This window comes from Geodermatophilus poikilotrophus (genome assembly GCF_900111455.1).
Lineage (GTDB): Bacteria > Actinomycetota > Actinomycetes > Mycobacteriales > Geodermatophilaceae > Geodermatophilus > Geodermatophilus poikilotrophus.
The window spans coordinates 171,250-284,820 of the sequence record NZ_FOIE01000003.1 but is presented as its reverse complement, the minus strand read 5'-3'; the positions used below and the strand labels follow the sequence as shown (position 1 = coordinate 284,820).

General features: G+C 74.0%; 106 protein-coding genes, 5 pseudogenes and 1 riboswitch (2 of these 112 cut by a window edge). Of the genes and pseudogenes, 59 read left to right on the top strand and 52 right to left on the bottom strand.

Translation table 11 applies throughout. The features are described from left to right. Together BMW27_RS08815 and BMW27_RS08810 are read right to left on the bottom strand one after the other, a co-directional pair. Nucleotides 1-115 carry the beginning of a YciI family protein gene (locus BMW27_RS08815; RefSeq protein ID WP_091442455.1) on the bottom strand. The gene continues 311 nt to the left of window position 1, outside the view, so the window shows 115 of its 426 coding nt (coding positions 1-115); the start codon lies at nt 113-115; the stop codon falls past the left edge of the window. Between the two features lie 127 nt (nt 116-242). Then, nucleotides 243-935 carry a maleylpyruvate isomerase family mycothiol-dependent enzyme gene (locus BMW27_RS08810; RefSeq protein WP_217638089.1) on the bottom strand — a complete coding sequence of 231 codons (693 nt, stop codon included), beginning with the start codon at nt 933-935 and terminating at the stop codon, nt 243-245. A 122-nt stretch (nt 936-1,057) separates the two neighbouring features. On the opposite strand from BMW27_RS08810, the gene BMW27_RS08805 reads away from it, so the two are divergent. From BMW27_RS08805 to BMW27_RS08795, 3 genes are all read left to right on the top strand, one after another. Then, nucleotides 1,058-1,441, top strand: coding sequence for a PaaI family thioesterase (locus BMW27_RS08805; protein WP_091442452.1), 384 nt, complete (start codon nt 1,058-1,060; stop codon nt 1,439-1,441). 198 nt (nt 1,442-1,639) lie between these two features. Continuing rightward, nucleotides 1,640-3,010, top strand: coding sequence for an FAD-binding oxidoreductase (locus tag BMW27_RS08800; protein ID WP_091442449.1), 1,371 nt, complete (start codon nt 1,640-1,642; stop codon nt 3,008-3,010). 17 nt (nt 3,011-3,027) lie between these two features. Continuing rightward, on the top strand, nt 3,028-3,384 hold the full coding sequence (locus tag BMW27_RS08795; RefSeq protein WP_091442445.1) for a cupin domain-containing protein: 357 nt from the start codon (nt 3,028-3,030) through the stop codon (nt 3,382-3,384). A gap of 90 nt (nt 3,385-3,474) precedes the next feature. On the opposite strand, the gene BMW27_RS08790 is transcribed toward BMW27_RS08795, so the two are convergent. From BMW27_RS08790 to BMW27_RS08770, 6 genes are all read right to left on the bottom strand, one after another. Further along, nucleotides 3,475-3,708, bottom strand: a complete 234-nt coding sequence (locus tag BMW27_RS08790; protein WP_012949668.1) for a hypothetical protein — start codon at nt 3,706-3,708, stop codon at nt 3,475-3,477. A gap of 192 nt (nt 3,709-3,900) precedes the next feature. Further along, on the bottom strand, nt 3,901-4,323 hold the full coding sequence (locus tag BMW27_RS08785; protein WP_091442442.1) for an SANT/Myb-like DNA-binding domain-containing protein: 423 nt from the start codon (nt 4,321-4,323) through the stop codon (nt 3,901-3,903). 172 nt (nt 4,324-4,495) lie between these two features. Continuing rightward, entirely contained in the window at nt 4,496-5,467 is a 972-nt protein-coding gene (locus BMW27_RS08780) for a hypothetical protein (protein ID WP_091442439.1), read from the bottom strand. Nucleotides 5,468-5,663: 196 nt separating this feature from the next. Next, a complete protein-coding gene (locus tag BMW27_RS23335; protein WP_175486437.1) occupies nt 5,664-5,840 on the bottom strand; it encodes a hypothetical protein in 177 nt (58 codons plus the stop codon). A gap of 124 nt (nt 5,841-5,964) precedes the next feature. Continuing rightward, nucleotides 5,965-6,429, bottom strand: a complete 465-nt coding sequence (locus BMW27_RS08775) for an NUDIX hydrolase (protein WP_091442436.1) — start codon at nt 6,427-6,429, stop codon at nt 5,965-5,967. A 194-nt stretch (nt 6,430-6,623) separates the two neighbouring features. Continuing rightward, on the bottom strand, nt 6,624-7,418 hold the full coding sequence (locus BMW27_RS08770) for an enoyl-CoA hydratase/isomerase family protein (protein ID WP_091442433.1): 795 nt from the start codon (nt 7,416-7,418) through the stop codon (nt 6,624-6,626). A 199-nt stretch (nt 7,419-7,617) separates the two neighbouring features. On the opposite strand from BMW27_RS08770, the gene BMW27_RS08765 reads away from it, so the two are divergent. Next, a complete protein-coding gene (locus tag BMW27_RS08765; RefSeq protein ID WP_091442430.1) occupies nt 7,618-13,644 on the top strand; it encodes a DUF4011 domain-containing protein in 6,027 nt (2,008 codons plus the stop codon). 241 nt (nt 13,645-13,885) lie between these two features. Here the strand turns inward: BMW27_RS08765 and BMW27_RS08760 are convergent, their stop codons facing one another. After that, nucleotides 13,886-14,116, bottom strand: a complete 231-nt coding sequence (locus BMW27_RS08760) for a FitA-like ribbon-helix-helix domain-containing protein (protein WP_245743400.1) — start codon at nt 14,114-14,116, stop codon at nt 13,886-13,888. A 220-nt stretch (nt 14,117-14,336) separates the two neighbouring features. Here BMW27_RS08760 and BMW27_RS08755 point away from each other — a divergent pair, with 220 nt between their 5' ends. The 5 genes from BMW27_RS08755 to BMW27_RS23325 all read left to right on the top strand — a co-directional run bounded on the left by BMW27_RS08755 (nt 14,337) and on the right by BMW27_RS23325 (nt 18,758). Then, nucleotides 14,337-15,440 (top strand): serine/threonine-protein kinase, encoded by a 1,104-nt coding sequence (locus BMW27_RS08755; RefSeq protein ID WP_175486436.1) that lies wholly within the window; start codon nt 14,337-14,339, stop codon nt 15,438-15,440. Between the two features lie 56 nt (nt 15,441-15,496). Continuing rightward, nucleotides 15,497-15,634 (top strand): hypothetical protein, encoded by a 138-nt coding sequence (locus BMW27_RS23330; RefSeq protein ID WP_012949678.1) that lies wholly within the window; start codon nt 15,497-15,499, stop codon nt 15,632-15,634. A gap of 2 nt (nt 15,635-15,636) precedes the next feature. Next, entirely contained in the window at nt 15,637-16,821 is a 1,185-nt protein-coding gene (locus tag BMW27_RS08750; RefSeq protein WP_091442418.1) for a TRAFAC clade GTPase domain-containing protein, read from the top strand. After that, nucleotides 16,818-18,476 carry a GAP1-N2 domain-containing protein gene (locus tag BMW27_RS08745; RefSeq protein ID WP_139206860.1) on the top strand — a complete coding sequence of 553 codons (1,659 nt, stop codon included), beginning with the start codon at nt 16,818-16,820 and terminating at the stop codon, nt 18,474-18,476. The genes BMW27_RS08750 and BMW27_RS08745 overlap by 4 nt, the downstream gene beginning before the upstream one ends. 111 nt (nt 18,477-18,587) lie before the next feature. Beyond that, nucleotides 18,588-18,758, top strand: coding sequence for a hypothetical protein (locus BMW27_RS23325; protein WP_175486435.1), 171 nt, complete (start codon nt 18,588-18,590; stop codon nt 18,756-18,758). A 79-nt stretch (nt 18,759-18,837) separates the two neighbouring features. On the opposite strand, the gene BMW27_RS08740 is transcribed toward BMW27_RS23325, so the two are convergent. After that, entirely contained in the window at nt 18,838-21,057 is a 2,220-nt protein-coding gene (locus BMW27_RS08740) for a SpoIIE family protein phosphatase (RefSeq protein ID WP_091442414.1), read from the bottom strand. 12 nt (nt 21,058-21,069) lie between these two features. Next, a complete protein-coding gene (locus BMW27_RS08735) occupies nt 21,070-21,420 on the bottom strand; it encodes an STAS domain-containing protein (RefSeq protein WP_091442411.1) in 351 nt (116 codons plus the stop codon). 73 nt (nt 21,421-21,493) lie between these two features. Here BMW27_RS08735 and BMW27_RS08730 point away from each other — a divergent pair, with 73 nt between their 5' ends. From BMW27_RS08730 to BMW27_RS08720, 3 genes are all read left to right on the top strand, one after another. Beyond that, the gene (locus tag BMW27_RS08730) at nt 21,494-21,925 is read left to right on the top strand and encodes an ATP-binding protein (RefSeq protein ID WP_091442409.1); all 432 of its coding nucleotides are present in this window, start codon (nt 21,494-21,496) and stop codon (nt 21,923-21,925) included. Between the two features lie 2 nt (nt 21,926-21,927). Then, nucleotides 21,928-23,439, top strand: coding sequence for a serine/threonine-protein kinase (locus BMW27_RS08725; protein ID WP_091442405.1), 1,512 nt, complete (start codon nt 21,928-21,930; stop codon nt 23,437-23,439). Nucleotides 23,440-23,532: 93 nt separating this feature from the next. Continuing rightward, nucleotides 23,533-24,705 (top strand): RtcB family protein, encoded by a 1,173-nt coding sequence (locus BMW27_RS08720; protein WP_091442403.1) that lies wholly within the window; start codon nt 23,533-23,535, stop codon nt 24,703-24,705. Between the two features lie 56 nt (nt 24,706-24,761). Here BMW27_RS08720 and BMW27_RS08715 read toward each other — a convergent pair whose 3' ends face one another. Then, on the bottom strand, nt 24,762-25,118 hold the full coding sequence (locus BMW27_RS08715; RefSeq protein WP_175486434.1) for a cupin domain-containing protein: 357 nt from the start codon (nt 25,116-25,118) through the stop codon (nt 24,762-24,764). A gap of 410 nt (nt 25,119-25,528) precedes the next feature. On the opposite strand from BMW27_RS08715, the gene BMW27_RS08710 reads away from it, so the two are divergent. Then, on the top strand, nt 25,529-25,918 hold the full coding sequence (locus tag BMW27_RS08710) for an STAS domain-containing protein (protein ID WP_139206859.1): 390 nt from the start codon (nt 25,529-25,531) through the stop codon (nt 25,916-25,918). Between the two features lie 113 nt (nt 25,919-26,031). Here the strand turns inward: BMW27_RS08710 and BMW27_RS08705 are convergent, their stop codons facing one another. Beyond that, a complete protein-coding gene (locus BMW27_RS08705) occupies nt 26,032-27,000 on the bottom strand; it encodes a TIGR03557 family F420-dependent LLM class oxidoreductase (RefSeq protein ID WP_091442400.1) in 969 nt (322 codons plus the stop codon). 168 nt (nt 27,001-27,168) lie between these two features. Here BMW27_RS08705 and BMW27_RS08700 point away from each other — a divergent pair, with 168 nt between their 5' ends. Continuing rightward, complete coding sequence (locus BMW27_RS08700; RefSeq protein WP_091442398.1) at nt 27,169-28,068, top strand: SMP-30/gluconolactonase/LRE family protein; 900 nt, start codon at nt 27,169-27,171, stop codon at nt 28,066-28,068. Nucleotides 28,069-28,119: 51 nt separating this feature from the next. On the opposite strand, the gene BMW27_RS08695 is transcribed toward BMW27_RS08700, so the two are convergent. Together BMW27_RS08695 and BMW27_RS23320 are read right to left on the bottom strand one after the other, a co-directional pair. Next, on the bottom strand, nt 28,120-29,076 hold the full coding sequence (locus BMW27_RS08695; RefSeq protein ID WP_217638088.1) for a D-2-hydroxyacid dehydrogenase family protein: 957 nt from the start codon (nt 29,074-29,076) through the stop codon (nt 28,120-28,122). A 69-nt stretch (nt 29,077-29,145) separates the two neighbouring features. Continuing rightward, nucleotides 29,146-29,307 carry a hypothetical protein gene (locus BMW27_RS23320; RefSeq protein WP_175486415.1) on the bottom strand — a complete coding sequence of 54 codons (162 nt, stop codon included), beginning with the start codon at nt 29,305-29,307 and terminating at the stop codon, nt 29,146-29,148. Between the two features lie 330 nt (nt 29,308-29,637). Then, nucleotides 29,638-29,790, top strand: a riboswitch (cyclic di-AMP (ydaO/yuaA leader). A 12-nt stretch (nt 29,791-29,802) separates the two neighbouring features. Here BMW27_RS23320 and BMW27_RS08690 point away from each other — a divergent pair. Continuing rightward, nucleotides 29,803-30,321, top strand: coding sequence for a C40 family peptidase (locus BMW27_RS08690; protein ID WP_091442395.1), 519 nt, complete (start codon nt 29,803-29,805; stop codon nt 30,319-30,321). A gap of 175 nt (nt 30,322-30,496) precedes the next feature. Here the strand turns inward: BMW27_RS08690 and BMW27_RS08685 are convergent, their stop codons facing one another. Beyond that, the gene (locus BMW27_RS08685; protein WP_091442393.1) at nt 30,497-31,147 is read right to left on the bottom strand and encodes a DUF4352 domain-containing protein; all 651 of its coding nucleotides are present in this window, start codon (nt 31,145-31,147) and stop codon (nt 30,497-30,499) included. Between the two features lie 1,119 nt (nt 31,148-32,266). Then, nucleotides 32,267-32,641: a hypothetical protein gene (locus tag BMW27_RS08680; RefSeq protein WP_091442390.1), complete on the bottom strand. Its 375-nt coding sequence runs from the start codon at nt 32,639-32,641 to the stop codon at nt 32,267-32,269. Between the two features lie 185 nt (nt 32,642-32,826). Here BMW27_RS08680 and BMW27_RS08675 point away from each other — a divergent pair, with 185 nt between their 5' ends. Then, nucleotides 32,827-33,462 carry a DUF2238 domain-containing protein gene (locus BMW27_RS08675; protein ID WP_091442387.1) on the top strand — a complete coding sequence of 212 codons (636 nt, stop codon included), beginning with the start codon at nt 32,827-32,829 and terminating at the stop codon, nt 33,460-33,462. Between the two features lie 42 nt (nt 33,463-33,504). Here the strand turns inward: BMW27_RS08675 and BMW27_RS08670 are convergent, their stop codons facing one another. After that, on the bottom strand, nt 33,505-34,170 hold the full coding sequence (locus BMW27_RS08670; protein ID WP_091442385.1) for an NUDIX hydrolase: 666 nt from the start codon (nt 34,168-34,170) through the stop codon (nt 33,505-33,507). Nucleotides 34,171-34,301: 131 nt separating this feature from the next. Between BMW27_RS08670 and BMW27_RS08665 the strand changes: the two genes are divergently transcribed. The 5 genes from BMW27_RS08665 to BMW27_RS08650 are packed head-to-tail and all read left to right on the top strand — an operon-like array spanning nt 34,302 to nt 38,100. Further along, a complete protein-coding gene (locus BMW27_RS08665; protein WP_217638087.1) occupies nt 34,302-35,702 on the top strand; it encodes an ADP-ribosylglycohydrolase family protein in 1,401 nt (466 codons plus the stop codon). 53 nt (nt 35,703-35,755) lie between these two features. After that, entirely contained in the window at nt 35,756-36,424 is a 669-nt protein-coding gene (locus BMW27_RS08660; protein WP_217638086.1) for an HD domain-containing protein, read from the top strand. 40 nt (nt 36,425-36,464) lie between these two features. Continuing rightward, nucleotides 36,465-37,373 (top strand): carbohydrate kinase family protein, encoded by a 909-nt coding sequence (locus BMW27_RS08655; RefSeq protein WP_175486433.1) that lies wholly within the window; start codon nt 36,465-36,467, stop codon nt 37,371-37,373. 5 nt (nt 37,374-37,378) lie between these two features. Further along, nucleotides 37,379-37,585, top strand: a complete 207-nt coding sequence (locus BMW27_RS23315; RefSeq protein ID WP_175486432.1) for a hypothetical protein — start codon at nt 37,379-37,381, stop codon at nt 37,583-37,585. Further along, entirely contained in the window at nt 37,582-38,100 is a 519-nt protein-coding gene (locus tag BMW27_RS08650) for an HAD domain-containing protein (RefSeq protein ID WP_091442383.1), read from the top strand. Before BMW27_RS23315 ends, BMW27_RS08650 begins: the two co-directional genes overlap by 4 nt. A 122-nt stretch (nt 38,101-38,222) precedes the next feature. Here the strand turns inward: BMW27_RS08650 and BMW27_RS08645 are convergent, their stop codons facing one another. Continuing rightward, on the bottom strand, nt 38,223-38,537 hold the full coding sequence (locus BMW27_RS08645) for a DUF3303 domain-containing protein (RefSeq protein WP_091442381.1): 315 nt from the start codon (nt 38,535-38,537) through the stop codon (nt 38,223-38,225). Between the two features lie 321 nt (nt 38,538-38,858). Here BMW27_RS08645 and BMW27_RS08640 point away from each other — a divergent pair, with 321 nt between their 5' ends. Together BMW27_RS08640 and BMW27_RS08635 are read left to right on the top strand one after the other, a co-directional pair. Beyond that, complete coding sequence (locus tag BMW27_RS08640) at nt 38,859-39,104, top strand: FitA-like ribbon-helix-helix domain-containing protein (RefSeq protein ID WP_091442378.1); 246 nt, start codon at nt 38,859-38,861, stop codon at nt 39,102-39,104. Continuing rightward, nucleotides 39,101-39,517, top strand: coding sequence for a type II toxin-antitoxin system VapC family toxin (locus BMW27_RS08635; protein ID WP_091442375.1), 417 nt, complete (start codon nt 39,101-39,103; stop codon nt 39,515-39,517). Before BMW27_RS08640 ends, BMW27_RS08635 begins: the two co-directional genes overlap by 4 nt. A 31-nt stretch (nt 39,518-39,548) precedes the next feature. On the opposite strand, the gene BMW27_RS08630 is transcribed toward BMW27_RS08635, so the two are convergent. Continuing rightward, complete coding sequence (locus tag BMW27_RS08630) at nt 39,549-42,797, bottom strand: TM0106 family RecB-like putative nuclease (RefSeq protein ID WP_091442373.1); 3,249 nt, start codon at nt 42,795-42,797, stop codon at nt 39,549-39,551. 310 nt (nt 42,798-43,107) lie between these two features. After that, a complete protein-coding gene (locus tag BMW27_RS08625) occupies nt 43,108-43,503 on the bottom strand; it encodes a VOC family protein (RefSeq protein ID WP_091442370.1) in 396 nt (131 codons plus the stop codon). Between the two features lie 410 nt (nt 43,504-43,913). Here BMW27_RS08625 and BMW27_RS24300 point away from each other — a divergent pair. The 3 genes and pseudogenes from BMW27_RS24300 to BMW27_RS08615 form a co-directional block, all read left to right on the top strand. Next, a pseudogene (locus BMW27_RS24300) lies at nt 43,914-44,069 on the top strand (winged helix-turn-helix domain-containing protein); the annotation flags it as partial. Beyond that, a complete protein-coding gene (locus tag BMW27_RS08620; RefSeq protein WP_217638085.1) occupies nt 44,052-47,000 on the top strand; it encodes an ATP-binding protein in 2,949 nt (982 codons plus the stop codon). The pseudogene BMW27_RS24300 and the gene BMW27_RS08620, both read left to right, overlap by 18 nt. A gap of 95 nt (nt 47,001-47,095) precedes the next feature. Next, nucleotides 47,096-47,701, top strand: coding sequence for a GrpB family protein (locus BMW27_RS08615; RefSeq protein WP_091442368.1), 606 nt, complete (start codon nt 47,096-47,098; stop codon nt 47,699-47,701). A 13-nt stretch (nt 47,702-47,714) separates the two neighbouring features. On the opposite strand, the gene BMW27_RS08610 is transcribed toward BMW27_RS08615, so the two are convergent. Continuing rightward, on the bottom strand, nt 47,715-48,407 hold the full coding sequence (locus tag BMW27_RS08610; RefSeq protein WP_175486431.1) for a hemerythrin domain-containing protein: 693 nt from the start codon (nt 48,405-48,407) through the stop codon (nt 47,715-47,717). A gap of 154 nt (nt 48,408-48,561) precedes the next feature. Here BMW27_RS08610 and BMW27_RS08605 point away from each other — a divergent pair, with 154 nt between their 5' ends. Beyond that, complete coding sequence (locus BMW27_RS08605; protein WP_175486430.1) at nt 48,562-49,182, top strand: hypothetical protein; 621 nt, start codon at nt 48,562-48,564, stop codon at nt 49,180-49,182. Nucleotides 49,183-49,275: 93 nt separating this feature from the next. On the opposite strand, the gene BMW27_RS08600 is transcribed toward BMW27_RS08605, so the two are convergent. Continuing rightward, entirely contained in the window at nt 49,276-49,890 is a 615-nt protein-coding gene (locus tag BMW27_RS08600; RefSeq protein WP_245743398.1) for a hypothetical protein, read from the bottom strand. Between the two features lie 104 nt (nt 49,891-49,994). Next, nucleotides 49,995-50,627 (bottom strand): TetR/AcrR family transcriptional regulator, encoded by a 633-nt coding sequence (locus BMW27_RS08595; protein WP_091442361.1) that lies wholly within the window; start codon nt 50,625-50,627, stop codon nt 49,995-49,997. Between the two features lie 39 nt (nt 50,628-50,666). Here BMW27_RS08595 and BMW27_RS08590 point away from each other — a divergent pair, with 39 nt between their 5' ends. Continuing rightward, nucleotides 50,667-51,008 carry a darcynin family protein gene (locus BMW27_RS08590; protein ID WP_175486429.1) on the top strand — a complete coding sequence of 114 codons (342 nt, stop codon included), beginning with the start codon at nt 50,667-50,669 and terminating at the stop codon, nt 51,006-51,008. A gap of 184 nt (nt 51,009-51,192) precedes the next feature. Here the strand turns inward: BMW27_RS08590 and BMW27_RS08585 are convergent, their stop codons facing one another. Then, on the bottom strand, nt 51,193-51,555 hold the full coding sequence (locus BMW27_RS08585) for a cupin domain-containing protein (RefSeq protein WP_091442356.1): 363 nt from the start codon (nt 51,553-51,555) through the stop codon (nt 51,193-51,195). Nucleotides 51,556-51,886: 331 nt separating this feature from the next. Further along, nucleotides 51,887-52,855: an endonuclease/exonuclease/phosphatase family protein gene (locus tag BMW27_RS08580; RefSeq protein ID WP_217638084.1), complete on the bottom strand. Its 969-nt coding sequence runs from the start codon at nt 52,853-52,855 to the stop codon at nt 51,887-51,889. Between the two features lie 246 nt (nt 52,856-53,101). Here BMW27_RS08580 and BMW27_RS08575 point away from each other — a divergent pair, with 246 nt between their 5' ends. The 3 genes from BMW27_RS08575 (at nt 53,102) to BMW27_RS08565 (ending at nt 55,848) form a co-directional block, all read left to right on the top strand. Beyond that, the gene (locus tag BMW27_RS08575; RefSeq protein WP_091442354.1) at nt 53,102-54,142 is read left to right on the top strand and encodes an NAD(P)-dependent alcohol dehydrogenase; all 1,041 of its coding nucleotides are present in this window, start codon (nt 53,102-53,104) and stop codon (nt 54,140-54,142) included. A gap of 201 nt (nt 54,143-54,343) precedes the next feature. Further along, the gene (locus BMW27_RS08570) at nt 54,344-54,943 is read left to right on the top strand and encodes a hypothetical protein (protein ID WP_091442350.1); all 600 of its coding nucleotides are present in this window, start codon (nt 54,344-54,346) and stop codon (nt 54,941-54,943) included. Nucleotides 54,944-55,158: 215 nt separating this feature from the next. Then, nucleotides 55,159-55,848 carry a DUF6308 family protein gene (locus BMW27_RS08565; RefSeq protein WP_175486428.1) on the top strand — a complete coding sequence of 230 codons (690 nt, stop codon included), beginning with the start codon at nt 55,159-55,161 and terminating at the stop codon, nt 55,846-55,848. A gap of 505 nt (nt 55,849-56,353) precedes the next feature. Here BMW27_RS08565 and BMW27_RS08560 read toward each other — a convergent pair. Continuing rightward, nucleotides 56,354-56,947 carry a helix-turn-helix domain-containing protein gene (locus BMW27_RS08560; RefSeq protein WP_091443075.1) on the bottom strand — a complete coding sequence of 198 codons (594 nt, stop codon included), beginning with the start codon at nt 56,945-56,947 and terminating at the stop codon, nt 56,354-56,356. Between the two features lie 51 nt (nt 56,948-56,998). Here BMW27_RS08560 and BMW27_RS24480 point away from each other — a divergent pair. Beyond that, nucleotides 56,999-57,215, top strand: a pseudogene (locus BMW27_RS24480) (phosphorothioated DNA-binding restriction endonuclease); the annotation flags it as partial. A 20-nt stretch (nt 57,216-57,235) separates the two neighbouring features. Here the strand turns inward: BMW27_RS24480 and BMW27_RS08550 are convergent. The 5 genes from BMW27_RS08550 to BMW27_RS24555 all read right to left on the bottom strand — a co-directional run bounded on the left by BMW27_RS08550 (nt 57,236) and on the right by BMW27_RS24555 (nt 59,294). Beyond that, nucleotides 57,236-57,628, bottom strand: coding sequence for a DUF5615 family PIN-like protein (locus BMW27_RS08550; RefSeq protein WP_281244747.1), 393 nt, complete (start codon nt 57,626-57,628; stop codon nt 57,236-57,238). Further along, complete coding sequence (locus BMW27_RS08545) at nt 57,586-58,020, bottom strand: ribbon-helix-helix protein, CopG family (RefSeq protein ID WP_091442345.1); 435 nt, start codon at nt 58,018-58,020, stop codon at nt 57,586-57,588. Before BMW27_RS08545 ends, BMW27_RS08550 begins: the two co-directional genes overlap by 43 nt. 140 nt (nt 58,021-58,160) lie before the next feature. After that, complete coding sequence (locus BMW27_RS08540) at nt 58,161-58,532, bottom strand: type II toxin-antitoxin system death-on-curing family toxin (RefSeq protein ID WP_091442342.1); 372 nt, start codon at nt 58,530-58,532, stop codon at nt 58,161-58,163. Continuing rightward, entirely contained in the window at nt 58,529-58,735 is a 207-nt protein-coding gene (locus tag BMW27_RS08535) for a ribbon-helix-helix protein, CopG family (RefSeq protein WP_091442339.1), read from the bottom strand. Before BMW27_RS08535 ends, BMW27_RS08540 begins: the two co-directional genes overlap by 4 nt. A gap of 37 nt (nt 58,736-58,772) precedes the next feature. After that, a complete protein-coding gene (locus BMW27_RS24555) occupies nt 58,773-59,294 on the bottom strand; it encodes an HNH endonuclease (protein WP_217638083.1) in 522 nt (173 codons plus the stop codon). On the opposite strand from BMW27_RS24555, the gene BMW27_RS23660 reads away from it, so the two are divergent. Further along, entirely contained in the window at nt 59,179-59,433 is a 255-nt protein-coding gene (locus BMW27_RS23660; protein WP_217638106.1) for a hypothetical protein, read from the top strand. The two genes, BMW27_RS24555 and BMW27_RS23660, sit on opposite strands and share 116 nt — an antisense overlap. A 44-nt stretch (nt 59,434-59,477) precedes the next feature. Here BMW27_RS23660 and BMW27_RS08525 read toward each other — a convergent pair whose 3' ends face one another. The 5 genes from BMW27_RS08525 to BMW27_RS23930 all read right to left on the bottom strand — a co-directional run bounded on the left by BMW27_RS08525 (nt 59,478) and on the right by BMW27_RS23930 (nt 63,461). Next, the gene (locus BMW27_RS08525) at nt 59,478-60,479 is read right to left on the bottom strand and encodes a DUF3048 domain-containing protein (RefSeq protein ID WP_245743396.1); all 1,002 of its coding nucleotides are present in this window, start codon (nt 60,477-60,479) and stop codon (nt 59,478-59,480) included. Between the two features lie 980 nt (nt 60,480-61,459). Then, nucleotides 61,460-61,840 carry an ATP-binding domain-containing protein gene (locus tag BMW27_RS23940; RefSeq protein ID WP_245743395.1) on the bottom strand — a complete coding sequence of 127 codons (381 nt, stop codon included), beginning with the start codon at nt 61,838-61,840 and terminating at the stop codon, nt 61,460-61,462. 1 nt (nt 61,841) lies between these two features. Next, nucleotides 61,842-62,627: a nuclease-related domain-containing protein gene (locus BMW27_RS08520; protein WP_245743393.1), complete on the bottom strand. Its 786-nt coding sequence runs from the start codon at nt 62,625-62,627 to the stop codon at nt 61,842-61,844. A gap of 285 nt (nt 62,628-62,912) precedes the next feature. After that, entirely contained in the window at nt 62,913-63,224 is a 312-nt protein-coding gene (locus tag BMW27_RS23935; RefSeq protein WP_245743391.1) for a hypothetical protein, read from the bottom strand. A 30-nt stretch (nt 63,225-63,254) separates the two neighbouring features. Continuing rightward, nucleotides 63,255-63,461: a hypothetical protein gene (locus tag BMW27_RS23930; protein WP_245743390.1), complete on the bottom strand. Its 207-nt coding sequence runs from the start codon at nt 63,459-63,461 to the stop codon at nt 63,255-63,257. 1,069 nt (nt 63,462-64,530) lie between these two features. Between BMW27_RS23930 and BMW27_RS23310 the strand changes: the two genes are divergently transcribed. Together BMW27_RS23310 and BMW27_RS08505 are read left to right on the top strand one after the other, a co-directional pair. Beyond that, nucleotides 64,531-64,683 (top strand): hypothetical protein, encoded by a 153-nt coding sequence (locus BMW27_RS23310; protein ID WP_175486427.1) that lies wholly within the window; start codon nt 64,531-64,533, stop codon nt 64,681-64,683. Between the two features lie 411 nt (nt 64,684-65,094). Next, nucleotides 65,095-66,198, top strand: coding sequence for a PDDEXK family nuclease (locus BMW27_RS08505; RefSeq protein ID WP_091442329.1), 1,104 nt, complete (start codon nt 65,095-65,097; stop codon nt 66,196-66,198). Nucleotides 66,199-66,208: 10 nt separating this feature from the next. Here BMW27_RS08505 and BMW27_RS08500 read toward each other — a convergent pair whose 3' ends face one another. After that, entirely contained in the window at nt 66,209-67,294 is a 1,086-nt protein-coding gene (locus tag BMW27_RS08500; RefSeq protein WP_091442326.1) for a DUF4268 domain-containing protein, read from the bottom strand. Nucleotides 67,295-68,010: 716 nt separating this feature from the next. On the opposite strand from BMW27_RS08500, the gene BMW27_RS08490 reads away from it, so the two are divergent. The 3 genes and pseudogenes from BMW27_RS08490 to BMW27_RS23925 all read left to right on the top strand — a co-directional run. After that, nucleotides 68,011-68,421 (top strand): very short patch repair endonuclease, encoded by a 411-nt coding sequence (locus tag BMW27_RS08490; RefSeq protein ID WP_091442319.1) that lies wholly within the window; start codon nt 68,011-68,013, stop codon nt 68,419-68,421. Between the two features lie 70 nt (nt 68,422-68,491). Beyond that, a complete protein-coding gene (locus BMW27_RS08485; RefSeq protein ID WP_091442316.1) occupies nt 68,492-69,799 on the top strand; it encodes an ATP-binding protein in 1,308 nt (435 codons plus the stop codon). A gap of 100 nt (nt 69,800-69,899) precedes the next feature. Then, a pseudogene (locus BMW27_RS23925) lies at nt 69,900-70,440 on the top strand (transposase); the annotation flags it as partial. Between the two features lie 144 nt (nt 70,441-70,584). Here BMW27_RS23925 and BMW27_RS08480 read toward each other — a convergent pair. Next, nucleotides 70,585-72,600: a DNA cytosine methyltransferase gene (locus BMW27_RS08480; RefSeq protein ID WP_091442312.1), complete on the bottom strand. Its 2,016-nt coding sequence runs from the start codon at nt 72,598-72,600 to the stop codon at nt 70,585-70,587. Between the two features lie 140 nt (nt 72,601-72,740). Between BMW27_RS08480 and BMW27_RS08475 the strand changes: the two genes are divergently transcribed. The 9 genes from BMW27_RS08475 (at nt 72,741) to BMW27_RS08435 (ending at nt 87,966) form a co-directional block, all read left to right on the top strand. Continuing rightward, complete coding sequence (locus BMW27_RS08475; protein ID WP_091442307.1) at nt 72,741-74,288, top strand: ATP-binding protein; 1,548 nt, start codon at nt 72,741-72,743, stop codon at nt 74,286-74,288. Further along, complete coding sequence (locus BMW27_RS08470) at nt 74,285-77,083, top strand: Z1 domain-containing protein (RefSeq protein ID WP_091442304.1); 2,799 nt, start codon at nt 74,285-74,287, stop codon at nt 77,081-77,083. Before BMW27_RS08475 ends, BMW27_RS08470 begins: the two co-directional genes overlap by 4 nt. Then, entirely contained in the window at nt 77,080-78,081 is a 1,002-nt protein-coding gene (locus BMW27_RS08465; protein WP_175486426.1) for a PD-(D/E)XK motif protein, read from the top strand. Before BMW27_RS08470 ends, BMW27_RS08465 begins: the two co-directional genes overlap by 4 nt. Next, entirely contained in the window at nt 78,078-80,132 is a 2,055-nt protein-coding gene (locus BMW27_RS08460) for an AIPR family protein (protein ID WP_091442298.1), read from the top strand. Before BMW27_RS08465 ends, BMW27_RS08460 begins: the two co-directional genes overlap by 4 nt. Further along, nucleotides 80,125-82,821 carry a sigma factor-like helix-turn-helix DNA-binding protein gene (locus BMW27_RS08455; RefSeq protein WP_091442296.1) on the top strand — a complete coding sequence of 899 codons (2,697 nt, stop codon included), beginning with the start codon at nt 80,125-80,127 and terminating at the stop codon, nt 82,819-82,821. Before BMW27_RS08460 ends, BMW27_RS08455 begins: the two co-directional genes overlap by 8 nt. Nucleotides 82,822-83,359: 538 nt before the next feature. Beyond that, nucleotides 83,360-84,085 (top strand): endonuclease/exonuclease/phosphatase family protein, encoded by a 726-nt coding sequence (locus BMW27_RS22865; protein WP_139206857.1) that lies wholly within the window; start codon nt 83,360-83,362, stop codon nt 84,083-84,085. Nucleotides 84,086-84,174: 89 nt separating this feature from the next. Next, nucleotides 84,175-84,798, top strand: coding sequence for a hypothetical protein (locus tag BMW27_RS08445; RefSeq protein ID WP_091442289.1), 624 nt, complete (start codon nt 84,175-84,177; stop codon nt 84,796-84,798). Between the two features lie 278 nt (nt 84,799-85,076). After that, the gene (locus tag BMW27_RS08440) at nt 85,077-86,321 is read left to right on the top strand and encodes a polyhydroxyalkanoate depolymerase (RefSeq protein WP_091442286.1); all 1,245 of its coding nucleotides are present in this window, start codon (nt 85,077-85,079) and stop codon (nt 86,319-86,321) included. Nucleotides 86,322-86,421: 100 nt separating this feature from the next. After that, nucleotides 86,422-87,966, top strand: coding sequence for a long-chain-fatty-acid--CoA ligase (locus BMW27_RS08435; protein ID WP_091442283.1), 1,545 nt, complete (start codon nt 86,422-86,424; stop codon nt 87,964-87,966). A gap of 6 nt (nt 87,967-87,972) precedes the next feature. Here BMW27_RS08435 and BMW27_RS08430 read toward each other — a convergent pair whose 3' ends face one another. Together BMW27_RS08430 and BMW27_RS08425 are read right to left on the bottom strand one after the other, a co-directional pair. After that, nucleotides 87,973-90,138: a putative bifunctional diguanylate cyclase/phosphodiesterase gene (locus BMW27_RS08430; protein WP_245743388.1), complete on the bottom strand. Its 2,166-nt coding sequence runs from the start codon at nt 90,136-90,138 to the stop codon at nt 87,973-87,975. Continuing rightward, complete coding sequence (locus BMW27_RS08425) at nt 90,135-90,941, bottom strand: SAM-dependent methyltransferase (protein ID WP_091442281.1); 807 nt, start codon at nt 90,939-90,941, stop codon at nt 90,135-90,137. Before BMW27_RS08425 ends, BMW27_RS08430 begins: the two co-directional genes overlap by 4 nt. 226 nt (nt 90,942-91,167) lie before the next feature. Between BMW27_RS08425 and BMW27_RS08420 the strand changes: the two genes are divergently transcribed. From BMW27_RS08420 to BMW27_RS08400, 5 genes are all read left to right on the top strand, one after another. Then, entirely contained in the window at nt 91,168-91,524 is a 357-nt protein-coding gene (locus BMW27_RS08420) for a type II toxin-antitoxin system Phd/YefM family antitoxin (protein WP_245743386.1), read from the top strand. Beyond that, the gene (locus BMW27_RS08415; RefSeq protein ID WP_091442275.1) at nt 91,521-91,946 is read left to right on the top strand and encodes a type II toxin-antitoxin system VapC family toxin; all 426 of its coding nucleotides are present in this window, start codon (nt 91,521-91,523) and stop codon (nt 91,944-91,946) included. The genes BMW27_RS08420 and BMW27_RS08415 overlap by 4 nt, the downstream gene beginning before the upstream one ends. 94 nt (nt 91,947-92,040) lie before the next feature. Then, complete coding sequence (locus BMW27_RS08410; protein WP_091442272.1) at nt 92,041-93,384, top strand: ABC1 kinase family protein; 1,344 nt, start codon at nt 92,041-92,043, stop codon at nt 93,382-93,384. An 87-nt stretch (nt 93,385-93,471) separates the two neighbouring features. Continuing rightward, nucleotides 93,472-94,305, top strand: coding sequence for an ATP-binding protein (locus BMW27_RS08405; RefSeq protein WP_091442269.1), 834 nt, complete (start codon nt 93,472-93,474; stop codon nt 94,303-94,305). An 8-nt stretch (nt 94,306-94,313) separates the two neighbouring features. Beyond that, a complete protein-coding gene (locus tag BMW27_RS08400) occupies nt 94,314-94,610 on the top strand; it encodes a Rossmann-fold NAD(P)-binding domain-containing protein (protein WP_091442265.1) in 297 nt (98 codons plus the stop codon). A gap of 6 nt (nt 94,611-94,616) precedes the next feature. Here BMW27_RS08400 and BMW27_RS23305 read toward each other — a convergent pair whose 3' ends face one another. Then, nucleotides 94,617-95,063, bottom strand: a complete 447-nt coding sequence (locus BMW27_RS23305) for a hypothetical protein (RefSeq protein ID WP_091442262.1) — start codon at nt 95,061-95,063, stop codon at nt 94,617-94,619. A gap of 186 nt (nt 95,064-95,249) precedes the next feature. Between BMW27_RS23305 and BMW27_RS23300 the strand changes: the two genes are divergently transcribed. Together BMW27_RS23300 and BMW27_RS08385 are read left to right on the top strand one after the other, a co-directional pair. Then, complete coding sequence (locus BMW27_RS23300) at nt 95,250-95,657, top strand: nitronate monooxygenase (protein ID WP_091442259.1); 408 nt, start codon at nt 95,250-95,252, stop codon at nt 95,655-95,657. A gap of 12 nt (nt 95,658-95,669) precedes the next feature. Next, nucleotides 95,670-96,230 (top strand): annotated as a pseudogene (locus BMW27_RS08385) (NAD(P)H-dependent flavin oxidoreductase); the annotation flags it as partial. Between the two features lie 278 nt (nt 96,231-96,508). Here the strand turns inward: BMW27_RS08385 and BMW27_RS08380 are convergent. Then, nucleotides 96,509-97,915: a DUF4407 domain-containing protein gene (locus BMW27_RS08380; RefSeq protein WP_091442253.1), complete on the bottom strand. Its 1,407-nt coding sequence runs from the start codon at nt 97,913-97,915 to the stop codon at nt 96,509-96,511. A 215-nt stretch (nt 97,916-98,130) separates the two neighbouring features. Between BMW27_RS08380 and BMW27_RS08375 the strand changes: the two genes are divergently transcribed. Beyond that, nucleotides 98,131-99,249 (top strand): TolB-like translocation protein, encoded by a 1,119-nt coding sequence (locus BMW27_RS08375; RefSeq protein WP_091442249.1) that lies wholly within the window; start codon nt 98,131-98,133, stop codon nt 99,247-99,249. 44 nt (nt 99,250-99,293) lie between these two features. Here the strand turns inward: BMW27_RS08375 and BMW27_RS08370 are convergent, their stop codons facing one another. Further along, complete coding sequence (locus BMW27_RS08370) at nt 99,294-99,674, bottom strand: hypothetical protein (protein ID WP_139206855.1); 381 nt, start codon at nt 99,672-99,674, stop codon at nt 99,294-99,296. 106 nt (nt 99,675-99,780) lie between these two features. On the opposite strand from BMW27_RS08370, the gene BMW27_RS08365 reads away from it, so the two are divergent. After that, entirely contained in the window at nt 99,781-100,563 is a 783-nt protein-coding gene (locus tag BMW27_RS08365) for an alpha/beta fold hydrolase (protein WP_091443067.1), read from the top strand. 119 nt (nt 100,564-100,682) lie between these two features. Here BMW27_RS08365 and BMW27_RS08360 read toward each other — a convergent pair whose 3' ends face one another. Continuing rightward, nucleotides 100,683-101,267, bottom strand: coding sequence for a TIGR03086 family metal-binding protein (locus tag BMW27_RS08360; protein ID WP_091442244.1), 585 nt, complete (start codon nt 101,265-101,267; stop codon nt 100,683-100,685). A gap of 72 nt (nt 101,268-101,339) precedes the next feature. On the opposite strand from BMW27_RS08360, the gene BMW27_RS08355 reads away from it, so the two are divergent. Together BMW27_RS08355 and BMW27_RS08350 are read left to right on the top strand one after the other, a co-directional pair. Beyond that, complete coding sequence (locus BMW27_RS08355; RefSeq protein WP_245743382.1) at nt 101,340-102,488, top strand: transglycosylase domain-containing protein; 1,149 nt, start codon at nt 101,340-101,342, stop codon at nt 102,486-102,488. 151 nt (nt 102,489-102,639) lie between these two features. Next, on the top strand, nt 102,640-104,541 hold the full coding sequence (locus tag BMW27_RS08350) for a primary-amine oxidase (RefSeq protein ID WP_091442238.1): 1,902 nt from the start codon (nt 102,640-102,642) through the stop codon (nt 104,539-104,541). Nucleotides 104,542-104,652: 111 nt separating this feature from the next. Here the strand turns inward: BMW27_RS08350 and BMW27_RS08345 are convergent, their stop codons facing one another. From BMW27_RS08345 to BMW27_RS08310, 7 genes and pseudogenes are all read right to left on the bottom strand, one after another. Next, nucleotides 104,653-105,687 carry a hypothetical protein gene (locus BMW27_RS08345; protein ID WP_091443065.1) on the bottom strand — a complete coding sequence of 345 codons (1,035 nt, stop codon included), beginning with the start codon at nt 105,685-105,687 and terminating at the stop codon, nt 104,653-104,655. Then, a complete protein-coding gene (locus tag BMW27_RS08340; protein WP_091442236.1) occupies nt 105,680-106,708 on the bottom strand; it encodes a hypothetical protein in 1,029 nt (342 codons plus the stop codon). Before BMW27_RS08340 ends, BMW27_RS08345 begins: the two co-directional genes overlap by 8 nt. Beyond that, nucleotides 106,705-108,090 (bottom strand): annotated as a pseudogene (locus tag BMW27_RS08330) (UGSC family (seleno)protein). Before BMW27_RS08330 ends, BMW27_RS08340 begins: the two are co-directional and overlap by 4 nt. Before the next feature lie 23 nt (nt 108,091-108,113). Further along, nucleotides 108,114-109,181, bottom strand: coding sequence for an acyl-CoA dehydrogenase family protein (locus tag BMW27_RS08325; protein ID WP_091442225.1), 1,068 nt, complete (start codon nt 109,179-109,181; stop codon nt 108,114-108,116). Beyond that, entirely contained in the window at nt 109,178-110,314 is a 1,137-nt protein-coding gene (locus BMW27_RS08320; protein WP_091442223.1) for an acyl-CoA dehydrogenase family protein, read from the bottom strand. The genes BMW27_RS08325 and BMW27_RS08320 overlap by 4 nt, the downstream gene beginning before the upstream one ends. Before the next feature lie 64 nt (nt 110,315-110,378). Next, entirely contained in the window at nt 110,379-111,116 is a 738-nt protein-coding gene (locus tag BMW27_RS08315; protein ID WP_091442220.1) for an enoyl-CoA hydratase/isomerase family protein, read from the bottom strand. 66 nt (nt 111,117-111,182) lie between these two features. Then, entirely contained in the window at nt 111,183-113,327 is a 2,145-nt protein-coding gene (locus tag BMW27_RS08310; RefSeq protein WP_091442217.1) for an acetate--CoA ligase family protein, read from the bottom strand. A 95-nt stretch (nt 113,328-113,422) separates the two neighbouring features. Between BMW27_RS08310 and BMW27_RS08305 the strand changes: the two genes are divergently transcribed. Then, nucleotides 113,423-113,571, top strand: the start of a protein-coding gene (locus BMW27_RS08305) for a TetR/AcrR family transcriptional regulator (protein WP_091443063.1). It continues 526 nt past the right edge of the window; only the first 149 of its 675 coding nucleotides appear in the window; its start codon is at nt 113,423-113,425; its stop codon lies beyond the right edge, outside the window.

Genomic DNA, 113,571 nt, shown 5'->3' with positions numbered 1-113,571 from the left:
CGCCGGCCCGGACCAGCTCCTCGTTGTAGGCGCCCATCTCGGCGAGCTCCTGCTCGGTCGGCATCGCGCCGTTCTCGGTGTCCTGGTCGGCCTTGACGATCACCATGAAACGCATCTCGGGTCCCTCCTCGGGTGGGGGCGGTCGCGGCCCGGTCGGCCGGCGGTCCACCGTCCCCCACCTCCACGTCGAACGGGCACGACCCGGATCGACACGGTCGGGGGATCTTCCGGGAAACGGCCCGTCAGAGCCAGCGCGGCAGCTCCGGCAGGTCGCCGTCCGCCGTCAGCTCCTCCCCCCGGCTGCGCCCGGTGAGCCAGCCGGTGACCGCCGGCAGCGGCCCGGAGACGGCCACCGCGCCGCTCCCCCACTCCCGGTCGCCGGCGAAGACGACGACGTCCGGTGTCTCGCCGCGCCGCGCCCACGCGCCGAGGACCTGCTCGCAGATCGCCGCCTGGACCTCCTCGGCGACGTCGGCGAAACCCACACCGGCGTCGAGGTCGACGGCGTGCACGACCACCTCGACGCAGCGCATCCACGGCACCTCCGAGGCGGGCACCTCCCGGCCCTGCATGGTGCGCACCGTCGCCGACCACGCCGCCCCGGGGAGCCCGCGCACGGCGTCGGCGAACCGGGCGGCCGCGGCGACGTGCTCGGTGCGCAACCGCGCCGCCTCCAGCGCGGCGGTCTCGGTGATGCCGGCCTCCCGGGCCTCCCGCGAGGGGTACATCGGCGTCTCCTCGCCGGTGCGCGCCCAGGTCAGCAGGTTGCCCAGCGCGTCGGCGTTGCGGACGACGTGGGCCACCACGTGCCGCCGGTCCCACCCCGGGCACAGCGAGGGCCGGTCGAACTCCTCGTCGGTGAGCCGGCCGAGCGCCGTGGCGAACAGCCGCTCGCCGTCGGCCCACCGGTCCAGCGTCTCCTGCGGTGCGGTCACGCCTGCTCCCTCCGGACGGCGCCGGCGCCGGCCGGCGGTGACGCCCCGACGCTAAGCGGCCGGAGCCTCCGGCACGACCCGGCCGGTGCGTCGGACGGCGTCCCCGCGGGTAGCGCCGCGACATGAGCGAGCAGACGGGCCCCGGGGGCTTCGCACAGCGGATCGGCGCCCAGGTGGAGGACGCCGACGACGGCGGCGCGCGGATCGCCTTCGAGGTGCGCGAGGAGCACCTGAACCCGGCGGGCACGCTGCACGGCGGCGTGCTCGCCACGCTGGTGGACACCGCCATGGGCCAGGCGGTGCGCACCACCACCGGGGAGGGCGAGGTGCCGGCCACCAGCCAGCTCACCGTGACCTACCTGCGCCCGGGCACCCCCGGACCGCTCGTCGTGACCGGCCGGGTCCGCACCCGCGGCAAGCACCTCACCGTCTGCGAGGCCGACGTCGAGCAGGACGGCGAGGCGGTGGCGCACGCCGTGGCGACCTTCGCGCTGCTGCACCGCTGATCCGCCCGGACCACGGTCGATGGTCCCTGTCGGCGCGGGTGCGGCCTCACTACGGTCGGCCCCGGCCGGCGACGACGGGGGCTGCGCCGGGCCCGCAGCGTCAGCCGCAGCCCCCCGGGCCGACGGCCGCCCGCTGCCGGCCGGACCCCGCGCCCCCGCCGGCGTCGTCCACCGTTCCGGACGACCGCTGGAGGGGCCATGACCACGCAGCTGCCAGGCACGCTCGCCGACCGCATCCGGGGCCAGGTCATCCGGCCCGGGGACCCGGACTACGAGGACGCGCGGCACGTCTACAACGCCATGATCGACGCCCGGCCGCACCTGATCATCCGGTGCGCGGGCACCGACGACGTGGTGGCCGCGGTCCGGTACGCGACGGAGACCGGCCGCGCGGTCGCCGTCCGTGGCGGCGGGCACTCCGTGCCGGGCTTCGGCACCGCGGACGACGCCGTCGTCGTGGACCTGTCGGCGATGCAGGCGGTGGACGTCGACCCGGCCGCCCGGACGGCGTCCGCGGGCGGCGGGACGACGTGGGGCCGGTTCAACGACGCGACCGCCGCCTCCGGGCTGGCCACGACCGGTGGGATCATCTCGACCACCGGCGTCGGCGGGCTGACCCTCGGTGGCGGCATCGGCTACCTGTCCCGCGGCGCGGGCCTGTCCTGCGACAACCTGGTCGCCGCCGAGGTGGTGACCGCCGACGGCCGGGTGGTGACCGCCGACGAGGACGAGAACGCGGACCTGTTCTGGGCGCTGCGCGGCGGCGGGGGCAACTTCGGCGTCGTCACCCGCTTCACCTACCGGCTGCAGCCGGTGGACCAGATCTACGGCGGGCCGGTGTTCTTCGAGCTGGCCGACGCACCCGCGGTGCTGACGTTCTTCCGCGAGTTCATCCGTGACGCGCCGCGCGAGTACGGCGGCTTCCCGGCGTTGCAGATCGCCCCGCCGCTGCCGTTCGTGCCGGAGGCCCGGGTCGGTGAGCCGTTCGTAGCGGTGGTCTCCTGCTACAACGGCCCCGCGGAGGAGGGCGAGCGGATCATCGCCGGTCTGCGCGAGGTGGCGGCGCCGGTGGCCGAGCACGTCGGGCCGATGCCCTACCCGGCGCTCAACAGCGCCTTCGACCCGCTGGTGCCACCGGGCCTGCAGCACTACTGGAAGGCCGCCTTCGTCACCGAACTCACCGACGAGGCGATCGCCGCGCACGTCGAGCACGGCGCCCGCCTACCGGTGGTCAACTCGACGGTGCACATCTACCCGATCAACGGGGCGGTGCACGACGTGGCGCCCGACGCGACCGCCTTCGGCCACCGGGATGCCGACTTCGCGACGGTGATCGCCGGGATGTGGCCCGACCCGGCCGACAACGAGGCGAACACCCGCTGGGTGCGGGACTACTACGCCGCGATCGCGCCGCACTCCCAGGCCGGGGGCTACACGAACTTCGCCTCGGCCGACGACGCGGCCAAGGTCGCCGAGAACTACGGCGCGAACTACGAGCGGCTGCGCGAGGTCAAGCGGGCCTGGGACCCGGGCAACCTGTTCCGTCTCAACCAGAACATCCGGCCGTGACGGCTGGAGGAGGAGTCGTGCAAACCATCGCGCGCACCGACCTACCCGTGGCGATCGAGGGCGACGGGGTCGAGTTCCGGACCGAGCGCGTCGGGGGCATGAGCGTCGCCTGGGTGCGCCTGCCCGCCGGGACCGACCTCCGGCCGGGCCTCGCCGGGCTCCCGGGCGACCTCTGCCCCTGCCCGCACTGGGGCTACATGATCAGCGGCCGCCTCGCGATGCACGGCAAGGACGGGGTCACCACCCACGAGGCGGGGCAGGCGTTCTACTGGGCGGCCGGCCACGCGCCGGAGGCGCTGACCGACTGCGAGTACGTCGACTTCTCCCCGTCCGAGGAGCTCGAGGCCGTCGTCCGGCACCTGCAGGGCGGCTGATCGGCGCCCTGGCCGGGCGTTCCGGTCACCGGCACGGACGAGAGGGGCCGGGGTCGGACGACGTCCGGCCCCGGCCCCCATCGCGGCAGCTCAGCCGCTCATGCGCGAGCGCAGCAGCGCCTTGCCCTGCTCGGCGCCCTTGCGGCTGTCGCTCTGCGCCTTGCGGAACAGGTCGGCGAGCTCGTTGTCACCGTCCCGTTCGGCGTCCTGGACGTAGGTCTCCAGCCGCAGCGCATTGCTCAGGCACTGCTCGGTGAACCAGATGAGGTTGTAGTCCTTGTCCTTGGTGCCGGTGACGTCGCCGGTCTCCGTGGCTGCGCTCATCGCGTTCCTCCTCGACGGTTGCTCGGGCACTCGCGCGCCGGCACCCCGTGGCGGCTGCCGCGGACGACGCCGGCAGGGCCAGTGCAGCGGATCGGCCGCCGCAGCGGAACCGGTGCGTGCGCGCCGAGTGCCTGCGAGGACGGCCCTCTCGCAAGGCCCCGCTCCGAGAGGCAGGGGGCAGCGGGTCCGCTGTCAGCTCGGGCGGGTGCCGGCGAGCTCGCGGGCGGCCGCGGCCGCGTCGCTGTCGAGCACGCGGGCGCGCTCGTGGCGCTCGATGAGCTGGTGGAAGCGCGTCCACGCCTCCTCGGGCGGGACGCCGAGCGCCTCGGCGATCTGCTGCCAGGAGGCACCGCCGCGCAGGGCGGCGCGGAACCCGGTCAGCTGGCTGTCCCGGGCCTTGCGCGCGACGACCTCACCGAGCGCGAGCAGTTCCAGCGACTCGGGGACGTCGAGCGACGTGGTGGCCGACCGGAACGAGGTCCAGTCGTCGGCGTCGACGTCCTCCGCGGTGTTCAGCGTGGTCTCCCCGCTGTCCCGCCGGGCCAGGAAGTCCAGGCGGGTGACGGCCGTCGTCAGGGAGAACTCCTGCTCGAGGGCGTCGGGCGTGATGCTCATGCGGCATCCCATCCCCGACGCGCTCCGCGGGTCAAACGCGGTGCGACCGAGATCTCCCCGATCCAGCGAGCCCCGACCGACCGCGCCCACCCGTGCACGTCGTGGGCTCACCCGGACAGCGCGAGGGCCCGCCCCCGGGTGGGAACGGGCCCTCGCGAGGGGGTGTGCGACGTCAGCTGTCGACGCCCACGGCCTCCTTGGCCAGCGCGGCCAGCTGGGTCTGGGTGGCGTTGACGACGCTCGTCCGGTTCTTGTGGGTCTCCTCGTAGCGGATGATCACCCGGACGTCGTGCGCGCTCTTGAGCTCCTTGACCGCCTTGATGGCGTCCTGGGTCGACAGCGAGTCGTAGCCCTTGATCGGCAGCTCGTCGGCGCTGACGTCGCCGAGCTCCTCACGGGCGGCCTTGGCGGCGTTGGCGGCGTCCTTGTTGCCCTCGCGACGGGCGATCCGCTCGGCCCGGCGCAGCGCGGCGCTGCGGCCGACCGTCAGCGTCTCGCGGACGGCGTCGGTGAAGGAGGAGGCCTTGTCGGTCGCCTCGTTCAGCCGCTCGCCGGCCTGCTCGCGGCGCTGGTGCACCGACTCGACGACCTCGTTGACCCGGTTGGCCCAGAAGCGGACCGGGGCGTTGGCGGCGCGGGCGGCGGTGCCGGCGACCCGCTGCAGCGCGGTGGCCTGCAGCGCGGCCGGGCCGCCCATGGCCTCCTCGGCGAGGACGACGGTCAGCCACTCGACGGTGGCCTTGTGCGCGGTGATCAGCCGCTCGGCGAGCTGGCGGACCTTCGGCAGCTCGGCCTGCTCGGCGAGCACCTTGAGGTAGGTGGCGCGGTCGAGCAGCTGGTGCTCCAGGTTGAGGTCCTGCAGCAGGGCCTCCTCGAGCGGCTCGGCCTGCTCGAAGCCGGCCTTGAGGACGGCGGAGAGGCGGCCCACGGCCGGGGTCACGACGTCCGGGACGCCACCGATGGCGCGCAGCTGGTCGGTGATGGCCTGGGTCCGCTCGGCGGCGTTGTCGGCGTTCTGGGTCAGCTCCCGGCGCACGGCCTCGGTGCGGGCCTGCGAGATGCGGGTGCGAGCGACCTGCTCCTCGGTCTGGGTCAGCAGCACGAGGGCGCGGAGCTGGTTGATGATCTTGGCGTTGTCGGTCATAGCGGGGGGAACTCCAAAGATCGGGGATGACCTGACGTCTGGAGAGTGCCCGATGCAGCCCTCCGCTAACTCCTGCAAGCGCATCGCTAGCTGTGAACCGCATCACGCGTGTCCACGAGCCGACGTGTCCACGTGTCGACGTGTCGACGTGTCGCCCCCGCCCGGGCCGCTCTGCGGCGGCCCGGGCGGCCGGCACTCAGCGCGCGGGGACGGCGGGCTTGCCGGGGCGCTCCAGCCGCAGCACCGGCTGGGTCAGCTCGTCGGCCAGCGCCGACCGCGGCCGCGGCGAGGAGGACGGCGGGACCGCCGCGCCGCAGCCGACGCAGAACCGGCCCTGCTGACGGGCCGCGCCGCACTTCACACACGCCGACACGGGCGTCCTCCTCGCTCCCGGGAAGTCCGGCGACTCCACTCGTCGGCACCCTGCCAGGTGCGGACCTCCCGCGGCGCGGTGTGGGGCAGGTGGGACGAGCTGTCGCAGGACCGTTGCCGACTACTCAGCGCAGCAGGTCCAGCAGGCGGTCCAGGAGCGGCACCTGGCCCGGAACCAGCTTCTCCCGCGCCTCGTCGAGCGGCATCCAGGCGGCGCGGTCGATCTCGGGGAACTCCCGCAGGCGGCCCGAGCGCGGCGGCCACTCGAGGGTGAACGTGTTGCTCACCGCGGCCGCCGCGTCGAAGTCCCCCTCCGCGGCCCAGGCGGTGAGCCGCTTGCCGCCCGACTGCCGGACCGCGCCCAGCGGGACGAGCACGGTGTCGGGCGCCGGGGTGCCCATCTCCTCGGCGAACTCGCGCAGCGCGACGTCCCGCGGCTCCTCGTCGGGGCCGTGCTCGCCCTTGGGGATCGACCAGGCGCCGGCGTCCTTGCGCGCCCAGAAGGGGCCGCCCATGTGCCCGACCAGCACCTCCACTCCGCGCTCGGGGTGCCGCCGGTAGAGCAGCAGCCCCGCACTGGTCCTCGGCATCCCGTCCCCCTCTGCGCCTCGTGCCCTGCCCCGGACGATGTCTCGTGCCCTCCCCCGTGAGGAGCAGCGCCCGAGGCAGCCGGCAACCACGTCCCCCGTGGCACTCGTGCTCTGCCCACCAGGGTGGGCAGAGCACGAGCCTCCCGGCGGACACCCCGCCGCCCACCCGTGCCGCGCGGCAGCGCAGCGCCGGATCAGCGCCCGGTCCACCGCGGCGGACGCTTCTCCAGCCGGGCGGCGATGCCCTCCTTGCGGTCCTCGGACAGGTACGGGTTCGGCCCGACGTCCAGGCGCAGCGCCTGCCACAGCGGCAGCTCGAGGGCCTTGACCGCGGTCTCCTTCATGCGGCGGACCGAGACCGGTGCGTTGGCGGCGATCGTCCCGGCGAGCCCGAGTGCTGTGGGCAGCACGTCCTCCGCCGGCACGAGGCGGTTGACCAGCCCCCACCGCTCGGCGACCTCGCTGGTCACGTACTCGCCGGTGTAGAGCAGCTCCAGGGCGATGCCCATCGGGATGCGCTTGGGCAGGACCACGGAGCCGAAGTTGGCGCCCATGCCGATCTTCGCCTCGGGCAGCCCCATGGGGACCCCCGGCGCGGCGACGCGGAGGTCGCAGGCCAGGGCCAGCTCGAAGCCGCCGGCGACCGCGGCGCCGGCGATCGCCGCCACGATCGGCACCGGCGTCTCGGTGACCACCTCGAAGAGGGCCCGGGTGGGCCGGTTCATCGGCGGGCGGAAGCGCTCGTCGCGGAGGTCCTGCTCGCGGATCTCCGTGAGGTCGAAGCCGGCGCAGAAGGCCGGCCCGTTGGCGGCCAGGACGACCGCGCGGACGTTCCCGTCCTCGGCGCAGCGCAGCAGCTCCTCGACCAGGTCGGCCTGCAGCGCGGAGGACAGCGCGTTCCGGCGCTCCGGCCGGTCCAGGGTGAGCACCCGGACGTGCCCGCGCTCCTCGACGACCAGTCCCGACTCCCGGCGCTGCACATCTGCCATGCCAGCAACCTGGGGCACGGCGCCGCCCGGTCGCAACCGCGGGCGGGCCGGCCCTCATCGGCGCCCGGCCGCGGCGTCGTGACCCTCCGCAGGTGCCCCTGGCCGGATCCGGAGTCAGTCCCGCCCCACCCGTCGCACCCGTCCCAGACGCCTCGGCGGCCTGAGGGACCGGTCCGTCCGGACCGGTAGACAGGACGCCATGAGCACCACGCAGGTCCGGAGCGTCGACCCGAGCAGCCGGCCGGCCGTGGCGATCCAGGTGACCTCGACGCCGGTGCTCAGCTACGCGCTGGCGCACAACCGCGTCCCCGTTGTCTCCCGGCTGGCGTTCACCAACCACGGCGGCGCCGTGCGTGGGGCGACCGTGCGGCTCGGCGTGCGCGACGCCGAGGGCCCGATCGGCACGCCGGTCGAGCTGCTCGTCGACCTCGACGCGGGCCAGACCACGGTGCTCAACGACGTCGGCCTGGTCATGGACCCCGCCGCGATGCTGCAGATCGAGGAGCAGCGGCCCGGCTCGATCGAGATCGACCTGCTGGTCGACGGCCAGGACGTCGGCGGCACCGCTGTCCCGGTGCAGGTGCTCGCGGCCAACCAGTGGCTGGCCGCACCCGTGCCGCTGGCGCTGGAGATGCTCGCCGCGCACGTCCTGCCCAACCACCCGACGGTGACCACGCTCATCGGCGAGGCCGCCGACCTGCTCGAACAGCGCACCGGGAGCGGGTCGGTGCAGGGCTACCAGTCCGGCCCGGAGCGGGTCGACGAGATCGTCGCGGCGCTCACCGAGGCGATGCGCCGCCGCGCCATCCGCTACACCGAGCCCCCGGCCTCCTGGGCCGACGTCGGGCAGAAGGTGCGCACCCCCGGCGACGTCCTCGACGGGCGGGTCGGCACCTGCCTGGACACCGTGGTCACGCTGGCCGCCGCCCTGGAGCAGGCCGGCATCCGGCCGCTGCTGTGGGTGGCCGAGGGCCACGCGTTCCTGGGCTACTGGCGCGAGGAGCGCAGCGCCGAGAGCGTCGCCACCACCGACGTCGCACCGCTGGTCAACCTGGTCGACCTCGGCCTGGTCCGGCTCGTGGAGACCACGCTGCTGACCAGCCGGAACTCCGCCGACGCCGACCTGCACGGCGCGGCCTACAGCGCCTGGCTGGCGGGCGCCGGCGACCTCGACCGGGTCCTCGGCGTCACCGACGTCCACCGGTCCCGCCGCGACGGCATCGTGCCGCTGCCGGCCCGCACCCGCGGCCGGGACGGCGCGGTGCAGGTGTTCGAGTACCGCCCGGCAGTGCACAGCGTCGCCGCGCGCCCGGTCGAGCGGGCGGCGGCGCCGGGCGAACGGGGGGACCAGCCCGGCCGCCCGGAGATCCCCGCGCGCGTGCAGCAGTGGAAGAACAGCCTGCTGGACCTCTCGCTGCGCAACCGGCTCATCAACTACAGCGAGCGTGCCGGCCTGCCGCTGACCGTCCCCGCGACGCAGCTGGCCGCGCTCGAGGACCTGCTGCACAGCGGCACCGCCGTCCAGCTGCTGCCCAGCGACCGCATCGCCGCCGTGCAGCGCGAGCGCGGGCTGTCCTCGGCCCGCGACCTGCCGGCCGCGCAGCTCGCCGAGCTGCTCGTCGAGCGCCGGGCGGTGCACGCCGAGGTCAGCGAGGGCGGCTACCTGCCGCGGCTGCGCAACCTCGCCTACCGGGCGAAGACCGTGCGCGAGGAGACCGGCGCCAACAACCTGTACCTGGCCCTGGGCAGCCTGGTGTGGGAGCTCGACGGCCGGCCGCTGCGCTCCCCGCTGGTGCTCGTGCCGGTCACGCTGACCCCGACCAGCCGCAACGGCGTCTACCGGCTGGCCCTCGACGACACCGGGTCCAGCACGCCGAACCACTGCCTGCTGGAGAAACTGCGCCAGGTGCACGGCCTGTCCGTCCCCGGGCTGACCGACCCCACGGACGACGGCGCCGGCATCGACCTCGACCGGGCCCTCCAGGCGGTGCGCCAGGCGCTGGCCGACGCCGGCCTCCCCCACCGCGTCGAGCCGACCGCCGACCTCGCCGTCCTCCAGTTCGCCAAGTACCGGCTCTGGAAGGACCTCGACGAGCACTGGGCCGACCTGACCGCCAGCCCGCTGGTGCACCACCTCGTGCACCGGCCGACCGAGGCCTTCTACGACCCGGCCCTCGACACCGCCGGCGCCACCGACCTCGACGAGCTGGCCGCGGCGTGCCCGGTGCCCGCCGACGCCTCCCAGCTGCGCGCGGTCGCCGAGGCCGCCGCCGGTCGCACCTTCGTGCTCGAGGGCCCGCCCGGCACCGGCAAGTCGCAGACCATCACCAACCTGCTCACCCGCGCGGTCGCCGACGGCAAGCGGGTGCTGTTCGTCGCGGAGAAGCGCGCGGCCCTGGACGTCGTCGCGCGGCGGCTCGAGGCCGTCGGCATGGGCCCGTTCGCCCTCGACCTGCACGACAGGGGCGCCAAGGCCTCGGTGGTGCGCGCCCAGGTGCAGGCCGCGCTGGAACACGCGGTCGCCGTCGACGCCGAGGGCTCCGCGGACCAGGGGACGGACGCCGACTCCGACGACCTCCGCTCGGCCCGCCGCACCCTGGCCCGCTACGCCGACCGGCTGCACGCCGAGAACGCCGCCGGGCTGTCGTACTACACGGCGCGGACGGCGGTGCTGGCGGTGCGCGACGGCGACCCGACGCTGCCGGTCTCCCCCGCGTTCGTCGCCGCCGCGTCCCCGGAGACGCTGACCGCGGTGCGCCGCGCGCTGGCGCTGCTGCCCGACATCGCGGACATGGTGCGCCCCTCGCCGCGCCACGCCTGGGCCTTCGTCGACACCGCCCGGGTGGACCTGCTGGCCGCGCAGCAGACCGCGGCCGCCGTCGACCAGGCGGTCCGCGACCTGCCTAGCGAGCCGCACCTGGCCCGCGCGCTGCGCGAGGTCCGCACGCCCGCGGACCTCGACGCGCTCGCCCACCTGCTCTGCGGCCCGGCGACGACCCTCGACGTCCTCGACGAGGTGCCGACCGAGCGCTGGAACGTGGCGACGACGACCGTGCTCGGCGAGGTCGCCGCGTTCAGCAGCGCCGTCCACCCGGGCCTGGAGCTGGCCACGCCGGCGGCCCTGGAACTCCCCCTGGCCGACCTGTACGTCGCCGCGCAGACCGCGCAGGCCGGCCGGTTCCTGGCCCGCCGGGCCGGGCTGAAGGCCGTCCGCGACCAGCTGCGGCCGGTGCTGCGGCCGGGCGTCCCGGTCAAGCTCGGCGACGTGCCCGAGCTGGTCGCGCAGCTGTGGCGGCTGCAGACCGCCGCCCAGGGCATCGTCGCCCGCGCCTCGGTGATCCCGGGGCTGGTCGTGCCGCCTCGGTGGAACCCGCTGGCCGAGCCCGAGCTGCTGGTCGGCCAGGTCGAGTGGTTGGAGCGGGCCGGCCGCGCCACCGACAGCGCCAGCGAGTTCGCCGTCGCCCTGCGCCGCTGGGTCGTGCAGGGCGAGGGCCCCGACCCCGTCGCCGGCGCCGCCGTCGCCCGGCTGCGCGACGCGGTCACCGCGCTGCTGCGCGTGTGCCGCAGCAACCCGCGGCGGCTGGCCGAGTGGGCCGGGGACGACGGCCTGGTGCTGCGCTGGCAGATGACCCGGCCCGAGCGCGGTGTCGAGCACACCGGGCTGATGTCGCTGCGCCGGTGGGCCGACCTCGTCGACACCCTCGAGCCGCTGCGCGCCGCCGGGCTGCACGAGGCCCGGGCGCTGCTGGTCACCGGCGAGCTGCCCGCCGAGGACGCCGTCCGCGCCTTCGAGCGGGGGCTGGCCCGGGCCTCGGTCGCCGAGCGCCGCGACGCCTCGGGGCTCGACGACTTCGACGCCGACGCGCACGAGCGGGCGATCACCCGGTTCACCGCCGCGTCCCGGGCGGTGCGCGCGCACCTGCGGTCGGCGCTGCCGGCCGCCGTGCTCGCCGCCCGGCCGTCCGTCGCCGCCGACGAGGAGGTCGGCGCCCTGCAGCGGGAGCTGGCCAAGGCCCGCCGCGGGCTGGGCGTGCGCGCGCTGCTGGCCCGGTACGGCCGGCTGGTCACCACCGTGCTGCCGTGCGTGCTGGTCAGCCCCGACTCGGTGGCCCGCTTCTTCCCGGCCGAGGCCGGCCTGTTCGACCTGGTCGTCTTCGACGAGGCCTCGCAGATCCGGGTGGCCGACGCGGTCGGCGCGCTCGGTCGCGCCATGGCCGCCGTCGTGGTCGGGGACAGCCGGCAGATGCCGCCGACGTCCTTCGCCGAGCCGACCTACGGCATGGCCGAGGACGACGCCGTGGAGCTGCTGGGCACCGGGGTGGAGGACGAGGAGTCGATCCTCTCCGAGTGCGTGCAGGCCCGCGTGCCGCGGCAGTGGCTGTCCTGGCACTACCGCAGCCAGGACGAGTCGCTCATCGCGTTCAGCAACGCCAACTACTACGACAACCGGCTGTCCTCGTTCCCCGCGCCCACCCACGGCCGGCCCTCGGCGGACGTCGGCGGCCGCGGCATCTCCCTGGTGCGGGTCGACGGCACCTTCCACCGCACCGGCGCCGGGCGGCTGCTGCGCACCAACCCGATGGAGGCCAAGGCCGTCGTCGCGGAGGTGCGCCGCCGCTTCGACGCCTCCCCGGAGGCCCTGCCCTCGATCGGCGTGGTCACCTTCAACGCCCAGCAGCGGACCTACATCGAGGGCCTGCTGCGCGATGCCGGCGACGAGCGGCTGGTCGAGGCGCTGGACCGCACCGACGGCGAGGGGTTGTTCGTCAAGAACCTGGAGAACGTGCAGGGCGACGAGCGCGACGTCGTGCTGTTCTCCACCGGGTTCAGCGTCGACGACCGCGGCGTGCTGCCGCTGAACTTCGGCCCGCTGAACCGGGTCGGCGGCGAGCGGCGGCTCAACGTCGCGGTGACCCGCGCCCGGCGGCAGGTCGTCGTCTTCTCCTCCTTCGACCCCGCGCAGCTGCGCGCCGAGCAGACCTCGTCGGTCGGCGTGAAGCACCTGCGCGCCTACCTCGACCTGGCCGCGCTGGGCACCGACGCGCTGCCGCGCGACGCCCGGCCGGTCGCCGTCCCGGACCGGCACCGAGAGGAGATCGCCGCGGCGCTGCGCGACCGGGGGCTGAGCGTGCGCACCGACGTCGGCCTCTCGGAGTTCCGCGTCGACCTGTCGGTGGCGCGCGCCGGGACCCCGGACGAGCCGGTCCTGGCCGTGCTCCTCGACGGGCCGGCGTGGGCCCGGCGGCGCACCGTCGGCGACCGCGACGGCCTGCCGGTCGAGGTGCTGTCGGGGATGCTCGGCTGGCCCGCCGTCGAGCGGGTCTGGCTGCCGACCTGGCTGCGTGACCGCGAGGCGGTGCTCGACCGGCTGGTCGCCGCGGTGGCGGCGGTGCCCGCGACCGCGCCGGCGCCGGCCGCTCCGGCGCCCGCGGTCGAGGAGGACCGGGAGCCGACGGCGGAGGTGCCGCCGCTGCCCGCGCCCGCCGAGCCGCCGGCGCCCGAGGTCCGCGCGATCCTGCCGCTGCGCGCCGCGCCGCCGGCGGTCGTGGAGACCGTCCCCGAGCCCGTGGTGGCGTCCTCCGCGGAGACCGCCGTCGAGGAGCCGGCGGCCGCACCGGCCGCCCGGCCGGTCCGGCGGGCGCCGCGGAGGCCCACGGCTCCGCAGCTGGACGGCGAGACCCCCTTCGCGCCGTGGACGCCGAAGGGCGGTCTGGAGCGCAAGGCGCTGGACTCGCTCGACGACCCGCGGGCCGCCCGCACCGTCCGACGGGTGCTCACCGCCGGCCTCAAGGCCGAGGGCCCGGTGCACCGCGACCGGCTGGTGCGCATCGCGGCCGGCGCCTTCGGGCTCTCGCGGGTCAGCGAGGGCCGCCGCGACGCGCTGCTGCAACTGCTCCCCGACGGCGTGGTCGACGGCGACTTCGTGTGGCCCTCGTCGCTGGACCGGGCCGCCTGGACCGGCTTCCGCCGCCAGGCGGCCGGCGCCGACCGGCCGCTGGAGCACGTCGCGCCCGAGGAGGTCGGCAACGCGATGGTCGCGCTGTGCCGCGCCACCGGGGAGCTGGCCGAGGACGAGCTGTTCGTGCGCACCGCCGAGGTCTTCGGCTACCGCCGCCGGACGCCGTCCCTCACCCCGCTGCTGCAGGCCGCGCTGACCCGCGCGCTGGACGCCGGGCAGCTCACCCGGCAGGAGTCCGGGCTGCTGACCGCACCTGCCCTGCTGTAGGCGGACGAGGTCCTTCAGTCCGGCAGCAGGAACGGGCAGGTCGGGCCGCTGGCCCGGGCGAGGCGCCGGTCCAGCGTCACCAGGGGGACGGCGAGCTCCTCGACAAGGGACGTTCGATGCCTCGATCTGCATGTGGGTCGGTGCGGTCAGGTCCTCGCCCCGGAGCAACGCCGCGCCCATCCCCCGTCGCTCCCGTCGTCGACGAGGGCGGCGACCACGACGGACGCGTCGACGACCGGGGTCACGACCGGTCGGCGTCCCTCGCCTCGAGGATCGCGTCCGCCGGCAACCGGGTGCCGGTCGCCCGGACCCGCTCGGCGACCCGATCCCACAGCTCATCGGGATCCGGTCGCCGGGCGAGCGCCGTCAGCTGTCCGCGCAGGTAGTCCTGGAGCGACTGACCCGCCCGGGCAGCCCGGGCGGCCAGCACGTCCCGGGTCTCCTCGGGGACGTTGCGGATGGTCACGGACACGGCCACGACTCCTGCTCAACAGCGATGACTGGGAAGTGCATGCAACCCGTCCCGCTGCCGACGCCCGGGTCGAAATGGGGGAGGTCCCGGATGGTCGCCGCCACGGGGGTGCGGGCACCCTGGTGGGACCGGATGGATGGACGGGCGGCCGACTCCCACCTCGCTGCCAGGTAGGGGACCTAGCCTCGGCCCGACTGCCGTCGATGGGAGGCCGTACCGCGTGGACGAGGCGCTGAACTCCGCCGGAGCGGTCGCCGACCTGGCCGGGACCCGCCAGATCGGCCTGCTCGAACCCGGCGACCCGGACCGCATCGGTCCCTACGACCTGCTGTGCCGGCTGCCCCGCGGTGGGCAGGGCGCCGACGTGTTCGTCGGCTCGGCCGGGGCCGACGGCGCACTGGTCGTGATCAAGCGGCTGCCCGAGGGGGCGCCGGACCTGGCCCGCAAGCGGCTGGCCCGCGAGGTCGAGAACGCCGCCCGGGTGAAGAGCTCCCGGGTCGCCGCGATCGTCGACCAGGACCTCGAGGCCGGGGCGCCCTACTACGTGCAGGACTACGTCCCCGGGACGCCGCTGGACGAGTTCATGGCGCACCGCGCGGGCGGGCTCAACGCCGAGGAGCTGCGCCGGATCGCCATCGGCCTGCTGCGCGCGCTGCGCGACGTGCACGCCGCCGGCGTCGTCCACCGGGACGTGAAGCCGGGCAACATCATCATCGCCGGGGACGACGTGTGGCTGGTCGACTTCGGGATCAGCCGCTACATCGGCCCCGAGCCGCCGTCGGGCACCGCGACCACCGGGATGGCGGCGCTGGGCACCAAGCTGTTCGCCAGCCCCGAGCAGCTGGCCGGGGCGGTGCTCACCGAGGCCAGCGACGTCTACAGCTGGGGCATGGTCATCGCCTTCGCCGCCGGCGCGGTGCACCCCGTCGACCCCGACGACACGATGCCCGACTCCGACTACTACCTGGCGCTGCGGGCCGGCCGGCTCGACCTCACCCGGGTGCCGGCCAATCTGCTCGACAGCGTGGAGAAGGCGCTGCGGTTCAACCCCGAGCGCCGCCCGACCGTGGCCCAGCTGGCCCGCCAGGTGGAGCAGCGCACCCGCTGGCTCGGCGAGACCTCGCAGATCCCCGACCCGCGGACGACGGTGCGCGACCTGCAGTCCCTCGGGGCCGTGACCGAGGCGGCGCGCTACGAGCTGGCCCGGCTGGAACGGGCGGTCGCCGACACGTGGAGCGGCTTCGCCGTGGCCGCCGCCGCGATGGCGCTGCTGGGCATCGTCGCCGGGCTGCTGCTCGCCGTGCTGTACCACGCGGTGTTCTGAGCCGTGGTGTGTCGAGCCGTGGTGTCCTGAGCCCCCGACCCCCGAGGAGGAGCACCGTGTCCGGGTTGTACGAGCGTGCGCTGGCCCAGCAGCGGCTCGACGCGCGCCGCCAGCGGTTCCGCGAGCGCCAGCGGCTGCTGCTGGCGATCCTCGCCGTGACCACCGTCGTGTTCTTCGCGCTGTTCGTCCGCTGACGATGCGCCGCCGCGTCTGCCCCCGCTGCCTGGAGCCCCTGACCGCGCCGGTGTGGCGCGACGCCACCGGTGCACCGACCCGGCCGCCGGTGCAGCGCCGCACCCGCTGGCAACGGCTGCTCGACCCGCTGCGCACCGACCCGCTGCCGCTGCCCACCGTCCGGGACGCCGCATACGCGGCCGCGGCCAACGTGGTGCCGACCTGCCCGCGCGGGCACCGGCTGCCGCCGGAGTACCTCGACCGGCCGACGGTCGTCGTCGGCCTGGTCGGGCTGACCGGCGCGTCGAAGAGCACCTACCTGACGGTGCTCATCGACCTGCTGCACGAGGGGGCGCTGGCGCCGCTCGGCATCTCCGTGGAGATGGACGAGGAGAGCGCCGTCCGCTTCGACGACCACCGCTACCGGTTGCTGGTGCAGCACCAGCAGCTGCCGCTGACCCTGCCGCTGCTGGGCGAGGGCAGCTCCCCCGACCCGTTCGTGCTCGTGCTGCGCGGCACCGGCCGGAACGGCGCCGAGCGCACGGTCAACCTGGTCTTCTTCGACGCCTCGGGCGAGCAGCTCTACCGCAGCGAGGACATGGGTCTGTACGGCAAGTTCCTCTACGCCGCGGACTCGCTGCTCGTCGTCCTGTCCCCCGGCGTCTTCCCGCGGCTGCGCTCGCTGGCCGACCCCGGCGAGGACTCGATGGGCCTGGCCCGGCACACCCAGATGGTGGTCAACCTGGCCAACGTGCTGCGCGCCGCCCGCAACCTGCCGCCCGACGCGCACGTGGACGACGTCGCGACGGCCGTCGTCCTGAGCAAGGCCGACAAGCTGCGCGGCGTGCCGGACTTCCCCGCCGAGACGCTGCGCGACCCGGACCTGCGCGCGATGCCGCTGGCGCACTGGTTCGCCGACGTGCGGACCGCCAGCTCCCGGCTGGTCGACTTCCTCGAGGTCAGCGGCGGGTCGAACCTGCTGACGGCGGTGCTGCACCGGCTGCCCCGGCCCACCGTGCACGCGGTCTCGGCCACCGGTGCCGACGCGCGCGACGGCGGCTACCCGCGGATCGCGCCGGTCGGCGTGCTCGACCCGTTGCTGGTGCTGCTGGCCCGCGCCGGCTTCCTGTCCGAGGAGGGCCTCGACGCCGAGTCCCGGGACGCCCAGGAGTACGGCGCCGGCCTGCGCGGGGAGTGGTCGCGGTGAGCGGCCGCGCCTGCCCGCAGGCGCTCTACACCTCGGCCAGCCGCACGCTGGAGGGGCCGGGTTTCGGCGTCTACGCGCACTCGGCGGACTGGCCGGCCGAGGTCGGCCGGACCCGCAAGGCGCTCGGCGCGCTGGTCGGCTTCCGGCCCGCGGACGGCGAGGCCTACGGAGTGCTCTGTCGCGGCACGGGCCGGGTGCTCTACCGCGCGGTCGCCGCCCGTGCCGACGGCTTCGGCCGCCCCGGCAACTACCTGGTGCACCTGCTGTGGGACCCCAGCGGCCGGCTCGGCGCCCGGGAACTGCTGGCGCTGCGCCGGGCCGGGCGGTTCCTCGACGCCCTGCCCGAGGACTCCTCCCCGACCCCCGAGCTGCCGCCGCTGCGGGTGGCGGCCGCCGACCGGCCCGCGCCGGCGCTCACCCCCGACGAGGTCGACGCGCTGACCCCGCCGCTGGCCGGGCTGCTGGCCACCCTCGCCCGGGGCGCGGGCAGCTGCGCGCTGCCGGTGCGGACGGCGTCGGGACGGGAGGTGGCCGAGGTGCTCGTCGCCGTCCTGCCGCGCGCGCTGACGGCCGGCGTCTCGCTGCAGGCCGGCACGCGGGAGGACGACGGCGACACGGCGCCGGTGCGCGTGCAGCTCACCGACTCGCCGGCGCCGGCACCGGCCGGCCCGCACGACACCGAGCGCGCCCGCACGCTGCTCGAAGCGGCGAGCAAGGCCGAGCTCGCGCCCGACGACCTGGCCGACCTGCGCCGCCTCGACGCGTGGCTGTTCGCCGACGCCTGGGCCGAGCAGGACGCTGCCGCGCTGTCGGCCGACCAGGTGGCGAGCGTGCTGGAGTCCTCGGCCGCGCCGGGCTGGCTGGCCCGCGGGAGCAACGCGGCCGTCGCCCTGGAGGTCGCCGCGGGCAGCCCCGTGGTCGAGGCGGGGCTGCGGGCGGCGGTGGACCGGTGGCCGGCGGTGGGCGAGCTGGTCCGCGGCCGGGTGCTGGCGGCGCTGCTGGACGAGGTGTTCGACGGCGCCGAGGGCCCGGCCGAGCTCTTCGTCGAGATCGCCGGGATCGGGCAGCGGGACCTGTGCGCGGCGCTGGCCGACGAGGTGCGCCGCGGGCGCCGGGTGGCCCGGCTCGACCGGGCGGCCGGCCTGCTGGTCGAGCAGGCGCTGACGCTCGGGGTGGACCTGCCGCTGCTGGGGCTCACCGGCGAGACGTGGGAGCTGGCGCTGCTGGCCACCCGCCGTCCGGTCGTGGGCGACGCGCTGGTCGCGCAGTGGCGGTCCGGCGGCGGGTGGACGGGCGAGCACGGCGCGCTGCTCGGGCACCTGCTGGTCGCCGACCCCGGCTGGCTGGCCCGGCTGGGCGACGCCGTCCCGGTCTCCGCGCTGCCGCCGGCGCTGCGGTGGGCGGCGCTGCGCCTGGACGTGGCCGGGGTCGGGGCCCTGGCCGAGGCGGTCGCGACCGGGGACAGCGCCGGGCGCGGGTGGGCGCTGCGCGAGGTGGTGTTCGGCTCCGAGCTGCCGGCCGGCGACGTGGAGCAGGTGCTCGGCCGGCGGTTGGAGCTGCTGCTGGTCGACGACGGCTGGCCGCGGGAGGTGGCCGAGGCGTTCGCCCGCAGCCGCGGCGACTCCCCGTTCCGCCGCCGTCGCCGCGCCGACTGAAGGCACTTGTTCCCCAGGAGTCCCAGCCCCGCACCGCTGTCCCGTGCGTCCCGGGCGCCCCCGGCCCAGCTCCTAGCCTCGGTGGGGACCACGCACGGAAGGACCCTCATCGTGGCCAAGCACCTGCTCGACGAGACCGCCGAGTTCACCCTCCCCACCGCCGGACGACACGCGGCGGACGGCGAGGACGACCCCGGTGACCGCACGCAGCGGTTCGACGCCGGCGTGCGTCGCCAGCCGCCGGTCCCGGGACGCCTGGAGGCCGACAGCCGCACCCGGTAGCGCGACGCCGGAGGTCTCGGACGGCCCTCTCGCCGGGTCCCGCCGCGAGCCTGCGAGTGGCGGGGGGCGAAGGGGTCCTTCACCAGGTGCGGCCGAGACCGACCAGCGTGACGTCGTCGGTGTCCGGCGGGTCGAGCGCGGCGAGCACGTCGTCCAGCAACGCGTCGGGCTCGCCGCCGGCCGCGGCAGCGGCGCACAGCGCGTCCAGCCGGTCCGGCAGCGGGACGTCGCGGCGCTCCACCAGCCCGTCGCTGTAGAGCAGCAGCCGGTCGGGGCCGGCCAGCCGGAGCCGGGTCTCGGCGTAGTCCACCTCGTCGAGCAGGCCCAGCGCCGGGCCCCGTCCCTCGCCGAGCAGCCGCACCCCGTCGACCGTCGCGTGCAGCACCGGCAGGTGGCCGGCGTTCGCGACGGCGACGTCCCCGGTCCCGGGGTCCAGCTCGGCGACGACCGCGGTGGCCAGCTCCCCGGGCAGCAGCGCCGCGATCACCTCGCCGAGCCCCTGCAGCGCGGCGGCCGGGCCGCGGTCACGCAGCAGGTGGGCCCGCAGCGCGTGCCGCAGCTGCGCGGTGACCGAGGCGGCGGCGAGGCCGTGTCCGGCGACGTCCCCCAGCACGATCGCCAGCCGGCCGCTGGGCAGCGGCACCAGGTCGTACCAGTCGCCGCCGACGACGTCCGCGGCGCTGGGCCGGTACCGGGCGGCCAGCGCGACGCCGGGGACCTCGGGCAGTGCTTCGAGCAGCAGGGTCCGCTGCAGCGCCGCGGCCAGCCGGTCGTCCTCGGTCGCCCGCTGCAGCGCCGACTCGGTCAGGTGCGCGGCCAGCGCCTGCGCGGCGGCGACCTCGTGCTCGCGCCACGGCGTCGCCGTTCCGCGCACCGTCTCCCGCCAGGCGGTGAACGACCGGCGCGGGCTCAGCCGGGGCCCGGCCTCGGTCTCGACCGTCTTGGGCGTGTGCGGGTTGCCGCCCCAGGTGACCTCGCGCGGGGTCTCCGGCCGGAACCAGGCCAGGAAGTCCCCGCGTTGGCCGCCGACCTCGACGGCGAGCAGGCCGCTGGCGGTGTCGGCGACGTCCGCGGCCGCGGGCAGGAGGGTGCCGAGCGCGTCGGTGGCCGATCGCCCCTGGGTCAGCAGAGCAGCGACCAGGCCGGGCACCCGGTCGGCCGGCGGGGTGCTGCCCAGCAGGTGCAGCCGGCCGTCGAGGCGGACGGCGGCGCCGGCGGCGGGCAGCAGGTCGAGCACCGTGGGCGTCCCCCCGGTGAGCGCCTGGGCCGGCGCCCGCGGGGTGCGGCCGAGCGCGGCCACCAGCTCGGCCTGCCGTTGGGCGACGGCGACCACGCGGCCCTGGTCGCCGGCCTCGACCGTGGTGTGGAGCAGCAGCGAGGCGGTCCGGCCGAGGAACTCCGCGGCCACCCGGTCGGCGTAGGAGGGGCGGTGCGGGCCGCTGTAGGAGTGGCACGCGATCAGCCCCCACAGCCGGCCGCGGTCGACGAGCGAGACCGACATCGACGCGACGACGCCCATGTTGGCCAGGTACTCCAGGTGGACCGGCGAGACGCTGCGCAGCACGGCGGCGGAGAGGTCCAGGGGCCGGCCGGTGACCGGGTTCGCGGCCGGTTCCAGGGGCACCGGCCGGTAGGTCGCGTCGGGGATCAGCCGCAGCCAGTTGGTGGCGTACAGCGCGCGGGCCTGGGCGGGGATGTCGCCGGCCGGGTAGCGCAGGCCGAGGAAGGGCTCGAGGTCCGCGCGCCGGTCCTCGGCGACCACCTCGCCGTTCCACTCGGGGTCGAAGCGGTAGACCATCACCCGGTCGAAGCCGGTGAGCGCCCGGACGTCGCGGGCCAGTGCGGCGGTCAGCTCCTCGAGGGTGCCGGCGGCCGACAGCCGCTGCAGCACCCGCGGCAGCCGCCGGTGCCACGACGCGCCGGCCTGCTCGGCGCCGGCGAGCGGCTCCCACTCGGTGACCAGCAGCCCGTCGGCGCGGTGGACGACGAGGTCGAGCTCGGCGCCGGCGACGGTCACCCGCAGCGGGTCCAGCTCGGCGAGGTCCCCGGCGAGGCCGGCGCGCAGCCGGTCGAGGTCGGCGGGGGCGAGCACGTCGGCCAGCGACGCCGGCTGAGTGCCGAGGACGTCGGCAGCGCCGGCCGAGACGACGACGGCGAGGTCGGGCTCGGTGACCGCCAGCAGCGCGCCGTGCGGCTGGATCGCGCCGGGAACGGCGATCGGCTCGTCGGCGCAGCGCTGCAGCGCGTCGTCGCCGACCCCGGGGACGTCCGGTCGGGGTGTGGTGGCGGTCGGCGTCATCGCCGACCGACCCTACGGACCGACCTCGTCGTCGGTCAGGCTGGGCGACTCGACGATCGGCACCAGCGCCCGCAGGTCCAGCAGGTCCACCACCAGCCGCACCGGCCGGTTGGCACGCGGGCAGACCACCTCGAGGGAGACCCCGTCGGCGGCCGCGCGGCGGGCGATGCGCGCCAGCTGCCGCGCGCCCGAGCTGTCCATGAACGTCGTGCCGGTCAGGTCGACGACCAGGGACTGCGGCTGCTGGGACAGCTGGGACTCGACGGCGTCCGCGAGGCGCGGGGCGGTCGCGATGTCCAGTTCGCCGCGTACTGTCAGCGCCGGCCGCCCGAGGACCGTCGCCCGTTCGACGTCGAACTGCACGGCTCGGTCCTCCCATCGACGACGTGGAACCTGAGCAGCCTAGATGCCTTCGGGCGGGAGGAGTGGACCTGGCATGGACATCGCCTTCACCGTCCACCTCCCGGTGGACACCGGCAGCGTCCCCTTCGTCCGCGGGCTCTGCCGCCAGGCACTGGAGCACCTGGACGTCGAGCGCACGGTGGTCGACGAGGTCTCGCTGGCGCTCACCGAGGCCTGCGCGAACGTCGTCCAGCACGCCGGGGAGCACGCCGGGTACGAGGTCGCGGTGTCCGTCGACGACCGGCTGTGCCGGATCAGCGTCGTCGACGACGGCGCGGGCTTCGACCCCGCCACCCTCCCCGAGGGCGACGAGCGCACGCCGCTGGAGGACGGCCGCGGCCTGCTGCTCATGCAGGCGCTGGTCGACCGGCTGGACTTCCGGCACGAGCCCGACGGGCGGCACCGGGTCACGCTGGAGAAGCGGCTGACGCCGCACCCGCCGTTGCGCCTGGTCGACCCCGCCTAGGCATGCCAGCCGCAGGGGACGTCCTCCAGGGCCGCTACGAGCTCCGGTCGCTCATCGCGACCGGCGGCATGGGCGAGGTCTGGCGCGCGCAGGACCGGGTGCTCGGCCGCGAGGTGGCGGCCAAGGTGCTCAAGAGCGAGTACACCGGCGACCCGGTCTTCCTGACCCGCTTCCGGACCGAGGCGCGGCTGTCGGCCGGGCTCACCCACCCGAACGTCGCCGTCCTGCACGACTACGGGGAGGTCGAGCCGGCGTCCCCCGGCGGCGACCGGCTGGTCTACCTGGTCATGGAACTGGTCGACGGCGAGCCGCTGTCGGCGGTGCTGCGGCGCGAGGGGCAGCTGACCCCGGAGCGGACGCTGGAGCTGCTGGGCCAGGTCGCCGCCGGGCTGGCCGCCGCCCACGCGGCCGGGATCGTGCACCGCGACGTGAAGCCCGCCAACCTGCTGGTCCGCCCGGACGGCGTCGTGAAGATCACCGACTTCGGCATCGCCTGGTCGGCCGCGAACGCCACCGTCACCCGCACCGGCCACGTCGTCGGGACGGCGCAGTACCTCGCGCCCGAGCTGGTCCAGGGGCGGAAGGCCACCCCCGCCGTCGACGTCTACGCGTGGGGCACGGTCGCCTACGAGTGCCTCGCCGGCCGCCGCCCCTTCGACGGGCCGGACCCGGTCGAGGTCGCGATGCGGCGGGTCTCGGAGACGCCCGCGCCGCTGCCGGCCGACGTCCCCGCACCGGTCCGGGAGCTGGTCGAGCGCACCCTCGCCACCGACCCGGCCGGGCGGGTCCCGGACGGCGCCGCGCTGGTCGCCGCCGTCGCCGACGCCCGCACGGGCCGCGCACCCGAGCCGGCCGACGAGCGGACGGCGACCCGCGTGCTGCCCGTCGTCCCCGCACCGCAGCCGGCGACCGCGACGCTGCCGGTCGGCCCGGTCGCGGCCACCGCTGTCGCACCGGTCGTCCCCGGGCCCGACGACGAGGAGGCCGAGGAGACCGACGACCGTGGCCCGGTGCGCCGGCTGGTGGTGCCGGTGCTCGTCGGGCTGGTGGCCACCGCGCTCGTCGTCACCGGGCTGGTGCTCGGCTCGCGCGACGTCCCGGCTCCCGTTGCGCCGGCGGCCGCTCCCGCGACGACCGCGCCGGTGACGTCCGCGGCGCCGCGGGTCACGACCACCTTCGTCCGGGTGGACCCCGCCGCCTACGTCGGTCGGCCGGTGGCCGAGGTGCACGCGCGGCTCACCGGCCTGGACCTGACCGTCGCGCTGGTCGCCGTCGAGCGGGCGGACGTCCCCGCCGAGCAGGTCCTCGCACTCGCGCCGATCGGCGAGGTCCCGGTCGGGACGACGGTGACGGTCACCCACGCGGTCGCGCCGCCGGCCCCTCCTCCGCCGGCACCGGCACCCCCGGCCGCGCAGACCGCCGGGTCGGGAAGCGACGACGAGGACCGCGGGAAGGACAAGGACAAGGAGAAGGACGGGGACCGCGGGCGCGGTCGCGACGAGGACGACGACTGACCGCCGCGACCGGGTAGTGCGGGGATCGGCGGCGGAGCGGACCGCTCCACCGCCGCGTCCCCCACCCGGAGCGAGAGGCCACGACCAGGAGCCATGGAGAAGATCAGCGACCGGCTGCTCAACTGGGCGTCGATCCTCGAGCCGACCACCCGCATGCAGGCCGAGCGCACCGCCTCGATGCCGTTCATCCACCCGCACGTGGCGCTGATGCCCGACGCGCACCTCGGGCTCGGGGCCACCGTCGGCTCGGTGATCCCCACCGACGGGGCCGTCATCCCGGCGGCGGTGGGCGTGGACATCGGCTGCGGGATGATGGCGGTGCGCACGCAGTTCACCGGCGACGACGTCCGCGGCCGGAACCTGGCGACGCTGCACGAGCAGGTCTCCCGGGCCATCCCGCTGTCGGCCGGCCGCTACAACAAGAAGCTGCGCGGGACCGCGGCGGCGCGGGTCGAGGAGCTGCGCGACCTGCCGGGTGCCGCGCAGGCCGACGGCGTCGCGCACAACTGGCCGATGCAGCTGGGCTCGCTGGGGTCGGGCAACCACTTCATCGAGGTCTGTCTGGACGAGGCCGACCGGGTGTGGCTGTTCCTGCACTCGGGCTCGCGCGGCGTCGGCAACCGGCTGGCGTCCAGGCACATCCGGGTGGCGCAGGAGCGCTGTGCCGGCACGGACCTGCCCGACCGCGACCTGTCCCACCTCCAGGAGGGGACGCCGGAGTTCGACGCCTACATCGAGGCGCTGCACTGGGCGCAGCGGTTCGCCGCGCTGAACCGCGAGGAGATGATGGACCGCCTCGCCGAGCAGGTCTCACGGTTCTTGAGTGGGCGTGGCCTCGGCGAGGAGGTGCACCGGGCGCAGGTCGTGCAGTGCCACCACAACTACACCGAGCGGGAGACCCACTACGGCACCGAGGTGTGGCTGTCCCGCAAGGGCGCGATCTCCGCGCGGACCGGGCAGTGGGGGCTGATCCCCGGATCGATGGGCGCGGCGTCCTACGTCGTCGTGGGCAAGGGGAACGTCGAGTCGCTGACCTCGGCGCCGCACGGCGCCGGGCGCAACCACTCGCGGGGGGCCGCCCGGCGGATGTTCACCCGCGCCGACCTCGACCGGCGGATGAGGGGCATCGCGTGGGGCCGCTCGGACGCCTTCCTCGACGAGCACCCCGACGCGTACAAGCCCATCGACCAGGTCATGGCCGACGCGGCGGACCTGGTGGAGGTGCGGCACACGCTGCGCCAGGTGGTCAACGTCAAGGGTGACTGAGGGAGGACTCCGTCCTCCCCACCCCTCGCAGGCTCGGGACGGAGCCGGGCGGGCCCTCAGCCGGGTGGCGCGTCCCGGCCGGCCTGCTGCGCGGGCGGGGAGGTGGCCTCCACCGCGGTGAAGGCCTCGACGATCTCGTAGGTGTGGCTCACCCCGGCCGGCACCACCCAGGAGTCACCCGGCCCCAGCTCCAGCGTCCGGTCCCCGGCGCGCAGCCGGGCCCGCCCGGTGACGACGTAGCCCACCGTCTCGTACTCCCGCGCCGCCTCGGGCTTGCCCTCGCTGGGCGGTTGCGCGGCCCACAGGCGCATCCCGATCCGGGCACCGGCGGCCAGGTACCGCTGCCCCATCTGCCCGGCTCCCACGTCCGCGGCCTCGACCTTGCTGACGCGTCCGTTCTCCGTCTCGGTCACGGACGACGAGCTACCCGCACCGGCGCCCCGCACGCCTCGCTCCGGCAGAACCCTGGTGGGCGGACGCGGCCACGGCCACCCCGACGCGGCCACGGCCACCCCGGTGGCGCGGGGCGCGCTGCCGCGGCCACCGGGGAGCTCGCGCGTCGGCGTGGACGGCGACGGTCGCGGTGACGTGGTTCGTCGAAGAGGCCCTCGCCCGGCAGCGCGACCACCCGCGGGCCGCGGGGCACCCGACCGGATCGGCGTGTCGGCACGTTGTGGTTGCGCGCCATCGGATCGCGCACTGGCTGACCGGCGGACGACTCGTTATCGTTGTAGCCGGTCGAACCACCGGCCGGGACGCCCAGTCCGCAGCACTGCGTCGGCCGGTCGCACGGTCGTCACCGCGTCTCCCAGGGGGACACGCAATGAGCGCACGCGCCATGCCGGGGCGCCGGGTCGAGGACCGCTCCCGCCCGCTGCTCCTCTCCATCGACCTGCAGACCGGTCGGATCACGGCCGCCGGTGAGCTCGACCGCGCCGTCGCCCACCGGCTGGGTGACGCCCTCGAAGCGCTGTCCCTGACCCGCCACCGCACCTGGACCGTCGACACCTCGGGCATCACCTTCTGCGACGCCGAGGGGCTGCGGGTGCTCGCCGCCGGGGAGGCCCTGGCCGACACCCGGGGCTGCACCCTGCAGCTGGTCGGACCCGCACCCTTCACCGCGCGCCTGCTGCGCGCCGTGGGCATGGGGCACCTGCTCGACGAGCCGGCGGGGCGGTCCGCCGGGCGACCGGCCCCCCTCGGCGTGGCCTGAGGCCGCTCGTCCCCGCCGCACCCGGCCGGCGTCCCGCCCGGGGGGACGTCGGCCCGGCCCCGTCCCGAGGCTCGCCGCGAGCTGGCGAGTGGTGAGGAGGACGGGGTCCTTCCTCAGGACGACGGCGTCAGCGCGCGGATCCGCCCGATGAGCTCGCGCTCGCAGGCGTCGAGGAAGCCGTCGGGGTCCGGGCCGGTGTTCTGCAGCACCAGGTGGTCGAACCCGGCGTCGGCGTAGGGCTGCGCCTGCTGCACGTGCGCGTCGAGGTCCGGGCCGACGGAGAACTGCTGCCGGATGTCCTCCGGCTTCACCGTGGCGCTGGCCGCGTCGAAGTTGACCGGGTTCGGCAGCTCGCTCATCACCTTCCAGCCGGTGACCGCCCAGCGGGCGGTCTCCAGGGCGGCCTGGACTGCGGTGTCCTCGTCGGCCGCCCAGGCCATCGGCACCTCGGCGTAGCGCGGGCCCGAGCCGCCGGCACCCCGGTAGGCCTCGACCAGGTCGCTGCGCGGCTCGGTGGCGAACAGCCCGTCACCGAGCTCGGCGGCGATGGCCGAGGCGTTGCGCCCGCCGGAGGCGACCGCGATGACCGGCAGCTGGTCTGGCAGGTCGAAGAGCCGGGCGTCCTCCAGCTGGAGGTACCGCCCGTCGTAGGACCGGTAGCCGCCCTGCCACAGCAGCCGGATGATCTCCAGCGCCTCGCGGAGCATCTCGTGCCGCTTGTGCACCGCCGGCCAGCCGGCGCCCACCACGTGCTCGTTGAGCCGCTCGCCGGAGCCGATGCCGAGGGTGAAGCGGTTGCCGGAGAGGAGCTGCACCGTCGCCGCGGCCTGGGCGATCACGGCCGGGTGGTAGCGGATCATCGGGCAGGTGACGCCGGTGGCCAGGCCGATCCGCTCGGTCCGCGCCGCCATCGCCCCGAGCACCGACCAGGTGAACGAGCTGTGGCCCTGGACGTCGAGCCACGGGTGGAAGTGGTCGCTCATCTCGACGAAGTCGAAGCCCGCCTGCTCGGCGCGGATCGTCTGGCGGACGAGCTCCTCCGGTCCGAAGGCCTCGGTCGCGAGCTTGTAGCCGACCTGCATGGTCGTCGTCCTCACTGTCGGGTGCGGGTCCGCGGGGCCTGCCCGGCCGGTCAGCTGGGGAAACGGCGCGCCGGACCACCCGGTCCGGTCAGCCGCGCCGGCGACCCCGCGCGGCCGCCGTCCGGCCGTCCCGTCAGTGCGGAACGGGCGTCACCTAGGGTCCGGGCCATGGCGGAGCGGCAGCTCAGGACGGTCCTGGAGGGCGGCGGGTTCTTCGAGGGCCCGCGCTGGCACGAGGGTTCCTGGTGGGTGTCGGACTTCTACCGGCACACGGTCAGCCGGCTGGCACCGGACGGCGCGGAGACCGTCGTCGTGGAGGTGGCGGGTCAGCCCTCGGGGCTGGGCTGGCTGCCCGACGGGTCGCTGGTGGTCGTGTCGATGAAGGACCACCGCGTGCTGCGGTACGCCGACGGGACCCTGTCGACCCACGCCGACCTGACCGAGCACTGCGGCGGGCACCTCAACGACCTGGTGGTCACCGACGCGGGGCAGGTGTTCGCCGGCGACTTCGGCTTCGACCTGATGGGCGGCGGGGACGCCCGGACCGCGTCCCTGAAGCGCGTCGACCCCGACGGCACGGTGTCGGTCGCCGCGGACGGGTTGCAGTTCCCCAACGGCATGGTGATCTCGCCGGACGGCGGCACGCTCCTCGTCGGCGAGACCCTCGGCAACCGGTACACCGCCTTCTACCTCCGCGCTGACGGCACGCTCGGCAACCGGCGCGTGTGGGCGACGCTCGGGCCGGAGGTGACCGGCCGGACCACCGAGGAGGTGCTCGGCCAGCTCACGGTGGCGCCGGACGGCTGCGCGCTGGACGCCGAGGGGCACGTGTGGGCGGCCGACGCGGTCGGCGGCCGGGTGGTGCGGGTCGCCGAGGGCGGCGCGATCGTCGACGAGGTCGCCGCCCCCGAGGGGCTCGGCGTCTTCGCCTGCATGCTCGGCGGGGACGACGGCCGCACGCTGCTGCTGTGCTGCGCGCCGGACTTCTACGAGCACAACCGGGCTCCGGCGCGCGAGGCGGTGCTGCTGGCGACCGAGGTCGACGTCCCGCACGCCGGGCGGCCGTAGCCCGCGCCGGGGCACGGCCGGGTCGAGGAGCGGCCCCGGTCACGGCCGGGGTCACGCGGGCGCGATGACCCGCACCGGCTCGCCGCGGAGGAAGGCGGCGACGTCCTCCACGGCGTCCCCGTAGAAGACGCGGTAGGTGTCGCGGGTGACGTAGCCCAGGTGCGGGGTGAGCACGGTTCGTGGCGCGCTCCGCAGGGGCGAGTCGGCGGGGAGCGGCTCGCGGTCGTAGACGTCGATGCCGGCGCCGGCGAGGCGGCCCTCGGACAGGGCCTCGACGAGGGCGGCCTCGTCGACGATCGGCCCGCGCGAGGTGTTGACCAGGATGGCGCTGCGCTTCACCCGGGCGAGCTCGTCGCGGCCGACCACACCGCGGGTGCGGTCGGACAGCACCAGGTGGACGGTGACGACGTCGGCGGTGGCGAACAGCTCGCCGCGCTCCACGCGGCGGACCCCGGCCTCGGCGGCGCGCTCCGCGGTGAGGTTCTGGCTCCAGGCGACGACGTCCATCCCGAAGGCCTGGCCGATGCGGGCCACGCGGGAGCCGAGCCGGCCCAGGCCCACCACGCCGAGGGTGGCGCCGGCGAGGTCGGTGCCGACGGTGCGCTGCCAGCCGCCGGCCCGCAGTTCGGCGTCCTCCTCGGGGACGTGCCGGGCCACCGCCAGGACCAGCGCCCAGGTCAGCTCGACGGTGCCGGTGGGGTGCGCGCCGGTGCCGCAGACCGTCACGCCGCGCTCGGCGGCCGCGGCGACGTCGATGGCGGCGTTCCGCGCGCCGGTGGTGACCAACAGGCGCAGTCCGCGCAGCCGCTCGAGGAGGCTGCGCGGGAAGGGGGTGCGCTCGCGCATCGCGACGACCACGTCGAACCCGGCCAGCCGGTCGGCGACGGCGTCCTCGTCGTCGAGGTGGTCGGTGAAGCTGACGACCTCGGCCTCCTCCGGCAGACGCGACCAGTCGGCGAAGTCGGCGGCGGCGGACTGGAAGTCGTCGAGGACGGCGATGCGCAGCACGGTCCCCGAGCATGACGGCGACCCCCGCCCGGTGCGAGCGGGGGTCGCCGTGCGGTCAGCGCGGAACGGTCAGCGCACCGGCCCGCGGCCGTAGCCCCGGCCGCCGCCCTGCTTCTTGTTCTGCTCGCCCATCTTGGCGATGAACTCCTTGATCTTCGCCTGGTTCTGCGGCTTGCTGGCCTCCTGGATGACCTTCGCCGCGAGCCCCGAGGCCAGGACCTTCCTCAACATGCCGGCCATGGTGTTCCTCCTTGGGTCGGTTACCTCTGTCGTGCCCGGGGAACAGCCACCCCAACCACGACGCCCCCGGAGCTGTCCGCAGCCGACCCCACACCGTGCGCTCCGGCTCTCCGTCGTCGAGGCAACTTTTCGATAACGGCCTGACCAGCGCGTTCTCCAGGCCGACCTGCGGGCCGTCAGCGGCATCCGTGGTGGTCAGCGCGGCGTGTCGCGGTTCGAGCCGGCTGTCGTCCGGATCCCGGTCCTCGCTTTGAACAGGGCCGAAGGGCCCCCCTAGCCTCGCGCCGTCCGGAGGGCCCGCGTCGCTGACCTTGTGACACCCGCCGGACGCCGCCGAACCGTGCACCGGTCGATGACCGTTGCGCAGGCCGGGGACCCACCGCAGCACTGGGGTGAAGCGCGACCTCGTCGCGCCGGGCGACTCCCCCGTCCGAACCCGTCAGCTAACCCGGTAGGCGGTCGTGGAGAACAGGAGAACCGTCGTCGATGACGACTGCCCGCACGTCCTTCGCTCGTCGCTCGTTCCGCGGTGTCGCCGTCGCCGCCATCGCCGGCGCCGGGATCGCCCTCTCCCCCCTCCCTGCCTCCGCCGCTGTCGGTGGGGCGGCCGGTCCGGTGCTCGCCGCGGCCCCGGCCCCGGCCGCCGCGTCCAGCAGCGCCGCGCAGAAGGCCGTCGACACCGCGCTGGCCCAGCGCGGTGACATGTACCTCTACGGCGCGACCGGTCCCGACCGGTTCGACTGCTCGGGGCTGACCAGCTTCGCCTACAAGGCGGCCGGCGTCTCCATCCCGCGCACCTCGAAGGCCCAGTCGACGTTCGGCACCCCGGTGTCGAAGGCCAACCTCAAGCCGGGCGACCTGGTGTTCTTCTACAGCCCGGTCTCGCACGTGGGCATGTACATCGGCAACGGCCAGATGGTGCACTCCTCGAGCGCCGGCAAGCCGGTGTCGGTCGTGAACGTCGACTCGATGCCGAGCTACGCGGGCGCCCGCCGGGTCGCCTGACCCCTCGATCCGGCGAGATCGCCGATCTTGCACGACTACGACGCTGTAGCCGTGCGAGATCGGCGATCTCGACGGGTGATCAGCGGCAGGAGTGCGGCGACAGCCAGGTTTCTCGACCCGTTGTCAGACGCCGAGGGCTCCCGCCATGTGAGCGAAGAGGCTGCCAGGGTCGGGTCTACTGCAGGTTGACGGTGACGCCGCCGGAGAAGGCGGAATCGTGGAGTTCGATCGAGGTCGGCACCGTGCCCGCAGGAACGTCGAAGACGACCTTGCTGGCCAGCGTGTTACCGGGGTTGATCTCCTCGTAGAGCGAGGACGAGTCCTCGAGGTAGATCGCAGCCTCGCTGTCGGCCGAGAACTGCTGACCCTGCTCGTTAAGCAAGGTGGCGTTGTCGCCGAAGAAGCTTTGTGCCCGGTCGCCGACATTGGTGATGGTCAGGTCGACGATGCAGAACTGACCTTGAGCCTTCTGACTCAGGAACTCGCTGCCGATCTCCGTAGCACTGCAGTCAACGCCGTTGACGATGAAGTTGAACTTGCCGTCAGCGGCAGGCTCACCGATGCCCGGGGTCTCAGGGGCCGGGGCCTGAGGGGCTGGGGGCTCCGCAGCAGGCATGTCCACAGCGGGAGCAGAGGCTGCATCGCCGGTCGACGAGTCAGCGGGCGAGGATGCCGACTCCCCGTCTCCGCCGCCGCCCTGGGCGATGGCGATGACGACGAGCACTGCGATGACGATGAACCAGGCCCGCTTGTAGAAGGGCTTCTTGGCCGGCGGCTGCGGGGCGCTCCCCTGCGGGTCGGCCGGCGCGTGAGTCGACTGCGACATGTGTTCCCCCAAGGGGCGGTGGTGATCGGGGCCGGCGGTTGCGACAACAGTGGCCTGACATCGCGCGGCCCGGGTTGGACGCGAGGACCGTGGCACGTTCGAGTGCCGAAACGCGGTAGGACGGATCTGGCGCTGCCTCGTGCGTCTCTCCTCGTCACTCAGGCCGCCAGCGCATCAAGGTCTGGTCGCCGCGAGCGGCGCCTCACTCGCAGAGGCCCCGGTCGTCCCGTCCTCGAGCATGAGGATCACTTGCGGTTCTCCGCAGCAGGACCGGGCAGCGATTGGCCGGCGGCGTCCTGGTCCTGGACACACCCAGGGAAGCGCCAGCCAGGCCGACGGCGGTCAAGGAGGCCCTCGGGACGCCGAGAGCAACGAGCTCCTCGAGCACCGCTCGTGCTCGCCTCAAGCCGAGCGCTCGCTGCCGGTCGACCGGTCCGGCATCGGCCGTCGTCCCGGCCGGGGTGGCAGTCGCCGCAATGAACCGAGGGTGGATCGCGATCGGCTCCAGGACGGCGCGGGTTGCGACCACCGAACGCTGGTGGGTGATGGCCCGGCGCTCGCGAGTCGTGGAATCCGGCAGGTTCATTTCGCCGGGAGTAGCGGCGGCGAGCCAGGCCGGCGCGGGCGTTTGGGCATGCGGTCGGCGTCCTGCGTCTGGCGCTCGAGCGTGGCACGCAGGGTGCGCAGTTCGGCGTCCATCTGCCCGAGCCGGACGTCGGCGGGGTGGGTGTCGACGAGGCAGCGGGTGCGTTCCCGCTCGCCGGGCCTCGCCGTACTCGGCGACGAGTTCGGCCGAGACGGGCGTCGAGGCGACGCTGACCCTGCCCGGGAGGCCGGCCCGGCGGCCGGTGCGGGCGTACCAGCGCAGGCGCAGCCGGGTGGCCCACGAGATGCGGAAGGTCCGGTAGCGACGATCGATGTGCTGGACACCCGTCAGGGCCACGCTCCCACTCCCCCTGTCGTGCCTGTGCGGGGACGGGCTGTGGCGCGGCGTCCCCCACCTCCCGGGGTGGACGTCGACCGGTCGGCGGTCGCGCCCCGTCACGGAAGGCGTTCGAACGTCAACGGTGGTTGCGTGCACCCGGTGGACCGTGGCGGGGCGGTCTCACGCCTTAGGAGTCAGCCGTGGCGGCAGGGGTGCGGCGGCTGGTCGGCCGGTTGCAGCGAGAACACCGCTGCGGCGTCCTGCGGCCAGGAGCGCAGGAAGAGCAGTCCGTACCGCTCGTTGAGCAGCGCGTCGGGGCCGGTGGCGTCGACCAGGTCCAGCAGGCCGCCGGTGCCGTGGTTGCGGTAGCGGCGGAGCTCCGCGCCGCAGGCGACGGTCAGCACGTCCCCGACGGCGCCCATGACGACGACCGGCGTCCAGGCGTCGTCCGGGCTGGTGTCGCACAGCAGCACGCGGGTGGGGTGGACGGCGTGGCCGGCCGCATGGCTGGTGCACGGCACCGTCCGGCTGCTGCTCGCGGCGGTCGGCTCGAGCTCGCGATCGGTCACGCCGTGCTCCCGTCCTGCGGTCCCCTGGCCGGCTCGGGCCGGCTGCGGACAGTGCAGCACCAGGGCACAGCGGTCCGCGCGGCCCGGACGCCGCCGTCCCCCGATCGCCTGGGTGACGGCGGAGCCCGGTGACGCGGCGTCGCACACGGCGAGCGTGCGCCGTCCCCGGCGGGTAGTGCGTCGACGTGGACGGGCGCACGCTGCTGATGGGTGACTGGACGCCGGTGGTCAGGGACGGCATCGACGTCCTGCGGCTGGCGATCTTCGCCGGGGCCGCGGGGTACGCGGCGAGCGGGCAGTGGGGGTCGGCCGCGCTGCTGGTCGCACTGGGGAGCATCACGCTCGTCGCCCGGCTGGTGAACCTGCCCCGGCTCTACGACCTGTCGCTGACCCTCGGCATGGCGCTGCAGGGGTTCGGCGAGACGCTCGGCCTCTACGACGAGTTCGTCCGCTTCGACGACCTGGTGCACTTCACCCTGCCGATGCTCACGTCCCCGGTCGTCTACATCGCGCTCGCCCGGCTGGACGTCGTCCCGGACCCCCGCGACGAGACGCACCTTCGGCACTACGTCGGCATCGGCGTCGTCACCGCGGCCCTCGGCATCGCCGTCGGCGCGCTGTGGGAGCTGTTCGAGTGGCGGTCGGACGCGTGGTTCGGGACGCAGCTCTCCGAGGACAACGACGACACCAACGGCGACCTCTTCCGCGACACCCTCGGGTCGCTTGCCGGCGCCGCGCTGCTGGTCGTGTGGGCCCGCTTCGGCTGGGGCTCGGTGCGGCGCATCCCCGGGGTGAACACGCACGAGGAGGTCAGCGCCTGACGCAGGCGCCGAGTCCGCGTTCGGCCGTGGTCCCCGGACGGCTCACCGGCGGACGTAGAGCTGGGCGGGCTTGCCCACGGACCCCTCCGACCGCCGCTCCGTCTCCTCGAGCAGGGGCAGCATGGTCCGGCGGAACGTGTCCGCCGAGTACCCGAGGCCGCCGGTCACCGCTTCGTGCAGGCGGTGGAGCTCCCGGACCCTGAAGGGCTCCTGCAGCAGCCCGTCGGGGTCGGGTCGCTCGGCGTACCGCGCGCGCACGTCGGCCACCGCGCGCCGCACGATGTCGTCGTGGTCGAACAGCAGGCCCCGGACGTCGTCCACCGGCCGCAGGCACACCTCCTCCGGTCGCGCCTCGGCCACCGGTGCGACCACCCGCCACGGCAGCGCGGCGACGTGCGCGACGGACAGCACCCACCCGCGGTCGTCCCGGTCCGGGTCGTCGAAGACGTGCAGCTGACGTGGCGCGACGTCCGGCGTCAGACCGGCCTTCTCGCTCAGCGACCGCCCGACGGCGACCGCCAGGGTCTCCCCCTCGTGCAGGAAGGTGCCCGGTAGCGCCCACTCCGGCCGGCGCTCCTCCCCTGCCCGGCGGACGAGCAGCACGGCCAGCCGGGGGTCGCCGACCGGCACGGTGAGGACGGCCGTGTCGACCGCGACCGACGGCCGCGGGTAGTCGGTCAGGGCCCGGCCCGAACTGTCGCGGTACACGCCGTCGACATTAGCGCAGGATTCGTCTAACTTGATAGTTGACGCAAGGATGAGCTAACTCCGGGGAGGGTGGTCGCTGTGGCGGACGCCGGTGAGGGAACGCACCTCCCCCACCCCTGCAGGAGGTCCGGGTGACCCGCATTCACCGCTCGTCCCGTGCCGCCGGCGCGCTGGTCGGCTCGGCCGTCGGCGACGCGCTCGGCGCCCCCTTCGAGTTCGGCCCGCCCGGGCGGTTCTCCGCCGCCTTCCCGACCCCGGCCCGTGGCGCGCACACCGAGATGTGCGGTGGCGGGTCGCTGGGCCGGGAGCCGGGCGAGTTCACCGACGACACGCAGATGGCGCTGCTGGTCGCGACGTCGCTGGTGGAGCGCGGCGGTCTGGACGAGGCCGACCTCTTCGACCGGTTCCGCACCTGGGCAGAGTTCGGCCCGCCCGACATCGGCAACCAGACCCGCGCCGTCCTCGGCTCCGGCCTGGCCTGGGACACGGCCGCGACCGAGCACTTCGCCCGCTCGGGGCACGCGGCCGGCAACGGCTCGCTGATGCGCACGACACCGGCCGCCATCCGGTTCTCCCGCGACGGCCGCGAGGCGACCATGGACGCCGCCCGCCGCATCTCGGCGCTCACCCACGGCGACCCGTCGGCCGGCGAGGGCTGCGCGGTCTTCCACGAGCTGGTGCGCGTGGCACTCGACGGCGGCGACCCGCTGGCCGCGATCCCGGCGGCCCTGGGGTCGGTGGCCGGCGGGCACCGCGAGCGGTGGGCGACCGTGCTCGCACCGGACTGGACGCCGGAGCGGGCGACCGAGTCCAACGGCGCGGTGTGGCCGACGCTCGGTCAGGCGGTGTGGGCCCTGGGCCACGGCCGGGACTTCGCCGAGGTGCTGCGGCTGGTCGTCGACCTGGGCGGGGACACCGACACGGTCGCCGCGGTCGCCGGCGGGCTGGCCGGGGCGGTGTACGGCATGGGCGGCATCCCGATGCGCTGGGCGTCGGTCGTCCACGGCCGGGTCCCCGGCCACGGCGAGCGGGTGTGGCGGCTGGCCGACCTGCAGCAGCTGGCGGCCGCGCTCGACGGCGGCGCGCAGCAGAGTTACGACCCCGGGGCCATCCCGCGGATCGGCCCGCGCGAGGTGCTGCCCGGCATCTGGGCGGGCAACCTCGACGGGGCCCGGTACAGCGAGCAGGACTTCGCCGTCATCTCGCTGTGCCGGCTCGGCGCCCCCTTCACGCACGCGCTGCACCGGATGGCCTACATCGCCGACGACGACCACAACGCCGACCTCGACGGCACGCTGGCCGACGTCCTCGACGACATGGCCGCGCTGCGCGCCGAGGGGCACCGGCTGCTCGTGCACTGCCACGGCGGCGCCTCGCGGACCGGGCTGGTGCTGCGCGCCTGGCTGGTCCGCGAGGAGGGGATGTCGGCCCGGGAGGCGACGGCGTACGTCGCCGAGCGCTGGCCGCACCTGGGGCTGTGGAACGACAGCTTCACCGCCGCACTCGCCCGCCTCGAGCGGGGTGACCGATGAGCCACGGGACGTCGCGGCGACGATCGCGTCGTCCTGCGAGGAGAGGAGAACGGGTGACCGCGACTATGGAGAACCGGAGCGCGATGGGGTCCGGGCCGCTGAGCGAGCGCTACGACCGGGCGCTGCAGTACGCCGCCGGGCACCACCGCGAGCAGCTGCGCAAGGGCTCGCGGGTGCCGTACCTGACGCACCTGATGAGCGTCAGCGCGCTGGTGCTCGAGCACGGCGGCGACGAGGACCAAGCGATCGCCGGGCTGCTGCACGACGCGGTCGAGGACGCGCCGGAGGGGCAGGGCGGCGCGGTGCTGGCGGACATCCGGGAGCGCTTCGGCGATGCCGTCGCCGACATCGTGCGCGCCTGCTCGGACGGCCTGGACGCCGACGGCAACCGCAGCGGGACCTGGCCCGAGCGCAAGCGCCCCTACGTCGAGGGCCTGGCGACCAAGCCGGCCGACGCGCTGCTGGTCACCGCGGCCGACAAGACGCACAACGGCCTGTGCATCGCCGCCGACGTCCGCCGCTACGGGCCGGCCTTCTGGACGACGTTCAACGCCGGCCACGAGGAGCTGCTCTGGTACTACACGAGCGTCGAGCGGGCGGTCGCCGGGCGGCTGCCCGGGTCCTCGATCACCGGCGCGCTGCGGCGGGCCGTCGACGAGCTCGTCGCCGCGGCCGGCACCGAGCGCTCCGCCGTCCCGGTGGAGATGCCGGTCCGGAGCTGAAGCCACCGGCGCGGGTCGCCGCCTGGTGCACCCTGACCCCGTGCCGCACGGAGACACCGCCCGGTGGCCCAGCCCCGCGGGCCCCGGCCCGGTGGTGGCGCTGGGCAAGCTGGTGGCCGACCAGCTGCTGCAGCTGTCGGCGCCCCTGGTCGTCGGTGGGCAGCAGCGGGTGGTGCGGACGACGACGGCGGGCGGGGCGCCGGCCAACGTGACGGCCGGCGTGGTCGGCCTGGGCGCGCCGGCGCGGCTGGCGGGCTGGGCCGGCGCGGACCCGCTGGCCGGCGGGCTGCTGGCCGCGCTGGCGGAGCGCGGGGTCGAGACGGCGGTGGTGCGCCGCGGCCGGGCGCCGCTGTCGACGGTGCTGGTCCACCGGGATGGCGAGCGGACGCTGCTCACCGACCGCGGGGAGGGCGGGCTGGAGTCGGCCGACGTCCGCGCGGAGTGGGTGGCCGGCGCCGCCGTCGTCCACCTCGACGGCTACGACCTGCTGCGCTTCCCCGAGGCCCTGCGGACCGCGGCCGCGGCTGCCCACGACGCCGGTGTGCCGGTCAGCATCGACGTCGCCGCCGCCACCCGGATCGCGAGCCACGGGCCGGAGGCGTACGCCGGCCTGCTCGCCGGGCTGCGGCCCGACGTCCTCTCCTGCAACGCCGCCGAGGCCTCGGAGCTGGGGCTGACCGGCGACCTGCCCCCGTGGGCGCCGGGGCTCGTGCTGGTGCACGCCGGTGCCCGGCCGACCCGGGTGCTGACGCGGGCCGGCGCCTGGGAGGTGCCGGTGGAGCCGCTGCCGGAGGGCCGGCTGCGCGACACCACCGGCTGCGGGGACGCGGTCGCCGCCGGGGTGCTGGCCGGCTGGCGCGCCGGGGTGCCCGTGCTGGACGCCGTCCGGACCGGGCACGCCGCGGCCGCGGTGGTCGCCGGTGTCATCGGCGGGCAGCCGCCGTCCTGACCGTCGTGAGGGGTCAGGTCGCGACCGCGCGTCCCGGCGAGGACGGCGTCCGGCACGTGCACCACCGGCTCGACCGCCAGGCAGGCGGGCGCATGGGCGGTGGTGAGGTCCTGCAGGTCGGCCGGCTCCTCGGTCTCGACGACGGTCTTCCCGCCGGGCCCGACGCGGCCGCCCACCTGCGGCAGCTGCTGCGGCGGCAGGATGGGGCATGAGCTCGACCAGGGACCGCCCGATCCTGCTGCTGGACGTCGACGGGGTGCTCAACGCCGCCCGCGTGGACCTGCCCGAGGGCTGGGAGCGGGGCACGTTCAACGGCTACGTGCTGTCCTGGAACCCGACGATCACCGCCCGGCTGCGGGAGCTGCACGAGTCCGGCCGGGTGGAGATCCAGTGGCTCACCACCTGGACCACGGACGCCGACCGGCTGCTGGCCGAGCCGATGGGACTCCCCCGCGGGCTGGTGACCCACGCCCGCGCCGACGCGGCGCCCACCGGGTTCGCCGGCTCGTTCGGCGGCCGGTCCAGCTGGTGGAAGCTCGCCGCCGCCCGCGCGGTCGCCGAGGCCGAGCCGGACCGGCGGATCGTGTGGGTCGACGACGACCTGGCGATGCAGGCGGCCGACACCGGGGACTGGTTGGCGGCGAACCCGCACGTGCTGGTGGTCGCGCCGGAGCTGTTCGTCGGGCTCACCCACGAGCAGCTGGACGCGATCGAGGCGTGGTTGTGAGCCGTCGTTGCCCAGCGCCGCGGACACCTGCCCAGGGTCGGAGCAGGGGCCGAGCCCCAGCCGGACGGTATCGGCCTCCGCGAGGTCGACCCCTGCCCCGCACTGTGAGCAGGGGTCGAGCGTCACCCCTCCCGCAGCGAATCCCGGTACTCGATGCCGCGCGTCTCGGCGGCGACGGCGTCCATCACGTCCAGCACCGGCTCGACGGTGAAGGAGAAACCCGCGTAGACGGTGGTGAGGTACTCCAGGTCGGTCGGCGCATCGGTCTCGACGACCGCGTACCCGCCGAACTCGCCGAGGCGGACGACGAACTGGTGGAAGGTCAGGCTCTCCGGCATCTCCCACCCGGAGAAGATCTCGAGCACCCGCTTCTGGGCGGCCTCGTACTCCGCGACCGAGCCGGTCGGCCGCTCCCGCCACGTGACGACGTACTTCATGCCGCTCCCCCTCCAGACGTCCCGCGCGTGGCGAGGCTCCGGGGAGTGGAGCACCGACGCAAGGACGACGGGAACGACCAGCGGACGCGAGCCACCGTCTCGACGCGTCGCCACAGCCCGTCCACCCCACGCGACGACGTCCGCGCCGGGAGGTCAGCCGCTCAGGTAGCGCCGCCAGATGGTCGACGACGTCCGTGACCGCCCGGCTGCGGTGGTGAACCACCCGTGGCGAACGGAGTGCCATCGTTCGGACTCGAGCCTGAGCCGCTTCGTCCCAACGCGTTTACCTGGTCGCTAGCATCGCTAGCAAAAGGGGGAGCCATGGCCGCCATCAGTATCAGAGGTCTCGACGACGAAGTCCGCGAACGGTTGCGGGTCCGCGCGGCCCGCAACGGGAGGTCCATGGAGGCGGAGATCCGCGAGATCCTCACGACGGCGGTCAGCGACGCCGAGTCGTCCGCCGACCTCTTCTCCACACTGCTGGAGCGCTTCGGCGGTGCGGGCGGCGTCGAGCTGTCCATCCCACCCCGGAGCTCGCCGGCGCGATCAGCGGACTTCTCCGAGTGATCGTCCTCGACACGAATGTCGTGTCCGAGCTGATGCGCCCCTCCCAGGACCCGGCGGTCGTGACCTGGCTCGGTCAGCAGACGCGGGGATCCCTCGTCACGACCGCCATCACCGTGGCCGAGATCCGCTTCGGTCTCGCCCGGCTCCCCGACGGACGGCGTGCCACCGAGCTGCGGCAGCTCGCCGACGAGGTGCTCGGAGCCTTTCCCGGCCAGGTCCTCCCCTTCGACACTGCCGCCGCCGCTCTGTACGGCGACATCGCAGCGGCCCGAGAGCGTGGCGGACGCCCCGTCGACGCCCTGGACGCACAGATCGCTGCCATCTGTCGCGCGCACTCCGCCTCGTTGGCCACGCGCAACACCCGGGACTTCGTCGGCACCGGCGTCGAGCTCCTCGATCCCTGGCGAGCCTGAGAGCCGAGCCGTCGCCCGTGACGGCCGAGCGTCAGCGGACGACGGTCGCCATCTCGACGAGGCGGCAGAGGGCGTTGACCTGGCGCAGCTGCTCCGGCGTCCGCACCGCGGCGTCCAGCAGCTCCTCGCTCATCACCACGACGGCCAGCGCCTTGGCGCGCGACACCGCGACGTTGAGCCGGTGCAGGTCGTACAGGAACGAGACGCCGCGGGGTGCGTCCTCGGCCGACGTCGAGGTCATCGAGTAGAGGACGACCGGCGCCTCCTGCCCCTGGAACTTGTCCACGGTGCCGACCCGCGCGCCGTCGGGCAGCGCCTGCCGGACGAGCGCGACCTGGTTGTTGTACGGCGCGACCACCAGCACGTCCTCCGGCCCGATCGTGGATCGCTCCCCCGCGGCGTCCACCCAGCCGACGCCCTGCAGCGAGTGCCACACCTCGGCGACCGCTGACGCCTCGTCCGGGGACGCCGCCATCGACGGCTGCACGTGCTGCACGAACCGGACGCCGAGCCCGCTGGCCCAGCCGTCCACCGCGATCCGCTCGCGGCCTGCCGCCGACTCCAGCCGCCCCTCGTACGCCAGGTCGGAGACGAACGCGGTCAGCGCCGGGTGCATCCGGTAGGTGCGGTCGAGGAAGACGCCGCGGTCCTCGGGCACGGTCGGGTGCCCGTCGAGCAGGTGCTCGAGCGCGGAGAGCCCGGACTCCCCCGGGTGCACGGCCTGGGTCGGCTGCGCGAGCTGCTGCGGGTCGCCGAGCAACACCAGCGATGTCGCCGACCGGGCGACGGCGACCGCGTTGGCCAGCGAGAACTGCCCGGCCTCGTCGATCACCAGGACGTCGACCGCCTCGGCCAGGTCCTCGCGGCACCAGAACCACGACGTCCCGCCGACCAGTGACGCCGAACCGTCGAGCAGCCGCGAGGCCACGTCGCCGGCATCGCGGGACCACTCCACGCCGGGTGCCCCGCACGCCTGGGACTCCTCGCACTTCTGCAGCGCCGGGCGGCCGACGGCGCTCAGCACGTTGCCGATCACCGCGTGGGACTGCGCCGTGACGCCGACCTTCTTGCCGGCGTCGAGCAGCGCACGGATCAGCCGGGACGCCGCCCGCGTCTTGCCGCTGCCGGGCGGCCCCTGGACGGCCAGCACCTCGCCGTCCAGCGCCAGGCCGAGCCGGACGACGGCGTCGCCCGCCTCCTCCCCCGGCAGCCGGCGGGTGTGCGCGGGGACGACGCGGTCGAGCAGCCGCTGCCCGAGGCACGGCTCACCGGCCAGGACGGCGTCCGCGGTCGCCTTGATCGCGGCGCGCATCTGCTTGTCGTCCAGCGGACCCTCCGGACCCAGCCCGCGCGGGCCCGCCGACGCCTTGGTGCTCTTCACGACCACCCGCCCGGCGACCGCGTCGAGCGCGCGCACCTCGCCGATCCGCACCCGGGTGTCGACGTCGAAGGCCGGCTTGCCGACCGAGAGCTTGGCGTCCTGCGGCGGGAAGGCGAACTCGTAGAGCTTGCTGCGCTTCTCGGTGCCGATCTCCACCGCGGCGGACAGCCCGCCGAGCGCCGTCCGGTCCTCGACGAGCTGGTCGTCGTCCAGCTCGCCGCGGCTGAAGAACTCCCACCAGCCGGGCCGGGCCTCGCGCCGGTGCCACTGCACCAGGTCGCCGAGCAGGTCGTGGCCGCGGTCCTGCAGCTGCTCGACCAGCGCCAGCTCCGCGACCTCGGCGTCCGACCGCGGGGCCGGGACGGCGATCTCGGCAACCCCCGGGCGCGGCTGCGGACCGTGCTCCGCCTCCAGCTCGGCCCGCTGGGCCTCCAGCCAGTCGTGCAGCTCGCGGGTGGAGTCGACGTCGTCCCGGTTGTAGTCCTCGATCGACCGCAGCCGGGCCGGGTCGCGGTCGATGAGCCACTTCTCGTACTCGACGACGCTGCTCATCGCGTCGGCGACGTCGCCGGTGTGCGCGCGCCCGTAGAAGGCCTCGACCTTCTTGATCGAGTAGGACTCCTTGCTGATCCGCATCGACTGCGTCACGACGGGATACAGGTCGACGAACCGCTCGGCGCGCAGCAGCTGGTCGAGCTCGGCCTCGCGGACGCCGTACCGGCCGGTGAGCCGCTTGAGCGCGCTGACCTCGTAGGCGGCGTAGTGGTAGACGTGCATGCCGGGGTCGGCGCGCCAGGCCTCGACGATGCGGTCGACGAGGTCCTCGACCATGCGCCGCTCCTCGGCGGCGTCGTGCGCCCAGAGGGCGGTGAAGGCGCCTGCCCGGTCGCCCAGGCCGGCGAGGTACTCCAGCCCCTCGCCGTCGCCGGCGAGCGGGTCGCCCTCGAAGTCGAGGTAGAGGTCGCCGGGGCTGGGCTCGGGGAGGCGGAGCAGCCCCTGGGCGGTCTGCGGGGTGAGCAGCGTGCGGGTGGGGACGCCGGCCGCGCGGCCGCGGAGCTGCTCGCGGGCCTGGTCGCGCAGCCGCTCGCGGGTGCCCCGGCTGATGCCAGTGGCCCTGAGGACGTCGTCGGGTGCGCCGGCGAGCTGCTCGAGCGTGGCGATGCCGGCGCCGTTGAGCGCGGCGCGGTGGTCGCGGCGCATGCCGGCGACGAGGCTGAGGTCGTCGCTGGTGCGCAGCTCGGTCTCGCACCTCGGCTTCCAGGTGCACTGGTCGCAGTGGGCGATGGGCACGGGCGCGGTGGGCGTCGGGTCCGCGATGAAGGCCTGCAGCCGGGCGCGGGCGCGGCGGGCGTAGGCGGCGACGTCGACCAGCCGCCACGGGCGGGTCTCGCCGTCGCCGGTGACGACGCAGATGCGCTCGGGCTGGCGGCCCTGCAGAGTGGCCAGCCGGTCGGCGTAGGTGGCCATCTGCAGCAGCGCCGGGACCTTGATGCGCCGGGCGAGCTTGGCGTCGGCGACCTCGTAGGACCAGTCCTCGAGGTCGGACGGCACGGACACCTTCAGGAGGAAGTCCGCCTGACCGCCCCAGGTGCCGTCGGAGAGCGTCGCCTGGTGGACGACGTCGACGCCGGCGCGCATCGCCTCTCGCGTCGCCGCTTCGCTGCGGCTGCCCTGGAGCCGGGCCACGGTGAGCCCCTGCTCCTCCAGCGACTCCAGGTAGCGCAGCTCGTGGGCGATGCCCAGGTCGGCGACGAGCACCGTCTGGTCGCTGGCGCCCTCGGCCGGCGGATCCAGGCGCCGCTCGGCGACCTGCAGGTTGAGCGCGGTGAGGTGGTGGCACTCCTGGTGCCGGGTCAGGTCACTGGGACTGAGGACCAGCCGCCCGGCGACGCGGTACACGGCGTCAGCCCTCGGTCGTGCGGACGGCGACGGGCAGGGATGGGTGCGGCAACGTTCCCCCGTGGTGCAGCGTGCAGAGCCGCATGGAGGCTGTCACGGACGGCGCCGTTCCGGGACCTCCCGCGCCGAGGAGGTCACCGGCCCGGGCACGGACGGGGACCGCAGGTCGCCTGCCCCGCCACCACGGGTGCGATCAACCCTGCAGGCGCGCGGTCACCTCGGCCGGGTCGGCGTCACGGCGAGCCAGGACAGCAGGACCATCCGGTCCACGTCTGCGTACCGACGGTCTCCGCGGTGACCGCCCGCTCGGCTAGAACGCGTCCCCGGCCCGCCAGGCCATCTCCTGCAGGGTCAGGGTGTTGCCGTCGGGGTCGGTGAGCCAGGCGTACTTGACCCCGCCGCCGACGTCCACCACCTCGCCGACGTCGACGCCGCGCCCCAGGAGGTCGGCGCGGGCCTGCTCGATGTCCGCGACCACCAGGTGCAGGCCCTTGGTCGAACCGGGTGCCATCTCGTCGTAGGCCGGCAGACCGGTGCCCATGCCGATGGAGCACGCCGAGCCCGGCGGCGTCACCTGCACCACCCGCACGCCGTCCGCGGGCCGCACGTCGACGTCCTCGACGAACCCGAGCCGTTCGATGTAGAAGGCCTTCGCCCGGTCGACGTCCGCGACCGGGATCGGCACCAGTTCCAGCTTCATCTCCATCGATCTCTCCTCCTGTCAGGTGGCCGTCGCCCTGCCAGTCCCGCGGCACCGCCGGACGGTGCCGCCTGCTGCATGAGACCCCTGGAAGCGGCGCGGGTCATCGCTGCGGGCGTCGTGCGCCGCGGGGCCCGCGGCCGCGGCCGCGGCGCAGCACCGGCACCGGCGCAGCGATCGGCAGGTCGGACGTCGACGACCGACACGTCGGGATGCCGGCCCGCCGACGGCCTGCCCGGTTACCTTCTCCGCGCCATGGCTGAGCGCGTTCCGGACCTCCCCTCCCCGCAGGTCCCGTCCGTCGAGGTGTCCGTCCTCGGGCCCGTGCAGGCCACGGTCGCCGGGCAGCCGGCGGCGCTGGGCGGTCCGCGGCAGCGGTCGGTCCTCGCCCGGCTGGTGCTGGCCGCGGGCACGTCGTCTCGACCGACCGGCTGGTCGAGGACCTGTGGGACGGCGAGCCCCCGCCCAGGGCCCTGGCGGCCCTGCAGGTGCACGTCTCCCGGTTGCGCCGGGCCCTGGAGCCGGCCGGCGGACGACGCTCGGGAGCGACGGTCGTGGTCAGCGCGGCGCCGGGCTACCGCCTCGACCTGCCCCGCGAGGCCGTCGACGCCTGGCGGTTCGAGGACCTCGTCGCCCGGGCCTCCGCCACCGACGACGTCGCCGACCGCCGCCAGCTGCTGGCGCAGGCACTCGCCTGCTGGTCCGGTCCCGCCTACGCCGGGTCGGCCGACGCCGCCTGGGCCGCGCCCGAGGTCCCGCGGCTGCAGGAGCTGCGGCTGGTCGCCGTGGAGCTGCGCGCCGACGCCGACCTGTCGCTCGGGCGGGCGGCGGCCGTCGTCCCCGAGCTGGAGCGCCACCTGCACGACTCCCCCGACCGGGAGGAGGCCGTGCGCCTGCTCGCCCTGGCGCTCTACCGCAGCGGCCGGCAGGGCGACGCGCTCGGCGTGCTGCGCCGCGCCCGGGAGCGGCTGGCCGAGGAGCTCGGCATCGACCCGGGTTCCGCTCTGCGCGACCTGGAGACGGCGATCCTCGGGCAGGTGCCGGCGCTGGACCTGCCCGGTCCGCGCAGTGCGCCGCTGCCCGCGGTCCCGGCTCCCCCTCCCCCGCCGTCGCTCGGTCGCACCGCCGAGCTGCGCCGGCTGGTCGAGCTGGCCGCCGAGGGCGCCCGGGTCGTGTGGATCGCCGGTGAGGCCGGCGCGGGCAAGACCACGCTGGTCGAGGCCGCCGCGGCGCGGCTGCGCGAGGACGGCTGGCAGGTGCTCGAGGGCCGCTGCCCCGAGGTGGACGGCGCTCCTCCGGCCTGGCCGTGGACCGAGATCACCCGCGCGCTGGGTGCCGCTCCGCTCGAGGAGGGCACCGCCTTCTGGCTGGCGCGGGCGGTCGCCGAACGGCTGCGCGAGGCCGCCCGGGAGCAGCCGCTGCTGGTGGTGCTCGACGACGTCCACCGCGCCGACGAGCTGACCCTGCAGCTGCTGCGCCAGGTCGTGGACTCCCTGGCCGGCTGCCCGCTGCTGGTGCTGGCCACCTACCGGGACGCCGAGGCCGGCGAGGCGCTCGCCGCCACCCGCGCGGCGCTGGCCTCGGCCGGGGCGCGGCACCTGGAGCTGCGGGGGCTCGACGACGACGGCATCGCCGTCCTCGCCCGGCAGCACGGCCTCGAGGACGCCGGACCCGCGGAGCTCGTGTTGCTGCGCGAGCGCACCGACGGCAACCCGCTGTACGTCCGCGAGCTCACCCGCCTGCTGGTCGCCGAGGGCCGGGGCGCGGCGCGCACCGGTGTGCCGGCCGGGCTGCGCGACGTGCTGCGCCGCCGCGTCGAGCGGCTGCCCGGGACGGCGGTGACGGCGCTGCGCCAGGCCGCGGTCCTCGGCCGGGAGGCCGACGTCGACGTGCTCGCGGCCCTGGCCGGGCGGGACGTCGACGAGGTGCTGGACGCCCTGGAGACCGCGGTGCTGGCCGGCCTGCTCGACGAGCCGGCGCCCGGGCGGGTGCGCTTCACCCACGCCCTGGTGCGCGACGTGCTCTACGAGGACACCTCGCTGCTGCGCCGCGCCCGGGTGCACGCCACCGCGCTGGCGGTGCTGCGCGAGCAGGGCGGGGTGGACGCCGCGACGCTGGCCCACCACGCGGTGGCCGCCGCCGGTCCACGCACCGCCGTCGACGCCGTCCCCTACGTCGTCGCCGCGGCGCGGGAGGCCGGCCGGCTGGGCGCGGCGGCGGAGGAGGCCCGGCAGTGGGCGTCGGCGCTGCGGCTGCTGGAGCTGGCCGGCCGGCGCGGCGGGGAGGAGGAGCTGGCGGTGCTGCTGCCGTCGATCTCCGCGCACGCCCGCGCCGGCGACGCGGTGACCGCCCGCGCCCAGCAGCGGGACGCCGTCCGCACCGCCCGGCGGCTGGGCCGGCACGACCTGCTCGTCGACGCCCTGGCCGGCTGGGACGCGCCGCTGGTGTGGACGGTGCGCGAGGGCGGCGCGCAGGACCCGGTGCTGCTCGACCCGCTGCTGGAGCTGCTGGAGACCCCGGCCGAGGACGGGCTCCCCGACGACGTGCGCTGCCGCCTGCTGGTCGCGCTGTTCCGCGAGGTGGAGGGCGTCGACGACGCGCGGGCCGACGCCGCGAGCGCGCGGGCGCTGGAGCTGGCCCGGGCCGCCACCGGTCCGGACGCCGCCCGGCTGCTGTGCGCGGCGCTCAACGTGCGGGCGTTCACCGCGCTCGGCCCCGACCTGGTCGCGCAGCGGGAGCCGCTGGCCGAGGAGCTGCGGGCGCACGCGGCCGCCGCCGGGTACACCGACCACCGGGCGGTGGCGCACTGGTTGCTGTTCCTCTCCGCCGCGGGGCGCACCGACCTCGTCGCGGCCCGCCGGCACGTCGACACGGCGGTCGCGCTGGCCGACGGCGGTCGGCTCGGCCACGTGCTCGGCACGCTGCAGGTCTTCGACGGCGCGCTGCTGGTGCTCGCGGGCCGGCACGACGAGGGGCGGGCCCGGTACGAGCAGGTCGCGGCCCACCTGGCCGAGACCGGGGCGACCAACGGGGCGCTGATGGCGCTGATCGGCCGGTTCGTGGCCGGGTTCGCCCGCGGGGACCTCGCGCCGGTGGCCGACGAGCTCGCCTGGCTGCACTCGGTGATGCCGGGCGCGCTCACCGACGCCGTCGTCCTCGGCCTGCTGGCCGCCGGCCGGGACGCCGAGGCGCGGGCGGCCTGGCAGCTGCGCCGGCCGGTCAGCCGCGACTTCTACTGGCTGGCCACCACGACGCTGCGAGCGCATGCCGCCGTCCGGCTGGGTGACCTGCCGACGGCGCGGCAGGCGCGCGAGGACCTGCTGCCGTGGGCCGGGCGGATCGGCGGGCTGGACTCCGGCACGCTGGTGGTCGGCCCGGTCGACGACGCGCTGGCCGCGGTCGCCGAGGCCCTCGGGGAGGTCGACGCCGCGGCCGCCGCCCGGCGCGACGCCGACCGGGTGCGGCGCGAGCTGGCCGCGCAGCTGGCCGGCGTCGGCCTCTGAGGGACGGGGCCCGCACCGGCCCTCCTCCGCCCGGTGGCGGCTCCGGCTCCCGTGCCTCCATGGGCGCGCCCAGCCGGTCGGAGGAACATGGCGCCATGGCACCGCGGGTCGACGGCACCGACCACCAGCGGCGGCGGGACGAGGAGCTCCAGGAGGTCACGGTCGGTCGGCTGGACCTGCACGAGGCCCCGATCACCCTCGCGCCGTACGACACCGGCTGGCCGCGACTGTTCAGCCGCGAGGCGGACCGCCTGCGCACGGCGCTGGGCCCCGTGGCACTGCGCATCGAGCACGTCGGGTCGACCTCGGTCCCCGGCCTGGTGGCCAAGCCGGTCATCGACGTCCTCCTGGTCGTGCCCGACCCGGCCGACGAGCCGGGCTACGTGCCGCAGCTGGAGGCGGCCGGCTACGTGCTGCGGATCCGGGAGCCCGGCTGGTTCGAGCACCGCCTGCTCAAGGGCCCGGACACCGACGTCAACCTGCACGTGTTCGGCCCGGGCGCGGCCGAGGTGGAGCGGGTGCTGCGCTTCCGGGACCGGCTGCGCGGCGACGACGCGGCGCGGGACCGCTATGCGCGCACCAAGCGCGAACTCGCCCGGCGGACCTGGCGGCACGTCCAGGACTACGCCGACGCCAAGTCCGCCGTGGTCGAGGAGATCCTCGCAGCGCGCACCGGCCCGGGGCAGCGGCCGTCGAGCTGAGTGAGCGGGCCGGTCAGGACGACCGGCCGGAGAAGACCACCCTCTCCCGGCGGCGGAACGGCGGGACCAGGACGGCGAGCAGCAGCCTGAGCACCAGGCCGCCCTCGCGCTCGATGGTCGCGCGCTCCTCCCCCGTCGCGACGGCCAGCACCCGCGGCGCCTCGAAGGACAGCCGCGCCCGCCTGCGGATGCGGGCCTCCACCGCGGCCCAGTCGGCGACGGAGACGTGCCGCTCGATCACCGGGAGGACCGAGGCCTCCTCGTCGCCGATGTGCTCGGTGAGCGTGTCGCGCAGCTCGCCCAGCTCGACGGCCAGGGCGGTGGCGGTGTCCTCACCGGGCCGGGCGCGGAAGGCGTCGGCGGCGGCGCGCAGGCGGTCCAGCGCCGGGTCGAGGGCGGCGTGGTCGTCGCTGAGCTCGGTGAGGTCGACGTGCGGCCCGGCGGAGGCGGCGAGCACCGGCCACAGGACGTCGTCCTCGGCGCTGTGGTGGTGGTGCACCGAGTCGGCCCAGTCGCGGACGTACCCCGCGACGGCGTCGGCGTGCCCGCCGTCGGTCGCCGGCGCGGCGGCGAGCCGCTCGGCGAGGTCGGTGAGCCGGTGGGCGTCGCGCAGCATCGCGCGGTGCGCCAGGCGCATGCCCAGGACGTCGGGCACCGGGTCACCGTCGGCGCGGGGGTGGACGCGGATGCGGTCGGTTCGGGCCATCGGGTTCCTCCGGGCGGTGGGGCGGCACCCCGGACGCTCGCGCAGGTCACTTACCGGCCGCTTGCAGAGCCGTTGCAAGCGGTCGGAAGGCGCGACCGGCCACGGTTCTCGCCGACCGGGTCCCCCGGACCACGACTCACCACGAGGACACGCCTTGACCGCCACCGCCGTCCCCACCTCCCCCACCCCGGCTGCCGCCGTTCCCGACCACCGCCCGTCCCCGTCCTTGCGGGGGCTGGCCGTCACCGCCGGGGGCGTGCTGTTCGCTGCCGGCAACGCCCTGCACCCGCTGGAGCACAACGAGGAGGCCCACCAGGCCGCGACCTGGGTGGCCGCGCACGTCACCTTCGGCGCTGGCGCGGTCCTCATCGCCGCCGGGGCCGGCGCGCTGGCCGCCCGCCTGGCCCGCTCGCGGGTCGCCACGGTCGGCCTGTCGGTGCTGTGGGTGGGGCTGGTGCTCATCCCGGTCGGTGGCTACACGGAGGCCTACGTCGCGCCGGCCATGCACCACGGCTTCGCCGGGGTCGAGCAGGCGACCCTGTGGTTCTCCGCGCTGGCCGGCACCGCCACGCTGCTCGGTCCGCTGCTGATCGCGGTCGGGGCGCTGCGCTCTCGGCTGCTGCCCGCGCCGGTGGCGGTGTCCCTGCTCGCGCTGCCGGTCGGCGGGGTGCTCGGAGGGGCGCTGCCCGTCGAGGGCTGGGGCATCATCCCCGGCACCGTCGTCTTCGGCCTGGGCATCGCCGCCGCCGGCTGGCTGAGCCGGACGCCCGCCTGACCTGCTCCCAGCCGAGCGCCCCGCGCCCCCGTGACCCCAGGGCGCGGGGCGCCGGTCGTCAGCGGGGCGCTGGTCCGTCGGTGCCCGGCGGGCTCACCGGCCGGGGCACGGGCGGACGTCGAGGGTCGCCTGCCCGGCCACCACGGGGGTGATCAGCTCCTGCAGGCGTGCGCTCTCGTCGGCCGGGAACCCATCCGCCTGCCAGGCGGGGAGCCGGTCGACGATCTGGCGCGCGTACCCCTGCACCACCGGGGGTGGCGTCCCCGGGCGGGTCTCGAGGCACGACGGGGGTCCGTCCGGCGGAGCGGGCGCCGGTGCCTCGCCGGTCATCGTGCGGAACAGGGCCAGCCGGCTCGCGGTGGCGTACTCGGGGTCGAGCGCCTCACCGCTGATCACGACCGACAGGACCTGCAGGGCCGACTGCTGGCGCACGCCCTCGTCCTCGGACACCAGGCCCTGCAGCCCGTCCCGCAGCAGCGGGCCGGCCGGTCCGGCAGCCTCCGGTCGCGCGGTCAGGTCCGCGATGAGGCCGTCGACCGTCTCCGGCGGGGCAGGCTCCTCGACGGGGGACGGAACCGACGGCGACGTCGGCGCCGGAGCCGCACTGCTGGTCGTCGGAGCCGCGCCCGTCGGGCGGTCGCCGTCCACCGTCACCAGGGCCACCACGCTGCTCACGCCCAGGACCGCGGCGGCGGTGGCTATGGCCACGTCCCACCGTCGCCGTCGCCGTCGCCGACGGGGTGAGCCAGGAACCGCGCGATCGGGTGGCACCCCCGCGAGGGTAGGGCGACGGAGGGTGCATCTGGGGGTCCTCAGCGACGGTCCGGTGCCAAGCCCTCCACCGGGCCGCCGGAGGAGCTGCGCGGCTCGTCGTGCGGAGCCCCGGGTGGTCGTGTCGCGGCCGCGATCAGCAGGGCCGCGGCTCGGTCCGTGCGGACGCCGTCCCCGGTGACGAACCGGTCGAGCGCGAGCCCGCGCAACCCGCTGACGAGCAGGGTGGCGCGGGCCTCGGCCGATGCGGCGTCCTCGCCCAGGTCCCGCACCAGTGCCTCGGCGACGGGGGTGACCCAGTCGTGCACCGCAGCGACCGCGTACTGCCGGTAGCTGCCGGTCCGGGTGAGCGCCAGGGCCATGACCTCGAGCAGGACGCGCACCCGTGGTTGCTGCGGCCCTCCGCCGGTCAGGTCGTCCCACAGCCGGCCGGCGAGCGAGGCCACGTCCCCCTCCTCGCGCGTCAGTGCCGCGACGTCCGGGCGCGACCACTCCAGCAGGCGTCCCACCAGCGACTCCTTGTCGCCGAAGTGGTGCAGCAGCATCCGGTCGCTGGTCCCGAGGGCCGCGGCGAGCGGGCGCAGCGAGAGGCCGGCCAGGCCGTGCTCGGAGAGGTAGGGCAGGGCGCGGGCGAGCAGCTCCTCACGGCGCCGGACGTCGAGGGGGCGGGGCACCCCTTGAGTGTAGCGTTCGCTACATCTATGGTTCGCCGCATGACGGACCCCGGACTGCACCACCTGGCCTTCCTGCACCTCACCGCCCTGCCGGCCTGGCTGTCCATGTCCAGGGAGCAGCGGGACGAACTGGTCGAGCGCGAGGTCGCACCGGTGCTCGCCGCCCACCCGGCGGTGCGCGTCCGGTGGGTCGACGTCGAGGCGTTCAGCGCCGAGTCCTCCGACGTGCTGGGCGCGGAGACCGACGACCTGCGCGCGTGGAACCGGTTGGTCGAGGCGCTGAGGGACAGCCCCCTGTTCGCCACTCCGCTGTTCCGGCTCGACCGGGTGCTGGTCGGGATCGAGGAGGGCTTCCGCGACGTCGCCAGCCGCGACGGCTGAACCGCTCCTCCGCGCGGAGGGGCTGGGCGCTGGCTAGCCGAGCTGCCTCACCGGCCCCGCGCTCGGGACGGCGTCACCGGCGTCGCGGTGGGCGACCCGGGAGCCGGAGCGGCCCACCTCACGGAAGTCGTGGCAGTGGGGCCGCTCCGGTTCGGATCGGGGTGCTGGTGACCCCGCCGGCAGATCAGCCCTTGGCGTACGTGTCGGCCGTCTTGCTCTCGAACTCCAGCGCCACGAACGGTTCGTTGCCCACGACCCAGGCGTCGTGGCCCGGTTCGAGCCGGTAGGCGTCACCCGCGCTGAGGTCGGCTTCCGCGCCGTCGGTCGCGGCGATGTGGATCGTGCCGGAGACGACGTACCCGAGGTGCGCCGCCTGGCAGCTGTCCGTGCCGACCACCGGCTTGATGCAGTCCGACCACCGCCACCCCGGCTGGAGGGTGAAGCGACCCACGGTGGCGCCGCCCAGGTGGACGACGTTCATGCTCGTCTTGTCCGGGGTCCGGGTCTCGTCGGGGTGGTCCATGCTCTTCGTCTCGATGCTGGCCATCGCTGGTCGCCTCCTGCTGACTTCGAGGAGTTGGGATGACCGGGCCGCGTCTCCCGCAGCGCAACCGAACGGGATGCTCCCCTGCCGCGTCGAGCGCGGGTGTCCGGCGCCCTGAACTCTGCTCGCCCCACCCTCGCCGGTCAACGACCGCCGTCGTGGGAGCGGATCACCGCTCGCAGGCTCCAGCGCCCACCGCTCCGCCCGGGCCGGGGAGCCCTCGACGGTGCGACCGGCACCGCACCCCCACGGCATCGACGACGCGGATCCGAGCTGCACAGCAGGGGTCCGGAACCGGCCCCCGATCCGCTAGCCCATCGGGCACCGCCGAGGGTCAGACGTCGATCTGGGCGACGACGGGGCGGTGGTCGGAGCCGGGTGCGTCCTGCCGTCGGCTGGGGTCGTCCTCGATCGACGGGGTGGGGCCGGCTCCGTCGGTCCGCACGTCGCCGTCGGCCACCCGGTGCACCAGGGCGTGGCTGACCAGGATGTGGTCGATCAGCTCGCCGCGGCCGCGGTAGCGGCGGCTGAACCGCTGGTCCGCGGGGATGCGGGCGGCGAGGTTCCACAACCGCTGGCCGTCGCCCCGGTCAGGCTGGGCGAAGCCGCCGGTGCCGATCTCCGAGCCTGGCGGGCCCTGCAGGATCTGGGTGGTCGCGGCCTCGGGGACGTCGTTGAGGTCGCCGAGGACCACCAGGCGACGGTCCTGGCCCTGGCCATCGAGGAGATCGGTTGCGGCGGCGCGCACGGTGGCGGCCTCGGCGGCGCGCCGGCTCAAGGCGTAGACCGCGGCGCGGGCCCGCTCCCCCTCGTCCCGGGTGTCGAACCGGGGCCGCCCGTCGGGGCCGGGCGGGAACGTCAGCAGCTTCGACTTCAGGTGGCAGGTGATCAGGTCGATCGGTGTCCCGCCGAGGGCGACCCGGGCGCGCAGCGCCGCCCGGCCCATCACAGCCAGGCGGGTGCCCGCGTCGTCGACCTGGATCGGGTCGAGCTTCTCCGGGAAGGCAGTGATCTCCGCGACGTCGGTCAGCGGGAGCCGGGACAGGTAGCCGACCCGGATGGGCCGTTGGTCCGGCTCCACCCCGGCGGTGACGCAGTGCCACTCACCGCCGACCCGTTCGGCCAGGTCGGCGAGGGCAGCGGGGTTGCCGACCTCCTGCACCGCCAGCACGTCGGGCTGGATCCGCGCGATGACTCCGGCCAGGGCCGCCAGCTTGGCCTCGTACGCAGCCGGGTCCCGGGGACCGTCCTCGTCCTCGGGTCGGAACAGGTTCTCCAGGTTCCACGTGCCGATCCGCACCACGTCGCGCCTCCCCGGTCGCCGGTCTGCCTGTGGCCGCAGGACACGCCGCGCCTCTCCGCGCGATGGGGCGTGCACTGCGGCGCCCATCGCTCGGCAGAGGAGATCGCAGGCCTCGCAGATACCGGTGCGTGGTCAGCGCCGTGAGGAATCCCCTCAGCGGACCGCAGGACCGGAGCGGACCCGGTGGCGTGGAGGCGGCCACGTGGGTAGGGGCACCTCGACCTGCTGATGACGAGAGGATGCCCCATGCGCGCGGTGCAGTACCGGACCATCGGCGGCGGACCCGAGGTGGTGGAGGTCCCCACCCCGGAACCGGGCCCCGGGCAGATCCGGCTGCGGATGACCGCCGCCGGGCTGTGCCACTCGGACTGGTTCGTCATGGACCTGCCCGCCGACAAGTACGCCTACGGGCTGCCGCTGACGCTCGGCCACGAGGGCACCGGGGTCGTCGACGCGCTTGGGGACGGCGTCACCGGCGTGGCGGTGGGCGACCCGGTCGCCGTCTACGGCCCCTGGGGGTGCGGGCTGTGCCATGCCTGCGCGCGGGGTGCGGAGAACTACTGCCCGCGGGCGGCGTCCCTCGGCATCCAGCCGCCCGGGCTGGGCGCTCCCGGTGCGCTGGCCGAGTACCTCATCGTGGACGACGTTCGGCACCTGGTCCCGCTGGGCGACCTCGACCCGGTGGAGAGCGTCTCGCTCACCGACGCCGGGCTGACGCCGTACCACGCGATCGTGTCCAGCCTCGACAAGCTGCCCGCAGGGAGCACCGCCGTGGTGATCGGCGCCGGCGGGCTGGGGCACGTGGGCATCCAGGTGCTGCGCGCGGTCACCGGCGCCACCGTCGTCGCGCTGGACATCAGCGAGGAGAAGTTGGCGCTGGCGTCGGAGGTGGGTGCGCACCACGCGCTGCGGTCGGACCCGTCCGCGATCGAGTCGATCCGGTCGCTGACCGGCGGGGCGGGCGCGCAGGCGGTGTTCGACTTCGTCGGCGCCGCGCCGACCGTGGAGATCGCGCGGAAGACGGTGGCCCTGGACGGCGTGGTCCAGATCGTCGGCATCGGCGGCGGGCTGCTGCCGACCGGCTTCTTCTCCACGCCGATGGGGGCGTCGGTGCGCGCGCCGTACTGGGGCACCCGGACGGAGCTGATGGAGGTGCTCGACCTCGCTCGGGCCGGCGCGGTGCACGTCGAGGTCGAGAAGTACTCGCTAGACGAGGCGCCCGAGGCCTACCGCCGGCTGCACGAGGGAGCGGTGCGCGGCCGCGCCGTCGTCGTCCCCGGGGACTGAGCCGCCTTGGCTGCGCCACCGGTCGGCATGGTGTCGGACGTCGACGACGACGCCATGCGCTCCGCCGTGGTCGATCGCAGGTCGCCGGGCCGTACACGGGCGCCCGGCTGGTGTGCCACCGAGGTCGAGCCTCGACGTCCTGGTGGTCACGGTCGACGCCGACCTTCCCATCAGCCGCAGGTCGCGCCGATACGTAGGGGCATGTTCTCGATCATCGCGGCGGGCTTGTTCGGGCTCCTCGGAACGACGCTCGGCGGATACATCTCATACAAGCAGCAGAAGTCGGCAGCCCAGGACGAGCGGGCGAACCGGAAGGTCGAACAGGCGCGCCAGTGGCAGCAGGACCGCGCTGCGGAGAGCGAGCGGAGAGCCGCCGAGCAGCAGGAGAAGGGGCGGGAGATGCGCCGGCAGGCCGCCGTCGCGTTCGTCAAGCAGGTCGACGACCTCGCCGAGTCCGGCCGCACGTACTGGGTGAGCCTCCGGGAGAAGGCCCACGGTCCCGAGCTCGAGAGTGCGCGGAGTGCCTACCTGGCGAGCTGGCAGACGCTCGCCTCCGACTTCGCCTCCTTCCAGCTGGCGGTCACGGCGGAGCTGAACAGGGAAGGCATCGCTCTCTACGGCGCCGCGCGGGACTACAGCGTGGCCATCGACGAGATCGCCGACGGGCGGCGGACGAACGCCAAGGCCGACCGTGCGCAGGACGACCTGCTGGAGGCCCGGCGGCAGTTCATCCGCGCGGCACAGCACGACCTGAACCCGTCGTCGGCGACCGATCCCGCCGACGCGTCAGCCACCACCTGACGCGGTGCCGACCGCGGCGCGGACGACCGCAGCCGGTACCCGCTTCCTCCGACCTCCCCCCTCGAGGTCGTCCCCGGCAGCAGCCGAGCGGTCCGCCAGGGCGACACGCCTGACGCGATCCAGCAGCACCGACCCTCACCGGCCGGGTGGGAGACGAGGTCTCCCACCCGGCATGACGGGTGCTCTCGTCCACGCCACGACCTGAGAGGAACCACATGACCTACCGGCTGCCCGCGGCGCTCCGCGACCCGGACGACTCGTCCACCGCGGTCCGCTATCTGCGCACCTACTACGGCCTGGACGACGGCCGGCGCTACACCGGCTCCTACTTCGACGACTGGCAGGGCAACGCCGAGGACCGGTTCACCGCCGAGGACCTCGTCGCGGTGAGTTTCCTGTCGGTCTTCCTGCCGCCTCTCGCCGCCCGCGAGCTGCTGGCCGAGCGGGCCGACCACTTCGCGCAGCTCCTCTCGGCGATCGGGCCGGACCACGACCTGGTCGAGGTGTCCGACAGCATCGACGGCTCCTGGCCGGTCCGGGAGCTGTACACCGCACTGCGCCGCCTCCGCGGCGTGGGACCCACCATCGCCAGCAAGCTCTGCGCCCGGAAGCGCCCACGCCTCGTGCCCGTGTACGACTCGATCGTCGCCCGGGTCACCGACGCATCCCGGCGCCAGTGGGAACCGCTGCGGCTGGAACTGCGGCGCAACGACCTCCACGACCGGCTCGTCGCCCTCCGGGCCGAGGCGCGGGTCGGTGAGCACGTGTCGCCACTGCGCATCTACGACGTCGTGACCTGGATGGAGGGCAAGGACGCGAACCTGGGGCCGACCACGCGCGAGGGGCAGCTCGGGGCCGAGCTCGCCGACCCGCTCGAGGAGGACGTCCCCGATCGGGACACCTGATCCACCCCTTCGACCACCAGGATGCGCCGGACCGAACTTACGTCAGGCGAGGAACGGCGACATGTCGGAGAGAAGGGATGCCGCCATCGCGTGCATGCGAGTCGCCGCGGCGTGGTCGGTCCGGACGTCGTCGCCATCGACCGGGGACACCGGGTCGTACTCCACGCGGTTGCGGGTGGCGCGCAGCCGGCCGAAGGGCCGGAAGGCCGTCCGCGGCGGCGGGTCGGGGAACTGCGCCTCGATGGCCAGTGCACAGCGACGTGGCCGCCGCGGCTCGTCGCGCGCAGCCCCTGTGCCTGCAGAAGCGCGGCCAGACTCTTGCGAGCAGCGTCGTACAGCATCGTGTACGCACCGTCGGGATCGCTGTCGGCCACGATGAGGGCGCTGTCCAGGTGCCTGGCCGCCGCCTCCAGCAACGCCTCGGCGGCCGCTCGGTCAGCTGGTACCGACTGGAGGCGGCGCTCCTCGAGCAGCCGCCGCACCACGTCAGCACCGGCTGGACCGCTCACGACCGCGACTCCTCAGCGAGGTCCAACTCCACGGTCGGCCGCTCCCGGACCGAACGGGTGAAGGCGTCCGGTGCCGCCTCCCAGCCGCCGGGTGAGCGGAACACGACCTGCACCTCGCGCCCCAGCAGTCGCGACGCCTCGTCGACCTTCTCGATCACCGCATCCCGGTCCGGCTCCCCGATGACCACCAGGTCGACATCCCCGGGGGGCGGTCCGGCCTCACCGTGGTAGCGCTCCGCCCACGACCCGACGATCAGAGCGGATTCGATCCCGGGTTCCCCGGTCAGCGCTTCCTCGAGCACTGGCTTGGGGCCGTAAGCGACCAGCAGGAGATCCGTCAGCGGTCGGACCAGGGGGGAGCTGGCGTCGGCACGGAGCAGGCGAATACGCCCCACCCGCCGATCGGCGAGCACTCCGCCTTCGACGAGGCGCTGCACGTCCGCGTGCAGGTTGCCCGGATCGGCCCCGATCTCACGGGCCAACTCCGCGATGCTGGCCTCGCGCGTCGGCTGCAACAGCAGCGCGGCGAGCAGCCGGGCTTGCGTCTCGCTGCGCAGGACGGGCAGCAGGGATGAGACCCGTCGTGTCATGCGCACATGATGTCATGTGCGCATGACACGGATCAATACACCCGACGCGAGCACCACAGGCTGTCCGACCGCGGCATGCTCGGTCTGGACGACGACCTCGCCGTCGTCGTGTCCCCATCGCCCCTCCGCTCGCACGCCGCAGGGCCGGGCCCTGTACGACCTGCACGGCCGGCGACTGCGGCCGCGACCGGGCACTCCCCTGCCGGCCGAGCGGCACGTGGCCTGGCGCCGCGAGCAGGTCTTCCAGGGGACGGCGCTGGCTGGCTGACGTGGACCTCCGACAGGCTCCTAGAGCCAGTCGACCAGCCCGGCATCCGGGACCTGCTCGTCTGCATCCTCGGGCCGGGCGTCCAGCCAGGCAGCGAGGGCTCGCTCCAGTCGCGGCAGATCGTGGGGCCTGCGAGGCCAGCGGCGCGCGGAGACCAGCAGGAGACCCGGGTGGTGCCCGGCGTCCAGGCGCAGGAAGTCAGCGACGTTCTCGGTGACCACGATCCGCCCCTTCTCACGGGCGAACCGCGCGACCTCGATGTCGGACCGGCCGATGAGCTCGGCCAGTTCAGCGACGGCGAGGACGTCGTGGCCGCGGGCCCGCAGGTGCTCGGCGAGGCGCGGGGGGTACATCCCGTCGAGCAGCAGCCTCACTGATCGCGACCGGCCAGGACCTCCTGCTGGCGGCGCCATGCGGCTTCGGCTTCTTCCGCGGCTCGCTGGGTGGCCTCGATGCGCTCGTCGACCTCGCCGCGGTGGTCGGCGTAGTAGGCGACGGCGGCGCGCACCTGCGACTCGGTCAGCGCGAGCAGGTCGGCGACCGTGGCAACGACGTCGGCTGTTCCCTCGCTCTGGTTCATGCGGAAGGTGCGGATCACCTCGTCGACGTCCGGACCGGCCACCAACCCGGCCCGTCGACCGCTGGGGCCGTCCCGGAACGTGATGCCCGGGTGCGCCTCGCGGCGCAGCGCTTCATCGAGTAACCGTTCGATGGTCGAGGACACGGACGCCCCTCGCCGCCCGGCCAGATCGGACAGCCGAGCGAGTACGTCGTCCGACAGCCGCACGGAGCGCGGGGTCGCCATGGCTACATCGTGTAGCACGTAGTGAGGGCGGGACCGGGTGTGGGTGCTGAGCGCGGTCCGCGCGGGTCATCCGGCGACCGCGGTGGACGTCGGCGTGGCATGTGCCCAGCCGCCGTCGCGAGCGGAGTGCTCCGGTGGGGTCAGCGCGGAGCGACCCGGAGCCGCTGGGCGATCCCCTCGACGTCGGCCGCGCCGGCGGCCACGTCCATGACGAGCTGGAAGGCCGCGTCGTCACTCAGGGCCGGTTGGGTGCCATTGAGGTCGAGGAACACGACGGTGGCGAGCCAGCCGAGCCGCTTGTTGCCGTCGACCAGCGGGTGATTCCGCGCGAGCGAATGGAGCAGCGCGGCGGCCTTGAGTGGCAACGTCGGGTAGGCCTCCTGCCCGAAGACGATCGTCCGGGGTCGCGCAGCAGCCGAGTCCAGCAGGCCGACGTCGCGCACCGGGCCGGTCCGCAGCGCCCGGACGAGGCCGAGGAGGTCGTCGAGGTCGAGATACTCGACCTCGCTCACACCGTGCCCAGGCGGTGCAGCACGTCACCCCACCTGTTCATGAGCCGACCCGAACTCTCCTGGACCCGCGCAGCATGGCCGCTGCGCTCGTACCGTTCGAGGACGGCCCGGCGGATGATCTCCTGCCGGGAGGTGCCCTCTGCGGCGGCGAGGGCCGCGAGCGCCCGATCCAGCTCGTCGTCGGTCCGCAGGGTCATCGCCATGCCATGACGGTACCGAGTTGATACCACTTCCGGCGATTCAGTCTGCGCCGACAGGCACGTTCCGCAGCGCCCTCGCCCCGGACACCGCGCCGATCTGCCTCACACCCGTCGAGCGGACGCGCGGTCCATGGCGGACGACGGCCGTGACAGACCCTGGTGTGAAGTAGGCCCGCCTGCGCCGCTGCATGCGGGCCAGCTCCCATCCCCACGGCACCCGCGCCGCCTTCCCCCTGTTGTGCCGCCTGCACAGCGCTTGGCCGTTGGCGACGTCGGTCGCCCCGCCGCGGCTGTGCGGGTGGACGTGGTCGGCCTGGAGCGCCTCGGTCGCCCGACACCGACCGAGCAGCCACGAGTGGCGCTCGCACCGCTGACCCGCCCGCTCGAGGAGCTGGGCCTTTTTCGGCCCGGGAGAAGGTGCGACGAGGGTCCCGCCCGTGCCCTCCGTGGACGACCGCGCGGCCGAGCTGAACCAGCTTCCCGATCGCGAGCAGTACCAGGAGACCGACCAGCCACGGGGTCGAGAGGACCTCTGCCATGACGCTCCGGAGCACCTCGCCAACGAGGTCGCCGGCAGCCATGTCCGGTTCCGCGGCGAGTCCGCCCATGCCCGTCTCAACGGCGTCGCTGAGGGTGGACTGGAGTTCCGTCGCACGATCGGGCGAATCAGCCGCCAACGTAGCACTGCCCGGAGCGGCTGACCCACGCAGCCGGGTGGCTGTCCCACGTCGTCGCCCTTCCGTGGTCAACCGGTGGCGACTGCGCCGCCGCTGTTGGGGACCAGCTCGACCCACGTGGGCCCGGGCGCCAGGGTCACCGGGGCGCCGTCCGCCCCGGTCAGCGTCACCCGATCGTCGGTCCCCGGCTTGGACCAGGTGGCCTCGACCGCGTGCCCGCCGGAGGCGACGAGGGCCCGGCCCGTGCCGGTCAGGATGGTGTCCGGGACGGGATTGCCGGCCGGATCCCGGGCCTCGGTCGCGACGACGTCGACGCGCAGGACGACGACGTTGGTGGCGCCGATCCGCATGCCGTCCGCCTCCACCGCCGGGGTGCTCCCCTCGCTGCGCAGCCAGCGGCCGTCCGCGTCGCTCCAGGCCCACCGGGGATGGCTGACCCCGGACAGCGTGAGCTCCAGGGTGGCCGTCGGTTGCCCCTCGGCGAAGGCGGTCGGTTGTTCGCCGGCCGCGGGGTGGTCGAACTGGGCGCCGGGTGAGGCCCGGTGGGCGGCGTCGGCCTGGCCGACGAGGGTCTGCGGCACCGCGTAGACGTTGTGCGGCGCCGTGCGGGTCGACGTCCGGTGGAAGCCGTCGGCCCCGGAGTCCTGGCTGAGCACCTGCAGTCCCGCGTCCTGGGCGGCGGTGACGTAGGGCGGCACGCCACCGGAGAACGCGAGCAGCCCGCCCAGCGGCGCGGCGATCGCGGTGTCCATCGGCCGGATCGACCGCACCGGGCCGATCTCGGGCGGGAGGTCGGAGTGGTAGACGGCGACGAACCGGGTGATGCCGCCCTCGACGACCTGCTCCCACACCACGTCCGCGGCGGTCAGTCCGGTCTGCGGTCGGGCGTCGGCGGAGTTCTCGATCTTCACCGCGAGTGCCGAGCGGTCGGCGACCGCGTCGGCTGGGACCCCGGTCAGCGGCCAGACCGGCGCGGACGGCGTCAGCGCGGCGATGACCGAGTCGAGGAACGGCAACGCGGACAGGTGCTTCTCCGCGGCCGGCCACGCGACCACCACGCCGGCGGTCACCAGCACCACGAGCAGGGCCGCTCGGAGAGGGCGCCTGGACCTCGACCGACGGCGGCCCTTCGTCGTCCTCTTCTTGGCCGGGGCGGTCCTCGCGGACCGGGAGCCCTGCGGGCGCCGGGCGCCCTTCGTGGCCCGCGTGCCCTTGGTCGTCCGAGCGCCGTTCCTCGACCCGGAGCGGGGCCGGGGCGCGTTCGAGCTGGGCACGACGGGACTCCCGGATCGGCGAGGCGTTTGCCCTTCCTGTATCGGCACGGCCCGCTGTACGCGGCACCACGACTCCACGAGGCAGCCGGGACGCGTCCCGGCCCGGTGGTCCGGGTGTGGCCGGTCAGCGTCGGCACGTGCCGCCGGCGACGAGCGTCAGTGCCGGCGTCCCATCCCCGGCAAACCCCCGGACACGGTGCGGACGCTGCTGCTGTGCGAGGAGCGGGAGCGATAGCAGTCAGAACACCGGGTCCGGGCAGGCGAGCCCTCGTCCTGGGGAGTCGGCTGGCCGCACGCGACGCACCGGGCGTAACCGTGTCGAAGACTGCATGCCTGGCACCACTCGGTCCCGGCCCAGGTCAGCCTCACGCCACAGTCACGACACTTCGGTCGGGCAACGCAGTAGGAGCAAGAGGTCGGTGATGCTGTCGGTGACGACCGCAGGGCCAGTCGCCCGCAGATCCCGCAACGCCCGTATCCCCGAAGGGGGGCACACTTCTCGCACCAGCGGAGATTTCCGTACCTGTGCGGGCTGTTGCAGGCCTCGCATCGGGCCCGCGTGCGAAATCCGTCAGGGTTGCGAGCTACTGCTGGCTCTTGAGCCCGCAGCCGGTCCCCCGTTGCCCGGGAGCGCTCGACAGCGCCCCTCCTCAGAGACTCCCTCTGCTCCCTCAACCGGCGTCGCTCTGCGGCGGCACGAAGGACGGCATCGTGGGTGGCCTGGTCGTGGCGACCGCCGCACGTGGCACACCGCGAGGTACGGCTGCGCTGGGGCTTCATCTGGTGTCCTGGCGAACGCCCGAGAGCCGCTGAGCGACACCCTCCCCGCCGACGCGTCGAATCAACTCCAGGTCGCCGCAGACGACGAGCAGGTCGCGGGCGCGCGACAGGCCGACGTAGAGCATCTCCCGGGCGCGGGCCGCGTCGCGGAAGCCATTGACGGCGAGCACCACCGCCGGCCGCTCGAGCCCCTTGAAGCCGAGGACGTGCCCGTAGAAGAGGTTCTCGTCGTCCCAGAAGGTGGCCCAGTAGGCGTCCTGCCCCTCAGCCTGCCGCTCCTTCTGCACCGGGTGCCGAGCGTGCGTGGTCAGCAGGGCGACGGACTCCGCCGGCCAGTCCTCGTCCTCCAGCAGTGCGGCGGCCACGTCGTCCGCCACGTCAACGGCCTGCTCCGAGGTGCACGGCACGAACCGCACCGGCACCCCGGAGAGGCCGCGCACCTTCATGTTCCACGGCCAGCCAGGTCTTGCCGGAGCCGGCGCCCCCGGTGATCTCCACCCGGTTCCGGCCGGACAGCAGGTCGAGCACCCTGGCCTGGTCCTTGGTGAGCAGGTCGCAGGCCGCCTCGCGCTCGGCGAGCCAGGCCATCAGGTACTGCTGGGGGATCGCCGTCCCGGCCAGGCAGTCGACGAGGTCCTCGACGTCCTCGGCGCTGGGCGGGTCCGGCTGGTCGCGGACCTGCTGCAGCGCCGCGCGGATGCGTGGGGCGGCGTGCGGGATGTCGGTCCCGTCGAGCGCCATCCAACGGGCGAGACCGGGCGCCCTGAAGCCGGCCGGCAGCGTGGTCGCCGGCAGGGCGACGAGGTGGGCCAGGCGCGGACGGCCTGCGGTCCAGCGGGGGTGGCCGACGAGGTAGTCGCCGAGCAGGTATTTGCAGGCGACAGCCTGGTCGACCGGGTGGATCTCGTGGTCCATGCCGTCCCCGACCTGGCGCCCCACCCCGCGATCCAGCGACACGCTGCCGCCCTTGACCTCGACGACGGCGACGCCCACGCCGGGCCAGGCGATGATCAGGTCGGCCTCGCGGTCCTGCTCCCGGTCGCTGAGGCGCAGGTTGCAGAAGAGGACGGCGTCGTCGGGCAGCTGCTCCTGCAGCGTCCGGGCGAAGAGCTGCTCGGACGCCGACGCGAACTGCGGCTCGTCGGGGAAGAGCCGCGCCGTCACGCCTGCCTCCCCGCCACCGACGGCGCGTCAACGGTCACGACGACTCCTCTGCGCTCACGCCTCGGTGTACCGCAGTCGTTCCGGTGCGGCGTCCGGCCGACGATGACACGGGACCGAAAGGAACCCGCGTGTTTCGGGCGGACGCCGTCCGCATCCACCCCACCTGTCCCAGAGGCCACCTCTCGGCGCTCGGCCGTGATCAGCTCTCCTCCGTGACGACGGCGGCCCGTGGAGCGGCGGACTCGTCAGACGGCGCTGTGGCGCCAGCACCCGGGTCCGCTGATGTCACGCGTCGACGACCGACGCGCACTCGCGACAGGTCCCTGCTGCGCCGACGAACCACTCGGGTGCATGGGCACGACGGCAGGAGCGGCACCAGCGGAACGAGCGGCGGCCGCGCGCGGCGATGGCCTCCGCCGCTTCGACGACGACCTCCGGGAGCCAGAGGAGGTCGTCACGGCTGAACTGGCGCCGGTCGGCCGGCTGCAGCTCCGTGCGGGGCCCGCCCCAGCGGGTCAGCGGACGGGCCAGCACGAACCACGGGCCCTCAACGCCGACCGCGACCTGCGCCGGCTCGCCGCTGACGAACCACTGCACTAGGTCCTCGTCGGCAGGGCTCTCCCGACGTCACCCCCTACCGAGTGCGGGGACGACGTCGGCGTACCGGACGCCCAGCAGATCGGCCAACGCCTGCTCGTCAGCGGTCGGGTCACCCTCCCCGCACGATCGGCAGGAGAGGACCGGCTCCTCCCCCGGCAGCATGCAGCCGCCGAGCGCGACCAGACCGCGCTCGGCGAGCCGCATGCCCTCGGGAGCTGGCAGTTCCCACCTCACCGGGACCGAATCCTCCCGCCGCACCCTGGACAGACCCGCCCGACGTGGACGCCGACCGGCTCGCTCATGCCACTCCCCGCCTCGCCGGCCGCCCCGTGACGGCCGACGCGGATGCTGACAAACCCCGCCGACAGAAGTCGCCCGATCACCGAGGCCCGTCGGACAGCTCTGCCCGGAGCGGTCAGCTACCTGAGTCCACGCCGGCGCCTCGAGACGCCGCAGCCCGCGGGGTACCGATGGAGTCGACGTGGTTGACTGCTCGGCCCACTCGCGCCACACCGGCGAACGGGCACACCCGGGTCGGCGGGCTCAGGACCGGCCGGCCGGGAGCCGACCGGCAGCCCCGCGGCCGGCCGTGGCCTCGACCGCTTCCGGCGGTTCGCCTACACCGCGGCCGAGACCCAAGAGCGACTGGACCTGATCGGCTGGGCCATCGAGGACCCGGCCACCGCCCCGGACGACCACGCGGCCCTGCAGTCGGCCGAGCGGAAGCTCGAGCAGTGGTACGACACGCTAAATCTTCGCGTCGGTCCTGTCGCATGAGGCGGTCGACGCCCGCTGGTCGGGCGCGATGATCCCCTCCGGCGACGACCGACCCGACCACGTCGGGGGCGTCCACGGCAGCGGGGAATCGTTCATGCTGGGCGCCCAGTCGCCGGAGGCCGTTCCCGACGAGGTGGTGGCCGGCGTGCGGGCCCTCGCCGCGCGGGCTCTTGCGGAGCTCGGCCCGGTAGAGCTGGAGTGGGCGCGCGACGGCCGCATGGCCTGGGTGGTCCAAGCGCACATCGCCACACATTTCTTCGGCGGCGGTGGGGTGATCAGCGCCAGCGACGCGTCGGAGTGGCTGCCCCCCCCCCCCCCCCCCCCGCGGCCGACGGGCTGGACGCACTCGGCACCGTAACCGGCACCGCCCGCGAGCGGAGCGCGGGTGTCGTCGTCCACGGCGCGGTGGGGCTGACCGCATGTCGGTGACCTGCTGCGCAAAGCTGGAGTGCCGGCCCGGCTCGCCGAGTGACTCACGCGGACTGAGCTCGTCGGCGTGTCCCAACTCGCTGGACGCTGGCGGCCGATGTCCCAGTCAGTTCTGATGGCCTCCGTCTTCGTGTACGGCACGCTGAAGCCGGGTCGGTCGCGCTGGCCGGCGCTCGAGGCCTTCGTCGTGCCCGGCAGCGCCGACGAGACGACGGTGCGCGAGCGGCTATGGGAGACGCCCTATGGCTAGCCCGCGCTGACCGATGGGGAGGACGAGGTCCCCGGCGTCCTGGTCGACCTGGACCGCTCGCGCTCCGAGGAGGGGCTGGCACGACTGGACGACATCGAGGGTGTTGCCGTCGGGTTGTTCGAGCAGGTGCGCGTGACGGCGGCGGACGGCCGCATCTGCTGGACCTACCGCTGGCCCGGGCCGACGAGGGGGTTCACGCTCCTCGTCGGCCCTGGTGACCACGAACGGCGGTCCCAGGTCGGCGAGGACAACGGCGGGAGAGCGGACAGTCGACGAGCTTGCAGGAGGAGCGCGGATCACCGATCCGTCCCTACAGAGGCAGACGGCTCATGCATCACGACAGTCCCTGGACACAACAGGCTCTGGCTCGGCTTCACCGCACGGTCGCAAGGCGCCGTGTGACAGTCAGTCATGCCCTCGCCGACCCTCTCCGCCGATGTCCTCGTCCGTACGACGGGCGGTGGCCGTTGGGAGCGACCGGCGACTGAGGGCTACCTCTCCGAGTACGAGCTGCAGGAGATTCTCGGAGCGCAGCCCAGCGTCATTGATGGCATCGAGAACGCGGTCGCGCTGCGCGAGTTCAGCACCGGCGTCGGGCCGGCGGACCTGGTGATCGTCGACGGGACCGGCACCATCACGGTGGTCGAGTGCAAGCTGGCACGGAACCAGGAGATCCGGCGGACCATCATGGGTCAGGTCCTCGACTACGCCTCCCGCCTGGCGGAGATGACGCCGGAGGACTTCGTGAGCCGATGGGCGCGGCAGGGCGGCCCGTCGTTGGACGACTTCTTCGCCACCGCCCCGGACGGCTCGCGCGAACGCTTTCAGGCCAATCTGAGAAGCGGCGTATTCACCCTCGTGCTGGCTGTTGACGCAATCAACGACGACTTGCGCCGAATCGTGCGATACCTGAACCGGCACACGACCGCTGGCATGCGGCTGCTCGCGATCGAGCTGCGCCGTGTCGCGCACGGCGATGTCGAGATGCTTATCCCCACCGCCTACGGGACCGAGTCCGCCGACGAGAAGAACGCGCAGTCCGCCAGCCGGCGGTGGACGCACGCGGACGTCGACCAGTGGCTGAGGGACCACGACGCCGAACTTGCCGAAGCCCTGGCCGACTTCGACGCCCAGCTCGCAGCTCACGGCTACTACCGCGGCGGAGGCGGGACCGGCGCGCATCCGAGCTACTCCGTGGAAGGTGTCACCACAGACGGGCAGAAGATCCAGCCGTTCAGCGTCTACTGCGGTGACGTCCCGTTGTTGTCCTTGAACTTCCAGTGGCTCGTGCTCGCGGGCAGGGAGGTGCAGCGCAGATTCCTCACCGACCTCCGAGACGCGGGCGCGAACGTCGACGTGGCCGCCATCGAGAGTGCCGACTTCAAGAAGCGACCCAGTGTCCTCCTCTCGCTCATCGTCGATCCGTCCCGACGAACCCGGATCGTGGACGCCGCGGCACGTGCCCTCGGACGGGACTCGGCTGTGCTCGCTGCCCGGACTCCGCCGGGGCCGTGACGACCGGGCACTACCCGGCGGACGAGACGTCCGACTCTGCGGCGGCAGGCACCACGCTCGGGATCCCGCCCACGGCCGCGACCGCCGCCCGCAGGCGCTCCTGGGTGCTGATCATCCAATCCCGCGCGGTCGCCCAGCTGGCCTGATCGCCGATCTTGGGTCCCAGGAGACGCGTCTCGATGCGGCAGCCCTTGTTGTTCGGCAGATCGTCGAACAGCAGCTCGCCGCCGCCGAACGTCTCCTGCAACGCCTCCCGCTGGTCGGCGAGCACCTGCCACCGGGCGAGATTGACGGCTGGGTCGGGGGGCTCGAAGTAGATCTCTGACCGGCAGCCGAACATGGCGTAGGAGATCGACCAGGTCACCCCGGACACTCCGGAGGACAAGCTCCACCAGTTCTGCGTGGTACCGGTGCCGATGGTCCAGCCCCGCGCCTTCAACAGTGGCGCGACGGTCGACCAGAACTGCCCGTACAGCTGCGCCCGCGCGTTGCCGGCCGCGGAGTCGGCGACGGCGGCTCCCTTCACGTAGTCGTTGGGCTGGACGACGAGCTCGAGGAACGGAGCAATGAGCCCTGCCGGTGCACCCTTCATGGTCACCGCGGCCAGCCGGACACCGAAGAACCGCACGTCTTCATTCGTGTTCTCGTTGAGCCAGTCCAGTGCCGCGCGGTGCTCGTCGCGGAAGTGCTCGGCGATCCAGACGACGGTGCTGGGCTCCGTGCCGCCGGCGTAGGTGAGCAGCTGACCGAGGTGCGTGTGGTCGGTGCTGCCGAACTGGTTCTCAACTATGACGCGGGTGCCGGTCGTCACCTCCCGGCCGATCAGGTCCAGGGAGAACTTGCCGACCTTGTGCTCGCGGGCCTCCAGATCGACCTCCATGCCGAGTACCTCGCCGAGCAGATCTGCACTCGCAAGGAGCCAGGGCGTGAAGTGGTGTGGTTCGGTCGGCCAGACCGACGTGACCGCGACCGGGGCCAGCCGCGTCAGCTGCACCAGCGGCGGCTCGGCGACGGTCGGGTTGAGCGCCTCCTCCGCGGTCGGGCCGGCGTCCGCGACGGTGTGTGCTGCCGACGGTCCATCCCCCTGAGGCTCCACGGCCAGGAACCTAACCCGTCGTGAGCCGGCGCCCGCGGACCTCGTCCCCGGTTGGTCGGCACGCCGCGTGCGGCGGGGCCGCCGGTGCAGATGAGGCGGCGGTTCCCCACAGGGAGTCGAACGCGGGATGGAGTCATCCCAGGTCCCTCTGCCAGCGCCCTGCTGGTTGTTACGGTCCGCTACCGTCTCACTACACGGGGGATGCAGGACCGCCTACGGCCGCGCTGCGTTTAACGAACTCCGGGACGTCGTCCGGGACGCCAAGAAGGACGACCCACTCGCGCCGGTGACCGTCCTGCTGCCGACCAACATCGCCGGGATCGTCGCCCGCCGCTTCCTCGCTAAGGGACTCGGCGACGGGCACCGCGGCGTCGCCGCGCTCTTCCCCACGACGATCGTCCGGCTGGCCGAGCAGCTGGCCGCGGCGGCTCTCCACCCGCGCCGCCCGGCGACCGCACCCGTCTTCAGCTCGCTCGCTTGTGACGTGACCAGCACGACTAGGCTGCCATCATCAGGTGCTGAACAGCAACGTCGGGGCCCTCACGCGGGCAGACGGGCGGTCCAGCCGCTAGTTTCGTCGAGTCATGCTCACCTCCGCCGCTGGGGGACCGTCCGCCAAGATCAGCCCAACAAGAACCCTGTCGCGCTGCGCCGCGACCACGATCCCGTGGCATGCGGCCCTCAAGAGATCGCGCGACGCGGCCTACGCTGCTGGTATGCCAGCGCCGATCTCCGACGCCGTCAGCGCGGCCATGAGCCGGATGCCGCGGGCTGACTCGGCGCCAGAGGTGGCGCTTCGTCGCGAGTTGCACCGGCGGGGGCTACGGTTTCGCAAGCACGTGCGCGGCCTTGCCGGTCGGCCAGACATCGTGTTCACGCGGGCGCGGCTGGCGGTGTTCTGCGATGGCTGCTTTTGGCACCAGTGTCCGGTGCACGGAACCGCGCCGAAGAACAATGCCGGCTGGTGGCAGGCGAAGTTGCAGGCCAACGTCGAACGCGACCGGCGCCAGACCGCGCAGCTCGAGGCCGACGGCTGGACGGTCCTTCGCGTATGGGAGCACGAGGGTGCGGCCGAGGGGGCCGATCGCGTCGCGGCCGCATACCGCGCGCTTGTGTCCGCCGTGTGAGCGGGTCCTCCCCGTAGTTGTCGGTGGTGTGTGGCAACCTGGTCCAAGTACCCAGATGAGGAGTTGAAGCGTGCGCGAACCCCGCCACACGACGATCGCCCCCTCCGCGGCTCGACTGACCGAATCGCTTCGGGACATCGGCTACGACTTCCCGTCCGCGGTGGCCGACCTCGTGGACAACAGCGTGACCGCCGGCGCGACGCGCGTAGAGATCGTGATTGAGTATGCCGGCGCGGACTCCCGCATCATGATCGCCGATGACGGATGCGGCATGACCGCGAACGGCGTGAACGAGGCGCTGCGATTCGGAAGCCGCCGACCCTACGGCGCAGGAGACCTCGGCCGGTACGGCCTCGGCCTCAAGACCGCGTCGCTCTCGCAAGCCCGCAGCCTGACCGTACTCAGCCGCGGCGGAAAGCGCGTCACGACCCGGCAGCTGTCCCTCGACACGATCATCGAATTCGACGAGTGGCTCGTTATCGAACCGGCGCCCAACTCGGTTTACGACCGAGCCAAGGAGATGCTGGGCGAAGGCACCGGCACGGTGGTTGTGTGGGAGAAGCTTGATCGCATTTTCCAGGAACAGAAGCCAGAGGGCGGCTGGGCGCGCCGCCGCGTGGAGAAGCTCGCCGAACGCGCGTCAGAGCATCTCGCTCTAGTCTTCCACCGCTTTCTCGAAGGCGAGGTCGTGCCAAAGGTCGAAATCGTCGTCAACGGCGAGAAGCTTCGGCCCTGGAACCCGTTTGCACAAGACGAGCCCGCAACGAAGCGGCTCCCACGGCAGCAGTTCGAGCTGACCGTGGGTGATAACACCGGCACCGTCACTCTTGACCGGTACATTTTGCCGCCGAGGAACGCTTTCAGTTGCCAGTCCGAGTTCGAGCGCCTGTCGGGCCCGCGCAAGTGGAATCGCCAGCAGGGCCTCTACATCTACCGTGCAGACAGGCTCGTTCAGTGGGGCGGTTGGGCGGGACTACGGGGTATCGACGAGCACCTTAAGCTGGCTCGAGTCGCACTGGACTTTAGTACCGATCTCGACGCGGCATTCAATATCAACGTCGCGAAGATGCGCGTTGGAATCCCGACCCAGCTGCGCCAAATGCTCGAACGGCCCATCCACGAGGTGTGCTTACGCGCCGATGACGCCTACCGTCGCGCGGCCGGCCCCCGCACGACCGACAAGGTGCGCGTCAAGGCGCCGACAAGCGTAGACGGCGGTGTAACACTGCTGGCACTCCGAGCCGCAGCCATGGCCGTCGGTGAGTCCGCGGCGCTGCGGAAGATCTTGGGGGAGCTCCCCAACCTGAGCCCAGACATCGCGACGTCTCTCGGGCTGCATGCCCCCGCCTCCGGGGAGGTGGATGAGTCCGTCGCATGAACGCGGCCGCGCTCCTTCGACCCCGCGTCGTAAGAAGACGTTGCAGAAGTAGATTCTCTGCCCCTGTCCGTCCGTGGGGCATCAGCGCAAAGCGCCGGCCATGTCGACGTCGGCAACTTGCCCGCCGCCTCGGCTGATAAGCGATGGGCTCTGGGCGCCGGTCGAGCCGCTGCTCCCACCGCAGAAGCCAGGGTGCACGGTCGGACGGACCCGCGCTCCGATTGTGACGTGCTAGGGCATCGCCTTCGTGCTGTCCACCGGAATCGGCTGGACCAAGCTGTCCGTCGAGCTCGGCTACGGAACGGGGTGGACCCACTGGCGGCGGCCGCGCGGTTGAGGTCAACGCCGGCCTGTTCGACCGACTGCAGCAGGGGATGCTCGACCGGCTTGCCAACAGGGTCAGCCGGACTGGTCGCGAGCCGTCTGGACTCGGTCAGCGCGCGGGCGAAGAGGGCGGCGAACTGACCCGCCCCCAATCCCACCGACCGGGCCAAACGGGGCGCCAGGTACTACCTGCTCGTCGATCGGGCCGGGCTCTCGCCGAACTTGCGCTCTCCGGCACCAACCGCGACGCCAGCATGCTGGTCAAGCGGACCCTGGTCGCGATGCGGGCGATCAAGCGCGGCCGTGGGACACAGCGGATGGCACGCGCTGTCCATCGCGGCCACCGCAGCATCCTTCGAAGCATCACAGATCCGAAGAATGCTGCGGTGGCCACGCTTGAGCCGGAAGCCAAATCACACCAGTGCAACTCCCAGCTAGGCGCCTCGGAGTTACAGGACGAGCTAAGTAGTGGCCGAGCCCTCTTCGCACGACTCTCGAAGTGGGCACTCACCGCAGGCGGGGGTTCCTGTGGTGCAGAGACTTGCCGCCAGCTCGATCAATCCCAAGTGGGCCCCGCGCGCCGAGTCCGCGCCGCCGATCAGTCGCGACACGGCAATTCGGCCGTCCGTCAGGCGATTCTGGCGGTCCAGTACTTGCTCGTCTCCGAAGAACCGGCGGGCGACGCGCAGCAGACCGCGGCCGGCGATCACCGGTTCCTCACCATCGCCCGACGCTGAAGGGACCACCAGCAGCGCCAAGTCAAGGACCGTCCGCGGCACGCTCGCCGCCGTCTCGGCGTGGTGCCCGGACTTGCCGGCTGCCGGCGCCTTCTCCTCGGCCCCGTCCCTTCCCACGTCGGCGCCAAGGGAAGCACCTTCGGCGGGCGACGACGCGAGCGGGGAAGCGAGAGCCCCCCCGTCGCTGATCACATGGGCGGCAATCTCCAGCAGCCGGTCCACTCGGTCGTCGCGCCCTACCCACGACGCCACCTCGCGCAGATCCTCAGCGCCGGCCAGTGCGGCCTCCGGCGTCGCCCAGCTACTGAGGCTTGGCCACACCAGCTGCGCGGACAGCGTAGGCAGCCGATCGAGCAGCATCTCTGCGAGCACGACCTGCCAAGCGGTCTGCGCCTTCAGCCACGGCACGGCCAGCCGCTCTCGCCCCGCAAACCACAGCGCGAGGGTCTCGCCAGTCTGCCGACTGCTGCTCGGGGCCACGGCGGGCTTCCCCAACTGCACGGCGAGGCACTCCCCGAGCTGCTTGGCCAGGAGGGGCGGCACCGCGTTGCCGATCTGCCGGAATGCCGCGCTCGGCGGGCCAGCAAAGCGGAACCAGTCAGGAAACGACTGGAGCCGCGCAGCCTCCCGGATCGTGATCGTACGGCCCTGCCGCGGGTGGATGTACCAGTAGCCATCCTTCGCGATGTGCGCGGTGATTGTACGTGAGAAGTGGTTCTCATCAAGCCGCTTGTACTTGTCGTCGAAGATGTCAGTGCGGTACCGCTGGGCGCTTTCCGGCAGTTGCGAGTACCGGGTCTCATGGTCCATGTGCTCGAAGGCGATCGCGTCGTCCTCGCGGACCGGCCGGGTGATGTGGTCATACAGCCGAGCCGATTCGGCGCCAAGGATCCCCTGACGCATCAGCCGCTGGTACGCCGTTACCGGGCCGGCATAGTCCGTCCAGCCGTTCGCTCCGCCAGCCGGCCGCCACCCGCCTTCAACCTCGGGCATGTCCCCGATCGCGTTCCAAACGTTCACGGCCTGCTCAGCGACAGCAGGCCACTCAAAGACCTGTCCGTTGCGGAGCGCGACGATAATCAACCGCTGCCGGAATTGCGGGATGCCGTACGCACGGCAGTCCAGGACCCGTCCCTGAACGCCGTACCCGAGCTGCTCGAGCTCCTCGACAATTGACCGAAAGATGAACATCTCTCGGTCCAAGGCCATGTCAGGGACGTTCTCCATGACCACGGCCTTGGGTTCGGCGAGCCGCACCACCTCCAGAAAGCTCCGCCACAGGTCACGCCGCTGGTCATGCGGGTCCCGCAGCCCCCGCCTGACTCGGTCTCTGATTCCCGACCGGCCGGCCTTGCTGAACGGTTGGCACGGTGGTCCGCCCGCCAGAAGCTCAACCCCGACCGCGCGCAACGTTGCCGCGACGCGTTCGACGGCGTCGGCGTCCGCGAGGTCCCAATCAACGGCCATGCCACCGAAGTGGTGGGCGTGCGTTTCCACCGCTTCGGGGTCATGATCGGCGGAGAAGACGACTCGGAAGCCGGCCTGCTCTAACCCAAGGCTCATCCCGCCCGCGCCGCTGAACAGGTCCGCCGCCAGACGCAGGCTTGGATCTTCCCGCCGCAGGGATGCAACCCAGTGGGCGAGCTCACCCTCGTTGGCGCAGTGCTCCCGGTGCGGTTCTAGGCGGACGAATGGCCCACGGACCAGCTTCACGCCGTAGTTGCGCGTCGGCGTACTCATCTGACCTCCACAGCCACGGCAGCCTAGAGAGCGCCTCTGACAGACCGGGGACCGGCGCCTGCGGCGCGGCAGCGTCCCTTGCTTCCCGGACCGCCCTATGCAGGTTAGACTGATCGTAACGATCCCGTGACTGGGGGGCATTGCGGCGAAGTGCCGTCGGCAGTGAAGGGGCACCACCGCTGGACAGCACCTACCGCGTACTGCGCCCCGACCCCGCGGGCACCATCGAGTCGCTCGCCGCGCTCGGGTACAGCCCCGAGGCAGCCATCGCGGACCTGATCGACAACAGCATCGCCGCGGGCGCGAAAAGCATTCAGATCACCTGCCACTGGGGCGGCTCGGCGGGCTCCTGGGTCGCGCTTTGCGACGACGGCAAGGGAATGTCTGAGTCCGACCTGCTACGGGGCCTCACCGTCGGCGGCGGCGGAGCGGACGCGCGCGCCGACAGCGACCTCGGCCGGTTCGGGATGGGGCTCAAAACAGCATCGTTCTCCCAGGCCCGGACACTCGTCGTCGCGTCCCGGACCGGTAAGGGCGCTTGGAACGTCGGCACCTGGGACACCGAACACGTCAAGGCCGTCGGCGACTGGGAGCTGCTGATCGGCGCTCCGCGGGAAGCCGCCGACATCCTCGACCGGCTGCAGAACGAGCAAGGTGCAGCGGGAACGATTGTGCTGTGGCTCGGCCTCAGGCACCTAGCACCCGCCGGCGCAGACTCGAGCGACGAGTTCGCACAGCGGGACTTCTACGCCGGCGTAAATCGTGTGCAGGAGCACCTCGGGATGGTGTTCCACCGCTACCTGTCGGGCCGCGGGCGGGTCTCAATCAACCTCAACGGTGAACCAGTGCCCGGGTGGGACCCATTCCTCGCCCGGCGTAAGTTTGTCGAGGAGCTCCCGTCAGATCCGTCGCCATCCGGCCTGGCTGCACAGGGGTTCGTGCTCCCGCACCGCGCACGGCTCACCGACGAGGAGTACCTCGCCGCTGGCGGTCCCCGCGGCTGGTTGGACCAGCAAGGCTTCTACGTGTATCGCAAGAACCGGCTCATCGTCGCCGGCGACTGGCTCCTGCCCGAGTTCCGCAAGGACGAGAAGCATGTCCTTGCCCGGATCGCTGTCGAGCTGCCCGCCGAGCACGACCTCGCGTGGTCTCTCGACGTCAAGAAGTCCTCTGCGACGCCCCCCGCCACCGCAGTCAGGCAGCTCCGACGCGTCGGCAAGGCGACACGCGCCAGGGCCGGCTCGGTGATGAACCATCGCGGCAAGGTCGTCCGGGACCGGCAGACGGTCTCCGAGGACTTCACGTGGCAGGCGATGCGGCAGTTCGGCCGCACCCGGTTCGTCGTCAACCGCCAGCACCCGCTGATCAAGGACCTCGCTGACCGGCACCCCGAAATCCGCAGGGGCCTCGGCGCGATCCTCAGCATGATCGAGTCCGCGCTGCCCGTCGGTCTCATCCACACCACCGCCGACACCGGAGACCAGTCCGTCGTCGACCCCGACGGCACTGTGCCCGACGAGGTCATTGACCTCGCCCGGCGGATGCTCGAAGTCCTGCTCAACAGGGGAGAGAAGGCGTCCGCGGCGCTCGCCCGCGTCACGCGCATGCCGCCCTTCGACGAGCACCAAGGCCTCGCCGAGCTGCTCTCCGGCAACACCGACCCCCGCACCGATGGAGACGATTCATGAGCGCCGACGACTTCGCCAGGGCCCTACGGCTCGTGATGAATCTGCTCCCCGAGCACGGCGCCACCGAAGAGATCATCCGGGAGAACGCCGAGGACGTCGTCGACCTCATGCGCAAGCGTGGCGGCGACCCGCCCCACCTTGACGAGCTTGTGCGCCACGTCGAGTCCCTCGTGATCATCCGTCAGGACCCCTCGTCGTCGCTCGTCGACAGCAAGGACCACATCGAGTGGCTCCGGGATCGGCGCGCCGAGCCCGTCTGGAACTTTTGGGACCGCTACAGGCAATACCTCGAAGACGTTCAGTTCCAGCCCCGTCAGGTCGTCTTGCGCCTGGATGAGGTCACCGACTCGATCCTCGGCAAGCTCGAAGACCCGACGCGCGACGGTCCGTGGGACCGCCGCGGCCTTGTCGTCGGGCAGGTGCAGTCAGGCAAGACCAGCAACTACACCGGATTGACATGCAAAGCCGCAGACGCCGGCTACAAGCTAATCGTGGTGTTCGCCGGAATCCACAACAGCCTGCGCAGCCAGACACAGTTGCGCCTCGACGAAGGATTCCTGGGTTCGGACAGTCAGCACATGACGCGCGGCGATGACAGCCAGCGCGCGATCGGCGCGGGCGCGCTCCCCGGGTTCGGCCGGCTCAAGGCCGGCACGCTCACCACCAGTGCGGACAACGGGGATTTTCGCGTCGCGCAGGCCCGCAAGCTGGGCCTGCCCGTCGGCGACTATCCCGTGCTGCTCGTCGTGAAGAAGCACGCCAAAATCATCAAGTACATCCATGACTGGGTCACGAGCATGCACGGCGACCCAGACCCCGCCACGGGCCGATTGGTGGTCCGTGACGTCCCGCTGCTGGTGATTGACGACGAAGCCGACAACGCTTCCATCGACACGAACAAGGAGGAGTCCGGCACCCCGACCGCCATCAACCGCGAGATTCGGCGCCTGCTCCACGCCTTCGACAAGTCGGCGTACGTCGGGTATACGGCTACGCCGTACGCCAATATCTATGCCGACCCGTACGAGGACCACGACGATTTCGGCGAGGACATCTTCCCCCGCAGTTTCATCGAAAGCTTGCAGCCGCCCAGCAATTACTTCGGCCCGGAACGCGTATTCGGCCTCACCGACGACAGCCGTGGCCCGATCCCGATCCACACCGCAATCGAGGACTCCGAGGCGTGGATGCCTGTCGGGCACAAGAAGGAGTGGAAGCCGCGGGAAGAGGACTTTCCTGACAGTCTGCGCAACGCCATGCTCGACTTCCTGCTCACCTGCGCCGCGCGGCGGGCCCGTGGGCAGGTCGCGGTCCACAACTCCATGCTCATCCACGTCACCCGCTTCCAAGACGTCCAAGATCGCGTTACGGAACAGATTCGCAGCGCGCTGCTGTTCGTCAAGGACCGGATCCGGCATGGCGACGGCGGGTCCGGCGCCAGCATCCTCGACGAGCTCGAACAGCGCTGGCGAACCGGCCACGAACCAGCGACTGCGTGGTTCATGGCCGAAGACGACAACGTCGTCGAAGTTAGCTGGGACGCCGTCCGCACCGAGCTGCTGCCCGCTGTCGAACGGATCCAGATCCGGACGATGAACGGGAACTCGCGTGACGCCCTCGACTACTACGAACACCGGACTACAGGGCTGTCCGTCATCGCGATCGGGGGCAACAAACTCTCCCGAGGCCTGACCCTCGAAGGGCTAAGTGTCAGCTACTACCTGCGAGCGTCACGCATGTACGACACCCTCATGCAGATGGGCCGCTGGTTCGGCTACCGGCCCGGCTACGAGGACCTCTGCCGGCTCTACACCACGTCGGAGCTCCGAGCCTGGTACCGCGAGATCACACTCGCTTCCGACGAGCTCCGACGGGAGCTGGAGGACATGGCCGCGCGCGGCGCGACCCCGATCGAGTACGGCCTGCGCGTGCGAACGTCGGCGGCTGGCCTGAGCGTCACCGCCGCAAACAAGGCGCGGCGAGGACTGAGAGTCCGGCTCTCGTTCAGCGGAGGCAACCCCGAGACAACTCTGTTCGGCGTTCGACAGCGCGTCCTAGACGCCAACCGCGAGGCGCTCAACGCCCTCGTCAAGTCGTTGAACGCCAACCGTCAGGCGTCGAAGAGCCGGAGGAACGGCAACCACCTGTGGTGTGGCGAGGGCGTGAGCGACGCCGTCGTCGCGTTCCTCGACGCCTACCGTTCCGACCCGATGGCGTGGCGCGTCCGCCCCGATCTCATCGCACAGTACATGCGCAGGTGCGGCGCCGCGGGCGAGCTTTCAAATGTGACCGTCGCACTCATCTCGAACGAAGCAAATGCGGCACGCGCGGACATCTCCGGGATCGACATCGGCCTGACCACCCGCAGCCTGATGCGCGATGGAGAAACTAGGCAGCCCCTACGTGAGCTGGAGACGGATCACCGGTACGCGATCCGTCGGATCCTCAGCCCGCCGGACGAAACCCTCGACATGACGGAAGAGCAGACGAAGACGGCGCTAGCCGCAACGATCGCCGATTATGAGCGCGACCCCGGCCGGCGAAAGGCCGTCCCGACGGACCCGAGCGGGCCAGCGCTGCGCCGTGTCCGCACCCCGGACCAAGCGCTGATGCTCCTCTACGTCCTAGACAACGCGGAGCACACGCAGCTGGTCAGCCGACCCATGGTGGGGTTCTTCTTCAGCTTTCCGCACTCCGAGCATGACATTGCCGCCGAGTACCTCGTGAACCCCGTATGGCAGCAGCTCCAGGCTCAGGGCGTGGCCGACGAGGACGAGGACGAGGACGACGAGTGACCGTCGCCGGAGTGTGGATGGAACTTGAGGACGAGCCGGGTGACCGCGGACTGGTGCTGCGACGCCTTCACCCGGACAGCCTTCACGACCTCCACGTCGCTCTCGACCTCGAGTCGCGGCGCCGACAGCTCGTGTTCCGCCGTCCCTGGCGGCCCGCCGACACGCTGCCGCAGTTCCCCGTTACGCAGGCCATCGCGTGCCGCAGTCGGCTGCAGACTGGTGGGCAGAGGATGAACATCGTCGTCGAGCTCGTCGATCCTGCACTCGGCGACGTGTTCACGCCGCTGGTGGAAGACCTCGCCGGACGGATCGCGGCAACGCGGGACGCCGCCGCAGCAACCGCCGAGCTCGCGTCCGGGCTCGCCCGCTGGCAGGACCTGTTCGAGCAGTTGGGCCGCGATGGCCTTTCCGTTCTCGCCCGCCGCGGCCTTGCCGGGGAGCTGATCGTCCTGCAGACCGATGTGCTGCCGCACGTCGCTCCCGAAACCGCAATCGACGCGTGGACGGGCCCGCTCAAGGCGAATCAGGACTTCCAGCGGCCGGCCGTCGCAGTCGAGGTGAAGGTCACAACGGGCCAGAATCCTCAGGGATTCATCGTCGCGAACGAACGAGAACTTGATCCGACCGGGACCGGCACTCTCGTCGTCGCGCACCTGTCGCTCGACGAACGGCTGGGCGGGACGGGCAGCAGCGTCAACGACCTTGTCGACGAGCTCCGCGGGCGACTCGCCGGGCACCCCTTCGCGCTCGCCGCGTTCAACGCAAAGCTCGCGCGAGTCGGGTACCTCGACATGCACCGCGACAAGTATCCCGAGCCGCATTACGAACCCCGAGCGCTCAAGCACCTGCGCGTCCGCGACGATTTCCCCCGCATCACCGAGACGGATCTGCGGGAAGGCGTCGGAGCCGTCAGGTACACAGTCTCCCTCGCCGCGTGCGAGGGGTACGAAGTGGACGCCTGCGACGTCCACAAGCTCATCGCACAGGAGGACGCGTGACGGACGCAGGGCTCAAGGACTTCTCCCGCGACCTTGTGCAGGACGTCCTCGCAACCGCCGAGGCGACGGACACGACGCTGCCGGACGCCTTCACCCAGCGGATGATCGAACATCTCACCGAAGCCGGCGAGCTCGACGACGGTTTGGTCTGCTACCACCGTGCGCGGGGCATCGAGGTCAGTGGGTACGCCGTGTCCGACGATGAGACACGGATCGATGTGTTCGTCACGCACTTCCGGCACGACGTCGACAACCCGACGCTGCCATTGTCGGAGCTCGAGACGCTGATGAAGCGACTCCGGGCGTTCGTCGACAAGTGCCGCGACGGGTACCGGGCCGACGTCGACGATGCGTCCCCGGTGTTCGACATGGTCCTAGACCTCGAACGCGCACTGAAGGCAGCGACGACGGTCCGGCTGCTCCTGTTCACGAACGCGACAGCGCGGGTCCTCAAGGTCACGCCGACGACAGTCGACGGGGTCGACTTCGTCTACCAGGTCTGGGACATCGGCCGACTCCACCGACTCCTCACGTCAGGGACGCTCCACGAGCCCATCGTCGTGGACTTCGTGGACCGGTTCGGAGCACCACTCCCGTGCCTGAGCACGCCGGCCACCGACAAGGATTACTCCGTCCTACTGACAATCGTGTCGGGCAATGTCCTCGCGAACCTGTATGACGAGTACGGCACGCGGCTCCTCGAGCTCAACGTCCGGAGCTTCCTCCAGGCGAAAGGCGCGGTGAATCGCGGGATCCGGGAGAGCCTGCTAAAGACACCGGAACGGTTTCTGGCCTATAACAACGGGATCTCCGCGACCGCCAGCCGCGTGGACCTCCTCCGCAACGCCGACGGGTCGACCGGTATCGGCAAATTGCACGACCTGCAGATCGTGAACGGCGGGCAGACCACCGCGTCCATCCATTCCGCCGTGCGCAAGGACGGTGCAGACGTCACTGACGTGCTCGTCCAGGCGAAGGTCACCGTCGTCTCGCCGGAACGGCTCGACGAGATTGTCCCCGCGATCAGCCGGTACTCGAACACGCAGAACAAGGTGACGACAGCGGACTTCTCCTCGAACGACGCCCTGCACGTCGACATGGAAAAGCTGTCACGCGCCGTGTGGGCGCCAAGCGCCACCGGCGACGGCCAGGACACCCACTGGTTCTACGAACGCGCCCGCGGCCAGTACGCGGACGAGCTTGCCAGACAGCGGACGCCGGCGAGGATGAAGGCCTGGAAGCTCGGCAACCCAACGAGGCAGAAGTTCACGAAGACCGACCTCGCGAAGTACGTCGCGAGCTGGGACCAGCTGCCGCACATCGTGAGCCGCGGCGCGGAGAAGAACTTCCGCGAGTTTATGATCCGGCTCGCGACCAACGGCCGGCCCGCCGTCGACGAGACGTACTTCCGGCGCACCGTAGCCAAGGCCATCCTGTTCAAGGAGACCGAGCGGCTCGTGTCCGCCAAAGGCTTCGGCGGGTACCGTGCGAACATCGTGACCTTCACGATCGCGAAGCTCGTCAACGCGACGAGCCAGCGAATCGATCTGGACGGGATCTGGCGGACACAGTCGCTCACGCCCGCGCTGGAGGCCGCGATCTCACAGCTGTGCGAACCGGTCCAGCAATCGATCACGAACCCACCGCGCGCCGCGAACATCGGTGAGTGGTGCAAGAGGCCGGAGTCCTGGACCCGCGTCGAGGCGCTGCCCTGGACGGTTCCCACCGCCCTCGCCGGCGAGCTGCTCGACCTGCGGTCGAGCCGGCGCCAGGGAGCGGCGCCGTCGGACACCGCCGCGGCCACCGACCCGGCCGTCGCCGTCGCGGCGGCGGTGCCGGCGCAGACGTGGTTCGAGACCGCGCATTGGGCGAAGGAGACGGGAAGCCTGCAGCCGTGGCAGCGGGGCCTAGCCTTCAGCCTCGGGCAGCGGTCCGAACGCAAGACGGACCCGACGCAGAAGCAGGCCGTCCAAGGCATCGCACTGCTCAGGGAGGCGTTGAGGCTCGGATTCCGCCCGCAGATCCCCGTGGAGAACCTGCCGGATGTCTGACAGCGCCAGGTTCCCGGCGTGGGGCACACCCGGCACCCCGGTGCTGCCGGCCGCCGTCCGGGAGCGCGCGGCGGACCCCGGGCTGCACAGACCGGTGCTGGAAGCCCTCGGCATAGACCCGGCCGCGGGCCCCGACGCCGTGTTCGCTGACCCACTCGACGAGCCGGTTGACCTAGCCCTATTCGGCGCGGCCCTCCGCAGTTTGCTCAACCGGGGCCTAGGAGCGGCGCCTGCCATGGGCAGCGCAGGCACACTACTGCGTCTCGTCGACCCCGACGACTTTGAAGCCCTCGTCCCGCAGATCGGCTGGCGGGTGCGGACCTCCAACGCCGTCCGCAGGGCGAGCATGAGCGAGTCGATCCCGGTTCACGAGCTGCTGATGATCTCCACGATCTCCGAGCTCCTGGAGCTGCCCGGCCTGGGCGTCCTCACCCTGTTCGACCTGCTCGTAGGCGTCGAAAATGTACTCGTTCAGGTCGTTCACGCCGAAGCCCACCCGGCACTGGGCAGGTCGCAGAAGCCGGGGCTGGAACGGCAGGAAGCGGCACACCGCACTCCTCCGCGGGCGTGGGGCGAACAGGGTTCGCCCGTGCTGCCGGCCGTACTGATCGATTGGTCGTCGGCCGCCCCCGACGAGACCAAGGCACTGCTCGCAGCACTCGGCCTTCCCGAAGGCACACCGTCCTGCGCCACCTTCGACCACCCCGCCGAAGAACCGTTCCAAGCCGCCCGGCTCGGCGCGGCACTGTGGGAACTCGTCGCGTCGGGGGCCGGCTCCCAGCCGGCGATGGGCAGCGCCGCGCCCGCCCTGCAGGGGCTGGACCCCGCGACGTTCTCCCGCGCCATTGAGCCGCTGCTCCGCACGAGGACGCGAAACGTGATCCGCCGGGAGTTCGGCGCGCACGGCCTTCTGGAGTTCCTGCTCACGGCGACCGTCGACGACGTCACGGCGCTTCGGCAGTTCGGCGTCGTCAGCTTCCTGGACCTGCTCGTCGCCGCGGAGGCAGCAGCCGCGGCCACGGCCTGTACCCACGAGCCACCCGGTTCCTCGACGGCGGACGCGCAACCCCTGCAGCTTCCTGATTGCCCGCCGTGGGCGGGCGCGGTCACGGCGGAGGACCCGCGCTTTCTGCCTCTCTTGGGCGGCGCGACCAGCCTCGGCGAGCTCTTCGAGGACGCGGGGCCCCGCGAGCTGATCCGGCTGCGCCGGACGGTCGAGGACGCCGAGCACATCCTCCAAGGGCTCGACGGGCTCACCCTCGAACAGGAGGCGGAGAGCGTCCTGCAGGCCGCGTTGGGAACGAGAGCCGACAAGTGGCTGGGCCCAATCGGGTCCCGCTACGGCTTGGCCGGCGCCGACCTGCGGACCCTCGACGAGGTCGGCCAGACCCTGGGGGTCACTCGTGAACGCGTGCGGCAGGTCCAGTCCAAGGCCCAAGCGCACCTTCCATCGGCGCCCGTGCACGCGCCCGCCGTCGACCAGGCGCTCGAGCTGCTCGACTGGGCGCTCCCGTGCAGCGCAGAGGATCTGACGGCCGCTCTCGCCGCCGCCGGCCTGACGTCGCTCCCCTGCTGGACAGCTGGCGCGTTCCGGGCCGCCGTCGGCCTGACGGGCAGAACCGTCGACATCGGCGAGCGCGACGGCCTCCTCGGACGGGCCGATCAGCTTCGAGCAGCGGCCATGGTGGCGGGAGCGGCCCGGGCGGTGTCGAACGCGCACGGCATCGCATCGGTGGCCTCCGTCACGCGCCGTCTCGCGCGTGGGACGGACGAGCCGGTGCCGCACGACACCGTTGAAGCAACCCTGCGCGCCGACGCATCTGTGCACTGGATCGACGAGCACTCGTTCTGGACCGACCACCCGGCCGGCAGGAACCGCCTCGTCAACACCAGTCTGCGCATCCTCGCCGTGATCAGCCCCCAGACGCTGGACGACCTGCTTGAAGGCATCGAGCGGGACTTCGCGTTCCGTGCCGCGGATCCCCAGTACGCCGATCTAGCCGCGCCCGCGCCGGCACAGCTCGCCGCGTTCTACGCCAGCCACCCGGCCTTCCGCCCGCTCCCGGACGGGCGCATCGAGACGACCGACCCCATCGACGTCGACTCGCTGGGTGAGGAGAAGCAGGCGCTGGTCGCCGTCCTTCGCGGGCAGCCGCACCAGGCGATGGACCGGCTCAGCCTGCTCGCCGCCTGCGACGAGATCGGAATGAAGCGCGCCACCGTGACGGTATGGACCACGTACGCGGAATGCCTCAAGCGGTTCGGGCACAACGTCTGGGGTCTGCGCGGCGCCGACGTGCCCGCCGAGGTGGTCGCAGAGCTGCAGGAGCGGGCCCGCGCTGCCCGGCGGGCGGTCGATCGGACAAAGATCATCGGCGTGACCCCGTCCGGGCGGCCGTGGACGGCGCGGCGGATCACACCGTCGTTTCTGTACTCCGGCGTCATGGCGTTCGACTGGGGCAAAGACGCTCTGGCACACCGCACGCTCGCTGCCGTCGTCATAGACGACGGCCAACCGGCCGGCTCCCTGCGGTTCGCAGACAACTTCAACTGGGGCTACAACGTATTCCTCAACCGTCACAACGCACAGGTGGGCGACGTCCTCCGCGTCCTCGCCGACCCAGACAACGACATCTGCTACCTCGAGATCGGCGGCGACGAGCTGCTCGGCGAGCCGTTTGACGCGTGATCGGGGCCTAGGCCCACCGGGTGTGCTTCAGAACGGGCAGGATTTGGATTGCTCGCTCGGCACACGAGCGAGGCCACCGGCGAGCTCGAGGTAATTCCGGCACGGGCACCACCCCGTTCGGTCCGGCCGCCGGCTCCGTCGCCCTCTCCCCCGACGGCCGCACCGTCTACGCCGCCTCCTCAGCCGACGACCGCCCCGCGCGGCCCATCACCGCCGACCTCGCCATCGGCACCACCACGAGACGACCTTGACCGCTCCAGTTGGGTCACCCACCTCGCGGGCGGTCCCGACGACGACACGGCGCTGCTCGCCCACAGCTCCGGCAACTACTCCACCGATCCTGAGACCCAAGGGCTCCTCGAGCACCTCGTGAACTGACCGGTCCGCCAGGGCCCATGCTTCTTCGGGGCAGAGCCATATCCCTACCACATTCAAGCGGGCGCCAAAGCGTCAACAGGGGCAGCTCGTGCTCGGCGACACAATCTGCAAAATCAGGTGCGTACGTCGAACTGACCCATCCATCTGTTCTCATGCCGGAGTGAAGCTCGCCACCTGGAACTGCCTTGGGAAGCTCGACACCAAGCTCCCACACCTGTTGGACGTCGGCGTCGATGTCGCCGTGTTGTGTGAAGCCAAGACGCCGGCCTCCTGGCCGACTCCCGACGGACGAGGAGTGACCGGCCTCAGTCGGCCGGTTCAGGGCGGCGGCGGGAAGGAGCTCGTCGTTGTTGCCTGCGAGCCATGGGCAGTGACGCCGCATGCAGCCGCGGATGCGGCGCCTCACTGGACGCTGCCCGTACGCGTCAACGGCCCCATGTCGTTCACGCTCGTGGCTCTGTACACAGCCAAGTTCCCCGGCTCGCGGAGCTACGAGGAGGAGATCGACCGAGCCGTCAACTGGATGGACGAGGCGTCCGACGGGGGACCGTTCGTCTTGGCTGGCGACTTCAACTCACCCATCGAGAAGAGCCAGAAGCAGTACGACGAGGTCGCGCGCCGCCTTGAGCGCCTGGGCCTGGTGGATGTCTACCGAGCTGCCCGCGGCCTCGAGCAGGGCGAGCCGCCCGTAGAGGCGACGTACTACCGGCGCCATCAGGGCGAGGTGCGTGGCTTCCACATCGACCACATCTGGCTACCGGCAGCGTGCGCGGACGGCGCCAAGGTCGACGTCGGGGACTTCGACACCTGGATCGCATCAAAGCGCAGCGACCACGTGCCGGTGATTGCCGACATCGAGGACAGCCGCTTCGCGGCAACGCCGTAGGGCTACGCCAGCCGTTGCCTCGCGGGTTCGGGGCCGAGAAGCTGACCCGCAAGGCGATGCCGCCGGGGCGCCGCCCGAACGGAGGTGGCATGTACGCCCGATCCACCAGCATCCGCGGCAACCTCAGCAACCTCGATGCCGGCATCGCCTACGTACGCGACGAGGTGATGCCGGCGGTCAAGCAGGCCGACGGCTGCGTCGGCCTGTCGCTGCTCGCCGACCGCGAGAGCGGCCGCTGCATCGTCGCGACCTCCTGGGTCGACGAGCAGGCCATGCGCGCCACCGCCCACGAGGACCGCACCGTCCAGCACCGCCTCCTGCACACCCTCGGCGGCGAGCACGCCGACGTCCAGGAGTGGGAGATCGCGGTTCTCCACCGGGAGCGCCCGGCCGGGGACGGCGCCGGCGCGCAGGTCACCTGGGCCCGCATCGCGCCGAACCACCTCGACGACCTGCTCGAGGCCTACCGGCACAACCTGCTGCCCAAGCTCCAGGAGCTGCCCGGCTTCTGCAGCGTCAGCATGCTGGTCGACCGGCGCCTCGGCCGGACAGTCAGCGTCACCAGCTTCGAGAACCGCGACGCCGCGGGGCTGGTGCGCAAGCACGCCAGGTCGCTCCGCAACCAGTTCGCGCAGGCCATGGGCGCCAAGATCGTGGACATCGCCGAGATGGACCTCGTGCTCGCCCACCTGCACGTGCCCGAGGCCGTGTAGCAGCCTGCAGAGAGCAGAGCGCCCCGGCGACCGTGGTCGCCGGGGCGCTCCTGCGAGGCGATCAGATCCCGGCCGCAGCAGCGTCGAGCGCCGACTCCGTCGACGACACCGCCGCGACCGGAGTGGCCGCTGTGACCCCCGGGACGCCGGTGCCGCCGACCCCGCCCGCGATGTCACCGACACGGGGGTAGTTGCGCCGTCATCCCGCCGTCGCGTTTAAGTTACTCGCCAGTGACCTAAGTCACCGTTAACGCTCCGACTCCGCGACAGGCAGGCCGATGCTCTACACCGCTTACGAGATCAACCGTCGAGCCACGGCGCCCGTCCTCACGGCGTCCGAGCTGACCGCTCGGGCACTGCAGGCCCTACCCGCCCCCTGGGCCCGCACGCCCGCCGTCCGCCACGTGCGCGCCCTCTGCGACATCGTCGCCAAGGCGCGCCCCACGCACGACCGCCCGGCGTTCGGCATCCCGACCGTGCAGGTCGACGGCCGCGACGCCGACGTCTTCGAGCGCCCCGCGCTGACGACGCCCTTCGGCACCCTGCTGCACTTCGCCAAGCCGTCGGTCGTCGGCCAGCCCCGCGTGCTCGTCGTCGGCCCCATGTCCGGCCACTTCACGACGCTCATCCGGCCGACGATCAAGACCCTGCTGGCCGACCACGACGTCTACGTCATCGACTGGCACAACGCCCGCGACATCCCCGCGGCACACGGGCCCTTCGGGCTCGACGAGTACATCGAGCACGTCATGCAGGCGCTGCGCCACCTCGGCCCCGACACCCACGTCGTGGCCGTGTGCCAGCCCGCCGTCCCGGTGCTCGCCGCCGTCGCGCTGCTCGCGGCGCAGGACGACCCCGCCCAGCCGGCCAGCGTCACGCTCATGGCCGGCCCGATCGACACCCGGGTCAACCCCAACCGGGTCAACAAGTCCGCCGCCGACAAGCCGCTGTCCTGGTTCGAGCGCCGCGTCGTCGACACCGTGCCCAGCCGGTACCCGGGAGCCGGACGGCGGGTCTACCCCGGCGTCGTGCAGCTGACCGCCTTCATGTCGATGAACCCCAAGCGGCACCTCACCGCGCACGCGCGGATGTACCGCGACCTGGTCACCGGCAACGCCGCCGCGGCCGCCACCACCCGCGCCTTCTACGACGAGTACGGCGCGGTCATGGACGTCCCGGCCGAGTTCTACCTGGAGACGGTCGGCCGCGTCTTCCAGCAGCACGAGCTCCCGCTCGGGCGCTTCACCTGGCGCGGACAGCGCGTCGACCCCGGCGCCATCCGCAACACCGCGCTGCTCACCGTCGAGGGCGCGAACGACGACATCTGCTCCCCCGGCCAGACCGAGGCCGCCCACCGGCTGTGCACCGGGATCCCGGAGGAGCGCAAGGGCCACCACCTGCAGAACGGGGTGGGCCACTACGGCGTCTTCAGCGGCTCCCGCTGGGAGGCCGAGATCTACCCCGTCGTCCGGTCGTTCATCGAGTCCGCCCGTACGGCCGAGCGGGTGGCGTCCGGCAGCTGACCCGCGCCCGCCAGGGGCGGCCGGGCGCAGAGCCGTCCGCCCCTGGCGACGCGCCCGTCCCGGGAGCCACGATCCGGACCCACCGGATCGGGAGGCCGCCGTGCACCTCACCCAGGGGCTGCACCGCCACGTCCAGCAACGCCCGGACGAGATCGCCACCGTCTGCGCCAGCCGCACCCGCACCCACGGCGAGTCGGTCGACCGGATCGCCCGGCTCGCCGCCGGGCTCCGGCAGCTCGGGATCCGGGACGGCGAGCGGGCGGCCATCCTGTCCCTGAACTCCGACCGCTACCACGAGTTCCTCGCCGCGACGCTGTGGGCCGGCGGCGTCGTCGTCCCGGTCAACATCCGGTGGAGCGTCCCCGAGATCGCCGACTCGCTCGCCGAGGTCGACGCCCGGGTCCTCGTCGTCGACGACCTCTTCGCCGGGTGCGTCGAGGGCATCAGGGCCGGCCACCCGTGGCTCCGGCACGTCGTCCACGGCGGTGACGGGCCGACGCCCGACGGCATGCTCGCCTTCGAGCAGCTCATCGGGACGCACGAGCCGGTCGAGGACGTCCGCCGCGGCGGCGACCAGCTGGCCGGCGTCTTCTACACCGGCGGCACCACCGGCCGGTCCAAGGGCGTCATGCTCAGCCACGACAACCTGCTGACGTCGGCCATGGGCGTGTTCGCCACCGACCACGCCCCAGCCGACCGCGTGCTCCTGCACGCCGCGCCGATGTTCCACGCCGCCGCCTTCTCCGGCTGGGTCGGCAACGGCGTGGTCGGCGGCCGGCAGGTGATGATCCCGGTGTTCGACCCGGTCGCCGTCCTGAGCGCCGTCCAGGAGCACGGCGTGACCGACGTGCTGCTGGTCCCCACGATGATCCAGCTGGTCGTCGACTCCCCGCGGGTCGACGAGTTCGACCTCACCAGCGTCCGGAAGGTGATGTACGGGGCCTCCCCCATGTCCGACGCCCTGCTCGGCCGGACGGTGAAGGCGCTGCCCAACGCGCGCTTTCTGCAGGTGTACGGCATGACCGAGCTCGCCCCCGCGGCCACCGTCCTCCGGCCGGACGACCACGAGGACCCGAGGCACCGGCGCTCCGTCGGCCGCGCCGCTCCGCACACCGAGCTGCGCGTCGTCGGCCCGGACGACGTCGAGCTCCCCCGCCGCGAGGTCGGGGAGGTCGTCGTCCGCGGCGGTCACGTGATGCTCGGCTACTGGAACCGGCCGGAGGAGACCGCCGAGGCGCTGCGCGGCGGCTGGATGCACACCGGCGACGCCGGCTGGATGGACGACGAGGGCTACGTCTACCTCACCGACCGCCTCAAGGACATGATCATCTCCGGCGGCGAGAACGTGTACTCGGTCGAGGTGGAGAGCGTCCTCGCCCAGCACCCGGCCGTGGCCACCTGCGCGGTCATCGGCGTCCCCGACGACACCTGGGGCGAGCGCGTGCACGCCGTCGTCGTCCCGGCGGCCGGCGCCGCCGTGACCCTCGAGGAGCTGCGCGCCTTCTGCGCCGACCGGATCGCCGGCTACAAGGTGCCGCGGTCGGTGGACGTAGTCGACGCGCTGCCGGTCTCCGCGGCCGGCAAGGTGCTCAAGCGCGAGCTGCGGAAGCCCTACTGGGCCGGGCAGGAGCGCGCCGTCCACTGACCCCGCTCAGACCGGGTCGAGGAGCCTGCCGAGGTCGGCCGGATCGGCAGGACGACCGAGGTGCGTGCCCTGACCGGCGTCGCAGTCCAGCTCCCGCAGGATGGCGACCTGGGCCGGCGTCTCCACGCCCTCCGCGGTGACCGTGAGGCCGAGCAGGTGGGCCAGCGAGACGATCGATCCGACGAGCTGGACGTCGACGGGGTCGACCGCGTCGTCGGAGCGCAGCCCGCGGAGGAAGGAGCCGTCGAGCTTGAGCTCGTCGAGCGGCAGCCGCCGCAGGTGGGCGAGGTTGGAGTAGCCGGTACCGAAGTCGTCGATGGCCAGGCGAACGCCCATCCCGGCGAGCGCGTCGAGGGTGTGACCGGTGAGCGGGTCGGTGCCGAGGACCGCGCTCTCGGTGATCTCGAGCTGGAGCTGCTGCGGGTGCAGCCCGCTGTCGGCGAGCGCGGCACGGACGTCGTCGACCAGGTGCTCGTCGCGGAGCTGCCGGCTGGCGAGGTTGACGCTGACGAACGGGCCGCTTGCCTCGGCTCCGAACCAGGAGAACGCCTGCCGGCAGGCGGCGCGGAGCACGTGCCGGCCGAGGGGGACGATCATCCCCGACTCCTCCGCCAGGCCGACGAAGCTCTCGGGGCCGAGGAGCCCCATGCGCGGGTGCTCCCAGCGGACCAGCGCCTCCACGCCGTGCAGCCGGCCGTCGGCCAGCCGCCGCAGGGGCTGGTAGTGGACCAGCAGGTGCTCCCCCGCCAGCGCCGCGGGCAGCGCGGAGGAGAGCCGGTACCGGGTGATCTCCCGGGCGTCGCGCTCCGGCTCGAACAGCGCCCACTGGCTCCTGCCGTCCGCCTTGGCCCAGTAGAGCGTCATGTCGGCGGCCCGCAGCAGCTCCGCCGGGTCGATGTCGGCGATCGACCGCTCCACCACACCGACGCTGGCGGTGATCTCGACCCGGCGACCGCCGAGCTGCACCGGCTGCGCCACCGCGGCCAGGACCTCCTCGGCGAGCGCGACCAGCTGCGCGCTGCCCGACGTCCCCGGGACGAGGACGACGAACTCGTCCCCGCCGAGCCGGGCGACCGACAGCCCGCGGTCGCGCACCACGGACACCAGCCGCTGGGCGACCGCGACGAGCAGCTGGTCGCCGACCTCGTGCCCCAGCGTGTCGTTGACCGCCTTGAAACCGTCGAGGTCGAGGTAGCACAGTCCCGCCCGGGCACCCGGCGACGCCTGGTCGAAGACGGCGTCCAGGTGGGCGAGGAACGTCCTCCGGTTGGGCAGCCCGGTCAGCGCGTCGTGCTGGGCCTCGAACTCGAGCCGGCGGCGCAGGTGGCGCAGCGCCGTGACGTCGTGGATCAGCGCCAGCTGGTAGCGGGGCCGGCCGTCCCCGTCTCGCAGCAGCGAGACCGTGAGGTCGGTCCACACCGACTCGCCGTCGGACTTGAGGAACTGCTTCTCCAGCCGGAAGTGGTCCCGTTCCCCGCGGATCAGCTCCCCGTAGAGCCGCCACACGTGCTCGACGTCGGCGGGGTGCATGAACTCCTGCACGGACCGGCGGCGGAAGTCCTCGACCGGGTGACCCAGCAGCCGCACCAGGGCCGGGTTGACGTCCAGGATCCGGCCCTCCAGGTCGCCGATCCCGATCCCGATCGTGGCGCCCTCGAAGACCGCGCGGAAGCGCTCCTGGCTGACGTGCAGCGCCTCCCGCGCCTGCTCCCGGGCCGCCGCGGCCGCGCCGAGGATCGCCTCCTCCTCCCGCAGCGCCCGGTCCTGCAACGCCGCGCTGAAGCCCTCGGCGACCGCCGCCACGAGGGCGTGCCACCGGTGGTCGGGAGGGGCGCCCTCGCGGGACGGCGCCGCGCCGCCCGGCCCGCCGTCCAGGAGCACGCACAGGGTCTGGGACAGCGACTGCGGGTTGGTGAAGTGGGCGTCGACCAGGGCGGCCCCCACCTGCCTGCCGGCGGGCCCCTGGCGGACCGGCGGCTCGTCGAGCGCGGCGTGGAGACGGTGCAGCAGGCCCCGCAGGAGCTCCTCCAGCTCGTCCGGCTGCAGGGGCACGTAGCTGGTCCCGGCGACGGCGTCGGCCCACCGCGCGGCGAGGGCCTCGACCGGGTCCGGGGGGACGGCGGCACCGGCCCGGTCCCCGTCGTCCCGGGAGCCCGTCACCGCCGTGCTCACGTGCGGCGGCCGACCCCGGCGAAGCCGGTGGTCCGCTCCGGGTGCCGGGCCGCCGCCTCACGGTCGTCCGGCCGCCAGAGCGGCAACCACACCAGGCCCGGGTCGAGGAGGTCGAAGCCGTCGAAGAACCGCTCGATCTCCTCGCGGCTGCGCATCGTCATCGGCGTCGGGGTGCGGCTGTAGAGCTCGCGGTGCGAGGCGGCCGCCTCGGGACGCCCGTCGGCGCTGGCGTGCGACAGGACGAGGTGGCTGCCCGGTGCCAGCCGGTCCCGGATCCGGGCCACCGCCCCGAAGGGGTCGTCCTCGTCGCTCACGAAGTGCAGGACGGCCACCACCAGCACCGCGACCGGCCGGTCCAGGTCGAGCGTCGCCCGGACCACCGGGTCCTCCAGGATGGTCTCCGGCGCGCGGAGGTCGGCGTGCACCACGGCGGTGTGCTCGTCATCGGCGAGGATCGCCCGGCTGTGGGCCACCGCCACCGGGTCGCTGTCGACGTACACGACCCGGGTCCCCGGGTGCACCTGCTGGGCGGCCTCGTGCACGTTGCCCACGGTGGGGATGCCGGATCCGATGTCCAGGAACTGGGTGGTGCCCCGCTCCGCCAGGTGGCGGACCGCCCGGCGGAGGAACGCCCGGTTGGCCTGCATGATCACGGGGAGGTCCGGCCACAGGGAGATGGCCTCCCGCGCCATCCGCCGGTCGACCTCCAGGTTGTGCGACCCCCCGAGGTAGTAGTCGTACACCCGTGCCGCGCTCGGGCGGCTCAGGTCGACCTCGGCAGGGACCCAGCTCGGACGGTACATGCTCCGTACTCCTCATCCCGTGCGCTCTGCTCGCACCCAGGGCCCGACGGACGACGGCCTCGCTTCCACCCGCATCTGTACCCGAGATCCCGCCGTCCCGGCGCCCGATCGTGCCGGTGTCGGGCGACACGCCGGAGCGGCCGTCCCCGTCATGCGGTCCACCCGTCCGGTCGCTCCCCGTTGCGGCGTCGCTGACGTCCACCGGTGGCCGCCTCGGAACGGAACGGTGGCCGGCACCGGGCCCGACGGCGAGCACGGCGAGGCGGTGGACTGCGCAATGTGGCTACCATGGCGCATGGTGATGTGGCCACCACGGGAGGTCGGAGTGGAGTCGGTGGGCATCCGGGAGCTGCGCGACGGGCTGAGCCGGTACCTGGCCGAGGTGCGCGCCGGGCGCACCATCACCGTCACCGACCACGGCCGCCCGGTCGCCCGGATCGTCCCGGTCGACGAGCCCAGCCCGTTGGAGCGGCTGATCGCCGAGGGGCTCGTCCAGCCGGCCCGCCAGCGCAGGCGCTCGGCGCCCCGGCCCGTCGAGGCCTCGGGGCCGGTCAGCGACCTGGTCGCCGAGCAGCGCATGTGATCGCCTACTTCGACGCGTCGGCCGTGGTGCCGCTGCTCGTCGAGGAGCCCGGGACCGACATCGCCCTCCGGGTCTTCCTCCAGGCCGAGACCGTGGCGACCGTCCGGATGACCTTCGCCGAGGTCTCCGCGGCGCTCGCCCGCGCGTCCCGGCTCGGCCGCTTGACGGCCGACGCGCACGACAGGGCACTCGCCGGACTCGAGTCCGTCTGGGCGCAGGTGGACGTCCTCGACGTGGACGACGGCCTCGTCCGCGCGGCAGGGGCTCTGGCGCGCGACCACGCCCTCCGCGGCCACGACGCCGTGCACTGCGCTGCAGCTCTGCGGGTCACCAGCGGGACGACCGTCGCACTGGCCGGTGACCGGGACCTGCTGGCGGCCTGGCAGCGGGAGGGTCTGCAGGTCCTCGACACGCAGTCCTGACCCGGTCGGGCACGGCCGATCCGGGACCCGTCGGAGAGGGGCGGGAGCGAGACGGCCACCGACGACCGCCCCGGTCGGCGCTACGGTCCGCCGGGTGACCTCCGAGGACGGTGGGCCGCCCCGGAGCCGCCTGGCCCGGACGGCGCGGCTCGCCGCGCTGCCGGCCGCCTACGCCGGGCGCACCGCCCTCGGGATCGGCAAGCGCCTCGGCGGCCGCCCCGCGGAGGCGGTCGCCGCGCAGGTGCAGCAGCGCACCGCCGAGCAGCTGTTCGCCGTCCTCGGGCAGCTGAAGGGCGGCGCCATGAAGGTCGGCCAGGCGATGTCGGCCATGGAGGCCGCGCTGCCCGAGCAGCTGGTCGGCCCCTACCGCGAGGCTCTGGTCCGGCTGCAGGAGGCGGCGCCGGCCATGCCGGCCGCGCTGGTGCACCAGCAGCTCGCCGCCGCGTTCGGACCCGACTGGCGGCGGCTGTTCCGGGATCTCGACGACCGGCCCGTCGCGGCGGCCAGCGTGGGGCAGGTGCACCGCGCCACCTGGTCCGACGGCACCCCGGTGGCCGTGAAAGTGCAGTACCCGGGCGCCGGGGAGGCGCTCGTCGCCGACCTGGGAGTGCTGCAGACGCTGACGCCGGTCATGCAGGCGGCCATGCCCGGCCTCGACGCCCGGCAGCTGCTCGCCGAGCTCCGCGCCCGGCTCGTCGAGGAGGTCGACTACGTCCGGGAGGCCGAAGCCCAGACGGCGTTCGCCGACGCCTACCGCGACGACCCGGACATCGCCGTCCCCGACGTGCTGGCCGTCGAGGGCCGGGTCCTGGTCACCCGCTGGGTCGAGGGGACACCGCTGTCCCGGGTCATCGCCGACGGCGACCGGGACGACCGGGACCGCGCCGGCCGGCTGCTGGTCCGCCTGCTCGCCTCCGCGCCCGTGCGCGCCCGCCGATTGCACGGCGACCCGCACCCGGGCAACTTCCGGCTGCTGCCCGACGGCCGGCTCGCCGTCCTCGACTTCGGCGCGACCGAGGCCCTGCCGCACGGCTGGCCGGCCCGGCTCGGACCGCTGCTCGCCGCCGGCCGGGACGGCGACGCCGCGGGCCTGCACCGCATCGCCGCCTCTGCCGGACTGCTGCGGCCGGACCAGGTCGGCGAGGGTGCCCTGCTGGCGCTGCTCGACCCCTACCTGCAGCCGCTGCGCGGCCCGACGTTCCGGTTCACCCGGGCCTGGGTGCAGGAGCAGACCCGGCTCGCCTCCGACCCGTTCAGCTCTGCCGCCCGCACCCAGCGCCGGCTGACCATCCCGCCGCGCCACCTGCTGCTCCAGCGCGTGGCCGCCGGGCTGGCCGGCGTCCTCTGCTCGCTGGACGCCACCGTCGCGGTCGACGGCGAGCTCCGGCGGTGGCTGCCCGGCTACGACGCCTCACGGGACGCGGGCACCCGGTCCTGACGGGGAGCGGCGGGGCGACCCGGTGACGCACGAGGACCGCGCCGTCACTCAGCCGACTGTCAGACCCTCGTCGATGATGTAACGGAGATGACCAGGACCGATTGCGTCGACATCACGCTGTGCACGAACGGCGTGCTGACGTACGACGAGATCGGCGGACACCTGCGCCCCACCGGCACCGGGGCGGTCGAGATCGACCTGACCGGGCTCAAGTTCATCGACCCGGCCGGTCTGGTGAGCCTCGCCGTCATCGCCGAGCGGGCGAGGCTCCAGCGCCGTCCCGTCCGGTTCCGCAAGCCCGAGGGCGGCGACGTCGCCAACTACCTCACCCGGATGCGGCTCGGGGAACAGCTCGCCGTGCTCGACGTGGTGCACGACCTGCCCCAGGTGCGGGAGCGCCGGCTCGGCCACCGCCTCGTCGAGCTGCGCCGCTTCGACGGCGAGGCCGGGCTGGACACCGTCGCCGCCGCCCTCGTGCAGACCTACGTCGACGACCACCCCGAGCTCATCCAGCCGCTGTACGCGGCGCTCGACGAGATGGCCCGGAACGTGCTGGAGCACAGCACCCGGTCGCACGGGTACGTGGCGCTGCAGCGGTACGACAACAGGGGGGACATCTCGTTCGCCGTCGGTGACAGCGGCATCGGGCTGCGCGAGCGGCTGTCCGCGGCGATCCCCGTGCCCGACGACCGGACGGCGATCGTGCGCGCCGCGCAGGTGAACGTGACCTCGATCGGGCGCCCGGGCCGCGGGCGCGGGATCAGCCGGGTCATCGGCATCACCGGTGAGCACCGCGGGAGCGTGACGCTGATCAGCGGAGCGGCCAGCGGCACCTTCCGCCGCGGTCTCCCGGAACCCGAACTGTCGGATCTGCCGGCGTCCTACCCCGGTACGCTCGCCCACGTGCGCCTGAGCCTGTGAGGAGGTCGATGACCGTGCCTGCTGTCCTCCCACCGATCGAGGTCCCGCAGCTGAGCGGCGGCCGCGAGCGCGCCCGTGCCCTGGTCGACGGCCTCGCCGACCGCATGGGCGGCGCCACCATCGTGGTGGACTTCCGCCGCATGGTCGCCGGGACGCCGTCCTTCGCCGACGAGCTCGTCACCCGCGTGCTGGTCGACGGTGGCGCCGCGCTGCTCCGCGCCGAGCACGTCAGCCGGGAGTTCGGCCAGTACCTCCTCGAGGCCGCGCGGGACCACGGCGTCGCGGAGCGCCTGCAGACCGCCTGACGGCACTCAGTCCGTGGCCCGGACGGCCTCGCCGGTGACCCGCATCGCCGTCTCCCACGCGTCGGCCTCCGCCGCTGCGGTGCCGGAGTCGTCGCCCTGGAACCAGGGCAGCGCGGCCTCCTCCCACGCCAGCGCGGCCTCGCGGGCGGCGGACGACGACACGCGGTGCACCAGCATCTGGTACCTCGACCGGGCGGCCGAGAGCTCCACGTCCGTGGCGCGCGAGGGCAGGATCTGGCTCCGGTCGCGGGTCAGCGCCGCCCGGTAGTCGGCCATGGCGGCCTGCAGCTCGATCAGGGTCTCGCGCTGGAACTCCTGCGACGCGCGCTCGCGCTGCTCCTGCCGCGCCCGCGCCGCGGCACGGGCCTTGAGGGACTCGGCGGTGGCCTGCGCCGCGACCGTCAGCAGCCCGCCGACCACCACCCCGATGAAGGCCCAGACGGCTGTGCTCACCGCGCCCCCTCCCCTCGGTCCGCACTGCAGGTTAGGACGGGCGTACGACGAGTATCGGCCGCTCACCCGCTCCGCTTGAGCGAGGCGCCGTCCGCGCGGTCCCGGCCGGGAGGACACCGACGCCTTGACGGCGCCTCTCCCCGGCGGGACCGTCGATCCGCCACAGCCCCCGGGAGGAGGCCGGCCGTGAGGACCCGCTTCACCGAGCTGGTCGGCTGCTCCGTGCCGATCCAGCAGGCCCCGATGGGGACGATCTCCTCACCGGACCTCGCCGTGGCGGTCGCCGCTGCCGGCGGCGTCGGCACGGTCACCGCGCTCGGCCTCCCCCCGGAGGTGCTCGTCCGCCGCCTGAACGAGATGGGCCGACGCACGTCCGGCGTGCTGTCGGCCAACGTCGTCAGCCCGGACGTCGGCGAGCAGGTCGTCGTCGACGTCGCCGAGCGGGTGCGGCTCGTCGACTTCTTCTGGTTCGACCCGTCGCCGCGGTTCGTGGACCTCGTCCACCGGTCCGGAGCGCTCGTGGGGTGGCAGGTCGGCTCGGTCGCGGAGGCGCGCGCCGCGGAGGACGCCGGCTGCGACGTCGTCACCGTCTAGGGGGTCGAGGCCGGTGGTCACGTCCGGGGCGCCACGCCGCTGCGCCGCCTCCTCCCCGAGGTGCTCGACGCGGTCGACGTCCCCGTGCTCGCGGCCGGCGGCATCGCCGACGGGCGGTCCCTCGCCGAGGTGGTGGCGGCCGGAGCAGCCGGCGCCCGCATCGGCACCCGGTTCCTCGCGACCGTCGAGTCCGGCGCGCACCCGGCGTACAAGCAGGCCGTCGTCGACGCCGCCGGGGACTGCACCGTCATCACCGACGCCTTCGCCGACTGCCCCCTCTGCGCCACCAGCCCACGGGCCCGGGTGCTGCAGAGTGCGGTGGAGAGGGTCCGCGAGCTGGCGGACGACGTGGTCGGGACGGCGGTGATGGGTCGTGCGCGCGTCCCCGTACCGCGGGGGTCCGGCCTGCCGCCCCTGGCCGGCGCCGAGGGCCACCTCGACGCGATGGCCATGTACGCCGGGGCCGCCGTCGGCTCGGTGACCGACGTCCGGCCGGCCGCGGAGGTCGTCGCCGAGCTGGCGGCCGAGCTGGATCACCGCCTGCCCGCCCTCCGCTCCAGCGGCGTCCGGTGAGCGCCGGTCGGACCCCTCCGTAACGAGTCGTGCTCTGCCCACCACGGTGGGCAGAGCACGACTCACCGCGGGTGACCCTGGGGGCCGGAGAGTGTCCGAGTCGACGGACGGCAGGGGGACGGCGCCGCGTCGACCGGCCCGCCGGCCGCGTCGGAGGGCCGGCAACCCGCGGGCTGACGTCCCGCTCGCTGCGCCGTCGAGACGCGCGTCCCGGTGCCCCGCACGACGGTGCCCCGGCCTCTCCGTGGAGGCCGGGGCACCGTCGTCGGGACTGCGGATCAGACCGGCGTCGGGACCCGGTCGGTCGGCCGCCGGCGGGCGCCGAGCACGGTGCGGGCCAGCCGCATCGGGCCGGTGTCCCACGGCCGCAGCGGCTCTCCCGCGGAGGCAGCCGGCGCTCCGGCCGCCGCAGCAGCCCGCTCCGCCGCGCGGACAGCGGCCGCCCGCTCGGCCGCCGCAGCCGCCTCGGCGGCCTCCCGCCGGGCGATGATCGCCTGCTTCTGCCGGTCGATCCGCTCCTGCTCGGCCATCACCAGCATCTCCTCGCGCGCCACGGCCACCGTCAGCCGCGACTCCTTCTGCAGCTCCTCGATCTCCACGTCACCGGAGTCCCGCAGCGCCGCGAGCTTGTCGTAGGCCGACGGCGGGCCGAAGTTGAGCAGCAGCTTCATGAGCACCGGGAGGATCTCGATGCTCATGAACAGCAGCGACAGCATCACCTGCGCGGCGGCCAGGGTGGCGTTGCGGTCGCCCAACCGGTCGAGGGCCTCCAGCCGCGCCAGGATCCCGTCGGCGTCCTCGTTGGTCGCGTCGAACACCGTCTGCAGCCGGGTCTGCTCGGCGGTCAGCCGCGCCAGCTCCGCCCGGTCGGTCTCCAGCGACGCGGACGCCAGCCCCGCGCTGCGCCCCTCCGCCGCCGACGCGGCTGCGAGAGCAGCGTCCAGCGACGACCGCGCCGACGCGACCACGGAGGCCTGCGCGTCCGCGGCCGCCCGGGCCTCGACGTACGCCTGCCCCGTGCCGGCGTCCCCGGTGCCGCAGGTGCCGTCCAGCTCGCACTGCGCCCTGGCCTCCAGCTCCCGCTGGGTGGCCAGCGCCGCGTCGTAGGCCTGCTGGGCCGCGGTCGCGTCGCCCTGCACCGCCGCGAGCTGCGGGTCCGCGGCACCCCCGGTGGCCACGATCGACTCGCCCAGCGCCACCTCCTCGCGCAGCCGGTCCAGCCCGGCGAACCGCGCGTCGGTCTCCAGCGTCTCCCGGTAGGCGTCGGCGGCCTCGGCCTGCATCGCCTTGACCTCGGTGTCGATCTCCGACGAGAACACCTGCAGGGTCAGCGGCGTCGCGATGACCGCGCCCAGGATCAGCGCCAGGCCCACCCGCGGCACGGCCAGCACGAGGTTGCGCTTGAGCGAGGCGTCGTGCGCCATCCCGACCAGCAGCATCCGGTCGAGGTTGACCACGACCGCGCCCCAGCCCAGGCCGACGAGCAGCGCCAGCGGCCACCACACGCCCAGCGCCATCGCCACGGCGAACGCCATCGACACGACGGCGAGCCCACCGGTGCTCAGCAGCACGCCGCCCAGCGCCACGAACCGCGGCCGCGCACCGGGCGCCGCCTCGAGCACGTCCGGGCGCGCACCGCCCAGCACCGCCAGGCCGTCCCCGAGTCGTCTCAGCACTGCCGACATGGAGCCACTCCCCGACGACGGGGGTAGAGATCGATCCGTCGTCTCCCCTGCGCTATCGGCAGGGGGACGGCGGAACGGGGACCTCTCGTCCCACCAGTCCCAGCCCGTGACCAGCCCCACGGGTCCGGCGCGCCCGAACGGCCCACCGCCACCGCCCGAGTTGCCGCGCCGTCCGGCCCGGCGGACGCTCGGCGTCTGCCCACCCCGGAGCCGTCATGCCCCGCGTCCGCCGCACCGCCGCGGCCCTCGCCGTCGTCCTGACGGCTGCCGCCTGCACCGGGGAGGGGGACGCGGGTCCGTCTCCGCGCACCGGCGGCGACGGCGCCCCCGCCCTGCTCGGCACCGTCGACCTCGACGCGGCCGTCGGCGGCGACGCCCGGCTGCTCGACCTCGCCGCCGTGCCCGGCGACGGCCCGGTCGCGCTGCTGGGGGACGGCGGCACGCGTGCCTGGCTGGTCGAGGTCGCGCCCGGCGAGGAGGGCCCGACGGCCACTGCCCTGCTCGAGCTCCCCGACGTCGGGGACGACGCCGCGCTCTCCGTCCTCCCCGACGGCTCGTTCCTCGTGGCCCACACGAACCCGACCGCCGGGTACCAGCTGCTCACCGTCCCGCGCGACGGGCAGGCCACCGTCACCGCACTCGGGCTGCGCCCCGACCGCGCGGCCACCGCGCTCTCCCCCGACGGGCGCACCCTCTACGCCGCGCTCTCCCTCCCCGCCCCCGCCCCCGCCCAGCTGCTCGCCGTCGACGTGGCCGCCGGGGTGGTCACGATGACCGCCCCCGTCGTCCCCGGCGGGACGGTCCCCGCACTCGCGACCCGGCCGGACGGCGGGGTCGCCGCGCTGGTCGAGACCGAGGACGGGCGCGCTGTGCTCACGGCCTACGACGGCGACCTGCGGCCGGTCGGCGAGCCGGTCGACCTCGCGCCCGACGCCCCGGTGGGCACACCGGCCGGCCTCGACGTGACCGCCGACGGCACCGTCGTCGCCACCCTGCACGTCAGCGACGGGCGCGAGCTCGGGCGGCTGGTCACCGTGGCGGACGGTGCGGTCACCGACTCGATCGAGCTGGACGGCGTCGGCGACTCCGCGCTCGAGGTCGTCGTCTCGCCCGACGGCGGCTCCGCGTGGGTGCCGCAGGCCGACCTCTCCTACCCCGCCGAGCTGGTCACCGTGGACCTGGCCAGCGGCGAGCGGGTGTCTGCAGTGTCGCTGTGCGCCGGGGCCGCGGTGCTGGGCGACGTCGCCCCGTTCGGTGCGGACGCCGGTCTCGTCGCCACCGGGTCGTGCGTGGACGGCGACGGCCCGCAGGCCACGGCCTTCCTGGTCGGCTGAGCACCCGCCGTCCGGAGAACCGGTGCGCCGTGGTGACTGCGGCGTCAGCCCTTCATCGACCGGACCGCCAGCGCGGCCGCGCCGTAGGCCACCGAGCTGACGACCGCCCGCAGCGTGGTCGGCCGGCCGGCCTGGGCAGCCGCCGCCAGGGCGGTCAGTGCGTCGATCGCGTTCGCCCCGGCCAGCACGGCCAGCCCGCGGTTCGTCTCCTCCTCGGTCTTCGCGCTCAGCGCCAGGACCGAGATCGCCAGCGCCCGGCTGCCGAACAGCCGCTGCAGCTGCAGCCCCGCCGGGGTGACCGGGACGCCGTAGCCCGTGGCGACCGCCCTCGGCGCGACGATGCTGGTGAGCCCGAAGGCCGCCCCCGTGGCGCCCAGCGCCCTCGCCAGCTGCTGCTTCGACATCCCCGCGACCGTCGTCGCCATGGCGCACCCCTCCCGGGCCGACCCGGACGGCTCGGCTCACCGTCTGGCCGGAGTCAACCAGCAACGCCGTCCCGCCGCAGCGGACGCCGTTGGCTACGGTCGCGCCATGGCTCTCGACCCCGGCGGGGGTCCGCACGGCCCGCCCGACGTCGAGCTCGCGCACCGCCCCACCAGCTGGGGCGTCCTGCGCAGCCGCACGGTGGGGACGCCGCGCGACGGCGTTCCCGAGGTGGTCGTCGTCCCCGGGCTGGCCGTGGCCGACTACCTGCAGCCGGCGCTGTGCGAGCTCGGCAGCTGGACGCGCGCCCACCTGGTCGAGCTGCCCGGCTTCTCCGGCAGCGGGGAGCCGCCGCACCCGCTGGACGTCGCCCAGTTCACCGACGCCGTGGTGCAGTGGCTCGACGCCGGCGGGCTCGGCGGCATCGTGCTCGCCGGGCACTCCAGCGGCACGCAGGTGGCGGCGCGGGTCGCGGTCCGCCGTCCCCGGGACGTGCGGGCGCTCGTCCTGGCCAGCCCGACCGTCGACCCGCGCTTCCGCAGCCTGCGCCGGGTGCTGCTGGCCTGGCGGCGCAACCACGCGCTGGAACCGCCGAGCCTCGACGCCCAGCACACCTCCGAACGGCAGCGTGCCGGCCTGCGCCGGGTCCGGCACGCCCTATCGGCGCACCTCGCCGACGCTCTCGAGGACGTCGTCCCGCAGGTGCAGGTGCCGGTGCTCGTGCTGCGGGGGGACCAGGACCGGCTGTGCACCGAGGAGTGGGCACGCGAGCTCGCCGACCTGGCGCCCGACGGCCGGTTCCGCGCGGTGCCCGGCGCGCACAGCTTCGTGTGGACGACACCGGCGGCCTGGTCGGCCCCGATCGAGGACCTGGCACGGCAGCTGCCCTGACCGGACGGCGGGTGCAGGAGCCGGAGCGCGGTGACCCGCGGCCGGAGGGGTGAGCTGCCCGGCCTCACCGGCTGTCGATCACGGGGTCGTCGCACCCTCGGGCGGCGACGAGCCCGTGATCAACTCGTCGGTGGGCGCCACGCGGGATCGCGGCCGGTGAGGCCCAGCAGCCGGTGCAGCGGCGGGGCGTCGTCGGGCACGGGCACCGGCGGGCCGAACAGCCCGGGCGTGGGCCCCTCGGCGGCGGCCTGGGCGGCGAACCCCGTGCACGCCGCCACCGACGCCGGATCGGCCGCGTAGTCCTGCCCGGTGGCGACGGCGAGGTCCCAGCCGTGCACCAGCACCTCGTCGAGCGCCACGGCCGCCGCGACGGGCGCGGGCATCGTCACGCCGCCGGCCTCCGCGATCCCCTCCCATGCCGCGGGCCGCCGCCACGCCTCCACCAGTGCGTCGAGCCGTTCCGGGATCGCGGTGCGCCAGTCGGGCGGCAGGTCGTCGGCCGACGCCGACGGCCCGCCGGACACCGGCGTCTTCTCCGCGGCCATCCGGAACGCCGTCGTCAGGCCCGCCACGTGCGCAAGCAGCCCCGCCACCGGGGTGCCGGCGCACGGGGTCGGGTCGCCGAGCTGGTCGTCGCGGATGCCGGCCACCACCCGGGCCAGCTCCGTCGTCTGCGGACCGAGGTCGAGCTGCACCGTCTCCATACGAGGGCAGACCGGCCGGTGGCACGGAACTCACCGGACGACTCTCCGGGTCTCACCCTCCGCCGCCGTACCATGACGGTTCGCGTCCACCAGGGAGAGCACCGCGCCATGCCCCACGGCTCACCGGATCGCTGGCCCGGCGTCCGCCGCCGGCGGAACCGCGGCACCACGACCGCCGACCGGCCCGACAACGGCTGGTCCGGGTACGACGACGCGGTCCCGTCCCGGCCGGTGCCGCCCCTCCGCTCGCCGTGGGACGACGCGGCCGACCGGTACGGCGTCGACGGCTACGGTCCCGCGCCGGAGGAGCAGCCCGGGCGCCGGCGGCGGCGCCGCGACCGGGAGGACCGCGACGAGCGGCGTCCCCAGGGCGGACGGCGGGACGGGTACGACCGGCCGGACCGGCCCCGCCGGCGCCGGCAGCTCGCCGGGCGGGTCGGGAAGGTGCTCGTCGTCGGCTTCGTCGTCCAGGCGCTGGTGATGCTCTCGCTGCGCTGGGTCGACCCGCCGACGACGGCGTTCATGGCGGCCAACCCGAACGGCGCCCTCCAGCAGTCGGTGCCGGTCGAGCACGTGTCGCGCAACTTCCTCGCCGCCGTCATCGCGCACGAGGACGCGAAGCTGCCCTATCGATCCGGTGCCTTCACCTGGGACGAGATGTGGGCCCGCGCGCAGGCGCACCTCGCCGGCGACGAGGACCCCTCGGGCTCGACCATCCCGCAGCAGGTCGCCAAGAACCTCTTCCTGAACCAGGAGATGAGCTCCTGGCGCAAGGCCGTGGAGGCCGGGTTGTCCGCGGAGCTCGCGCTGGCCGTCGACGACCGCCGGATGCTCGAGCTCTACGTCAACTACGCCCAGTTCGGGCCCTCGCTCTACGGAGTCTGCGCGGCCAGCTGGTACTACTTCGACCGCCCGCCGCAGGACCTCCCGGTCGACCAGGCGGTGCAGCTGGTCGGGCTGCTGCCCTCCCCCGGCCACGTGCAGCGGGCACCCGGCGGCGGCCTGGACTTCGACGTCGCCGACGGCCAGGGCTGGCTGTCCCGCTCGCACGTGGTCAACGCCCAGAACCGGGTGCCCCGGCACATCGAGCGTCTCGGGTTCCAGCCGGTCGAGGACGCCGGGGTCACCGGCCTGGCCGGTGACCAGCCGGCCTCTGACGACGACTGCTCGACCCGCCCGCAGGCGGTCGCCGACCTGATCGCCGCGGAGGGCACTGCCTGAGAGAGGACCCCCTGCCCCCCACCGCTCGCAGGCTCGCGGCGGGGCCCTGCAGGAGGCCAGGTCCTGCCGTGAGACCCCGTCGGGTCGGAAGTCCGTAGAGCACCGGCCGCATCGTGGGCCAGAGTGGGATCCCCGTGGTGAGGAGCCCGGCATGACCGCCACCGCAGCCCCCGCCACCGCCGTCCGCCACCCGCTGTCGCGGCTGACGGCCGAGGAGATCGACGCGGTCCGGGAACTGGTCGCCGGGATCCTCACCGGCACGACCCGCTTCGTCTACGTCGGCCTGGAGGAGCCGGACAAGGCCGAGGTCCTCGGCTGGACCCCGGGCACGGACGTCGACCGCCGCGTGCGGGTGCTGCTGCTGGACCGGGTCACCTGCCGGGCCCGCGACCTGTCGGTGTCGCTGACCCGCCGGACCGTCGTCCGCGACACCGGGGTCGACGTGGCTCCCGAGGGCCGGGTCCCGCTCCTGCCCGAGGAGTTCGCGGAGGCCGGGGAGCTGCTGGCCGGGGACGAGCGCTGGCGGGCCGCGCTGGCGCGACGCGGGCTCGACGTCGGGAGCGTCCGCGCCGTTCCGCTCACCGCCGGGATGTACGGCTGCTCCGAGCAGTACGGACGCCGGACGATCCGCGTGCTCGGCTTCCAGCGGACCGGTCCGCAGGACGTCTCGCGGGCCCGACCGGTCGATGGCCTCGTCGCCTACCTCGACCTCACCCGGCGGCGGGCCATCGCGGTGCACGACGCGCTCGACCTGCCGGTGCCGGCCGAGCGCGGGCAGGAGAACGCGCCGCCGCCCGCCGTCCCCCCGGCCAGGGACCCCCGGCGCACCGGGAGCACCTCGCCGGGGGGACCCGCCTGCGCCGTCGAGGACGACGTCGTGCGCTGGGCCGGCTGGGAGTTCCGCATCGGCTTCGACAGCCGCGAGGGGCTGTCGCTGCACCAGGTCACCCACGACGGCCGGTCGGTCATCCACCGGGCGTCCATCGCCGAGATGGTGGTGCCGCACGCCGACCCCTTCCCCGTGCGCTCCTGGCAGGACTACGCCGACGCCGGCGAGTACCTCTTCGGCCGGTTCGGCACCTCCCCCGACCCGGGTTGCGACTGCCTGGGCGAGATGCGGTTCCTCGACGTGCCACTGGCCGACGACGACGGCCGGCCGCAGGTCGTCCCGCGCGCCGTCTCCCTGCACGAGGAGGACGCCGGGATCCTCTGGAGGCACACCGACTTCTCCAGCGCCACGTCCCGGACCCGGCGGCAGCGGCGGCTGGTGGTCAGGACCTCGACCACCGTCGGGAGCTACGACTACGGCTTCTCCTGGTACCTGCACCTCGACGGGGTCGTCCAGCTCGAGGTGCGGGCGACCGGCCTGCCCTTCGCGTCCACCCACCGCGGCGCCGAGTACCCCTGCGCGACGGAGGCCGGGCACGGGCCGGGGGCGCCGTTCCACCAGCACCTGTTCTGCGCCCGGCTGGACATGGCGGTCGACGGGCGGACGAACACGGTCCACGAGGTGGACGCGGTGCGGGAACCGGTCAGCCGGACCGACCCGGACGGCAGGGCCTTCCGCCGTCGGCGCACGGCGCTCACGCGGGAGTGGACGGCCCAGCGCATGGCCGACCCGCTGGTCGACCGGGTGTGGCACGTGGTGAACCCGTCGGTGACCAACCGGCTGGGCCAGCCGGTGGCCTACGCGCTCGTGCCCGAGGGCAGGCCGGTGCTGCTGGCCGACGAGTCGTCGTCCACCCACCGCCGGGCGGCGTTCGCGACCAGGCACCTGTGGGTGACCCGGTACGACCCCGCGCAGCGGTACGCCGCCGGCGACCTGGCCGACGCGGGTGGGCTGCCGGCGTTCGTGTCCGGGAACCGGTCGCTGGAGGACGAGGACGTCGTGCTGTGGCACACCTTCGGGGCGACCCACTTCCCGCGCCCGGAGGACTGGCCGGTCATGCCGGTCGAGGTGGCCGGCTTCCGGCTGGTGCCGGTCGGCTTCTTCGACCGCAACCCCGCGCTGGACACCCCGCCCTCGATGTCGTCCCCCTGCACCCCCGGGTAGCCGGACCCGCGGCACCGGCGCTCGTGCTCTGCCCACGGTGGTGGGCAGAGCACGAGCCCGCGGGGAGGAGGACACCGGGACCCAGCTCTCGTCCGGGTCGCCGGCCGCGCGTCAGAGCGGGCGGACGGCGGCGGTCACCGACCGCGAGCCCCCCGCCCAGGTCGGCAGCAGCGCCATCTTCCCGCCCGCCCCGCCGGTGACCACGACCCGGACGTCGTCCGCCGAGGCCGCCACGCGCAGGTCCCCGGCGGCGTAGACCGGCAGTCCCGCGCGGAACGCCAGCGCGGACGCCGACGCCCGCAGCAGCGCGCTGCCCTGCTCGAAGAGGAACCCGGCCATCCGGTCGGCGCCCCAGCCCTGCTCCCCCACCAGCGCGGCGAGCTCCGGCGGCAGCAGCAGGAACTGCTCGCCGTCCCGGAAGCGGCCCGGGTCCCCGGCGGCCATGGCCGCGCCCGCCATCGCCGCCGCAGCCGGACCCAGCACGGACGGCGGCTCGCGGTACCCCTCACCCGGCAGCACCTCGACCAGCCCGCCGACCCCAACCACGGTCACCGCGTCGACGTCCACCCCGAGCCCGCGCCGCTGGGCCAGCGAGGGCAGCGGACGGGGCGCCTCCGCCGTGCAGCAGGTGTACTTCGCCGGCGAGCCGATCGTCGCCATGTCGGTCAGTCCGGCGCGTGCCCCGCCGATCCCGGCGAGGGCGAGGGAGACCGCCCGCCCGACGCCGGCGTTCCCCGCGTTCCCGGTGCCCAGCCCGCCCGCGCCCGAGGTCATCCCGACCCGGCGGGCGACCGGCCCGTGCACCAGCACGCCCACCGCCGGCGCCCCGGTCGTGGTCGCGAGGCCGAGCAGGTTGAACCCCGGCTCCAGCGCCGCCCGGCACGCGGCTACCACCACCGGGAGCGCGGGCGCCGGGCACCCGGCCAGCACCGCGTACCAGGCCACGGCCCGCACGGTCAGCTCGCCGAACAGCGGTGGCACCTGCCCCAGGGCGGCGTCCGGGTCGGCGGCCCCGGCCACCACCGCGTCGAGCCGGGCCGCGGTCGGCGGCACCACCGGCAGCCCGTCGCCGTGCCCCGCGGCCAGCAGGTCGGCGGCCACCGCCGCCGGATCGGCGTCCGGGGGGAACAGCGGCAGCTCAGGCACCGGGGACCGGTCGCGACACCGCCGCCGTCGCACCGAACGACGGGATCCACGCCGAGTGCTTGCCCGCTCCCCCGGCCACCAGCACGTGCAGCATCTCCGGGCCGGTGCTCACCGGGTAGGCGTCGTTGTCGGGCACCACGCCCCAGTCCTCGAACTGCCGCTGATTGGCCTCCGACACCTCCGCCACCGGGATCCGCGCCCGCTCCCACAGCGCGTCCCGCACCGCGTCGGCCGTCCACCCGTCGCGGGCGAAGGTGGCCGCGTGCTCCGGGCCGAGCACCAGGAAGTGCGGGCCCTTGACGTACACGTTGTTCGACCCCGGCTGGGCCATGGTCCCGGCGATGGTGAGCAGCAGGTCCTCGGCCGTCGTCCCGCCGTGGTCGTTGACGTTGTGCGGCCCCTCGGTCGCCGCGACCGTCACCACCGACTCCCCCGGCGCGAAGCCCCGGCGCACCGAGAACGGCGGGAACGGGCTGTCCTCCTCGTTCTCGCCGAAGCAGAACGAGTACTTGGCCGGGCTGCCCTGCGTCGCCCGGTCCATCACGCCCGGGCGCGCGCCGCCGACGTGCGTGGTGACCAGCTGCACCGCCCGGCCGATGACGGCGTTGGCCCGGGTGCCCTGGCCCAGGCAGTTGCTGCCGGAGTTGATGCCGAGCGTCCCGCGCACCGGGCCGTTGACGACGACCATCGGCGCGCAGGGGTGGGTCGTCGCCAGCACGCCGTGCAGGTTGTACTCCGGGGCCTGCAGCGCGCGGACGGCCGCGAGCACCACCGGCAGGTCCACCGGCCGGCAGCCGGCCATCACCGCGTTCGCCGCGAAGCTCTCCCGGGTCGGCACCAGCCCGGACGGCGGCAGCGGACCGAGCTCCAGGTCGATGCCGTCGAGCGCGGCCAGCGCCGCCGCCACCCGGGCCGGGGTCGGCGCGACCAGCGGCAGCCCGTCGCCCCAACCGCGGCGGTGGGCCTCCTCCTGCCAGCTCTCCTCCGTGACCCCGGGCAGGTCGAGCAGTCCGGCGCTCACGCCCCTCCCCTCGCCTCGTCGGCCATCCGCAGCAGCTCCGCCGCCGCGCCCTCGATCCGGCCGGCCAGCTCGGCCTCGTTCAGCCCGCCGACCGGGTGCGGGACGACGACCAGGCGGGGCTCCACCCGCCGCGCCCGGGCCTGCGCCTGCACCAGCGGCAGGAACGTCTCGGTCACCACCAGCGGTGCGACGACGCCGCGCCGCTCCAGTTCCACCGAGTCGTGGAGACTCCACGACGAGCACGAGCCCTAGTCGCCGACCGCAACGAGCACCATCTTGAAGCGCTGCGACAGCCAGTCGATGGTGTCCTTCTCGGCCGCGACCGAGGCGTTCTCCTTGGCCGCGAAGCCCAGCTCGGGCAGCCCCCAGTGCGCCTGCAGCCGCTCGCCGAGTCCGCGCAGCAGCTCGGTCGCGTTCGGCTTGGAGTTGGTGAACAGCGCGACGTCGGTCCACGTCGCCGTGCTCCCGGCGCCCACCGGCGCGGCGTCGACCTCCGGCAGCACGCCGTGGGTCGGGTCCACGATCCGCAGCGACCCGGAGGACGCCGCCAGCGCCCCGAGGGCGGCTTCCCCGGCGGCGCGCCCGTCGGCCTCGGCGGCGGTCAGCGACTGCTCCGCACCGGCCCGGGCGTCACCGGCCACGAGCACCCCGCCCGACGGCACCAGTCGGCCCTGCGCGTCGGCGGCCAGCCCCTCGACCAGGCCCTCGGGCCCGCGGCGGCCCACGAAGGGGAACAGCCCGGCGACGGCCAGCGCGCGCTCCCCGTCGGCGGTGCGGACGACGACGCCGGACAGCACGCCCTCGCCGCGCAGCGCGGTGACCGTCGCATCCGGGACCACCTCGACCCGCTCGGCGGCCGCCAGCCGCGCCGCCCGGTCCGGCGACCACCGCGGCTGCCCCGGCACCAGCACCGTCACCGCGGACGCCCAGCCGGCCAGCTCGAGCGCCTCCTCCGCCGTCCACTCGTCGTCGCCGACGACCGCGACCGCGCGGCCGCGGAACAGCGGGCCGTCGCAGCCGGCGCAGGTGGAGACGCCGCGCCTGGCGAGCGCCTCCTCCCCCGGCAGCCCCAGCCGACCGGGACCGAGCCCGGTCGCGACGACGACCGCGCCGGCGGTGACCTCGCCGCCCGAGGTCTCCAGCCGCACCGGCGAGCCCGGGTGCACGCGGGTGACCTCCGCGTACGCCAGACGGACCCCGGCCCCCTCGGCCGCGGCGGTGAGCGCCGCCACCAGCTCCGGCCCGGTGCCGCCCGGGTGCTCGTGCAGCGCGGTGAGGTTGACCAGCTGGCCGCCGGGGGTCAGCCGGTCGTAGGCGACCACCCGCAGGCCGTGCTCGGCGGCGACCCGCGCGGCGGTCAGCCCGGCGATCCCGGCGCCCACGACGACGACGTCCCAGTCGGTGCTCACGCCTCCACCAGCCCGGTGGAGATCCGCGGCCACAGCGCGTCGGCGCCCTCGGCGGCCAGCTGCCGGCCCAGCTCGCGGCTCCAGTGGCGCTCGCTGCCGAACTCGTCGCGCCAGGACCACAGCCGGCGGGAGAGCTGGCCGAGCTCGTACTCCTTGGTCATGCCGATCGCGCCGTGCGCCTGGTGGGACGCGCGCGCCGCGACCGTCGCCGCCTCGCCGGCCGCCGTCTTCGCCGCCGCGACGTCGAGGAACGACGGGTCGGGGCGGGCGTTCAGCGCGGCCACCTGGACGGCGAGCCCGGCCAGCTGCGCCTCCTCGGCGATGGTGACCAGGTGCGCCTGCACCGCCTGGAACCGGGCGACCGGGCGGCCGAACTGCTGCCGCTCGCCGGTGTAGCGGACGGTCAGCTCGGCCACCCGCGCCAGCGCCCCGGCGATCAGCGCTGCGCGGGCCAGCGCGCCGCGCAGCCGCAGCGCCGCGGCGTCCACCCCGGGCGGGGCCGGTGCCACCGCGTCGTCGGGCAGCTCGACGTCGTCCCACACCAGGGTGTCGCGCGGCTCGGCGGCGAGGTTGCGGCCGGGCGTGACGGTCGCGGCGGCGGGAGGCGCGGAGACGACGAACCGCTGCCCGCCGCTCGCCGCGAAGGCGACCACCCGGTCGCTGCGCCCGCCCCACGGCACCCGGGACAGCCGCGCGGAGAACCGGCGGCCGCTGAGCTCGACGGCGTCCCCGGGCGCGCCGACGGCCACCGACAGCGGGCCCTCCGGCAGCTGCAGCCCGGCCGCGGCCAGCGCCCAGCCGGCGAGCAGTCCGGTCTCGGCCAACGGCACCGGCGCGGCGGAGCGGCCGGCGACGGTGAGCAGCGCGCAGGCGTCGGCGACGTCCCCGCCGGATCCGCCGGCCTCCTCGGGCACCGACACCAGCGGGAACCCGGACTCGGTGAGCGCCGTCCAGAGCCGCTCGCTCCAGCCGGTCGCCTCCGCGGCGACGACGTCCTCGGGGGTGCACAGGTCGCGGAACAGGCCGGTGGCGACCTCGGTCAGCACCGCGCGGTCGTCGCTCATGCGGACAGTCCCTTCGCGGCGACGGAGCGGAGGATCTCGGTGGTGCCGCCGCGCAGCGTGTACGACGGCGAGGTCAGCACCGCCTCGGCGAGCAGCGCCGAGAACAGCGAGCCCGAGCCCTGGTCGAGCTCGGTCTCCGCGGCGTCGCGCAGCGCCTCGACGAGGTCCTGCTCGAAGCGGGTGCCGACCTCCTTGACCAGCGCCGCCTCGACCGCGGGCGCCGCCCCGGCGTCGAGTGCGCGGGCGACCGACAGCGACAGCTGCCGGATCGCCCGGAACCGGGCCGCCAGCCGGCCGAGGACGACGGCCTCCTCACCGGAGACGTCGGCCCCGCGCTCGCGCAGCCACTCCCGCAGCACCGGGAAGGTCGACAGCCAGCGGTCGGGGCCGCTGCGCTCGTAGGCCAGCTCGCTGGTCACCTGCTGCCAGCCGGAGCCGAGCTCGCCGAGCACCATGTCGTCGGGCACGAACACGTCCTCCAGCGCCACCTCGTTGAAGTGGTGGCTGCCGTCGAGGTACGGGATCGGCGAGATGCGCACGCCCGGCGCCGCGAGGTCGACGAGCAGCTGGGACAGGCCCGCGTGCTTGCGGCCCTCCTCGACCGGGGAGGTCCGGCAGAGCACGGCGAAGAAGTGGTTGCGGTGGGCCTCGCTGGTCCACACCTTGGTGCCGGTGACCGTCCAGCCGCCCTCGACCCGGGTGGCCCTCGTGCGCACCGAGGCGAGGTCGGAGCCGGAGTCCGGCTCGCTCATGCCGAGGGAGAAGTAGACCTCGCCCGCGGCGATGCCCGGCAGGAAGCGCTGCCGCTGCTCCTCGGTGCCGAAGTGCAGCAGCGCCGGCGCGGTCTGCCGGTCGGCGACGAAGTGCGCGCCGATGGGGGCGCCGGCGGCGAGCAGCTCCTCGGCGACGAGGAAGCGGTCGACGGCGCTGCGGCCGTGGCCGCCGTACTCCGGTGGGATCGCCATGCCGACCCAGCCGCGCTTGGCCAGCGTGCGGGAGAACTCCGGGTCGTGCCGGCCGGCGAACCCGAGCGCCGGCCGGTGCCCGGCGGGGAGCTCGGCGGCGAGGAACTCGCGCACCTCGGCGCGCAGTGCCTCCTCGGCCGGGGCGAGCACGGTCGGCGCGAACTGCACGGCATCCCTCCTCGGGTGGGTCCCGCCGGGCCGGCTCCGTCGCCGGCCCGGCGGGGGTTCGGGGTCAGGCGGTCTCGCGCCGCCGCTGCGACCACATCTGGGTGGCCCGCTCGAAGTGCAGCGCGGCCTCCCAGCCGATCCCGGGCGGGCCGGCCTCGGTGCGGAAGGAGCGGACCGCCTCGCGGGCCAGCTCCGGGTCCTTGGCGGCGCGGCCGGCGAGCTCCAGGGCGAGGTCCTCGACCTGGTCGTCGGGCACCGCCTTCCAGGCCAGGCCGATCTCGGCGGCGCGCACGCCGTCGATCTCCTCGCTGAACAGGCCCATCGCGGCGGTGGCCTCGCGGCCCGCCGTCCGGCTGCTGATCGTGAAGTAGCCTCCGCCCGGGTGCAGGCCGATGCGCAGGAACCCGGCGAGCAGCCGGGCGCTCTCGGAGACGATGCGCAGGTCGGTGGAGAGAGCCAGGTTGATCCCCGCGCCGACCGCGGCGCCGCGCACCGCGGCGATGGTCGGCACCTGCAGCGTGCCCACCCGGCGGAAGGCGGTGTAGACCGCGCCGAGCTCCTTGTACGTCTTGTCCTCGGCCTGGTCGCTGCCCGGCGTCCAGCGCCGGCGGTCCGCGCCGGAGCAGAAGGTGCCGCCCGCGCCCCGGACGACCGCCGCGCCGATCGCCGGGTCGGCGTCCACCTCGTCGCACAGCTCCGACAGCTGCAGCCCCATCTCCGGGGTGAGCCCGTTCCTGACCTCGGGCGAGTCGACCGTGAACACGGCCACGCCGCCCTGCCGCTCCAACTGGATCTGTCCCACGCTGGGTGTCCTGCCTCTCTGCTGGGGGTGGTCTGGGGAGCCTCGGAGTCTGGTGGCAGGGCCTGCCTACTCGCCCACCGGCTCCCGCGAGCCGGTGGTGCGCACCAGGACGTCGACGGCGGTCGCCCCCCGGCCGCGCGGCGCGACGATGAGCGGGTTCACCTCGAACTCGGCCAGCCGGTCGCCCGCGGCCACCGCCGCCTGCGACAGCCGGACGACGGCGTCGACCGCGGCCGGCACGTCGGCGGGCTCGGCGCCGCGGAAGCCGGCCAGCAGCGGCCAGGCCCGCAGGCTGCGCAGCATCGCCCACGCCTCCTCCGGCGAGACCGGGGCCAGCGCCGAGGCGAGGTCGCGGTAGAGCTCGGTGGTCACCCCGCCGAGGCCGACGGTCACCACGGGCGGGAAGCCGTCGCGCCCGGCGGTGACCGCGAGGATCAGCTCGGTGCCCGGCGGGACGAGCTCCTGCACGTGCACGCCCTCGACGCCGGGGACGTGGTGCCGGCGCGCGGCGTCGAGCAGCTCGGTGAAGACGCCCGCCGCCTCGTCGGGGCCCACGCCGACCCGCACCCCGCCGACCTCGCTCTTGTGCGCCAGGTCCGCGGCGGCGAGCTTGAGCACACCCGGGCCGGGCAGCGCGGCGACCGCCTCCTGCGCGGCCTCCGGGCCGGTCACCAGCGTGGACGCCGGCTGCGCGATGCCGATCGACCGCAGCAGCGCCGGGCCGTCCACCACCGGCCCCTCGAGCAGCGCGCGCACCTCGGCGGCCGGGACGTCGGGCACCGGCGGCAGCGGCGGCGGGGTGCCCCGGTGCCGCGGCGGGGCCAGCCGCGCGGCGACGCGGGCGAGGTCGCCCACCGAGCCGAACACCGGGACGCCGGCCTCGCGGAACACCCGGCGGCCCTCGGCGGTCAGCTCCTGCCCGGCGATCCAGCCGACCAGCAGCGGGCAGCGCAGCTTGGCCGCGGTGGCGACGAGGTCCTCGGCCAGCCGGGCGCCGGCGTCGCCGACGACCATGGTCACCAGGACGGCGACGACGTCCACGGCGTCGTCCTCGGCGATGATCCGGCAGACGTCCCCGAAGGCGTGCGCCCCCCGGTTGAACAGCTGCGCGGTGACGTCGACCGGGTTCGCCAGCGCACCGAAGGGCGGGATCAGCGGGCGCAGCCGCGCCTGCGTCGCCGCCGACAGCTCGGGCAGCTGCAGGCCGACGTCCTCGCACTGGTCGGCGGCCAGGCTGCCGGCCCCGCCGGAGGTCGTGACGACGGCGACCCGCGGCCCCTCGGCCGGCTTCCCCGCGGCGAGCACCGCCGCGACCGCGAGCAGCTCGTCGATGTCGTCGACCAGCACCACGCCGTACCGCCGGGAGGTGAGCACGAAGGCGACGTCGTCGCCGAGCATCGAGCCGGTGTGGCTGGCCACCGCCCGGCGCCCGGCGCTGGACCGGCCCGAACGCAGCACGACCAGCGACGTGCCGGCCAGCTGCGCGCGGCGGGCCAGCTCGGCGTAGGCCGCGCCGTTCCCGGTGGCCTCCACGTAGAGCATCAGCACCCGCACCGTCGGGTCGGCCAGCAGGTGCAGCGAGACCTCGGTCAGGTCCAGGTCGGCCTGGTTGCCGGTGCTGAACCACGCCGCCAGGCCCAGTCCCATGTCGGTGGCCAGGTCGAGCACCGAGCCGCCCACGGCGCCGCTCTGCCCGACGTAGGCCACCCCGCTGCCGGAGGTCAGCGGCCGGTCGGCGGCGGCGGTGAAGGTGGCCACCACGCCGGTGGGCGCGTACAGGAAGCCCTGGCAGTTGGGTCCGACGACGCGGACGCCGGTCTCCCGGGCCACCGCGGCCAGCCGCTGCTGCAGCGCCACGCCCGCAGGACCCACCTCGGCGAAGCCGGAGGCGTAGACGACCGCCGCCCGCGCGCCGACCGCGGCGGCCTGCCGGATCGCGTCCTCCACCCGGTCGGCGGCGACCAGCACGAGCACCAGGTCGACCGGGCCCGGGACGTCGGCCAGCGTCGGGTAGCAGCGCCGGCCGACCAGCTCCTCGTAGTTCGGGTTGACCGGGTAGAGGCCGCCCTCGTACCCGTGCTCGACCAGGTAGCGCAGCGGCCGGGACATCAGGTTCTCCGACCGGCCCGAGATGCCGAGCAGCGCGATCCCGCGCGGTCGCAGCAGCGCCTGCAGACCGTCGTCCTGCGGGTCCGGCGTCGGCACGGTCATCGGGCGGCACGCCTCCTCGGGGGGACGACAGCGGAGCTGGACAGCAGCTAAGTTGACACCGACGTCAATGTCAACGACGAGGGCCGGAGGTGCCCGTGCCCCCACCACCGGAGGCGGTGAGCGGCCCGGCCGGCACCGCCCCGGCCGCCCTGCCGACGACCGAGCGCGGCCGCCGGATGCGGGCCCGGCTGCTGGCCGCGGCCCGCGAGGTGTTCGAGCGGGACGGCTTCCTCGAGGCCCGGGT

Bases quoted from the DNA above. Each gene is read 5' to 3' on its own strand.
- BMW27_RS08400 (WP_091442265.1), top strand. From the start codon at position 94,314: ATGACCGTGCCTGCTGTCCTCCCACCGATCGAGGTCCCGCAGCTGAGC.
- BMW27_RS08650 (WP_091442383.1), top strand. From the start codon at position 37,582: ATGAGCTCGACCAGGGACCGCCCGATCCTGCTGCTGGACGTCGACGGG.
- BMW27_RS08590 (WP_175486429.1), top strand. From the start codon at position 50,667: ATGACGGACCCCGGACTGCACCACCTGGCCTTCCTGCACCTCACCGCC.
- BMW27_RS08545 (WP_091442345.1), bottom strand. From the start codon at position 58,020: ATGGCGACCCCGCGCTCCGTGCGGCTGTCGGACGACGTACTCGCTCGG.
- BMW27_RS08700 (WP_091442398.1), top strand. From the start codon at position 27,169: ATGGCGGAGCGGCAGCTCAGGACGGTCCTGGAGGGCGGCGGGTTCTTC.
- BMW27_RS23310 (WP_175486427.1), top strand. From the start codon at position 64,531: ATGTCCCAGTCAGTTCTGATGGCCTCCGTCTTCGTGTACGGCACGCTG.
- BMW27_RS08565 (WP_175486428.1), top strand. From the start codon at position 55,159: ATGACCTACCGGCTGCCCGCGGCGCTCCGCGACCCGGACGACTCGTCC.
- BMW27_RS08640 (WP_091442378.1), top strand. From the start codon at position 38,859: ATGGCCGCCATCAGTATCAGAGGTCTCGACGACGAAGTCCGCGAACGG.
- BMW27_RS08740 (WP_091442414.1), bottom strand. From the start codon at position 21,057: ATGACGCCGACCGCCACCACACCCCGACCGGACGTCCCCGGGGTCGGC.
- BMW27_RS08690 (WP_091442395.1), top strand. From the start codon at position 29,803: ATGACGACTGCCCGCACGTCCTTCGCTCGTCGCTCGTTCCGCGGTGTC.
- BMW27_RS08490 (WP_091442319.1), top strand. From the start codon at position 68,011: ATGCCAGCGCCGATCTCCGACGCCGTCAGCGCGGCCATGAGCCGGATG.
- BMW27_RS08775 (WP_091442436.1), bottom strand. From the start codon at position 6,429: ATGCCGAGGACCAGTGCGGGGCTGCTGCTCTACCGGCGGCACCCCGAG.
- BMW27_RS08380 (WP_091442253.1), bottom strand. From the start codon at position 97,915: ATGTCGGCAGTGCTGAGACGACTCGGGGACGGCCTGGCGGTGCTGGGC.
- BMW27_RS08800 (WP_091442449.1), top strand. From the start codon at position 1,640: ATGACCACGCAGCTGCCAGGCACGCTCGCCGACCGCATCCGGGGCCAG.
- BMW27_RS08710 (WP_139206859.1), top strand. From the start codon at position 25,529: ATGAGCGCACGCGCCATGCCGGGGCGCCGGGTCGAGGACCGCTCCCGC.
- BMW27_RS08750 (WP_091442418.1), top strand. From the start codon at position 15,637: ATGCGCCGCCGCGTCTGCCCCCGCTGCCTGGAGCCCCTGACCGCGCCG.
- BMW27_RS08570 (WP_091442350.1), top strand. From the start codon at position 54,344: ATGTTCTCGATCATCGCGGCGGGCTTGTTCGGGCTCCTCGGAACGACG.
- BMW27_RS08610 (WP_175486431.1), bottom strand. From the start codon at position 48,407: ATGGCCCGAACCGACCGCATCCGCGTCCACCCCCGCGCCGACGGTGAC.
- BMW27_RS08785 (WP_091442442.1), bottom strand. From the start codon at position 4,323: ATGAGCATCACGCCCGACGCCCTCGAGCAGGAGTTCTCCCTGACGACG.
- BMW27_RS08375 (WP_091442249.1), top strand. From the start codon at position 98,131: ATGCCCCGCGTCCGCCGCACCGCCGCGGCCCTCGCCGTCGTCCTGACG.
- BMW27_RS08725 (WP_091442405.1), top strand. From the start codon at position 21,928: ATGCCAGCCGCAGGGGACGTCCTCCAGGGCCGCTACGAGCTCCGGTCG.
- BMW27_RS08405 (WP_091442269.1), top strand. From the start codon at position 93,472: ATGACCAGGACCGATTGCGTCGACATCACGCTGTGCACGAACGGCGTG.
- BMW27_RS08550 (WP_281244747.1), bottom strand. From the start codon at position 57,628: ATGGCGCCGCCAGCAGGAGGTCCTGGCCGGTCGCGATCAGTGAGGCTG.
- BMW27_RS08470 (WP_091442304.1), top strand. From the start codon at position 74,285: ATGAGCGCCGACGACTTCGCCAGGGCCCTACGGCTCGTGATGAATCTG.
- BMW27_RS08310 (WP_091442217.1), bottom strand. From the start codon at position 113,327: ATGACCGTGCCGACGCCGGACCCGCAGGACGACGGTCTGCAGGCGCTG.
- BMW27_RS08355 (WP_245743382.1), top strand. From the start codon at position 101,340: ATGACGGTTCGCGTCCACCAGGGAGAGCACCGCGCCATGCCCCACGGC.
- BMW27_RS08535 (WP_091442339.1), bottom strand. From the start codon at position 58,735: ATGGCGATGACCCTGCGGACCGACGACGAGCTGGATCGGGCGCTCGCG.
- BMW27_RS23320 (WP_175486415.1), bottom strand. From the start codon at position 29,307: ATGTTGAGGAAGGTCCTGGCCTCGGGGCTCGCGGCGAAGGTCATCCAG.
- BMW27_RS08350 (WP_091442238.1), top strand. From the start codon at position 102,640: ATGACCGCCACCGCAGCCCCCGCCACCGCCGTCCGCCACCCGCTGTCG.
- BMW27_RS08445 (WP_091442289.1), top strand. From the start codon at position 84,175: ATGTACGCCCGATCCACCAGCATCCGCGGCAACCTCAGCAACCTCGAT.
- BMW27_RS08425 (WP_091442281.1), bottom strand. From the start codon at position 90,941: ATGTACCGTCCGAGCTGGGTCCCTGCCGAGGTCGACCTGAGCCGCCCG.
- BMW27_RS08730 (WP_091442409.1), top strand. From the start codon at position 21,494: ATGGACATCGCCTTCACCGTCCACCTCCCGGTGGACACCGGCAGCGTC.
- BMW27_RS08560 (WP_091443075.1), bottom strand. From the start codon at position 56,947: ATGACACGACGGGTCTCATCCCTGCTGCCCGTCCTGCGCAGCGAGACG.
- BMW27_RS08360 (WP_091442244.1), bottom strand. From the start codon at position 101,267: ATGGAGACGGTGCAGCTCGACCTCGGTCCGCAGACGACGGAGCTGGCC.
- BMW27_RS08505 (WP_091442329.1), top strand. From the start codon at position 65,095: ATGCCCTCGCCGACCCTCTCCGCCGATGTCCTCGTCCGTACGACGGGC.
- BMW27_RS08365 (WP_091443067.1), top strand. From the start codon at position 99,781: ATGGCTCTCGACCCCGGCGGGGGTCCGCACGGCCCGCCCGACGTCGAG.
- BMW27_RS08790 (WP_012949668.1), bottom strand. From the start codon at position 3,708: ATGAGCGCAGCCACGGAGACCGGCGACGTCACCGGCACCAAGGACAAG.
- BMW27_RS08705 (WP_091442400.1), bottom strand. From the start codon at position 27,000: ATGCAGGTCGGCTACAAGCTCGCGACCGAGGCCTTCGGACCGGAGGAG.
- BMW27_RS08765 (WP_091442430.1), top strand. From the start codon at position 7,618: ATGAGCACCACGCAGGTCCGGAGCGTCGACCCGAGCAGCCGGCCGGCC.
- BMW27_RS08780 (WP_091442439.1), bottom strand. From the start codon at position 5,467: ATGACCGACAACGCCAAGATCATCAACCAGCTCCGCGCCCTCGTGCTG.
- BMW27_RS08685 (WP_091442393.1), bottom strand. From the start codon at position 31,147: ATGTCGCAGTCGACTCACGCGCCGGCCGACCCGCAGGGGAGCGCCCCG.
- BMW27_RS08575 (WP_091442354.1), top strand. From the start codon at position 53,102: ATGCGCGCGGTGCAGTACCGGACCATCGGCGGCGGACCCGAGGTGGTG.
- BMW27_RS08370 (WP_139206855.1), bottom strand. From the start codon at position 99,674: ATGGCGACGACGGTCGCGGGGATGTCGAAGCAGCAGCTGGCGAGGGCG.
- BMW27_RS08615 (WP_091442368.1), top strand. From the start codon at position 47,096: ATGGCACCGCGGGTCGACGGCACCGACCACCAGCGGCGGCGGGACGAG.
- BMW27_RS08455 (WP_091442296.1), top strand. From the start codon at position 80,125: ATGTCTGACAGCGCCAGGTTCCCGGCGTGGGGCACACCCGGCACCCCG.
- BMW27_RS08720 (WP_091442403.1), top strand. From the start codon at position 23,533: ATGGAGAAGATCAGCGACCGGCTGCTCAACTGGGCGTCGATCCTCGAG.
- BMW27_RS08585 (WP_091442356.1), bottom strand. From the start codon at position 51,555: ATGGCCAGCATCGAGACGAAGAGCATGGACCACCCCGACGAGACCCGG.
- BMW27_RS08770 (WP_091442433.1), bottom strand. From the start codon at position 7,418: ATGGCAGATGTGCAGCGCCGGGAGTCGGGACTGGTCGTCGAGGAGCGC.
- BMW27_RS08625 (WP_091442370.1), bottom strand. From the start codon at position 43,503: ATGGAGATGAAGCTGGAACTGGTGCCGATCCCGGTCGCGGACGTCGAC.
- BMW27_RS08645 (WP_091442381.1), bottom strand. From the start codon at position 38,537: ATGAAGTACGTCGTCACGTGGCGGGAGCGGCCGACCGGCTCGGTCGCG.
- BMW27_RS08440 (WP_091442286.1), top strand. From the start codon at position 85,077: ATGCTCTACACCGCTTACGAGATCAACCGTCGAGCCACGGCGCCCGTC.
- BMW27_RS08325 (WP_091442225.1), bottom strand. From the start codon at position 109,181: ATGAGCGACGACCGCGCGGTGCTGACCGAGGTCGCCACCGGCCTGTTC.
- BMW27_RS08805 (WP_091442452.1), top strand. From the start codon at position 1,058: ATGAGCGAGCAGACGGGCCCCGGGGGCTTCGCACAGCGGATCGGCGCC.
- BMW27_RS08480 (WP_091442312.1), bottom strand. From the start codon at position 72,600: ATGAGTACGCCGACGCGCAACTACGGCGTGAAGCTGGTCCGTGGGCCA.